At 30.4% G+C, this 115,343-nt stretch carries 102 protein-coding genes, 1 other RNA gene and 2 riboswitches (1 of these 105 running past the window's edge); of the genes, 25 read left to right on the forward strand and 78 right to left on the reverse strand.

Annotated elements, in window-relative coordinates; genetic code table 11:
- The 27 genes from M6G78_RS07535 to M6G78_RS07665 form a co-directional block, all read right to left on the reverse strand.
- Positions 1-312: DNA methyltransferase (locus M6G78_RS07535; protein WP_253230046.1), on the reverse strand; the 312-nt coding region annotated here is incomplete at its 3' end.
- Positions 309-2,789 (reverse strand): VirB4-like conjugal transfer ATPase, CD1110 family, encoded by a 2,481-nt coding sequence (locus M6G78_RS07540; protein ID WP_371922833.1) that lies wholly within the window; start codon positions 2,787-2,789, stop codon positions 309-311. The genes M6G78_RS07535 and M6G78_RS07540, both read right to left, overlap by 4 nt.
- On the reverse strand, positions 2,686-3,093 hold the full coding sequence (locus M6G78_RS07545; protein WP_177940446.1) for a PrgI family protein: 408 nt from the start codon (positions 3,091-3,093) through the stop codon (positions 2,686-2,688). The genes M6G78_RS07540 and M6G78_RS07545 overlap by 104 nt, the downstream gene beginning before the upstream one ends.
- A 14-nt stretch (positions 3,094-3,107) precedes the next feature.
- Positions 3,108-3,644 (reverse strand): MT-A70 family methyltransferase, encoded by a 537-nt coding sequence (locus tag M6G78_RS07550; RefSeq protein ID WP_253230048.1) that lies wholly within the window; start codon positions 3,642-3,644, stop codon positions 3,108-3,110.
- 11 nt (positions 3,645-3,655) lie between these two features.
- Entirely contained in the window at positions 3,656-4,525 is an 870-nt protein-coding gene (locus M6G78_RS07555; RefSeq protein WP_009270786.1) for a VirB6/TrbL-like conjugal transfer protein, CD1112 family, read from the reverse strand.
- Positions 4,526-4,541: 16 nt separating this feature from the next.
- Entirely contained in the window at positions 4,542-4,757 is a 216-nt protein-coding gene (locus M6G78_RS07560; protein ID WP_009270787.1) for a Maff2 family mobile element protein, read from the reverse strand.
- Between the two features lie 187 nt (positions 4,758-4,944).
- Positions 4,945-6,711 carry a VirD4-like conjugal transfer protein, CD1115 family gene (locus tag M6G78_RS07565; RefSeq protein WP_253230049.1) on the reverse strand — a complete coding sequence of 589 codons (1,767 nt, stop codon included), beginning with the start codon at positions 6,709-6,711 and terminating at the stop codon, positions 4,945-4,947.
- A complete protein-coding gene (locus M6G78_RS07570) occupies positions 6,708-7,184 on the reverse strand; it encodes a PcfB family protein (RefSeq protein WP_204882918.1) in 477 nt (158 codons plus the stop codon). The genes M6G78_RS07565 and M6G78_RS07570 overlap by 4 nt, the downstream gene beginning before the upstream one ends.
- A gap of 85 nt (positions 7,185-7,269) precedes the next feature.
- Positions 7,270-7,482, reverse strand: coding sequence for a DUF5348 domain-containing protein (locus M6G78_RS07575; RefSeq protein ID WP_253230050.1), 213 nt, complete (start codon positions 7,480-7,482; stop codon positions 7,270-7,272).
- Positions 7,483-7,501: 19 nt separating this feature from the next.
- Complete coding sequence (locus tag M6G78_RS07580) at positions 7,502-8,488, reverse strand: DUF6017 domain-containing protein (protein ID WP_253230051.1); 987 nt, start codon at positions 8,486-8,488, stop codon at positions 7,502-7,504.
- Between the two features lie 373 nt (positions 8,489-8,861).
- Entirely contained in the window at positions 8,862-10,223 is a 1,362-nt protein-coding gene (gene rlmD, locus M6G78_RS07585; protein ID WP_253230052.1) for a 23S rRNA (uracil(1939)-C(5))-methyltransferase RlmD, read from the reverse strand.
- Between the two features lie 80 nt (positions 10,224-10,303).
- A complete protein-coding gene (locus M6G78_RS07590) occupies positions 10,304-10,723 on the reverse strand; it encodes a YjdF family protein (protein WP_253230053.1) in 420 nt (139 codons plus the stop codon).
- A 177-nt stretch (positions 10,724-10,900) separates the two neighbouring features.
- A complete protein-coding gene (locus tag M6G78_RS07595; RefSeq protein ID WP_138269189.1) occupies positions 10,901-11,587 on the reverse strand; it encodes an amino acid ABC transporter ATP-binding protein in 687 nt (228 codons plus the stop codon).
- Positions 11,588-11,598: 11 nt separating this feature from the next.
- On the reverse strand, positions 11,599-12,249 hold the full coding sequence (locus M6G78_RS07600; protein ID WP_253230054.1) for an amino acid ABC transporter permease: 651 nt from the start codon (positions 12,247-12,249) through the stop codon (positions 11,599-11,601).
- A gap of 31 nt (positions 12,250-12,280) precedes the next feature.
- Entirely contained in the window at positions 12,281-13,090 is an 810-nt protein-coding gene (locus M6G78_RS07605; protein WP_253230055.1) for an amino acid ABC transporter substrate-binding protein, read from the reverse strand.
- A gap of 163 nt (positions 13,091-13,253) precedes the next feature.
- On the reverse strand, positions 13,254-16,184 hold the full coding sequence (locus M6G78_RS07610) for a glucosaminidase domain-containing protein (protein WP_253230056.1): 2,931 nt from the start codon (positions 16,182-16,184) through the stop codon (positions 13,254-13,256).
- 481 nt (positions 16,185-16,665) lie between these two features.
- Positions 16,666-18,276 carry a Na+/H+ antiporter NhaC family protein gene (locus tag M6G78_RS07615; RefSeq protein WP_253230057.1) on the reverse strand — a complete coding sequence of 537 codons (1,611 nt, stop codon included), beginning with the start codon at positions 18,274-18,276 and terminating at the stop codon, positions 16,666-16,668.
- Positions 18,277-18,374: 98 nt separating this feature from the next.
- Positions 18,375-18,541, reverse strand: a riboswitch (Lysine riboswitch).
- Positions 18,542-18,621: 80 nt separating this feature from the next.
- Entirely contained in the window at positions 18,622-19,104 is a 483-nt protein-coding gene (locus M6G78_RS07620; protein ID WP_253230058.1) for a GNAT family N-acetyltransferase, read from the reverse strand.
- Positions 19,105-19,155: 51 nt separating this feature from the next.
- A complete protein-coding gene (gene ppdK / locus M6G78_RS07625; protein WP_138269195.1) occupies positions 19,156-21,789 on the reverse strand; it encodes a pyruvate, phosphate dikinase in 2,634 nt (877 codons plus the stop codon).
- Between the two features lie 86 nt (positions 21,790-21,875).
- The gene (locus tag M6G78_RS07630; protein WP_138269196.1) at positions 21,876-22,382 is read right to left on the reverse strand and encodes a hypothetical protein; all 507 of its coding nucleotides are present in this window, start codon (positions 22,380-22,382) and stop codon (positions 21,876-21,878) included.
- Positions 22,383-22,547: 165 nt separating this feature from the next.
- Entirely contained in the window at positions 22,548-23,936 is a 1,389-nt protein-coding gene (locus tag M6G78_RS07635; protein ID WP_138269197.1) for a glycine--tRNA ligase, read from the reverse strand.
- Positions 23,937-23,967: 31 nt separating this feature from the next.
- Complete coding sequence (gene recO, locus M6G78_RS07640; RefSeq protein WP_138269198.1) at positions 23,968-24,729, reverse strand: DNA repair protein RecO; 762 nt, start codon at positions 24,727-24,729, stop codon at positions 23,968-23,970.
- A gap of 18 nt (positions 24,730-24,747) precedes the next feature.
- Positions 24,748-26,187 carry a TrkH family potassium uptake protein gene (locus tag M6G78_RS07645; protein ID WP_253230059.1) on the reverse strand — a complete coding sequence of 480 codons (1,440 nt, stop codon included), beginning with the start codon at positions 26,185-26,187 and terminating at the stop codon, positions 24,748-24,750.
- A 25-nt stretch (positions 26,188-26,212) separates the two neighbouring features.
- Positions 26,213-27,571: a Trk system potassium transporter TrkA gene (gene trkA / locus M6G78_RS07650; RefSeq protein ID WP_253230060.1), complete on the reverse strand. Its 1,359-nt coding sequence runs from the start codon at positions 27,569-27,571 to the stop codon at positions 26,213-26,215.
- Positions 27,572-27,615: 44 nt separating this feature from the next.
- Entirely contained in the window at positions 27,616-30,006 is a 2,391-nt protein-coding gene (locus M6G78_RS07655) for an endonuclease MutS2 (protein WP_253230061.1), read from the reverse strand.
- A gap of 2 nt (positions 30,007-30,008) precedes the next feature.
- Positions 30,009-31,514: a D-alanyl-D-alanine carboxypeptidase family protein gene (locus M6G78_RS07660; RefSeq protein ID WP_253230062.1), complete on the reverse strand. Its 1,506-nt coding sequence runs from the start codon at positions 31,512-31,514 to the stop codon at positions 30,009-30,011.
- 23 nt (positions 31,515-31,537) lie between these two features.
- Complete coding sequence (locus M6G78_RS07665; RefSeq protein WP_253230063.1) at positions 31,538-34,465, reverse strand: insulinase family protein; 2,928 nt, start codon at positions 34,463-34,465, stop codon at positions 31,538-31,540.
- Between the two features lie 259 nt (positions 34,466-34,724).
- On the opposite strand from M6G78_RS07665, the gene M6G78_RS07670 reads away from it, so the two are divergent.
- From M6G78_RS07670 to M6G78_RS07685, 4 genes are all read left to right on the forward strand, one after another.
- A complete protein-coding gene (locus M6G78_RS07670; protein ID WP_253230064.1) occupies positions 34,725-37,868 on the forward strand; it encodes a transglycosylase domain-containing protein in 3,144 nt (1,047 codons plus the stop codon).
- Between the two features lie 104 nt (positions 37,869-37,972).
- Positions 37,973-39,418, forward strand: coding sequence for a spore germination protein (locus tag M6G78_RS07675; RefSeq protein ID WP_253230065.1), 1,446 nt, complete (start codon positions 37,973-37,975; stop codon positions 39,416-39,418).
- Position 39,419: 1 nt separating this feature from the next.
- Positions 39,420-40,490: a Ger(x)C family spore germination protein gene (locus M6G78_RS07680; RefSeq protein ID WP_253230066.1), complete on the forward strand. Its 1,071-nt coding sequence runs from the start codon at positions 39,420-39,422 to the stop codon at positions 40,488-40,490.
- On the forward strand, positions 40,491-41,555 hold the full coding sequence (locus M6G78_RS07685; RefSeq protein ID WP_253230067.1) for a GerAB/ArcD/ProY family transporter: 1,065 nt from the start codon (positions 40,491-40,493) through the stop codon (positions 41,553-41,555).
- A gap of 8 nt (positions 41,556-41,563) precedes the next feature.
- On the opposite strand, the gene M6G78_RS07690 is transcribed toward M6G78_RS07685, so the two are convergent.
- The gene (locus tag M6G78_RS07690) at positions 41,564-42,283 is read right to left on the reverse strand and encodes a 16S rRNA (uracil(1498)-N(3))-methyltransferase (RefSeq protein WP_253230068.1); all 720 of its coding nucleotides are present in this window, start codon (positions 42,281-42,283) and stop codon (positions 41,564-41,566) included.
- 170 nt (positions 42,284-42,453) lie between these two features.
- On the opposite strand from M6G78_RS07690, the gene sigG reads away from it, so the two are divergent.
- Together sigG and M6G78_RS07700 are read left to right on the forward strand one after the other, a co-directional pair.
- Positions 42,454-43,224 (forward strand): RNA polymerase sporulation sigma factor SigG, encoded by a 771-nt coding sequence (gene sigG / locus M6G78_RS07695; protein ID WP_253230069.1) that lies wholly within the window; start codon positions 42,454-42,456, stop codon positions 43,222-43,224.
- A 130-nt stretch (positions 43,225-43,354) separates the two neighbouring features.
- The gene (locus M6G78_RS07700) at positions 43,355-43,969 is read left to right on the forward strand and encodes a class I SAM-dependent methyltransferase (protein ID WP_253230070.1); all 615 of its coding nucleotides are present in this window, start codon (positions 43,355-43,357) and stop codon (positions 43,967-43,969) included.
- Between the two features lie 17 nt (positions 43,970-43,986).
- On the opposite strand, the gene M6G78_RS07705 is transcribed toward M6G78_RS07700, so the two are convergent.
- The 8 genes from M6G78_RS07705 to rnr are packed head-to-tail and all read right to left on the reverse strand — an operon-like array spanning position 43,987 to position 55,531.
- Positions 43,987-45,252, reverse strand: a complete 1,266-nt coding sequence (locus M6G78_RS07705) for a methionine gamma-lyase family protein (protein WP_253230071.1) — start codon at positions 45,250-45,252, stop codon at positions 43,987-43,989.
- On the reverse strand, positions 45,245-46,171 hold the full coding sequence (miaA, locus tag M6G78_RS07710) for a tRNA (adenosine(37)-N6)-dimethylallyltransferase MiaA (protein WP_253230072.1): 927 nt from the start codon (positions 46,169-46,171) through the stop codon (positions 45,245-45,247). The genes M6G78_RS07705 and miaA overlap by 8 nt, the downstream gene beginning before the upstream one ends.
- Before the next feature lie 2 nt (positions 46,172-46,173).
- Entirely contained in the window at positions 46,174-48,090 is a 1,917-nt protein-coding gene (gene mutL / locus M6G78_RS07715; protein WP_253230073.1) for a DNA mismatch repair endonuclease MutL, read from the reverse strand.
- Positions 48,091-48,092: 2 nt separating this feature from the next.
- Positions 48,093-50,768 carry a DNA mismatch repair protein MutS gene (gene mutS / locus M6G78_RS07720; protein WP_138269113.1) on the reverse strand — a complete coding sequence of 892 codons (2,676 nt, stop codon included), beginning with the start codon at positions 50,766-50,768 and terminating at the stop codon, positions 48,093-48,095.
- A 17-nt stretch (positions 50,769-50,785) separates the two neighbouring features.
- Positions 50,786-52,099 carry a tRNA (N6-isopentenyl adenosine(37)-C2)-methylthiotransferase MiaB gene (gene miaB, locus M6G78_RS07725; protein WP_253230074.1) on the reverse strand — a complete coding sequence of 438 codons (1,314 nt, stop codon included), beginning with the start codon at positions 52,097-52,099 and terminating at the stop codon, positions 50,786-50,788.
- Positions 52,100-52,109: 10 nt separating this feature from the next.
- On the reverse strand, positions 52,110-52,673 hold the full coding sequence (locus M6G78_RS07730) for a class I SAM-dependent methyltransferase (RefSeq protein ID WP_253230075.1): 564 nt from the start codon (positions 52,671-52,673) through the stop codon (positions 52,110-52,112).
- Position 52,674: 1 nt separating this feature from the next.
- Complete coding sequence (locus tag M6G78_RS07735; protein WP_253230076.1) at positions 52,675-53,391, reverse strand: pseudouridine synthase; 717 nt, start codon at positions 53,389-53,391, stop codon at positions 52,675-52,677.
- Positions 53,392-53,419: 28 nt separating this feature from the next.
- A complete protein-coding gene (gene rnr / locus M6G78_RS07740) occupies positions 53,420-55,531 on the reverse strand; it encodes a ribonuclease R (protein ID WP_253230077.1) in 2,112 nt (703 codons plus the stop codon).
- A gap of 120 nt (positions 55,532-55,651) precedes the next feature.
- Here rnr and lysA point away from each other — a divergent pair, with 120 nt between their 5' ends.
- From lysA to scpB, 4 genes are read left to right on the forward strand one after another with little or no spacing between them, the layout of a single operon-like run.
- Entirely contained in the window at positions 55,652-56,926 is a 1,275-nt protein-coding gene (lysA, locus tag M6G78_RS07745) for a diaminopimelate decarboxylase (RefSeq protein WP_253230078.1), read from the forward strand.
- Between the two features lie 16 nt (positions 56,927-56,942).
- Entirely contained in the window at positions 56,943-57,551 is a 609-nt protein-coding gene (locus tag M6G78_RS07750) for a site-2 protease family protein (protein WP_253230079.1), read from the forward strand.
- Positions 57,552-57,559: 8 nt separating this feature from the next.
- Positions 57,560-58,279 (forward strand): ScpA family protein, encoded by a 720-nt coding sequence (locus tag M6G78_RS07755; RefSeq protein ID WP_253230080.1) that lies wholly within the window; start codon positions 57,560-57,562, stop codon positions 58,277-58,279.
- Positions 58,280-58,287: 8 nt separating this feature from the next.
- A complete protein-coding gene (gene scpB / locus M6G78_RS07760; RefSeq protein ID WP_253230081.1) occupies positions 58,288-58,911 on the forward strand; it encodes an SMC-Scp complex subunit ScpB in 624 nt (207 codons plus the stop codon).
- A 19-nt stretch (positions 58,912-58,930) separates the two neighbouring features.
- Here the strand turns inward: scpB and M6G78_RS07765 are convergent, their stop codons facing one another.
- The 3 genes from M6G78_RS07765 to M6G78_RS07775 form a co-directional block, all read right to left on the reverse strand.
- The gene (locus tag M6G78_RS07765; protein ID WP_371922835.1) at positions 58,931-59,347 is read right to left on the reverse strand and encodes a GyrI-like domain-containing protein; all 417 of its coding nucleotides are present in this window, start codon (positions 59,345-59,347) and stop codon (positions 58,931-58,933) included.
- A 12-nt stretch (positions 59,348-59,359) separates the two neighbouring features.
- Complete coding sequence (locus M6G78_RS07770; RefSeq protein ID WP_253230082.1) at positions 59,360-59,803, reverse strand: AraC family transcriptional regulator; 444 nt, start codon at positions 59,801-59,803, stop codon at positions 59,360-59,362.
- Between the two features lie 133 nt (positions 59,804-59,936).
- Positions 59,937-62,153: a leucine-rich repeat domain-containing protein gene (locus tag M6G78_RS07775; RefSeq protein ID WP_253230083.1), complete on the reverse strand. Its 2,217-nt coding sequence runs from the start codon at positions 62,151-62,153 to the stop codon at positions 59,937-59,939.
- A gap of 174 nt (positions 62,154-62,327) precedes the next feature.
- On the opposite strand from M6G78_RS07775, the gene M6G78_RS07780 reads away from it, so the two are divergent.
- Positions 62,328-62,603 carry a hypothetical protein gene (locus M6G78_RS07780; RefSeq protein ID WP_138269103.1) on the forward strand — a complete coding sequence of 92 codons (276 nt, stop codon included), beginning with the start codon at positions 62,328-62,330 and terminating at the stop codon, positions 62,601-62,603.
- A 5-nt stretch (positions 62,604-62,608) separates the two neighbouring features.
- Here the strand turns inward: M6G78_RS07780 and feoB are convergent, their stop codons facing one another.
- From feoB to M6G78_RS07810, 6 genes are all read right to left on the reverse strand, one after another.
- On the reverse strand, positions 62,609-64,750 hold the full coding sequence (feoB, locus tag M6G78_RS07785; protein WP_253230084.1) for a ferrous iron transport protein B: 2,142 nt from the start codon (positions 64,748-64,750) through the stop codon (positions 62,609-62,611).
- A gap of 64 nt (positions 64,751-64,814) precedes the next feature.
- Positions 64,815-65,036, reverse strand: a complete 222-nt coding sequence (locus tag M6G78_RS07790; protein WP_253230085.1) for a FeoA family protein — start codon at positions 65,034-65,036, stop codon at positions 64,815-64,817.
- Positions 65,037-65,141: 105 nt separating this feature from the next.
- Positions 65,142-67,151, reverse strand: a complete 2,010-nt coding sequence (gene lpdA, locus M6G78_RS07795) for a dihydrolipoyl dehydrogenase (RefSeq protein ID WP_253230086.1) — start codon at positions 67,149-67,151, stop codon at positions 65,142-65,144.
- 18 nt (positions 67,152-67,169) lie between these two features.
- Complete coding sequence (locus tag M6G78_RS07800) at positions 67,170-68,180, reverse strand: dihydrolipoamide acetyltransferase family protein (RefSeq protein WP_138269122.1); 1,011 nt, start codon at positions 68,178-68,180, stop codon at positions 67,170-67,172.
- A gap of 14 nt (positions 68,181-68,194) precedes the next feature.
- Complete coding sequence (locus tag M6G78_RS07805) at positions 68,195-69,169, reverse strand: alpha-ketoacid dehydrogenase subunit beta (RefSeq protein WP_138269099.1); 975 nt, start codon at positions 69,167-69,169, stop codon at positions 68,195-68,197.
- Between the two features lie 11 nt (positions 69,170-69,180).
- Complete coding sequence (locus M6G78_RS07810; protein WP_138269098.1) at positions 69,181-70,167, reverse strand: thiamine pyrophosphate-dependent dehydrogenase E1 component subunit alpha; 987 nt, start codon at positions 70,165-70,167, stop codon at positions 69,181-69,183.
- A 225-nt stretch (positions 70,168-70,392) separates the two neighbouring features.
- Between M6G78_RS07810 and M6G78_RS07815 the strand changes: the two genes are divergently transcribed.
- The 3 genes from M6G78_RS07815 (at position 70,393) to M6G78_RS07825 (ending at position 74,032) form a co-directional block, all read left to right on the forward strand.
- Positions 70,393-71,331, forward strand: coding sequence for a sugar-binding transcriptional regulator (locus M6G78_RS07815; RefSeq protein WP_138269097.1), 939 nt, complete (start codon positions 70,393-70,395; stop codon positions 71,329-71,331).
- Positions 71,332-71,553: 222 nt separating this feature from the next.
- A complete protein-coding gene (locus tag M6G78_RS07820) occupies positions 71,554-72,879 on the forward strand; it encodes an MATE family efflux transporter (RefSeq protein ID WP_253230087.1) in 1,326 nt (441 codons plus the stop codon).
- Positions 72,880-72,970: 91 nt separating this feature from the next.
- Entirely contained in the window at positions 72,971-74,032 is a 1,062-nt protein-coding gene (locus M6G78_RS07825; RefSeq protein ID WP_253230088.1) for an acyltransferase family protein, read from the forward strand.
- A 24-nt stretch (positions 74,033-74,056) separates the two neighbouring features.
- Here M6G78_RS07825 and M6G78_RS07830 read toward each other — a convergent pair whose 3' ends face one another.
- Positions 74,057-75,811, reverse strand: a complete 1,755-nt coding sequence (locus M6G78_RS07830) for an ABC transporter transmembrane domain-containing protein (protein WP_253230089.1) — start codon at positions 75,809-75,811, stop codon at positions 74,057-74,059.
- Between the two features lie 191 nt (positions 75,812-76,002).
- On the opposite strand from M6G78_RS07830, the gene M6G78_RS07835 reads away from it, so the two are divergent.
- The gene (locus M6G78_RS07835; protein ID WP_253230090.1) at positions 76,003-77,832 is read left to right on the forward strand and encodes a phosphoenolpyruvate carboxykinase (GTP); all 1,830 of its coding nucleotides are present in this window, start codon (positions 76,003-76,005) and stop codon (positions 77,830-77,832) included.
- A 156-nt stretch (positions 77,833-77,988) separates the two neighbouring features.
- On the opposite strand, the gene rnpB is transcribed toward M6G78_RS07835, so the two are convergent.
- From rnpB to M6G78_RS07880, 9 genes are all read right to left on the reverse strand, one after another.
- Positions 77,989-78,332, reverse strand: an RNA gene (gene rnpB / locus M6G78_RS07840) — RNase P RNA component class A.
- Between the two features lie 46 nt (positions 78,333-78,378).
- Positions 78,379-79,704 (reverse strand): PepSY1/2 domain-containing protein, encoded by a 1,326-nt coding sequence (locus tag M6G78_RS07845; protein ID WP_253230091.1) that lies wholly within the window; start codon positions 79,702-79,704, stop codon positions 78,379-78,381.
- An 8-nt stretch (positions 79,705-79,712) separates the two neighbouring features.
- A complete protein-coding gene (gene sleB, locus M6G78_RS07850; protein WP_253230092.1) occupies positions 79,713-80,438 on the reverse strand; it encodes a spore cortex-lytic enzyme in 726 nt (241 codons plus the stop codon).
- Positions 80,439-80,445: 7 nt separating this feature from the next.
- Entirely contained in the window at positions 80,446-81,012 is a 567-nt protein-coding gene (locus tag M6G78_RS07855; protein ID WP_138269508.1) for a hypothetical protein, read from the reverse strand.
- Positions 81,013-81,261: 249 nt separating this feature from the next.
- Positions 81,262-82,002, reverse strand: a complete 741-nt coding sequence (locus M6G78_RS07860) for a YebC/PmpR family DNA-binding transcriptional regulator (RefSeq protein WP_138269507.1) — start codon at positions 82,000-82,002, stop codon at positions 81,262-81,264.
- Positions 82,003-82,105: 103 nt separating this feature from the next.
- Complete coding sequence (locus M6G78_RS07865) at positions 82,106-83,542, reverse strand: HAMP domain-containing sensor histidine kinase (protein ID WP_243112247.1); 1,437 nt, start codon at positions 83,540-83,542, stop codon at positions 82,106-82,108.
- Entirely contained in the window at positions 83,526-84,206 is a 681-nt protein-coding gene (locus M6G78_RS07870; RefSeq protein ID WP_138269506.1) for a response regulator transcription factor, read from the reverse strand. Before M6G78_RS07870 ends, M6G78_RS07865 begins: the two co-directional genes overlap by 17 nt.
- A 216-nt stretch (positions 84,207-84,422) precedes the next feature.
- The gene (locus M6G78_RS07875) at positions 84,423-85,649 is read right to left on the reverse strand and encodes a S1C family serine protease (protein ID WP_138269505.1); all 1,227 of its coding nucleotides are present in this window, start codon (positions 85,647-85,649) and stop codon (positions 84,423-84,425) included.
- Between the two features lie 172 nt (positions 85,650-85,821).
- Positions 85,822-86,220, reverse strand: coding sequence for a Fur family transcriptional regulator (locus tag M6G78_RS07880; protein WP_138269504.1), 399 nt, complete (start codon positions 86,218-86,220; stop codon positions 85,822-85,824).
- A 165-nt stretch (positions 86,221-86,385) separates the two neighbouring features.
- On the opposite strand from M6G78_RS07880, the gene M6G78_RS07885 reads away from it, so the two are divergent.
- Positions 86,386-86,817, forward strand: a complete 432-nt coding sequence (locus M6G78_RS07885; protein WP_138269503.1) for an Rrf2 family transcriptional regulator — start codon at positions 86,386-86,388, stop codon at positions 86,815-86,817.
- Between the two features lie 118 nt (positions 86,818-86,935).
- A complete protein-coding gene (cysK, locus tag M6G78_RS07890) occupies positions 86,936-87,865 on the forward strand; it encodes a cysteine synthase A (RefSeq protein WP_138269502.1) in 930 nt (309 codons plus the stop codon).
- Positions 87,866-87,885: 20 nt separating this feature from the next.
- Here cysK and M6G78_RS07895 read toward each other — a convergent pair whose 3' ends face one another.
- The 5 genes from M6G78_RS07895 to M6G78_RS07910 form a co-directional block, all read right to left on the reverse strand.
- Positions 87,886-88,311 (reverse strand): GNAT family N-acetyltransferase, encoded by a 426-nt coding sequence (locus tag M6G78_RS07895; protein WP_138269501.1) that lies wholly within the window; start codon positions 88,309-88,311, stop codon positions 87,886-87,888.
- A complete protein-coding gene (locus tag M6G78_RS07900; protein ID WP_253230093.1) occupies positions 88,311-88,661 on the reverse strand; it encodes a GIY-YIG nuclease family protein in 351 nt (116 codons plus the stop codon). Before M6G78_RS07900 ends, M6G78_RS07895 begins: the two co-directional genes overlap by 1 nt.
- Entirely contained in the window at positions 88,662-89,399 is a 738-nt protein-coding gene (locus M6G78_RS07905; protein WP_253230094.1) for a MerR family transcriptional regulator, read from the reverse strand. It abuts the gene before it with no gap.
- A gap of 62 nt (positions 89,400-89,461) precedes the next feature.
- The gene (locus tag M6G78_RS10370) at positions 89,462-89,779 is read right to left on the reverse strand and encodes a DUF3784 domain-containing protein (protein ID WP_371922834.1); all 318 of its coding nucleotides are present in this window, start codon (positions 89,777-89,779) and stop codon (positions 89,462-89,464) included.
- An 82-nt stretch (positions 89,780-89,861) separates the two neighbouring features.
- Positions 89,862-90,761, reverse strand: a complete 900-nt coding sequence (locus M6G78_RS07910; RefSeq protein ID WP_253230095.1) for a DegV family protein — start codon at positions 90,759-90,761, stop codon at positions 89,862-89,864.
- Between the two features lie 193 nt (positions 90,762-90,954).
- Here M6G78_RS07910 and M6G78_RS07915 point away from each other — a divergent pair, with 193 nt between their 5' ends.
- Positions 90,955-91,458, forward strand: a complete 504-nt coding sequence (locus tag M6G78_RS07915) for a VanZ family protein (protein ID WP_253230096.1) — start codon at positions 90,955-90,957, stop codon at positions 91,456-91,458.
- 25 nt (positions 91,459-91,483) lie between these two features.
- Here the strand turns inward: M6G78_RS07915 and thrS are convergent, their stop codons facing one another.
- On the reverse strand, positions 91,484-93,397 hold the full coding sequence (thrS, locus tag M6G78_RS07920; RefSeq protein WP_138269630.1) for a threonine--tRNA ligase: 1,914 nt from the start codon (positions 93,395-93,397) through the stop codon (positions 91,484-91,486).
- Positions 93,398-93,592: 195 nt separating this feature from the next.
- Here thrS and M6G78_RS07925 point away from each other — a divergent pair, with 195 nt between their 5' ends.
- Positions 93,593-94,942 (forward strand): MATE family efflux transporter, encoded by a 1,350-nt coding sequence (locus M6G78_RS07925; RefSeq protein ID WP_138269629.1) that lies wholly within the window; start codon positions 93,593-93,595, stop codon positions 94,940-94,942.
- A 68-nt stretch (positions 94,943-95,010) separates the two neighbouring features.
- On the opposite strand, the gene M6G78_RS07930 is transcribed toward M6G78_RS07925, so the two are convergent.
- Both M6G78_RS07930 and M6G78_RS07935 read right to left on the reverse strand, forming a co-directional pair.
- The gene (locus M6G78_RS07930) at positions 95,011-95,634 is read right to left on the reverse strand and encodes a 4Fe-4S binding protein (protein WP_138269628.1); all 624 of its coding nucleotides are present in this window, start codon (positions 95,632-95,634) and stop codon (positions 95,011-95,013) included.
- Between the two features lie 3 nt (positions 95,635-95,637).
- Complete coding sequence (locus M6G78_RS07935; protein WP_243112251.1) at positions 95,638-96,252, reverse strand: ECF transporter S component; 615 nt, start codon at positions 96,250-96,252, stop codon at positions 95,638-95,640.
- Positions 96,253-96,324: 72 nt separating this feature from the next.
- A riboswitch (FMN riboswitch) is annotated at positions 96,325-96,436 on the reverse strand.
- A gap of 194 nt (positions 96,437-96,630) precedes the next feature.
- Here M6G78_RS07935 and M6G78_RS07940 point away from each other — a divergent pair.
- Positions 96,631-96,882 carry a kinase to dihydroxyacetone kinase gene (locus tag M6G78_RS07940; protein ID WP_138269627.1) on the forward strand — a complete coding sequence of 84 codons (252 nt, stop codon included), beginning with the start codon at positions 96,631-96,633 and terminating at the stop codon, positions 96,880-96,882.
- 465 nt (positions 96,883-97,347) lie between these two features.
- Here the strand turns inward: M6G78_RS07940 and eno are convergent, their stop codons facing one another.
- The 5 genes from eno to M6G78_RS07965 form a co-directional block, all read right to left on the reverse strand.
- The gene (gene eno, locus M6G78_RS07945; RefSeq protein WP_371922836.1) at positions 97,348-98,655 is read right to left on the reverse strand and encodes a phosphopyruvate hydratase; all 1,308 of its coding nucleotides are present in this window, start codon (positions 98,653-98,655) and stop codon (positions 97,348-97,350) included.
- Positions 98,656-98,776: 121 nt separating this feature from the next.
- Entirely contained in the window at positions 98,777-99,091 is a 315-nt protein-coding gene (locus M6G78_RS07950) for a helix-turn-helix domain-containing protein (protein WP_253230097.1), read from the reverse strand.
- 69 nt (positions 99,092-99,160) lie between these two features.
- Positions 99,161-99,352 (reverse strand): helix-turn-helix transcriptional regulator, encoded by a 192-nt coding sequence (locus M6G78_RS07955; protein WP_253230098.1) that lies wholly within the window; start codon positions 99,350-99,352, stop codon positions 99,161-99,163.
- Between the two features lie 117 nt (positions 99,353-99,469).
- The gene (locus M6G78_RS07960; protein WP_253230099.1) at positions 99,470-99,712 is read right to left on the reverse strand and encodes a helix-turn-helix transcriptional regulator; all 243 of its coding nucleotides are present in this window, start codon (positions 99,710-99,712) and stop codon (positions 99,470-99,472) included.
- Between the two features lie 101 nt (positions 99,713-99,813).
- Positions 99,814-100,056, reverse strand: a complete 243-nt coding sequence (locus M6G78_RS07965) for a helix-turn-helix domain-containing protein (RefSeq protein ID WP_138269582.1) — start codon at positions 100,054-100,056, stop codon at positions 99,814-99,816.
- Positions 100,057-100,154: 98 nt separating this feature from the next.
- Between M6G78_RS07965 and M6G78_RS07970 the strand changes: the two genes are divergently transcribed.
- A complete protein-coding gene (locus tag M6G78_RS07970) occupies positions 100,155-100,625 on the forward strand; it encodes an SLOG family protein (protein ID WP_138269583.1) in 471 nt (156 codons plus the stop codon).
- A gap of 59 nt (positions 100,626-100,684) precedes the next feature.
- Here M6G78_RS07970 and gpmI read toward each other — a convergent pair whose 3' ends face one another.
- The 7 genes from gpmI to M6G78_RS08005 form a co-directional block, all read right to left on the reverse strand.
- Positions 100,685-102,199: a 2,3-bisphosphoglycerate-independent phosphoglycerate mutase gene (gene gpmI / locus M6G78_RS07975; RefSeq protein WP_138269584.1), complete on the reverse strand. Its 1,515-nt coding sequence runs from the start codon at positions 102,197-102,199 to the stop codon at positions 100,685-100,687.
- 12 nt (positions 102,200-102,211) lie between these two features.
- Entirely contained in the window at positions 102,212-102,967 is a 756-nt protein-coding gene (tpiA, locus tag M6G78_RS07980; protein WP_138269585.1) for a triose-phosphate isomerase, read from the reverse strand.
- 33 nt (positions 102,968-103,000) lie between these two features.
- Positions 103,001-104,206, reverse strand: coding sequence for a phosphoglycerate kinase (gene pgk / locus M6G78_RS07985; RefSeq protein ID WP_138269586.1), 1,206 nt, complete (start codon positions 104,204-104,206; stop codon positions 103,001-103,003).
- A 103-nt stretch (positions 104,207-104,309) separates the two neighbouring features.
- The gene (gene gap / locus M6G78_RS07990) at positions 104,310-105,323 is read right to left on the reverse strand and encodes a type I glyceraldehyde-3-phosphate dehydrogenase (protein WP_138269587.1); all 1,014 of its coding nucleotides are present in this window, start codon (positions 105,321-105,323) and stop codon (positions 104,310-104,312) included.
- 345 nt (positions 105,324-105,668) lie between these two features.
- The gene (locus tag M6G78_RS07995) at positions 105,669-106,046 is read right to left on the reverse strand and encodes a GNAT family N-acetyltransferase (protein ID WP_347559334.1); all 378 of its coding nucleotides are present in this window, start codon (positions 106,044-106,046) and stop codon (positions 105,669-105,671) included.
- 192 nt (positions 106,047-106,238) lie between these two features.
- Positions 106,239-107,327: a 3-phosphoserine/phosphohydroxythreonine transaminase gene (gene serC / locus M6G78_RS08000; RefSeq protein WP_253230100.1), complete on the reverse strand. Its 1,089-nt coding sequence runs from the start codon at positions 107,325-107,327 to the stop codon at positions 106,239-106,241.
- 42 nt (positions 107,328-107,369) lie between these two features.
- Positions 107,370-108,605: a DUF1015 domain-containing protein gene (locus M6G78_RS08005; protein WP_138269589.1), complete on the reverse strand. Its 1,236-nt coding sequence runs from the start codon at positions 108,603-108,605 to the stop codon at positions 107,370-107,372.
- A 225-nt stretch (positions 108,606-108,830) separates the two neighbouring features.
- On the opposite strand from M6G78_RS08005, the gene M6G78_RS08010 reads away from it, so the two are divergent.
- Both M6G78_RS08010 and M6G78_RS08015 read left to right on the forward strand, forming a co-directional pair.
- Positions 108,831-109,589: an IspD/TarI family cytidylyltransferase gene (locus tag M6G78_RS08010; RefSeq protein WP_138269590.1), complete on the forward strand. Its 759-nt coding sequence runs from the start codon at positions 108,831-108,833 to the stop codon at positions 109,587-109,589.
- Between the two features lie 74 nt (positions 109,590-109,663).
- Positions 109,664-111,559, forward strand: coding sequence for a phosphorylcholine transferase LicD (locus tag M6G78_RS08015; protein ID WP_253230101.1), 1,896 nt, complete (start codon positions 109,664-109,666; stop codon positions 111,557-111,559).
- Positions 111,560-111,586: 27 nt separating this feature from the next.
- On the opposite strand, the gene M6G78_RS08020 is transcribed toward M6G78_RS08015, so the two are convergent.
- From M6G78_RS08020 to M6G78_RS08030, 3 genes are read right to left on the reverse strand one after another with little or no spacing between them, the layout of a single operon-like run.
- Positions 111,587-112,411 carry a hypothetical protein gene (locus tag M6G78_RS08020; protein WP_253230102.1) on the reverse strand — a complete coding sequence of 275 codons (825 nt, stop codon included), beginning with the start codon at positions 112,409-112,411 and terminating at the stop codon, positions 111,587-111,589.
- Positions 112,405-113,103, reverse strand: coding sequence for an ABC transporter ATP-binding protein (locus M6G78_RS08025; protein ID WP_253230103.1), 699 nt, complete (start codon positions 113,101-113,103; stop codon positions 112,405-112,407). Before M6G78_RS08025 ends, M6G78_RS08020 begins: the two co-directional genes overlap by 7 nt.
- A complete protein-coding gene (locus M6G78_RS08030) occupies positions 113,096-113,470 on the reverse strand; it encodes a GntR family transcriptional regulator (protein WP_253230104.1) in 375 nt (124 codons plus the stop codon). Before M6G78_RS08030 ends, M6G78_RS08025 begins: the two co-directional genes overlap by 8 nt.
- 195 nt (positions 113,471-113,665) lie before the next feature.
- On the opposite strand from M6G78_RS08030, the gene M6G78_RS08035 reads away from it, so the two are divergent.
- Entirely contained in the window at positions 113,666-115,030 is a 1,365-nt protein-coding gene (locus tag M6G78_RS08035) for a leucine-rich repeat domain-containing protein (protein ID WP_138268303.1), read from the forward strand.
- 147 nt (positions 115,031-115,177) lie between these two features.
- Positions 115,178-115,343 carry the 5' portion of a hypothetical protein gene (locus M6G78_RS08040; RefSeq protein ID WP_171020559.1) on the forward strand. Its footprint extends 11 nt past the window's final position, so the window shows 166 of its 177 coding nt (coding positions 1-166); the start codon lies at positions 115,178-115,180; its stop codon lies beyond the right edge, outside the window.

A 115,343-nucleotide genomic window follows, 5' to 3' on the forward strand; every position in this document is an offset into this window, starting at 1 on the left:
GCTCTGCCCGTTCCTGCCCTTTGGATTTTTCGGGTCGGTGTAGCCGCCTTTGCTGCCTGTGCCGCAGTAGGTGTCTGCGATATTCAGCCAAAAGGTGCCGTCCGGGCGCAATACACGTTTCAGCTCATGGAATACGGCGACAAGCCGATCAATGTACTGCTCCGGCGTGTCCTCGCGCCCGATCTGCGCGTCAAGCCCGTAGTCCCGCAGGGCATAATAGGGCGGGCTGGTAACGCAACAATGGACGCTTTCATCGGGCAGCTCCCGCAGGGCGCAGAGGGCGTCCCTGTTGATGATTACGTCCGTTTTCATGCGTCGCCCACTTCCTCCGGCTTCGTCGTCATTACGCGGTAAAGCTCGGTATCTTTCGGGAAACGGTCGATAAAGGGCAGTACCACGTTGCCGTAGAAAATAAGCCCCTCGCCCGCTTCGGTGTGGGTAACGTACTTCATCTGCTGAGGGGAAATGTTGAGCTGCTTTGCAAGGATAGCCCGGTCGCCCTGCGCCTGATTGAGCATTAGGACAAAATCGCTGTTTTCAAAGATGTTCTCCACCTCGCGGGAAGCAAGCAAATCCTTGACGTTCTGCGTGATAGCGGTCGGTATGCCGCCCCATTTCCTAAATCTTTTCCAAATCTCGACGGAATAGGCTGCCGTCTGTTCCTCTTTCAAGAGCAAGTGAAACTCGTCCATGTAGTAGCGCGTCGCCTTTTTCTCTGCGCGGTTGACCGTTACGCGGTTCCATACCTGGTCTTGCACAATGAGCATACCTAACTTTTTGAGCTGCTTCCCAAGCTGCTTAATATCAAAGCAGACAAGGCGGTTTGAAAGCTCCACGTTGGTACGGTGGTTAAAGACATTCAGAGAGCCGGAAACATACAGCTCCAACGCCGCCGCAATCCGCGCCGCTTCCGGCTCCGGCTGCTGCAAAAGCTCGTTGTAGAGGTCGCCCAAGACAGGCATTTTCGCCGGGTCGGGGTCGGCAAGGTACGGGCGGTACACGTTCCGAACAGCCCGGTCAATGACCGTCTTATCCACGGGCTGCAAGCCCTCCTTGCCGCCGATCACCAGCTCGCAGAGGGAAAGGATAAAGTCGGATTTCAGCGCAAGGGGGCTGTCGTCCTCGCTGTAATTGAGGTTAATATCCATAGGGTTGACGTACTGCGGCTTCCCGTCAATGCCCTTGCCCGTCGGGGAAAGCCGGATTACCTGTCCGCCCAAACGCTGCACAAGGGAGAAATACTCCGCTTCCGGGTCGCAGATGATAATGTCGTCGTCCGTAATGAGGAAAGCGTTTGTCATTTCCCGCTTTGCCGCAAAGGATTTACCGCTTCCCGGCGTTCCCAAAATCAGCCCGTTCGGGTTTTTAAGCTGCTTGCGGTCGCAGAGTATCATGTTGTTGCTTAAAGCGTTCAGCCCGTAGTAAAGGGCTTCCCCGGTCTGGAAAAGCTCCTGCGTGATAAAGGGAATGAAAATCGCGGTGCTGCTTGTCGTCAAGCCCCTTTGAATAGGGACGAGGTTTTCCCCGATAGGGACGCACGACAGCAAGCCCGCTTCCTGCTGGTAGTCAAGGCGGGTCAAAGCGCAGTTGTATTTCTGCGCGATACCCGCCGCCGCGAACACGTCATTTTCCAGTTTCCGCTTTGTGTCTGCCATGTTTGCCACAAGGAACGTAAGGAGAAACATTCGCTCATTCCGGCTCTGTAAATCCTGCAAGAGATTTTTCGCTTCGCTGCCAAAGGTGGCAAGGTCGGACGGAATAATATCCATGTCATAGCCGGAACGGACGGCTTTCTTCTGTTCCTCGATTTTCATTTTGTCAAGGTCTGTGATTTTCCGCTTAATCGTCTTAATGGCTTCGCTCTGGTCGATACTGCGGATATGGAGATTGACGATCACGCCCGTTTCAAGGTCGAGAATGTCCGACAAAATGCGGTCGTTCAGCTCCGGCGCAAGTATCTGTAAGAATGACACCGCGCCGATCTTGCGCCCCATACGGAACGTGCGCCCCTCTCCGAAACGGAACGACGGCGGGGCAATAAAGTCTTTGGTAGAAAGCCCCGACGGGGCAAGCCAAGCCCAGTCAAAGGAAAACGGCTCACCCTCCGGGTGGAACACCCCATGCAGCACTTTCAAGCGGTCATAGCCCGTCATGGGGCGGGCAGCTACGCCCAGCACCTTAAAATTGTTGAGTACGTCCGTTTCGATACGGGCAAGGCGGGCTTTTGCCGCCGCCAAGCTGTCCGCTTCAATGGAAAAGGTGATGTATTTGTGCTTCACAAGCCCGTTATTCCCTTTGGAAAGCTGGTTTTTGAGCATATCCGAATACTCGGCGCGAATGGAATTGAAAGCGTCGTCCTGCGCCGGAATGTCGATAGCCTTTTCCGCTTCGCCGCGCTGCGTCCCTTGATTGATGAAAGAGAGCTGCACCGAAACGGAAGCGTCAAAGTAATTCAGAAAGTCGCACCAATTTTCAAAGATAGCGGTCTTGTCGTCCGCCTGTGCAAGCTGATAGTTAATATCCTCAAACACAACGCTTTTGCTGTATTTCTTTTCCGTAATCCTGCAAATCCCGTCCGGGTACATCTGCAAGTAGGGAATGGTCTGCTGCGCGGTATGCGCTTTCCCGTCGCCCTTTGCCTGTCTTATAAGGGCGGTAATCTGTTTCTGTTCGGCGCGGGATAATTTACGCTTTGTTCCTGCGGCGGCTTCCCGCGCCTTTTGCGCCTGTGCCTTTGACAATAGCCGATACCTCCTTTTCAAGTTTTCGCTGCCGTTCCAAAACGGCATAGAAGTTTTCCGTCTGATAAGGGCGTTCCTTTGGACGGGTAAACTTTGTCTGAATGATGTTCTTTACCACAACTTCAAGGGGCTGCCCGTGTCGTTCATACATGGCAAAGAGAAAACAGGGCAGCATAACGACAATCATTGCCATAGCCGCAAGGGTCGTCCCCGCGCTGCCTTTGAGCAAAAAGAAAAGCGGCAATCCCACAAGGAGAGCCGCCCCCAGACAAACGATCTGCCGTTTCGTAAGGTTAAATGCTACTTTGGTTTTGATTTTGGATAGGTCTTTGGGTACGGTAACATACGCCAAGCGAATACCCCCTTTCACGAAAAAATATCGATGTGTTCTACTTCATTCCCCCATACGTCCCAACCGGGGGTACGCTGCCGCGCAAACAGTTCAATACGCGGGAGATCTCCCATAAGGGCGATAATCTTTTCCCGCGCTTCGTCCGGCTTCTTACTATGCTGTTCTATGGGGCTGATAATAAATTGATGTACTGCTGCGGATTTCCGTTTCGGGTGCCCTTTCGTTGCAAGCAGACAGATTTCCGCATTTCCCCGCGTCCAAAAGCCCAAGCCATAAAACCACGTCCGGGATTTTCGGTTGAGCTTCAACCAGACGAAAGCCACGCTTTTATAAGTAAACCCCCATGCCTTGATAAGCTCCAACGCTTCGTTTAGTTGCGGAAATGTAGCCCATAAAAACAAAATACAGTCTTGATCCGCAAGCTCTGAAACGGGTAAGGCGCACAACTCGTCAAGCTGCATTGTAGGATAATGCTTTTCTGCCGCCCCCTGTACTTTACTTCTTTCATATCGCCACGGCGGGTCAGCATAAATGATTTTATATTTTTTCACGCGCCACCTCCTTAATGGGCGTTGAATATGGATTTTGCAAGTGCGCCGGATTTGAACAGGGAGAAACAGAGGATTACCGTATAGGCTGCAAGGGAAAATATCGCGCTGTGCAGATTATCAGCTACCACCATTTCATTGACAAGGACGGCGTAAATGCCGACGCATATCATAATGAGGAAACCTTGAAAACCGAGGGCAAACAGCCCTTTTAGGTAGTTGTTCCCGATCTGCCCCCATTCCCGGTTTGTCATAGTTGCGAATGGGATAGGCGAAACAGAGCAATACAGGTATATTTCTATCATTCTGCCGTAGAGGATAACCGTTATCAGCACCGACATGATTTTCATACATAGGCTGACAAGGCTTGTTTCCATAACGAGCAGGAGCAATTCGGGGATTTCCATAGCTTCCAGCCCGTCCTGCATGGACGCGAGGGCTTCGGCGGCGTCAATGGAAGTTTCGCCGCCGATCACCCCCGCCGCGCCGGAAACAACGTGCTGCGCCACGTCGAACACCGCCATTGTTATATCAAAGGTGTGCGTTACGAGGAATACCGCCACAAACGCTTTGAAAAACCATTTGAAAAACATAAAGGTGTCAACGTCGTGCATATTGTTTTTTTCCACTACCATGCTGATTAGCTCATAGCATAGGACATAGGTAATGACAAGCCCCGCAATCGGTACGACGACGTTTTCCGATAGCGTCTGTATCATGGAAAAGATATTCGCGTTCCAGCCTTGCGGGGTTTGCCCTACCTGCGTTGCGATTGTGCCTACTTTCTCGTTTACGTCCCCGAACATAGTTGACAGATTACCGTTGATGGCTCCGATCAGAATACCTTTTATCCATTCGTTAATCGCGTCAAGTATGCTCTGCATAGGCTACCTCCGCAGCTTATGAGAAAAGCCCGGAGAGAAGCGGAACCAACAGCATACCGACGAGGGCGACACCGCCGCCCGCCATGAGCTGCTTCATGCCCTGGCTTTTTGCGCCCGGATTATCATTTCCGTAGCCCTCAAGCAAGTTGATTACGCCCCAGATACCAAGTCCGGCACCGAGCGCGATAACAAGGGTCTGCAAAACGGTAACTGCCTGATTAAAAAATTCCATATAACCTCACTTTCTGCCGCGTTTTGCGGCGGTAAAAATATGTTTGTGTTGGATTTCGGGTAAAAGAATAGCGGTAGTCTTTTCGGCTACCGCATGGGGAAAGAGATATGCTGTTTACAGGTAGGGGCGCGTCCCCAATAGGGACAGGGATTTTTGCGTCTGATAAAAACCTCCTTTCTGCGCCGCCTTACAGGTCGGCGGCGTCTATGGCGTAGTAGTCAAATACTTCGTCCGGCTTGACGATTGCGGGGCGGCGTCGCAAGTGCTTTTCCATATCAAAGGCGTTTTTCTTGTCATAGTCGGAGAGGTATTTGTAGTTCGGGTGCTGCGTTATATCGTACTTGTCGGAAAAGAACGGGCGCACACCCCGTAGCTGCAAGATACATTTGCCGCCGTCCATGACGGCGATTTCGTCCTGCGTCATAAGCTCCTTGCTGAGCTTTTGGAAGTTCAGCCCGTGGGACAGCTCCCGTCCGCGTGTTTCCGAGGTATTGAAGCTGTCAATCGTTTCTTTCCCCAAGATTTCCGATATTTCTTTGATGGTCGTTTTCTCCTTGCCGCCGAGGAAAAGCGTGGTATCGCAGTTGCCGACTATGGTATCGGCGTTATCTTTGTAAATTGCCTTTAACTGCGATTGACTTTGCAGAATGATAGAAGCGGAGATTTCCCGGCTTCGTATGGTGGCGATCAGCTTTTCAAACTTCGGGATTTGTCCGATGTTCGCAAACTCGTCTAACAGACAGCGCACATGGACGGGCAGCCGCCCGCCGTACACATCATCTGCCTTGTCGCAAAGGAGATTGAAAAGCTGCGTGTAAAGGATTGATACGACAAAATTAAAGGTGTCGTCGGTGTCGGAAATGATAACGAACAACGCCGTTTTGCGGTCGCCCAGCGTGTCAAGCTCCATTTCGTCGGTTTCCATGAGTTCCCGCAGTTCCCGTATGTCAAAGGGGGCAAGCCGCGCCCCGCAGGAAATGAGGATTGAGGAACGTGTTTTACCCGCCGAAAGCAGGAATTTCTTATACTGCCGGACAGCGAAATGTTCCGGGTCTTTTTCTTCCAGCCGTTCAAACATGAGGTCAACCGGGCTTTGAAACTCCGGGTCGTCCTCGCGGGCTTCGCTGGCGTTTATCATTTCAAGCAGCGTCGTAAAGTTCTTTTCCGCTTCCGGGGCTTCATAGTAGATATAGCCAATCAGAGCGCAGTAAAAGAGCCGTTCCGATTTCACCCAAAAATCCTCGCCGGATTTTTCCCCGTCGCCTTTGGTGTTGGCGATAATGGTATTTACCAGCTTCAAAATGTCTTTCTCGCTGCGGATATACACAAAGGGGTTATATCGCATGGATTTCTTGAAGTTTATCGTATTCAGCACTTTTATCTTGTACCCGCCGCGCTGCAAGAGCTTTCCGCACTCGATTAAGACGGTGCCTTTCGGGTCGGTAACAACATAGCTGCTGTGCATTTGCATTAAGTTCGGCTTCACAAAAAATCTTGTCTTGCCGGAGCCGGAGCCGCCGATCACAAGGATATTTTTATTCCTTGCGTACTTCGGCTGTTTCGGGCGGCTGTTCATCGTCAGCCGTTCCGTCTGCGTGAGCAGCACATTGTTTTGAAAAACCGGGTCGATGTAGGGCTTTATATCTTCGGCTTTGCCCCAACGTGCAGAGCCGTATTCAATGCCTTTGCGGTATTTCTTCGCGTTCTTGCCCTTGATGTAGACGGCAAGCCGGACGATTACCGCGCCCGCAAGCCCGATCAACAGGTCGGCGGGGTGAACACTCGGAAAGGCTTTTGAAAAAGCGGCAGAAAAACCGTCCCCGATAGACAGGAGCTTTGCGCTCATATCCGCGCCGGGGGCAAGGCGTACCGCCTGTCCGACTTTATCAAAGAGATACACAAAGAGCAGATACGGGGCGTTGAGGATAAGTAGTTTCTTGATTTCCGGCTTCATAGCTCAATCCCCCTGTCCTTGTGTTTTGTCTTTTGGCGGTTTGCGTTGAGCTGCTTTGCCGCTTCCTTAAAGGACGCTAACGCTTTGAGGATAGAGGGCTTTTGCTCCCGTGAGAGCTTCTTTGCGGAAAACTCCCTAAATGCTTCGGTCATCACGTCAATATCCTTGCCCCGAAAGGAAACAAGGTAGGTCGGCGGCTTGCCGTTCTCTATCCGCTTGACGTTATAATCAAGCCCGTTTTTCTTTGCGATAGCGTCAAAGGCTTTGATATTCGCGTCGGTGATCTCAATATTCGTTACCTTTTCGCCCGGTTTCATAAGCTGCCGCATAGAGATTTTCCCATGCGGGGCTTTGGAAAGCTGCTGCTTGCCTTTGGCTAAAACCGCTTTCATGGCTTTTTGCAGCACTTCGGCGGTCAGCTTTGAGGTCTTAATGGATAGGGCAACAACTTTCTCGTTTACTTCATCTTGCATTTACCGTCCTCCTTTCGATGATTTTTAGGGTGGTACGCCGCTTTGCGGCATAAAAACAGGGCGTCCGTTCTTCACGTCGCCCCGCTTAAATCCGTACCCGCAGACCGTTTAAGTCCTCGGCGCGGATACCCACAAGATACCAATTCTCCCCGTACTCAATGCGGGTCGGTTTCCATTTGCCGCCCGCGAACACCTCCATGCACTCGCCGCAATGCAAGCCGCCGTAGTAGTCGGCAAGATCAAAGCGAATGTCGTAACGGTCGGCGGTTTCATCAAAAATCAAAGCTCCCTGTTTCATAAAGCGTCCTCCTTTGGATTTACAGGCTTTCGCCCTCGTTGCATGAGTAATAGTCCGGGTCGCCAAACTTCGGCTTTCTCGGCGTAAGTGCGCCGCTCGCCATATCGTGAGCGACAAGGGAAGTGTAATAGTTGCCGATAGTGGACGGGGCATTGAACAGCACCGCCCGTAAATACTGCTTGATGTTGCGGATTTTGGTTGTATTCTCCCGCATACAGTCAAGGACAAAACGGATATGCTCGCTGTCCAGCTTCATAAACTTTGCCTTGACAAGCTCCGCCGGGTAGTCGTCCCCGGCAATACGGATTGTCTTTCTCCGGGTGCAGACCGTTTCCAGCATGAGATCGACGATTTCATCTAACCTGTCATAGTCGTAGGGCATATTTTGTTTGAGAATGTCGTACTCGATATTGTCCTTGATGATTTCCTCGTAAATCTCAAATGCGCTCTGTGCTGTCGCTTCCTTTCGCTTCCGTTCCTGCGGCTCTGCCGCGTCGTCCCCCAAAGGAGAGGGGTTAGGGAAAAGGATAGGAATGGAATGGGTATTTGATAAATCCGTATTTGATTTTTCTTTTTTGGGTAAGTCAGTTCTTTGTTCTTCTTTATTTATTTGCGTTGGATTATCCGACGTCGGGTTATCCGTTGTCGGATTTTCCAATACCGGCTTATCCGTTGTTGGATTTTCCAATATCGGGTTTTCCAATGACGGGGGCTGCGGCTGCTCGTAAATGGTGTACTCGATTGCCGCCATTTTGCCCTTTTCATCGCGCCCCTGCCGCCTTGTGATATATCCGGCTTTTTCAAGCTCCCATACGGCGGTGCGGATCGCGTCGATACTTTCCCGGTTGATATGGGACAGCCCCGCAAGGGTGTAATCCCAATCTTCCGGCAAGGACAACATCTGCGACAAAAGCCCCTTTGCCTTTAAGGAAAGCTCCTTGTTGCGTAGGTGGTGGTTGCTCATTACGGTGTAGCCCCTGCTTTTCTCCACGCGGAAAACTGCCATAGCTTCATCACTCCTTTGCTGTGGATTTGTTACGCAGTAGAACAGCGATTTTGAGGGTTTAGGGATAAAGCCCTTACCGCGTGAGAAACGCGCCCGCAAAGCCGCTTATATCAAGGCTTTTTCTGCCCTTACTGCGTAACATGAGGGCGTAAAAAAGCCGCAGACTGTTTCAAAATCTGCGGTTTCGCCTAAAAGAAAAGGACACCGCTTGCACGATGTCCTTTTCAGTCAACTATTTAGTTTTTTGTGTTCCCACACTCCATATCAATAACTACCGAAACCGTGATATAGTCCTCAATACGCTTATTGCGGAATTTATCACCCTCTGCGTCAAACACCACATGGCGGGAAAAGTGCCTAAATCTAAGGATTTCTACAAGGTTTCTCTTTGTAGCAACACTATTGTCTCGACGTGCCCTGTCTGAGGGAACATATCAACAGCTCTAACCTTCTTAACTTCATACCCTGCTTCAATAAAGAAAGGTAAATCCCTAATTAGAGAAGTTGCTTTACAGCTTACATAAACAAACTTCTTAGGTTTAAAAGAGATTATTTTGTCTATTGCCTTTGGATGAATTCCCGCACGTGGTGGGTCAAGAATGATAAGGTCTGATTCTACATCAATTTTATCAACTTCTTCCAAAACATCACCACATATAAATTTACAGTTATCTATTCCGTTTAATTTTGCATTTACCTTTGCTGCTTCAATCGCCTCAGCAACAATTTCAATACCGTAAACCTCTTTTCCTTTATCGCTTAAAATTTGAGTTATTGTACCTGTACCGCAGTAAAGGTCAAGTATTACATCGCTTTTATCTTCACCGATAAAGTCTTTTACAACACTATATAATTTTTCGCTGCCAAGAGTATTTGTTTGGAAGAATGAAAATGCAGAAATTTTAAAATCAAGCCCCAAGCATTTTTCCATTATATAATCTCTGCCATAAACAATATTTATTTCATCAGCTAAAACAGCATCTGAAAAAGAATCGTTTATAGTATGCATTATTCCTACAATCTCTCCCTTTAAATCCAAGTTTAAAAGAATATCTTTATATTCATTTGTATCGATTTTATCCTGTGATGTAGTAACTAAATTTACAAGTATTTCTCCAGTATATGATGCTTTTCTTATTACTAAATGTCTTAAAGTTCCTTCTTTAGAAAATTTATTGTAATGTTTTATATTTTTTTGAGTGAAATAATTTAAAGTATTAAATAATATTTTTCTATAATCTTCATCAACAATAAGACAATTTTCTGTTGAAACTATATTATGATGTTTTCCTTTTTCATGCATTCCAAGACACAACGGTCCATCCTTTTCCATATCCCCAAAAGAAAACTCCATTTTATTTCTGTATTCTGTCTCTTTTGGAGATGCAATAATAGGAAGAAACTCTTCGTATTCTATACCTGCCTTATCAAAAAGTCCCCTTACATAATTTTCTTTTAATTCAAGTTGCTTTTCATAAGAAATATTTTGGAAAGAACATCCTCCGCATATTCCAAACTTTTCGCACATAGGCTCAATTTCATAATCAGCCTTCTTAATTATTCTGTTAATATTTCCTTCGGCTCTGTTTTTTCTTACTTTCTTTATGAATACTTCCGCAACCTGTCCGGCAAGTCCTCCTTTTACAAGAACCTTTTTATCTTCATAATATCCCATGGATTTTTCCATAGATACATTTTCTGTTATGTTAAGTTCAATTATATCCTTTTTCTTCATATTTACCTCATTAATTAATCCTCAATTTAACATATATATTTTACATTATTAAAGGTAAAATGTAAAATAAAAAACACAGGTTATTTACCCCTGTGTTTTTCTTTCTTCTTTCTTTGTTTCATAGAGAAAAGTTCCTTTTGTTTTTGTCTTGCTTCCAACTTCATATTTTTCTTTACATTAGTTTTTCTTGATTCATATTGTTTCTTTAGAAGCTCTTGTGATTTTGTGGAAATACCTCTTTTATTCATTTCTTTGCTAATCATCCTTTTAATTCTTTTAGGATTAGTCACTTGTTTTATATTACTTTCAAAATTTTGAGCCTGATAAAATTTTAATTTAGAATAATGAAAATTATAAAATTCATAAATTTCATTATCAGTAGGCTCTTTTCCAAATGTAGTTTTACAAATTTCAAAAGTCTTATTAAAACGTCTTTCCACTACTCCCACATAAAACGGACTTTCAAAATATACCGTAAGTTTTACCCTTACTTCATCCAAAGAAATCCCTCCTTTTGTTTATTACACAAAGAACGGACAACCAAGGAGGCAGGTTACTTATAACTATAGTTATGCCCGGACTACCAACCGAGCTGTGTTTTTATCTTTGCATTTTTATACTATACTCATATATTTTACTTGTCAACAAAAAAAGAGGTGTTTTACCACCTCTTTAAATTATTCAGCTTTCAACTTACCAAGAAAAGCTTTCATTCTTTTATTTTCTGAGCTAAAGACTTCTTCAGGAGTCCCCTGTTCTTCAATATAACCATTATCCATAAATATTATGTAATCAGCAACTTTCCTTGCAAAATCCATTTCGTGAGTTACAATGACCATTGTCATATGTTCACTTGCAAGGTCTTTTATTACCTTAAGTATTTCTCCTGTAAGTTCAGGATCAAGTGCAGAAGTAGGTTCATCAAAGAATAATATGTCAGGGTTCATTGCAAGAGCTCTTGCAATTGAAACTCTTTGTTGCTGTCCACCGGATAGTTCACAAGGATATGCATTTTCTTTATCCTCAAGCCCCATCTTCTTTAAAAGCTCTCTTGCTTCTTTATAAACTTCTTGTTTATTTCTTTTTTGTACTTTAATAGGTGCGTTTGTTATGTTTTTCATAACTGAATGATGAGGGAATAAATTAAAACTTTGAAATACAAGTCCAAATGTCCCATCATATGAAATTGTACCGCTGTCTTCTTTTTCAAGATTTGTGGCACATCTAAGCAATGTAGACTTACCTGAACCCGAAGGTCCGATTATACAAAGAACTTCTCCTTTATCAACACTTAGAGAAATATCTTTTAAAACTTCAACGCCATTAAAACTCTTCTTTAAATTTTTAATTTCAAGTAAACTCATGATATTTCTCCTTATCTATAATAGCTTAATTTATTTTCAATAAATTCCATTACAAAAGCAACAACAAAGTTAAATATATAATAGAAAATTCCTGCTGCTATAAATGCTGCAACTGAAGATTGAGCTGCTGCAATTTGTTTTGCAACGGTAAACATTTCCGGTATTGCTATTACAAATGATAATGAAGTATCTTTTACAAGAGTAATAACTTCATTCGTTGTTGCAGGAAGAATTCTTTTTATTACCTGAGGGAAAATAATAATAAAGAAAGTTTGAACTTTATTATATCCTAGAAGTTTAGCAGCTTCATACTGTCCGTCAGGCATAGATTCTATACCCCCTCTATAAATTTCCGCAAAATATGCGGCGTAATTTATCGCAAAACCTATTAGTACCGCAACCATTCTATAACTGCTGGAAATCTGCATACCAAATATATAATAAGGTCCCCAAAATACAACCATTAATTGAAGCATTAAAGGTGTTCCTCTCATTATTGATATGTATATTTTAAATAACCATCTAATTGGTGTTATTTTTGACATTCGTCCAAAAGCTATAATTAACCCCAAAGGAAGAGAAAAAATCAAAGTTAGGACAAATATCTCAATAGAGGTTATCATCCCACTGCTTAATTCACTAAACATTGTTCCTAAATCCATACAGTCATACTCCTAATAATTTTAATCTATGTTATTTACCGATACAAAGTGAACCAGGTACACCGAAATCAGCATATTTTTCTGCTATTTTATTTACTGTACCATCTTTTGCCATTTCATCTAATGTTGCTTGAACTTTATCTCTAAGTTCTGTATTGCCTTTTTTAAATCCAACTGCGTATTGTTCAGAAGAAATAATTTCATCTAAAATAATAAATTCAGATGCTTTTCCTCTTGAGTTAATTTGATAATTTGCTACGCCAATATCCATTGCTATTGCGTCACAAGCACCTGCTTCTAAATCCATAAAAGCAGAATTATAGTCTGCAACTTCTGTAAGTGTTGCAAAAGTTGCTGCTAAATCTTTTTGATCTCCTTGTAATGCTGCTAAAGCTGAAGAATCTTTTTGTGTTTCAACTGTTTTACCTTTTAGTCCAGCAAAATCAGTAATTCCTGAGCTTTTTGAAACAACAACTACTTGTTTATTATCTATATAAGGTTCAGTCCAAGTATAATCATCTTCACGACCATTCATTGTAAAACCATTCCAAATACAATCTATTGTTCCAGAATCAATTTCCATATCTTTTGAATCCCAATCAACAGGTTGTTTTACAAGTGTCCAACCATTTCTATCACAAACTTCTTGTGCCAAATCCAAGTCAAAACCTACATAATTTCCATCAGAATCTTTATATCCATAAGGTGGAAATTCTGCATCAAAACCTACAACAAAAGTATTTTCATCATTTTTTACTTCTGATTCCTTGCTTCCACAACCTGTTAAAGTCATGCCCGCAATTAAAATCAAAGCAAGTAATACTACAAATTTTTTCTTCATAATAAGTACCCCTTTAAATTTTTATTACTATATAAAAATAGTTATTTTATTTTACCATAATTTCAGATTATTTGCAATATTCAAACAATTTATATTGCAATATAAAAAAGAACAAGAAGGATTAATCCAACTTGTTCTTTTTATTTTTTTCACTTATTTCTTATTAGTTTAATTTATTCTTCTTAATTAATACAAAACTTATTGTTACAGAAGCAATAGATGAAAGAACAAATAATGAAGTCCATAAAGCTATATTATTTTCATCAGCTGTATTAACTGTTTCAACACTTCTGCTTTGAGCATTATTATCACTACTTTGACTTTGTGAAGCTATAGCAGAATCTTCTGATTTACCTACTTCTACATTACTTTTATCACCTGATGAACCGTTATTATCATTATTATTTGTTATAGCATTATCACCCTTATTATCGTTATCGTTTGTATTGTTAGCATCATCTTTTGGATCATCTGTTGTAGACGTACTATTGTTATTATTATTTGCATCGTTTAATGCAATAACATAAGGAGAGAATCCATCAACATCTATTTTTACTTGACCATCTTCTACTTTAGCTTTAAATGTTTCTGTAAATACTACGCCATCAACTTCAGCAAAATGAAGTACTACAACCTCTTCATTATTGTATTTTTCATCTACATTAAAACCAAGTGAAACACTTTGTCCTTCTTCTAATTCATTACTTAAAGAAATATCATATACACCTAAAATTGTATTATTTTCTACTCCTGCAGTTAATTGATCATAATGACTATCTTGTTCGTTAATTTCTTCAACTAATAATTTTGTATCTGTAGGTAAAACACCATTAACAAATATACCTGTATTTTTATCTTCAAGTTGTTGTTCTATAACTTCAACTTTATTATCTTCATTACCATTATTAGATGAACCGTCTGTATTTCCTTGATTATCACCTTCTTCAGGTTTTGTAACATCTCCGCCATCACCTGATTGATCTCCATTGTCAGGATCAGTCACAGATGAACCTGAGTCATTACCGCCTTGAGATGTATTATCATCTTTATCTGGATTAGTAACATCAGTATTATCATTATCTTCTTTCACAACAACATTAACTGTTGCAGTTGCATTCTTTGTTGTATCAACAGTTGAAACGGCTTTAACTGTTATTGTTTTAGCAGTTTCATCTGAAGCAATTTTTAATAAACCTGTAGAACTTATTTTTGTATCAGAGCTTTTTTGTCCGCTTATACTCCATTTTACTGTTTGAGCAGGACTTCCAGTTCCTGTTACAGAAACACCAAAAGTTTTACTACTTCCTTGCTCTAAATCAATAGTTGTTGGATTAATAGCAACTTTACTTACAGTTACAGGGTCTTTTACTGTTATTTTTTGAGTAACATTTTTTGTAACCCCGTTATATGTATAGCTAATTGTTACACTTGTTGTTCCTGTTTTTAATGAAGATGTTGAATATTTTACACTTTTTGTAACATCACTTGTAGTTCCATCACTAAATTTTGCTTTAACAACCATTCCCGTTGAATCAAATGTTTCCCCTGCTGTATATGTTGTTTTCTTTGGAGCAGTTGAAATTGAAATAGAAGATAATGATTTGCTTACCGCTACATCACTTCCTTTATTAACAATAGTTACATAATCAGAAGAAATATAAGCATACATACTGTCAAAATCATATTTACCGTTACTGCTTATAGCTGTTCTACCAGAATTTAAGGCAGGTTCACTTTGAATTTTGTAGAATGAATTTGTAGCTTTTGAATTTAAAATTAAAACAGCATAATTTGAATATGTATCAGTATTATATAATACTTTACCTGATGTGCTTGCACTGTTTCTTACATTAACACTATTATGATTTGTATTGATAGTATCTTTTATACCAATAGTATATTTTCCTTCATCTTTTCTTCCGCCGTTTTTATCAAGAGTATATGCCATATTTGCAGCTTTTTCACCCCAATATGGGTCAGAAGCATAGCTCACGTTAATACCGCTTCCTTTATTACCTAAAAATCCACCTTTCATTCTCCAATCATTTGGATTAAGATAACCTTTTGACATATAAGATTCAGTAAACTGTTTTATACATTCATCAATACTTGCATATGTACTAGCACTTGTTCCAGGAGAACTATCCACAGCATTTAAACCAAATAAGTTATTTTTATTTTTACAAATCGAACTTGTACCCCATGCACTTTCATTTCCGGCTACTCCGATAGCCAACAATGCATTTACACCATATGTATTTTGATATTTTAAAAATGTACTTGCTGTACTTTTCATCTTTGAAGAAGATGAAGTATAATCACTTATTTTTGCATTTAACAATGAATTTAATGAACTTGAACTGTATGATGTTTCACTTCTTAAAGGAAGGTATTGGAAGTAATTATAGTATGGATTACTTTTATTTACAGAATTTGTACGAACACCCTTAGTATAATCAGTAAGCATAGTACTATAACTTGTATAGAAATAATGTCCATCATAACTATAATAAGTTGTTCCGCTCTTTAAATATGATGGTGCAGCACCATTATCCAAAGATGTAGCATGTCCAGGTGTGGTCATGTCACATGTAATGTAGTGAATTAATCTTCCACCTGATACTTTATAACAACTTGATGATTTTGCACTTGAAAAATTAATAACTTGTACATCGTCTTCATCTACCCAGCCAACAACACCTGAAAGCATAAATTTAACTTTACCGTTGCTTGTTCCAAGATATGCAGCATCAGCTCCATAAGCACCATTAGTATAACCTGAAACACCCGTTCCAACTTCAGTATAGTTAGTTACGGCGTTACCTTTTGTTCTAAAATTTACAATTTTTACAGATGTACTTTTTGCACTAAAAGTTGAAATCCCGTTACTTTCAACTTTACCGCTATCATCGTCTTCAACATTATAAACATCCCCATCAGTATCTACACCTGTAGCCTGATCAAGTTTTGTTTGGTTTTCGTCTTCTAATCCCGAAGCAGCATTTACAACACTGAAATTTTGAAAACTAAAAACCATTAATAAACATAAAATTGTTAAAATAAAAGTTCCTAAATTTTTTCTTATTTTTGTCACGGTCGTACCCCCTTTAAAGCTTAATCCTCTTTAGACAATAATCTACAATAAATATATCATTATTTCCATTTTTTTTCAATTAAAAGTTACATAATACACACAAATTTCACATAAAAAAATAACTATATACTATATATTGTACATATATTACATACAAACACAACCATAAATATAGTTATTACATTTTTATATATTGTTTGTAACATTATTTTTATATAAAATATTTGTTATATATAAAAATAATGCAAAAACCTCCTTACTTTTTAGTCATTTTAAAAGATATATAACTTTATATTTTGTAAAATTTTTATTGCATTAAAACTTACTATTCGTTAAATATTAATATATGTATACTATCACCTACCCTATCTTACTATCTGAAATATCATATAAGCTTATATATATTTCAAACATATAATTATTTTTAAATAAAAAAAAGCATCATTAAATGATGCTTTTTTTTGTATTTGAAATATTTTTATTATTTATTTTTAGTTATATTCTTTATAGCATATAAAACAGCTACCATTAGTACTATACCAATAGGAAGTGATACCCATGCTGTTTGAACAAAACCTGCAATAATGTATGTTACAAAAGATACGGCTGCTACAGTCATAGCATAAGGAAGCTGAGTCGATACATGATTGACATGATCACATCTGGCACCAGCTGAAGACATAATTGTCGTATCGGAAATAGGAGAACAATGGTCTCCACATACAGCACCGGCCATACAAGCCGAAATTGATATAATCATAAGTTGAGGATTTGAATTAGCAAATACAGAAACTACTATAGGAATAAGTATACCAAACGTTCCCCAAGATGTACCCGTTGCAAAAGATAAAAAACATCCAACCAAAAATATGATTGCCGGCAAAAAGTTCATTAAAGAAGCTGCGTTATTTTGCATCATACCTCCAACAAATTCAGCAGCTCCCAAACTATCTGTCATAGCTTTCAATGTCCAAGCAAAAGTCAAAATCAAAATAGCAGGAACCATAGCTTTAAACCCTTCTGGAATACAATCCATACATTCATTGAATTTCAAAACTTTTCTTGCAACATATAAAATAACAGTTATAAACAAAGCAAATATACTACCTATAGATAATCCCACAGATGCATCACTGTTTGAAAAGGCTTCTATAAATCCTGCTCCGGAAAACAAACCGCCAGTATAAACCATTCCAATAATACAACATATTATAAGAGAAATTATAGGAATAATTAAATCAATTACTTTACCATTTTCATTTACATCACTATATTCTTCTTCAACAAACCCCGAATTTAAAATAGAATGCAAATCTCCTTTTGATGCATTTTCCTCATGTTTTTTCATAGGACCATAATCAAATTTGAGTAAAACCAAAGAAATCATCATTGTAATTGTCAAAAATGCATAAAAGTTAAAAGGAATTGCCTGAATAAATACAGAAAACCCATCTTCCCCCGGAACAAATCCAGTCACAGCAGCAGCCCATGAAGATATAGGAGCAATAATACAAACAGGAGCTGCCGTAGCATCTATAAGATAAGCAAGCTTTGCTCTTGATACTTTATGTTTATCTGTTATTGGTCTCATAACGCTACCAACAGTCAAACAATTAAAATAATCATCTATAAAAATTAATACACCTAATAAAATCGTTGCTAGTTGAGCACCTGCACGTGTTTTTATTTTTTTACTTGCCCAGTTACCAAAAGCAGCAGAACCGCCTGCTTTATTCATTAAGGCAACCATTCCTCCAAGAACAACAAGGAAAATTAAAATACCTACATTGTAACTGTCTGAAAGAACAGCAATAATACCATCATTTAATACATGAGTTACAGTTCCTTCAAAACTACCTGCAGCATAAAAAATACCGCCAAAAACAATACCTATAAATAATGAACTGTAAACTTCTTTTGTAATAAGTGCAAGAACAATAGCAATAATTGGAGGAACTAAAGACCAGAAAGTTGCATACATAGCTGGTTTAGCTGCTTCAGTTGTTTCTGCACCTAAGATTGGGAATACTAACATTAAAATAAGCATAAAGCTAGCAATTCCCGTCATTAATTTCTTCTTTGAAATTTTCATCGTACACCCCTTCAATTTATTTAAATTATGTAAATAAAGACAAATAAAAAAGCCTTAAATGACATCACTTTAGGACGCATTCATGGCAAAATAAATTTACTATAGATAGCGCTCCACAATCGTGACAGTATATTACATATTATGTAATATACCAGAATATAAATTATTTGGGTAATATATATTCTTCGGCAGTATCCCCTTTCCTTTATATAAGTCCCAAAATATAATATAAAGTACTGATGAACACCGCACCTCTATCATTTTATATTTACCTTTCTTTTTTACCATTTTTACATAATATTGTCAAGTTTTATTTAATATATGACAAATTTATCAAAAAATTTTTTACTTTTCGCTTAACATTATATAGTCATCTTTATTTTCCTTATAAATTTTAAACCCATATTTCAAGTATAAATCTTTTGCATAATTATCTTTACTTACAGATAAGGATACATTATTATACATTGGTCTTAAATTTAGTAAAAATATTTTTAATAAATTTTCTCCAATACCTTTATTTCTGTAACTTTTTTCAACAGACATACATAATTCAGGAATCTCTTTCGAAACATATCCATATCCATGTATATTATCATCAAACAATATGCTCCAAATCATAGCAATAATTTTTCCTTTATGTTCACATACATAACAAATATCTTTATTTAATTTGAAATTCTCATAATATATTTTAATATTTGGATCTTTTAAAATATCTTTTGAAATTGTAATATTATTTCCAACATAAATTGCATAATAAGTAAAATCTTTCAAAAAATATATCTCATTACCTTTTATTTTTCTTATTTTATAGTCTTCATTCATATATTTAACCTTCAAAAAAAAGGCACTTATAAAAGTGCCTTTTAGTAATTTTTATTTCTTAGAATTTTTTATTCTAGCTTGAGCAGCAGCAAGTCTTGCAATTGGAACCCTGAATGGAGAACATGATACATAATCAAGTCCTACACTGTCAAAGAATTCAATACTTGCAGGATCCCCACCTTGTTCACCACAAACACCACAGTGAATATCTGGATTAACTTCTCTGCCTTTCTTAACCGCCATATCAACAAGTTGACCAACACCTTCAGTATCAATTGTTGCAAATGGGTCTTTAGGGAAAATACCTTTTTCAATATATTCTTTAATATAAACCCCGGCATCATCTCTACTAAATCCATATGTCATTTGTGTTAAGTCATTTGTACCAAATGAGTAGAATTCCGCAACTTTTGCAAGTTGATCTGAAGTTAATGCAGCTCTTGGTATTTCAATCATAGTACCAACTTTGTAATCAATTTTAATTCCTGTTTCTTTAAATATATCATTTACAGTTTCTCTTATTCTGTCAACTACATATTTAAGTTCTAAATAACTACCTGCTAAAGGTACCATAATTTCAGGAGTAATATCTAAATTATCTTCTTGTTTTGCTTCGATTGCAGCCATTATGATAGCTCTTGTTTGCATATTTGCAATTTCAGGATATGTTACAGCAAGTCTACAACCTCTATGACCAAGCATTGGGTTAAGTTCATGAAGTTCGTTTACTCTTGCTTTTAATTCTTCAAAAGTTAATCCCATGTCTTTTGCAAGTTGCTTAATATCTTCATCTTCTTTAGGAAGGAATTCATGTAGTGGTGGATCAAGAAGTCTGATAACAACTGGTTTTCCACCCATTGCTTTAAATAGACCTTTAAAATCATTCTTTTGCATTGGTAGAATTTCAGCTAATGCATCTTCTCTTTGAATTAATGTTTTAGCACAAATCATTTTTCTAAAAGCAAAAATTCTATCAGCTTCAAAGAACATATGCTCTGTTCTGCATAATCCGATACCTTCTGCACCATAATTAGCAGCAACAGTTGCATCTTTTACTGTATCTGCATTTGTTCTTATTTTAAGTCTTCTTATTTCATCAGCCCATTCCATTACTTTATTAAAGTCATCTGATAAAACAGCATCTACAGTTTTAATCTTTCCTTCGTATACATTACCTGTTGAACCGTTTATTGATAAATAATATCCTTCATAGAATATTTTACCGCCTATTTCAACATATTTTTCTTCTTCGTTAACATGAGCAGCTTCACAACCGGCTACACAGCATTTACCCATACCTCTGGCAACAACGGCAGCATGAGAAGTCATACCTCCTGTAGCAGTTAAAATACCATTTGCAGAGTTCATACCTTCAATATCTTCAGGTGAAGTTTCTTTTCTAACAAGTAATACTTCTTCTCCTCTTTCTTTTGCTTCAACAGCATCTTCTGCAGAGAAGTAAATTTTACCACAACCGGCACCCGGAGAAGCAGGAAGACCTTTTGTCAAAGGAATAGCTTTTGCTAACTCATCAGTATCGAAACCTTTATGTAACAATTGATTTAATGTTGAAGGTTCAAGTCTTAAGATAGCTTCTTCTTTTGTAATTAAACCTTCTTCAACCATATCAACCGCAACTTTTAATGAAGCTTGAGCAGTTCTCTTTCCTGCACGTGTTTGAAGTAAGTATAATTTACCCTCTTCAATTGTAAATTCAATATCTTGCATATCTTTGTAATGATTTTCCAAAAGTTTACATGCACTGATAAACTCATCATAAACTGAAGGCATTACATCTTTTAAAGTATCAATATGTTGAGGTGTTCTAATACCGGCAACAACATCTTCACCTTGAGCATTCATCAAGAACTCACCAAAAATTTTATTTTCACCTGTTGCAGGGTTTCTTGTAAATGCAACCCCTGTTCCTGATGTTTGTCCCATATTACCGTAAACCATTGATTGAACGTTTACAGCAGTACCAATACGATTTGGTATATCATTTAATTTTCTATAAGCAATAGCTCTTGGGTTGTTCCATGATTTGAAAATAGCTTCAACAGCAGCCATTAATTGTTCTTTAGGATCATCTGGGAATTCATATCCTTTTTGATCTAAGAATAATTCTTTGTATTGTTTTACAACTTGTTTTAAATCAAAGGTTGTAAGTTCGGTATCATATTTGTATCCCTGTTGTTTTTTCCTTGTTGTAAGAATATCTTCAAATAAATTTCTATTCATTCCAAGTGCAACATCACAAAACATTTGTATAAAACGTCTATAACTATCATATGCAAATCTTTCGTTTCCTGTTTTCCTTGCTAAAGCTTCAACTGTTCTGTCGTTTAAACCTAAGTTTAATATTGTATCAAGCATTCCAGGCATTGATATCTTTGCTCCAGAACGAACTGAAACCAACAATGGATTTTCAACCCCGCCAAACTGTTTTCCTGTTATTTGTTCAAGTTCAGCTAATTTTTCATAAATTTGGTTGATAATTTCTTTATCAATTTCACAACCGGTTTTGTAATAATCTATACAAGCCTCTGTTGTGATTGTAATACCTTGAGGTACAGGTAAACCTATACTTGTCATTTCTGCCAAGTTTGCTCCTTTACCACCTAGTAAATCTCTTTGGCTTGCATTTCCTTCTTTAAAGGCATAAACAAATTTTTTAGCACACATTTTAACCATCCTCCTCAATAAATGTTTATGACATTACACAGTAAAAAACTGTAATATTTATAATAAGCTGTAAAACAGCATATTAACTAGTTTTTATATTGAACTTCAAATCCTTCATAAGATGGAAGTCTTTTTTCATGAAATCTTTTTAAAATTTCTCTTGCTTCATATGCAATAACACCATTTTGTTTTTTATGTCTTGCAAAATATCTTAAATTTTCCAAAGCTTCATTTGTATTAAAACCTGTTCTAAGACAAATAACACTTGCTGAATATTTAAGCTCATAACTGCCGTTTTTACATTGCTCTAATAAAAATTCTTTATATTTATCAAAATCTTCCAACATAATATCAATTATAATCATAATATCTTTATTGGTAATGTTTGCATCAACGATACGTTTTTGTTCTAAACATCTTGCTCTGTAATCTATTTTTTCTTTAAAAAGTTCAAGTATATCTCCTTCTGCTTCTATTTGCTCTCTAGTCATAGGCTCAATAGTTTTTTTCTTTTCAATTTTTTTTCTAAGCCTTAACTGTTTTTTTTCTTCTTTTTCTCTGTTATGCATGTTGATAATATCTTTTAATGACATACTTTTCTCCTTTAAATATATAATTTAAACTTTTACATTAATTATTAATATTATTTTACTATATTTTTTAAACAATTACAATACGAATACCCCATAAAAAAAATATTACACTTGCCATGTTTATATAATCATCACGACAAATGTAATATTTATTAAGGTTATTAATTAAAACATAACTTTTTCGCTAATATATTTAACTAAATCTTCAATCTTTATTCTTTCTTGTTCCATTGAATCTCTGTCCCTTACAGTAACAGCACCATCTTCTAATGTATCAAAGTCTATTGTAACACAGTAAGGAGTACCGATTTCATCTTGTCTACGATATCTTTTACCAATATTACCGGCTTCATCATAATCAACCATAAAATATTTAGAAAGCTCAGCATATACTTCAGTTGCTTTTTCAGATAATTTCTTTGTTAATGGAAGTACTGCTACCTTATAAGGAGCCAAATAAGGATGTAATTTAAATACGTTTCTGGTTGTATTATCTTCTAAAGTTTCTTCTACATAACAATCACAAAGAAGTGTAAAGAATAATCTACCTGCTCCAACACTCGGCTCAATACAATATGGATGGAATTTTTCATTTGTTATAGGATCAACATATTTCATATCTTTACCTGAGAATTCTTCATGTGATCTTAAATCGAAATCAGTTCTGTCTGCTATTCCCCAAAGTTCACCCCATCCAAAAGGATATTCATATTCTATATCTGTTGTAGCATTTGAATAATGAGATAATTGTTCTTTTGCATGATCTCTGAATCTTATGTTTTCTTTATTAATTCCAAGAGAAACTAAGAAATCAAAACAATATTGTCTCCAGTATTCAAACCATTTCATTTCGTCTTTTGGTTCACAGAAAAATTCAAGTTCCATTTGTTCAAATTCTCTTGTTCTAAAAATAAAGTTACCAGGTGTAATTTCATTTCTAAAAGACTTACCAATTTGTCCTATACCAAAAGGTAATTTTTTTCTTGTTGATCTTTGAACGTTTTTAAAGTTTATAAAAATACCCTGACAAGTTTCCGGTCTTAGATAAATTGTATTAACACTGTCTTCAGTTACACCTTGGAAAGTTTTAAACATTAAGTTAAATTGTCTTATTTTTGTAAAATCGTGTTTACCGCAATTTGGACATACTATATTGTTTTCTTCAATATAATTTTCCATTTTTTCATTGCTCCATCCATCAGCATTTGCATCAAGACCTTTTTTTTCTAAATCATCTTCAATTAATTTATCAGCTCTAAAACGAGATTTACAATTTTTACAATCCATTAAAGGATCATTAAAGTTTTTAAGATGACCGCTTGCTTCCCAAACTTTTGGATTAACCAAAATAGCACTGTCAAGCGCAACATTGTAAGGTGATTCTTGAATAAATTTTTTAAACCATGCATTTTTAACATTATTTAAAATAAGTGTTCCGACAGGACCATAATCAAAACTATTTGCAAGTCCTTCATAAATTTCAGAACCTGGGAATATTATTCCTCTCATTTTTGTAATACTTATTATTTCATTTAAACTAAGCCTTCTTGTCATTTCTTCCTCCATTTTTTATTTATTGCATATATTAATTTAATTCTATCATATCTGATAAAAATTTAAAACTATTTGTTTTCTTTTGAAGATTATAAGTTATATAATTATTCAAAATTACAATTATATTGTTACATTCCTTTAAAGAAATATTTTTAAAATCAACTTTTTTAATATCCTTTAAGTTTATATAAGTAAGTTCATTGATTAAATTTATTTGTTTTAAAGTTAATTTATTTGATGAAAAATACTTTGTTGTGCATTTTTTGCAAGACAACATACTGCTTTCAAAATCAAGGTAGTAATCACTGCTTTTTGCATCACCGCATATGTTACAATATTTAAAATCAGGAATAATCCCTGAAATACCAAGCAGCTTTAACATAAACATAAGAGCTACAAAAGATATATTTTCTATTTTACATTTTTGAATTAAATCCAAAGTATAAAATAAAAGATTAAAAGTTATTTCTTCTTCCATTTTATCTTCATAAAATATATCAATAAGCTCACAAATATAACTTGCAAAAGAAAGTCTTTCAAGATCTGTTTGTATTCCCGGAAAACTTTTTATATAATCAGCACTTTTTAATGTATAAAAATTTTTCCCTGGATATAATACAAAATAACTATAAGAAAACGTACTTGTTTGGGCTATTACCTTACTTCTTTTTGAAGCAGCGTTTTTTGCCATAACGCTTATTTTACCTCTTTCTTTTGTAAAAACAGTAAGTATCCTATCATTATCCGAATATTTTATATTTTTTATAACTATACCATGATATTCTCTTAACATAAACCCCTCTTAGAAAAACTATTTTTTCCATGTTCCCGGAGCAAATAAAATTAAAAGTGGAAACAATTCAAGTCTTCCTGCTATCATATCAAATGATAATACCAATTTTGAAAAATCTGATAAAAATCCATAATTTGTTGCAGGACCAACAAGGTTTAATCCGGGACCTATATTATTCATTGTAGCTGCAACAGCACTAAAGTTCGTTGCAAAATCATAATTATTTAAAGATATAAGTAATAATGATACCGTAAAAATTATCGTATAAATGAATAAATATGCACAAACATTATGGAATGTTTTCTTTTCTATTTTCTTTCCATCCATTTTCATTATTTTTACTCTTCTCGGATGAATAAGCATTGAAAGTTCATTAAAAGCATCTTTACATAAAATAATAAATCTGCTTACTTTTATACCTCCTCCGGTACTTCCTGCACATGCTCCTATAAACATTAAAATTAAAAGTATCGTTTTTGAAAGCTGTGGCCATAAATTAAAATTCACACTTGAAAAACCTGTTGTAGTCATTATACTTGCAACCTGAAAAAGTGAATGATGAAAAGCCATCCATATTGAAGAATAATCTCCTCTAATATTAAAAGCTATTACAATAGTTGCAAGAGCAATTATGGCTAAATAACATCTTACTTCTTCATTTTTAAACGCTCTTGTTATTTTTTTCCCAAGTATTAAAAAATAAATATTAAAATTTACTCCAAAAAGTATCATAAAAATAGAAATGACAAATTGACAATATGTATTATACAAACTCATTCCGGCATTACTCATTGAAAAACCACCGGTACCTGCAGTTGCCATGGAATTTAAAATGGCATCAAATAAAGGCATTTTCCCAATAATCAAAAGAATAACTTCTATAACCGTTAATCCAAAATATATACCATATAAAATCATAGGAGTACTTCTTAATTTAGGCATTAATTTACCTACCATAGGACCGGGAGATTCTGCTCTCATAAGATGCATATTTTGTCCCCCTCCTATCAAAGGTATAACGGCTATTATAAAGACTAAAACTCCCATTCCTCCAAGCCAATGCATAAAAGAACGCCAAAACAATGTACATTTACTCAAAGCATCCACATCGGCAACAACACTTGCCCCTGTAGTAGTAAAACCCGAAGAACTTTCAAAAAGAGCATCAAAAAAAACTGGTATTTCTCCGCTTAAAATAAAAGGCATTGCACCTATTAATGCTATTATAATCCAACTAAGAGCAACAATCGCATATCCTTCTTTTGCATATATCACCTGATTTTTAGGCTTTTTATATATTAATAATAGACCTATTATAAAACTAATCAATGAAATGATAATAAAAGAATATCTTGTTGTTTCTTTATAAATTAAAGCAACCAAAGTTGGAAGAAGTAAAACTATACCCATCAAAATAAAAACCCAACCTGTAATATGCTTTATCATTCCCTTATTCATATTAAATCTCCAAATCTAAATATAATTAATTTCTTACTATATCTGTTAAATCTCTTAATTTCTTATGTGTTGTTACAATTATTACACTGTCCCCGACTTCAATAGTATCAGAACCGGAAGGAATAATTAAATTACCATTTCTGCTTATACTTGCAACCAATAAATTATCTTTAAGCTCAAGTTCCTGTAGTTTTATACCCGTAATAAATGATTCTTCTTTTACACTAAATTCCAATGCCTCAACCTGTCCTCCGACAATTTTATACACTGATTCTACATTACTGCTTAAAGAATTCTGCATTGCTCTTACATATTGAATAATATATTCACTTGTAATATATTTAGGCTCTATTACACTGCCAATATCCATTTTGCTAATTATATTATCAAAAGATAATTTATTTATTTTTGTAATAATTTTAGCATTAGATACACTTGCCGCATATAAAGATAAAATAATATTTTCCTCATCTAAACCCGTTAGTGAAGCAAAAGAATCAACGGTGGCAAGACCTTCTTCAAGTAAAAATTCTTTATCCAAGCCATCTCCGCAAAGAATTGTTGCATTTGGAACAATATCACTTAATTCTTCACATCTTTCTGCATTCATTTCTACAATTTTTACAGAAATATTACTCGAAATTAAGAATTTTGCGAGATAAACCGCAATTTTTCCACCACCAACTAAAATTGCAGTTCTTCCCTTTTCAACGTTAATATCAAAAACTTTAAACATTTTCATTGCATCAGCAGGTTTTGATAATATATATATTTTATCTAAACTTTTCAGCATAAAATCACCGGATGGAATATAAACATCATCATCACGCTCAATTACACAAATTTGAAAATTACTTTTATCTTTTACATTAATATCTTTTATAAGTTTACCGTCTAATTTTGATTTTTCAGGAATTTTTAATTTATATAATTCAACTCCACCTTTTGTAAATCTGTTAATTTCAATTGCTCCGGGATATCTAATAAGCCTTGAAATTTCATTTGCCGCTGTAAGTTCCGGATTAATACAAAGCGATAATCCTAAATCATCTTTTACAATATGAATATCTTCCGCATATTCAGGATTTCTAACTCTTGCAATTGTATTTTTTGCGCCTGCTTTCTTTGCAATTAAACAACAATATAAGTTTACTTCATCTAAACTTGTAACAGCAATAAGTAAATCACAATTCTCAATTCCTGCTTCATTTAAAATGCTATTTGTTGCGCCATTACCTTCAACAGTCATTATATCAATTTTATTACTTAAAGTTTCAAGTTTATCAGCTCTTCTGTCAACAACAACAATAGAGTGACCTTCATCATGCAAATGTTCTGCAATAGTACTTCCTACTTTACCACAACCAACAATTATAATATTCATAGTTAATTCCTTTTCTTTATTTATTATTATATGTTAAATATATTTTATTTTAATGTTACAACAGTAGCACCATCTCCACCTTCACCTATATCACCAAGTCTGTATTTTTTTACATATGGATGATTTTTTAGTAGTTCACTAACGGCTTTTTTTAGTACCCCGGTACCTTTCCCATGAATTATTGTAACAAGTTTTAAGTTAGCCAAATATGCATCATCTAAATATTTTTCAACTTTTAAAATAGCATCATCTGCATACATTCCTCTTAAATCCAAACTTGTTTTAATAGTTTTCGCTTTTGTATTTGAATATTTAATAACAGATTTCTGTAGCTGTTCTTTTTCTCTTTTAGAAGGTTCTATTTTAGAAATTGGAATTTTTGTTTTTATTATACCAGCTTGAATAAACACATTATTTTTATTATCAAAACCAAGTATAGTTGCATATTGATCCAAACTTTTTATATATACTTCCTGTCCAGCTTTGAAATCCTCTTTTTTGTTTTGTTTGTTCTCTTGTTTCTTTATTTCATGAGAAGGAATATAAGAATTTAAAAGTTCTTCTTTTTCTTTTATTTGGTTTTTAATTTTATCAATATCTTTTTTATATTTATCATTATTAGCATTAACATTTTTTGGAATGCTAATTCTATTTAATTTGTTTATAATTTCTTTAGACTCTCTTTTTGCATCTGCAATAATATCTTTTGCTTTTAAAGAAGCATCAAGCATAATTTTTGACTTATTGTTTTCTATATATTCTTTTTCTTTTGTTAACTCATTATTTAACTTCTCATTTTCAGCTAACAATTTTTCAACTTCATTTTTTTCTTTTTCAACTAAAGCTGTTTTGTCATTAAGTTCTTTTATAAGCTGTTCGATATCTCTATTTTCTTTTTTTATATTTTTCTTTGCTTTTTCAATTATTGAAATATCAAGTCCAAGTTTTTTAGAAATTTCAAATGCATTGGATTTACCTGGAATACCAAGTATTAATTTATATGTTGGAGATAAAGTTTCAACATCAAATTCAACGCTTGCATTCATTACATCCTTTTTAGTTATGGCATATTCCTTTATTTCACTATAATGAGTTGTTGCAAAAACTTTTGCCCCGATATTTTTAAGTCTGTCTATTATTGCAACGGCAAGAGCAGAACCTTCCACAGGATCTGTGCCGGCTCCTAATTCATCTATTAAAACAAGTGTTTTATCATTTGAAGAATTAACAATATCAACTATATTTGTCATATGAGAAGAAAAAGTACTTAAGCTTTGAGCAATACTTTGCTTATCTCCTATATCAGCAAAAATATTTTCAAAAATCGGCAGACAACTATTTTCATTTGCAGGAATAAAAAGTCCACACTGCATTAAAAGTGAACATAAGCCAACTGTTTTCAAAGTAACCGTTTTCCCGCCTGTATTTGGACCCGTAATTATCAAAGCTTTAAAATCTTTATTTAAAACAATGTTTGAAGGTACAACTTTGTTTATATCTATGAGAGGATGTCTGGCTTTTTTCAAATCAATCGTGTTATCTTCACTTATAATAGGTTTACTGTATTCGTTTTTTATACAAAAATCTGCTTTAGCATTTAAAACATCTAAATATAAAAGAATGTTTTCGTTAAATTTCAAACTATTTGCATTTTCTTTTATCTTTAGTGATAAAATTTTTAAAATAGTTTCAATTTCTTTTTGTTCACTTATTTCAAGTTCTTTTAATTTATTGTTTAAATTTACTATTGCCTCAGGTTCAATAAATAATGTTGCACCACTTTGAGATGTATCATGAACAATACCTCTAACCTCACCTTTATATTCAGATTTTACTGGAACAACATATCTTGAATATCTTATAGTTACAATATTTTCACTTAAGTATTTTTGATACTTATTTGAATTTATAATACTGTTTAATTTTTCTCTTATTTTATTATTTGTATTTTTTATGTTTCTTCTTATATCATAAAGAGTACTGCTTGCTTTATCACTTATGGTTTCACTATCTATTATTACTCTGTCAATTTCCTTTTGAAGATAAGATAAATCTTCAATGTTATTAGCATAATCTTCCAATGTAGGATAAGTATCTTCTTGCGACAAATTAGATAAAATATGTTTTTTTACCAAAGTAGCACATTTTATGCTTTTTGAAATATTTATAAAATCATCATTTATAAGTATTCCGTCTTTAGATGCTCTTGATATTATATCTTTATTTACTTTATAACCATAAATAGGAAGCGATGAAAAAGAAAGAGAAAATTTAACAAGTTCATCAAGTTCATTTAATTTATCAGAAATTAAATAAATATTATCTGTTGGCAATAAACTTAAAATTTCTTCTTTTGCATTATCGCTGTAAGCATGTTCACTTATTAGTGAAATTATTTTATTAAATTCTAAAGCTTTAAAAGTTTTATCATTCATTTCTATCTTCTTCTTTTACCTTTTTTATAAACTTTTTTTGTAAGTGGACGTCTTTTTTGAGGTTTATTTTTTTTTGCGATTTTAATCTTTTTTCCCTCTGAATTATAAGCAGGTCTTGGTCTTACACTTTGTGAGCCATAGGCTTTTATTTCATTTTGAAGTCTTCTTCTTCTTGTTTTTTTTCTTTTTTCTATTCTCTTTTTTGTTCTGTGTTTTGAAGAAATAACAAGAGCCATAACAATAAGACAAGCTAAAGCTATAAATATAAGCGCATTTGTAATAAATATATCAAAAGCTGACCTCATGTTTACGTCACTTTTAGAAAATGCAGGAACACTTTTAAAAAGTTTATTATTGAAATAAACGTTAATATTTCCTATATTGTCATCCTCATGTATGGAATTTACAAGTTCTAATTCCTCTCCTGCTGTTTTCTTCAAATAATCTTCATTTGGTGAAAATTCTATTCTAAAATTTTCCTCTGTTGAATTTTTATTTGAATAAACATAAATATCATCATTGACTTTAACTTTTAACTCACCTGTTTCTCCAAGAGCCAGGTTTTGCACCGTGTATTTATAAAGAGTTTTATCTTTTTCTTCTATTAAAAGTTTTTTTGTTTCCGTATTACCATATTTTAAAAGATCTTTCGCATATGTAAACTGTTCTTTTGTAGAAGATGCATGAAGTACGGCGGCATAGTATTTTACACCTTGTACATTTTCACTGGAAACAATTACGCATCTTCCAGCCTGAGATGTATATCCGGTTTTATCCCCTTTTGCGAGACTGTAAAAATAATCGCTGGATTTAACTATTATATAATTATGCCCTGACCACCTATGAGTTATTTTATTGGTAGTTGTTTCATAATATGTAGAATTAACAACTCTATTATAAAAATCGTTATTATCAGCATATGCAGCAACTAAAACCATATCATGAGCAGTAGAATAATGATTGCTATCGTGAAAACCATGAGGATTAGTAAAATGAGTATCATTCATTCCAAGTTCTTTTGCTTTTTTATTCATTGCATCAACAAAAATATCATATGCTTTTTCCTTGGAAGTTTTTTCTCCATTTATAATATTTCCAACATTACATGCAAGAACAATGGCTGCATCATTACCGGAAGGAATCATTAAACCGTATAGCAAATCTTCATATGATAAGACTTCACCTTTTATTAAATCAGATACAGAACTACCGGCAGGAAGCCAATCAAGTTCGCTTCCTACGGTAACTTCTTCATCTAAATCTTTAATATAATCCAATGTAACAGCTGCAGTCATAATTTTTGTAGTGCTTGCAGGGTACATTTTTTTATTTCCATTATAATTATATAGTTCACTTTGGGTTGAATCTTCATATAAATACAGCCCTAAACTCGAACCTTTTTTTACGGTAGGCGCAGCTGCATTTATACTTGAACTAAAATTAAATATTAATATAAAAGTCATTAAAAAGCTTAAAATAACTCTTTTTAATCTTCTTTTGTTTTGCATATTGCATCCTTTCGATTATTAGTCTAAAACAGTGTTATTTCATTATCAAATAAGTCTTTACACTCATTTATTTTTGCTTTATTTCCGGCAACACACTTAACCGAATTTTTAATTACCTCGTCAAACATTTTAGCATGTTTAATTAAATCTTCTTTTTTAGTCGTTAATACTTCTTTTCTTCTTTTCTTTATATCTTCGTAAGTATCCAATGTATATACTCTTGAAACGTACTCTCTTATTTTTCCATATACTGTTAAAGGAATATCCATATCAGATATTGTTCCAATTATAAGTTTATTTACATCTTCATCGGTTAAATCAAGATTATTTATACATTCAAAAAGATTTTTATATACATCATAGGTTCTTTTTACATTTGGATCTCTATATGAAACTAGTCCTAAATTACCATATTTATCAATTTGAATAAATGAACCGTATGCTCCGCCCATAACTCTTACATTATTCCATAAATATTCAGTCGATAAATATTTCTTTAATACAAGCATTGAACCTTCATATTCATAACCTAAATTTTTATATAAATACCCTTGCCCTACATAATTAACAAGTGAAGGCATTATAATAGAAGTATTTTCTTTGTTTTCTTCATAGTCAAATTTAATTAATGTTTCAGATGAACTTTCATATTTATTAATGAATTCTTTAGCTTTTTGAATACTTGTTTGTTTATCTTCTTTGCTTACAGTTATTATAACATCTTTTCTTGAAGATATGATTCTATTTATAAGTTCTTTAAATAAATTTATGATTAATTCATATCTCTCATCAAAATTATCATTTAATTCTTTTAGAAAATTATAATAACTTATTCCACTTAAAAGAGTAATAAACTTAAATTTTTTGCTTATTTTAGCAAACATTTCGTTTAAAACCATTTTATGTGTTGCCGACATTATCTTAGATTGTGTCTTAGATAACTCTTCTTTTATAACATCTTTTAACTTTTCTTTGTTGTCAAAATCACTTCTAAGTAAAAGCTCTTCCATTATATCATACATTTTATCTTCTTTTTCACTAAATGCCTTTATACAGCAAGTGAAAAATGATCTAAAATCTTCAGGATTTTTTACGTTTTGATATGGTGAAACAGTAAATAAAATATCACCTAAATTTTCATTTATTTCATTATTTAAATGAATCATATCAAAGTTTTTAGTATCAAAATTTTCAAAACATTTTGTAAGAAGAGACAAAGCATGAATTTCTTCATTTGAATATAAAGATACTTCATAATTTATATCTAAATAAGTTATATCTTTTGTATTGTCTACTCTTACGTAAATATCATTATTACCTTCATGAATAATTTCAACATCATTTACAACAATAGGATTTTCATCTATATCTTTTATTGAAATTCTCGGAACCAAAGCTTTTACTTCATCACTATCAGGTGTTTGTTGAGCTTTTAATAAAGATTTTGTACTTTCTACCAAACTTTCCAACTCTTTATCATTTAACGCTTTTTTAAATTCTCCAAGTTTTTCTTTTAAAATTTTATCATTTATTTCTGATAAATTTTCTTTTGGTGAGAGTATCACAAAATTATATTTATCATTTTCTACAATAAATTCTTTTATAACATTTTCAAACAAACCATTTTCGGCTTCTTTTTTTATTTGCTCTAATGCATCTTCATACTCTAAAAGTAAAGTCGGATTTCCGTCATATAACCAACTTTCCATTATTGTAATACCGTAAATTAGACCTTTTGGATATGTTCCTGTATCAGCTTCTTTTAATTCAAATTCAAAATTATTAATAGCAGATTTAATAATATCTTTATCTATACCATCATTAATGATTTTTTTAAATGTAGATATAACAGTTTCTTTAAATAATTCTATTTTGTCCTTCTTTGCGTTTTTAGCAACTATACTAAATACAGGTTGAAGTATTCCATTGTTATAATCAAGAACAACTTCATCAGCGATTTTCGCATCAAGAAGGGCTTTCTTTAAATATGAAGAATCAGAATCAAAAAGAATCTTACATAATATTCCAAAAGTAAGACCAAGTTTAACATCTAAAACATTACCTATGCTGTAATTTAAAGCAAGTAAATATTTATTGTCTATATTTTCATTTGAACTTACAGAATAGTATTTTTCAACCCTTTTTTCAATATTGGTAAAATCAACTTGTTCATTAATTTTTGAATCTATTTCTATTTTTTCATAATTACAAAGATAAGATTTATCTAAATACTCAAGGTGACGTAAAATATCAGTATCACCATATATATAAATGTAAGAATTAATCGGATGATAATATCTTTTGTGAAAATTCAAAAATTCTTCATAAGTTAAATCAGGAATATATTCAGGATCCCCACCTGATTCATAAAAATAAGGAGTGTCTTTATATAAATTAGATTCTATGCTTCTTGCAAGAATATCTTCAGGATCAGAAAAGGCACCTTTCATTTCATTATAAACAACACCATTGTATTTTATTTCATCATTTTTATTTTCTATATGATAATGCCATCCTTCCTGTTTTAAAATTTCTTCTTTATCATATATTAAAGGATTAAAAACAGCATCCAAATAAACATCCATTAAATTTCTAAAATCAGCTTCATTTGTACTTGCGATTGGATACATCGTTTTATCTGAAAAAGTCATTGCATTTAAAAAAGTGTTAAGTGATGATTTTATAAGCTCAACAAAAGGTTCTTTTAAAGGATATTTTTTTGAACCACAAAGAACACTATGCTCTAAAATATGAGCACTTCCCGTATTATCAACAGGAGGAGTTCTAAATGTTATGCTAAACACTTTGTTGTTATCATCATTTTTAATATATAAAAGTTTTGCACCAGATTTTATATGCTCAAATTCATATGAAACAGAATTTATTTCATGAACATTTTTTACATTTTTCAATATAAAGTTTGAATATACTTTATTTTGTTCTAATTTCATTTGTACCTCCAAATGTATTCTTTATTTTACTTATCATAAAAATATATTATATATAATTTTGCTCTTTTTATAAATACTTTATTTATATAAATTTAAATATTTTACTTTTTTTATAAATAAAATTAATTACAAAAAAGTGATAATAATGTTAAAATTTTATTAAATATTTCCAAAATGGAACATATAGCATTGATAAAAATATTTCTATGCTATATAATGTTAAAGAATATGCTATGTCATATAAATTTGGAGGTAAAAAATGAGCACAAACGACAACATGACTCCTAATAATATGCAAAAAAAAGTAAAAGTGCGTAAGAAAAGAGTCAGAGTTAAAAAACCTAAAGACAACATGAAAAAAAGCAACATTACCAAGAAAAGCATCTTAGGTAAAAATAAAGCTGGCAAAGGAAAATTCAAAAAAGGACCAGGCAAAAAAATAACTTTCAAAAGAGTTCTTGCAGCTATTGTTACTTTAGGTATTGTATGTTTTATAGGTGGGTTCGCTCTAATGCTTGTATGGATGGCTCAAGCACCTGCACTTGATTTAGATAAATTTAATTATGCGAGTGCAACTCATTTATTAGATAAAGATGGAAAATACTATCAGGAACTTCAAGGTTCTGAAAATAGAGAACCTGTAAGTATAGAAGAAATACCGGAAATTGTTCAATTAGCTTTTGTATCAATAGAAGACAAACGTTTCTATGAACACGGAGGCGTTGACCTTATAGGTACTGGTAAAGCTATTCTTGGAGTTTTAACATCAGGAAGCACGGACGGTCCCGGTGGTAGTACCATAACACAGCAATTAATTAAATTAACACATTTAACAAGTGAAACATCAATTAAACGTAAAGTTCAAGAGTGGAAACTTGCAATCGAAGTTGAAAAGAAACTATCAAAAGAAGAAATTCTTGAAGCCTATTTAAATAAAGTAAACATGTCCCAAGCATGGGGTATTCAATCAGGAGCACAATATTTCTTCAAAAAAGATGTTGATGAACTTTCAATTGCTCAAGCTGCTGTTTTAGCATCAATAATCAATGCTCCTACATATTACAATCCACTTGTATATGAAGATGAAAACGGAGATGGTGAATATACCCTTGTAAAAGAAAAAAATTCTGAAGGAAAAACAGTTCTTGCATACGATGAAAACAACCAAGAAAGAGCGTTAGAAGTAGTCCAAAAAATGTATGATTTAAATCATATAAGTAAAGAAGAATACGATATAGCAGTGGACGAATTAAAGAATAACAAAATTGGATTGGTTGAAAACAAAAGTAACACAGTATACTCTTATTTCACAGATGCTGTATATGAACAAGTTGTAAATGATATTGCAGAAAAATATAATTATTCAAAAGAAGATGCATCAACATTTATTCTTAATAATGGATTAACAATAAAAACAACAGTTGACCCTGATGTTCAAGATGCACTTGAAAAAACTGCAAAAGATGATTCTATCTTCCCTTCTCAATCATATTCTGCAAGTCAAGCTAGTGCTGCAATGACAAAACAAAAAGGCGAAGAAGTAGAATATAATCCGGAAGTTGGTATGACTGTAATTGAAAATAAAACAGGAAATGTAGTAGGAATAGTTGGAGGTAGAGAAAAATCTGCAAGCTTATCTATGAACAGGGCAACTCAAAAATTCCAACCTGGTTCATCTACAAAACCACTTACAACCTATGCTCCGGGAATTGACTCGGGAAAAATTACCGCAGGCACAACATTTAATGATACAACAATTTCTTACGGAGGATGGTCACCTAAAAACTCCGGTGGAGGAAATCAAGGACTAATGACAGTTAGAAATGCCCTAACAAATTCTGTAAATACAGTAGCAGTTCAAGCAATGTTACAAACCGGAACAGAAACAATTCTTCCTTATGCAGAAAAACTTGGACTTGATATTGTAAAAGATGAAAATGATGTAAATGACTTAAACCCTGCCGCATTGGCTCTCGGTGGTTATACTCATGGTCAATCAACACTAGCGATGGCAAGTGCTTATACAACCTTTGCAAATGGTGGAGTTAGACAAACTCCTATTATGTATACAGAAATAACCGATAAAAACGGTGAAATAATATTAAGTAATAAATCTGAAAAAGTAAAAGTATTTGAAGAAGGAACAGCTTTTATTATCACAGATATTCTTAAAAATGTTGTAAAAGGCGGTACAACATATATTTCAATCGATGGTACAGAAGTAGCCGGTAAAACAGGTACAACAGATGAAAACAGACATGCATGGTTCTGTGGTTATACTCCTGAATATTCCGGAGCGGTATGGTATGGTTATGACCAGAACGTCGTCACAGTAGACGGAACAACCTATAACTTAAACATCGGTACTTATGGGGGTTCTACAAATGGTCCCGCAGCTTTCTGGAAAGAAGCCTTTAGTGAAATATATGATAAAAAAGACATAGAAAACAGTAAGTTTGCATCTCAACCAGATGATGTTTACCAAGCAAAAGTAGACGGAGTATCAGGTAAAAACCCTACTTCCCTTTCTTCAAAAGACCCAAGAGGCTCTAAAGTATACACAGAGTACTTCTTAACAGGTAAAGGACCTAGCGGAAGTGATAACATTCATGTTTCAGCAAAAATATGTGAAGCATCAAAGAAAAAAGCAACAGAATATTGTCCTACGGATCAAGTTAAAACATCTGTACTATTAGATTTAAGTAAGATAACTTATCCACCTGGAGTAACAGGTAAAAATGAAATTGGATCACAAGCAAAATACAGTCTAAAAGGTTCTTGTGATGTACATGGAAAATCAACTGTACATTCTATAAAATTAACAATAAGCCCAGGCTCTATTGAGGCAGGACAAACAGCTACAGCAACTGTAACCGGAACTTTGGCCGATGGCTCAACTAAAAATATTAGTGCAAGTATATCTTCAAGTAATAGTTCTGTAGCAAGAGTATCAGGAAGTACAATAACAGGTGTAAGCAGCGGAAGTGCAACAATTACCGCTAAATACACACAAGAAGGAACAACATTAACTGCAAGTGCTACAATTAGTGTTAGTGGTTCATCAAGTCCTACAGTATCGTCATTCTCACTAAGTCCTTCATCAATTACAATAAGTAAAGGCGAAGATTATTATTCACCTTCAGCCATAGTAACTTTATCTGATGGGTCAACAGATTATGGTTCTGTAACAATAATTGATGATGATGACTTTGACAGCGACTCTCCGGGATCATATTCAATGACCTGCTCTGTAAGCTATAACGGAACAAAACTTGGAGAAAAAACATTTACTGTACATGTTCAAGATAATGAAGGAAGAATCAGAAATAATAAAGTAACCCAAGCAAGTTTAAAAAGTTCTAATACGTTCAGTATAAAAAATATGTTTTATAGCTTATTTTAAAAAAAAGCACCTTATAAAAGGTGCTTTTTTATTTTATTAAAAAGTATACAAATTAATATTTTGGAAAAAATAATCTATATAAATAATTTTCCCAAAGGTATACAATGAATAAATTATATAAAAATTTAAAAATTAACAAGGCAATAATAAAAAATCAATTTAATAATGACGACACAATAAGATACAGAGAATTTAAAAACAAAGGAATAAGTTATCTTCTTTTATTTATTGACGGAATGTCTAACAGCGAAAGAATAGATGAAGATATAATTAAACCAATTTTAGAAAATAAAAAAATTGTTTTTAAATTTAATATTTTAGATAAATTAAAAACAAAAATATTATTTTCAAATGATGTAAAAGAAAAAAATACATTTGAAGATATTTATTCCGATTTGCTTTACGGAAATACAATTTTACTAATAGAAGGGCAAAATAAAGCTTTAAGTATTGATACAAAAGGTTTTACTTTAAGAGCAATAATGGAACCCCCTAGTGAGAAAATTGCAAAAGGACCAAGAGAAGGCTTTGGAGAAAATATCCTTACAAATTTATCATTGCTTAGAAGAAAAATACAAAGTCCAAATTTAAAATTTGAGTTTTCAACTATTGGTAATGTTACCAAAACAAAAACTTGTCTTGCTTATATAGACGGAATAGTTGATAAAAAGGTTTTAAAAGAATTAAAAAGAAGAATAAAAAAAATATACATCGACTCAGTGCTTGATGTAAATTATATTTTAGAATCCGTAAAAGATAATAGATTTTCTCCTTTCAAAACAGCTGGAACTTATGAAAAACCTGATGTCATTGCAAGTAAAATACTTGAAGGAAGAGTTGCTTTATTTGTTGACGGAACACCAATAGTAATGACTGTTCCCTACTTATTTATTGAAAATTTTATGTCGGGCGACGATTATTATCTAAATTATTATTTTGCATCTTTTACAAGAATGATAAGAATTATAAGCTATTTTTTATCTATATGCATACCTGCATTATATATAGCAATAATAACTTTTCATAAAGAGATTTTGCCAAGTTCTCTTGCAATAAGCATAATAGGAGCAAGAGAAGGAATACCTTTTTCAACTTTTACCGAATGCATTCTTATGATAATTATATTTGAAATTCTCGGTGAAGCAGGTAACAGAAGCGGTAGCGGAGCAACAACTGCTCTTGGTATTGTTGGAGGTATTGTTGTTGGACAGGCTGCAGTTGAAGCAAGACTTATAAGCGCTCCTATGATAATAGTGGTAGCTCTTTCCGCAATAAGCGAACTAATGATTCCAAATGTAAAAGGTTCAACAATTATATTTAGATTTATATTTATCTTTCTTTCTTCAATACTTGGATTATACGGATTTACCATTGCTTTTTTACTATTAATTGTTCACTTATCATCATTAAAATCTTTTGGTATGTCTTATATGGCAAATGTTACATTCCAGTCAATACAACAATTTAAAGATTCATTTTACAGATCCCCATGGTACAAAATGATAACAAGACCTACCGATATGTCAGAAAAAAAAGATAGGATAAAATAATATGAAAAATAAAATAATTTCTGTTCTTTTTTTAATAATATCTCTTTGCATTTTTACTTCCTGTTTTGATTATACTGAACTTGAAAGAGAAATACTTATTTTTACAATAGGGATAGATAAAACTCAAACAGGATACGAAGTAAGCGCAGAAACATTGCAGTCTGAAGATTACGATGGTCAGCTTTCTATTAAACCTCAAGTTATTACATCAACAGGCGATTCAATATATGATGCATTAAGCAAACTTGATGGTAAATTTAACAACAAAGTAAATTTAAGTCACTGTGGGCTTATTATTGTAGGAGAAGAATATGCAAAAGAAGACGGAATAAATGATATATTAAATTTAGTATTTGAAGAAAATAATTTAAGATTTAATACAACATTTACAACAACATATAATTCAGCAGCAAAGGAAATTTTAAATACTTCGTCAGAAAACGGAACTTTTCACGGTTTTGAAATATTAGAACAATTAAGCAAAAATAAATTATTTAATAACAGTGCAAGAGCATACAAAGTAATCAACTCAATAGAAAATCAAGGTATTGAATTAACATTACCAGTCATAAAAAAAACAAATGAAAATGAAAAAAAGAATTTTTATGCAAACAAGATTGCAGTATTTAAAAGTGATAAATTACTTGGATATATAGAAGATAAAGATGTAAACTATTATTCTTTTCTATTAAACAAAAAAGATTCAATGCAATTAAAATTAAATATTGATAATAACATAGTAAACACAAAGATATCTTTAAACAAAACAAAAGATAAAATAGAAAATGATAAATTAAATATAAACATGGATATAAATGCTTATATTGAAAGTAATGATAATAATATTTCAAAAAAGAAAATAGAAAAAGAACTAGAAAAAGTGATTACAAATGAGATTTATTCTTTTATAAATGTTACACAAAATAAATATAAAGTTGATATTTTTGGTTATGGATTTAATTTAAACAATAGAAAAATAAAAAATAATCATACTGACTGGAATTATTATTTTATGAATCTATCGCCCAATATAAAAATAAATGTTCAAATAAAAGAAATGACGGAGGATTAGATGAACAGGCTCTCAATAAAAGAAATTATTTCAATGATAATATTATTTACTTTAGGAACGTCTGTAATTACGGGATACTATTTTTATACGGCAAAAAGCCCAGTTTATATTTTAATATCTTTTATCTCATCTATTATTCCGATTATAATAAGCTTAATTTTTTTACTTAAATATAAACAAAATTTATTTGATATAATATTTTCAAGTTTTAACAAATTTTTTGCAGTTTTTATTTCTCTTTGTTTTATTGTATACTCTTTAATACTTGAAGCGATACATTTAAAATATTTTGTATTATTTACCAAAGGTAATATTCTTACCAAAACACCAATCATTGTAACTACAATAATATTTTTATTATTAATATTTCTTACTTTAAAAAAAGAAGTATTAACTCTTGGGAAAATATCAACATTATTAATTCCTGTAAATCTTCTTATAGTATTTTTTTGTCTTTTATTTCCTATTAAAATGTTTGATATTAATAATATAAACGAAATATTAAATTTTAGCATTTATAATGATATAAACAAAGATATATTTTTTAACTCTTTACTACCATACAGTGATATTATTTTATTTTCTTTTATAATAAATAACATTAACAAATTTGAAAATATAAAAAAAACATATATTATAGGTATAACCGTAAGTTATGTAATTATTTTTTTAACATATTTAACAAATGTATTATTAATAGGTTTTCCGTTAATTTTAGAAGTTCCATTCCCTAATTTCATAACCATGGGAGTTTCAAGTATTGGAAATTATATTACAAGAATGGAAATAGTAGTAGGATTTAATTTTTTTATAACAACTCTTATTAAAATTTCTATATATACATTTGTATCCTTACTTGGAATAAAGAAAATATTTAATTTAAAAAGTATAAAAAATATAAGATTATTTTATTCTATGTTAGTATTTTTTATAATCACTTTGTTACCTCAAACAACTGATAAAATTATTGTTGTTTTTAGTAATTTTAAATACTTTTTCATCTTTATTTCATTTGTACTGCCTATACTAATTTTAATAAAACGAGCAACAAAAAAAGCCTTATAGAAAGGCTTTTACATATTATCCGTAAGTAACATAAGAGCTGAAAGCGCAGCAATAGGAGCTGTTTCACATCTTAAAATTCTTTTTCCGAGTCCCATTAAAATAATATCATTTTTAGATGCATATTCAGCTTCAGATGCATCAAAACCTCCTTCGCTTCCCACAATAAAAGATATTGATTTTATATCTTTATAATTAAATTCCTTTAGATTCTTCCCTCCATTTTCATAAAACATTATTGCCATATCACTTTTTTTCATTTGCTCTATTGCTTCTTTAAAAGAAACCATTTCTTTAACTAATGGAACTATTCCCCTGCCACTTTGTTTTGAAGCAGATAAAGAAATTTTGTTATATCTTTCAATTTTCTTTTTCATAGATTTTTTATCAGGTCTTGAAATACATCTATTTGTCATTACAGGAACTATTTCGCTAACTCCAAGTTCAACAGCTTTTTGAACAATCATTTCAAATTTATCTGATTTTGGCATTGCTTGATACAATGTTATTTTTACACTTGGTTCCGTATCATTTTCTTTTTTAGATATTATTTTTGCAACAACATTTTCTCCATCATAATTTAATATACATTCATAATCATACCCATTCTTATCACAAATGGTTATACTATCCCCTTCCATCATTCTAAGGGATTTTTTTATATGTTTGCTATCTTCTTTATCTAAATAAAAAGTATCGTTTTCTTTATCAATACAAAAAAATCTTGGCATATTTTTCTCCTTTATAAAAGTATTAATATTATACTACAAACTTAAATTAATTAAAAGCTAAGAAAATTCCATTCCATTATCTTCCTTATAAATTTTTAGTGTATTGGAATAACTTTCTTATCTAAGGTAAAAATTTTAATATACAAAATTGCATACAAAGGAGAAGCCAAGTGATAAGAAAAGTTGAAATATGCGGTATAAATACATCATCATTACCCAATTTATCAAATAAAGAAATTGAAGATATGTTACTTAGAATAAAGAATGGTGAAGAAGATTTAAAAAACGAATTTATAAGATGCAACTTAAGGCTTGTTTTAAGTGTTGTTCAGCGTTTTTCAAACCGTAATGAAAATATGGATGATTTATTCCAAGTAGGATGTATAGGCCTTATTAAAGCCATAGATAATTTTGATACAAAATTCAATGTAAAGTTCAGTACCTATGCCGTACCTATGATTATCGGGGAGGTTAGAAGATACCTTAGAGATAACGGAAGTATCAGAGTAAGCCGTTCATTAAAAGACACTGCATATAAAGCTCTTAAATTTAAAGAGTTAAATAAAGATAAAAATATATCAAACAAAGAAATTGCAAAAAGTCTTGGAATAAAGGAAAAAGATCTAAACTTTGCTCTTGATTCGATAGTAGAACCTTGCTCTTTATATGATAAAATGTATAACGATAATGGGGACAGTATATACCTTCTTGACCAAGTAGGAGACAAAAAAAATATAGAAGAAAATTGGACAGAAAATTTATCTTTAAAAGAAGCCGTTGACAAATTAAAAGGAAGAGAAAAAGAAATAATATTAAAAAGATACTATATGGGTAAAACTCAAATAGAAGTTGCCAATGAAATCGGAATAAGTCAAGCACAAGTTTCCAGACTTGAAAAAAATGGTCTTAATAAAATAAAAAATGAAATATCTTTTAATTAAAATAATTATAAAAATTTATTATATTTAAATATATTTATATAAGTTAATAAAAAGTTTATAATTAAAATCCAACAAGTTAGTTGAAGCTAACTTGTTTTTATGTTATTCTAAATAAAAAAGGAGTTTTGTTTTGAAAGATATTGAAGAATTATCAAGAACACATTTTAATAAACAAGCAAAAGATTATGATAAAAAAAACACAATATATTATTCAAAAGAAGGAAAAATAAGCTGTAATAGTGTATCGACATATTTAAATAATTTAAAATACGATAATATATTAGATGTAGGATGTGGAACAGGTTTTTTATTTGAAAATTTAAAAACAGGACAAAATTATTTTGGCATAGATATTTCTGAAAATATGATTAAAGTAGCCAAAAGTAAAAATATTCCAAATACATATTTTTCTGTTGGAACATCTAATAAACTAGATTTTAAAGATGAATTTTTCCATATAGTAACATGTATACAAAGTTTCCATCACTACCCATATCAAGAAGAAGCAATGAAAGAAGCTTACAGAGTTTTAAAAAAAGGAGGACTATATATTTTATCTGATACCGGAGTAGGAGGAATTCCTGCGTTTATTGATAATCACTTTATTTTTCCTTTCCTAAAAAGCGGAGATTATAAGACAACCAACAAAAAAGGAATTGAAAAAATGATGATAAAATGCGGATTTACAATTATAGAGAGTAAAAAAGAAAAAGGATTTATTTATACGGTTATTGCAAAAAAATAATATGATTAAAAATCATATTATTTTTTATCGTCAATTTTTAAAATTTCATCCAAAGCTTTTATTGTTCCTATTTTTGAATGTTCATATGTAAGTCCTCCTTGCTGATAAACAATATAAGGCTCCTTCATTGGCGCATCAGCACTAAGCTCAATTGATGAACCTTCAATGAAGTTTCCTGCTGCCATAATAACCTGATCATCATATCCGGGCATATTCCAAGGCTCAGGAGTAACATAAGAATCTACAGGAGCAGCACTTTGTATACCTGCACAATATGCACAAACTTTTTCACTGCTTCCAAGAACAACAGCTTGTATTATATCGCTTCTTTCATCATCTACTCCAGGGAATACTCTATACCCTATGCTTTCAAAAACTTTTGCAGCAAGTATTGCACCTTTTATTGCTCCACTTGTAACTTTACTAGCAATAAAAAGTCCTTGTAAATATGAACGAATTACTCCAAGATTTGCACCTACTTCAAGAGCTATTCCCGGAGATGTAAGCCTAGCGGCAACTTTCTTTATATTTTTTTCACTTCCTACAATATATCCTCCGACAGATACAAGTCCACCACCAGGGTTTTTTATAAGTGAACCTGCAATCATATCTGCCCCTACGTTTAAAGGTTCTTGTTTTTCTAAAAATTCACCATAACAGTTATCTACAAGAATAATAACATCTTTTTTTATTCCCTTAACAAATTCACAAGCTTCTTTAATTTTTCTAATTGAAAGAGCTTTTGTGTCTTTATATCCGCTGGAACGTTGTATAAATACTGCTTTTACTTTATCATTTAATTTTTCTTTTATTTTTTCATAATCAATTGAACCATCTTCTAAAAGCTCAACTTTATCATAATCAACGTTATAATCCTTTAGAGAGCCTAAATCTTCTCCATTATCATTTATACCAATTGTAGACCTTATTGTATCATAAGGGTCTCCTGTAATGCTTAAAAGAGTATCTCCTGGTCTTAAAACACCATAAAGCATAAGACTTATTGCATGTGTCCCGCTTACTATTTGAGGTCGTACCAATGCAGCTTCCCCGCCAAAAACTTCGGCATATATTTTTTCGGTTATTTCTCTTCCTTCATCATCATAGCCATATCCTGTACTTTCATTAAAGTGACGAAGAGCTAACCTATATTTTTGCATTGCTGATAAAACCTTAAATTGATTATATTCACATATTTCATCAATTTCTTTAAACTTATATTCAACCTGCTTTTCTGCGTCTTTAACTATTTTTATTGCTTTCTCACTTGCAAATTCACTCATTTATACAACCCCTCATAAATTCTATTATTTCTTTATTATTTTTATATTCTTGTTTATCTATCCATATTATATCTTCATTTCTTCTAAACCATGTAAGCTGTCTTTTTGCAAAATGTCTTGTGTCTCTTTTTATAATATAAATAGCTTCCTCAAAAGATATTTCATTTTTTAAATAACTTACAATCTCTTTGTATCCTAAAGCTCTCATGGAAGTTAAATTTTCATCATATCCCATATCAAGTAAAGATTTAACTTCTTTAATGAGTCCCTCTTCAACCATTTTATCTACTCTAAGGTCAATCCCATCATACAATTTTTGTCTATCATCATTTAAACAAAAATAATATGTATTATCAAACCTGTATTTTTTCTTTTTTACATTTAATTCAGATTTTTTCTTACCTGTATTTTTATATATTTCAAGAGCTCTTATAACACGTTTTAAATTATTTGGATGAATTTCTTTTGCACTTTCTTCATCAACTTCTAAAAGCATATTATAAATATATTCTTTTCCATTTTCATTTGCAAGGTTTTCAAGATAGTTTCTGTATTCATTATCAGAATCTTCTTTTTTAAATTCATAAGAATCGTAAATAAGCGCATCAACATAAAGACCGCTTCCTCCGACAATGATTACATCTTTGCCTTTATTTAAGATTTCATTTATATATTCTATCCCCTTTTCAACAAATACAGATACATTAAACTTTTCATCAGGATAAAACTCATCTACAAGATAATGTCTTATACCCTGCATTTCTTCTTTTGTAACTTTTGCTGAGCCTATATCCATATATTTATACACCTGCACTGAATCCGAAGAAATAATCTCTGCACCTATATCCTTTGCTAAATCTATAGATAGTCCACTTTTTCCAGAAGCCGTAGGCCCTGCGATAACAATAACTTTGTTCATATCTAAATCCTTTGAAACATTTTTTCAAAATATTTTTTCTTTATTTTAGAAATTGTCGGTCTTGAATGTGGGCAAGAAAAAGGATTATCACTTTTCTTTAAATCATTTAAAAGTTTTCTTGCTTCACTTTCAGATATATCATCATGCCCTCTAACAGCATGGTGACAAGCTGATTTAATTAATCTTTCATTTCTGTTTATATCATTTGATAAAACCGATGTATTTTTAAGTGTAGATAGAATATTTAATATTATTTCTTTTGTATCTTCAATAGATAACATTTCCGGAATTTCTCTTATTATCACATTACTGCCGGAAAAATCTTCTATTTCATATCCTAAATTTCTCAAACTTTCCAAATTATTAATACAAACATCTTTTAATGTAACCCCAAGTTCTAATACAAAAGGAGCAGCTAAAATTTGAGTTCTTACGTCCTCATTTTGATATTCCCTTAAATATTCATCATATAATACTCTTTCATGACTTGCATGGGTATCCATTACAAATATAGTATCTCCACTTTCAAACATGGCATAAGCTTTAAAAGCTGTACCGATAAATTTCATATTTGAGATTTTATCAAAAATACTTTTATCAACAATATTTTCTTTATCAGCAATATTTGTATCTTTACTTATAACTTCTTTCGTCTTATTTTCTTCAAATAAAGGTTTTTCTTCAAAGTCAACAAAAGAAGGATATTTACTTTGTTCGTAAAACTCAGTAATATCTATGGTATTTTTTATCTCACCTTTTAAATTATTATCTTCTTTCTCTTGCTCATTATCCTTTATGCTGTAAAGTTTATTTTCTACTTCTTTTTCGTCTACTACATATTCTTCTGTAGTTTCAAAAGCAATTTGAGCATCAAGAGGATTTTCTTTTTTCTCTTTTCTTATTTTTGAATTCTCGTTTAAATTTATTGATTCTTTAACTGCTTTTCTTATTCCCTCACAAATAAGCATTGTAATAAGGCTTTCATTTCTAAAAGAAATTGTAGTCTTTGAAGGATGCACATTTACATCGGTGAAATTATAAGGAAGATTAATATATAAAACATAAGAGATTCTTTTTGTAAAAAGCCCAAACTGTTCTCTGTAAATATTATTTATTGCTTTAGATAAAGAATCATTTTTTACATATCTGCCGTTTATTATAAAAATACTTTCTTCATTTTGTCTATCTAAATAATTAGGTGATAATGTAACTCCCTTTACAATTAAAGGCTCGTCTTCATAGTCTACATCTATCATTTTTGTTATAAAATCATAACCTAAAATTGTTGTAATAACATTTTTTATATCATTATCTCCTGTTGTAACAAAAACTTCCCTTCCGTCACTATACACGCTAAAAGCAATATTAGGATTTGCTATTGCAAGCTTTGAAATTATATCCAAAGAAGATGTCTTTTCTCCCTTAGCACTTTTCATATGTTTTTTTCTTGCGGGGGTATTATAAAATAAATCATCAACTTCTATTCTAGTTCCCGTATTAAGGGCAATGCTTGATACATTTTGAACTTTTCCGTTTATTATCATAGCCCTTGTCCCAATTTTTTCATCTTTAAATTTAGTTTTAATTTTAACTTTGCTTACAACGGAAATACTAAACAAAGCCTCTCCCCTAAATCCCAACGTATCAATACTTGAAAGTTTGTCTATATTATCAATTTTAGATGTTGCATTTTTACTAAAAGCCAAACTTAATTCATCCGCTTTTATTCCACATCCATTGTCGCTTACAAGAATTTTTGACTTTCCACCGTTTTCTATTTCTATTTTTATATGAGTTGAACCTGCATCTATTGAATTTTCTACAAGTTCCTTTATAACCGAAGCAGGAGAAACAACAACTTCTCCTGCCGATATTTTATTTACAAGCTCATTCGATAATTGTTTTATAATTTGTGCCACGACTAAATTTCCTCTTTTTCTAAAGATTGTTTAAGTTCGTAAATAAAATTCATAACTTCAATTGGACTCATACTCTCAATAGGTAAAGTCTTAATTTTATTTACTATTTTTTTATTTAATTCATAGCCTTCCATTAATTTATCATTATTCACATCAGCTCCAAGAACAAGCTGAGTAAACTTTTCACTTCCGTTATTTAAACTCTTATTTACATTATCTATTTTTGTTTTATAGGATTCTTCATTTTCTTCTAAAACATCAAGTATCTGTATACTTCTTTTTATTACTTCGTCAGGAAGTCCTGCAAGTTTTGCTACCTCAATACCATAACTTTTATCAATTCCGCCTCTTTCTATCTTTCTTAAGAAAATAATTTCATCACCATTACTTTCAAGCCTGATAGAATAATTTTTTACACCGCTTTTTTCACTTTCAAGTTCCGTTAATTCATGATAGTGAGTTGCAAATAGTGTCTTTGCTCCTATTTTTGACTTGTCAAGCAAATATTCTATTACAGCATGAGCAATACTTAGTCCATCAAATGTAGAGGTACCTCTTCCAACTTCATCAAGAATTACAAGTGAATTTTTTGTAGCATATTTTAAAATATTAGATACTTCACTCATTTCAACCATAAATGTACTTTGTCCGTTTGCAAGATCGTCACTTGCTCCTACTCTGGTAAACACTCTGTCAACGATACTTATGCTTGCGGACGATGCAGGTACAAAGGAACCCATTTGCGCCATAATAGATAAAAGTGCAACTTGTCTTATATATGTAGATTTTCCAGCCATATTTGCACCTGTTATAATAAGCATTCTATTATCTTCATTATCAAGCAATGTATCGTTATGAATGAAATTATCTATTCCTGTTATTTTTTCTACAACAGGATGTCTTCCTTCTTTTATTATTATACTTCCGTCTGTTGTTATTGTTGGTTTTATGTATCTGTTTTTCTTTGCAACGACACTTAATGATAAAATAACATCAATAACGGCAATCATTTTTGCAGATTTTTGTATTCTCTTTATGTTTTCAAGAACCTTGTTTTTTATATCAACATAGACAGCATACTCTTTTTCTTTTAACTTTTCTTCAACACTAAGTAATTTTACTTCTATTTCTTTTAATTCTTCCGTAAAATATCTTTCAGAATTTGCCAAAGTCTGTTTACGTATAAAATAGTCAGGAACTAAATCTTTATAAGAAGAAGTAACTTCTAAGAAATAACCAAAAACCTTATTATATTTTATTTTAAGATTTTTTATACCTGTTTTTTCTTTTTCTTCTTTTTCAATGTTTGCAAGAATTCCTGCAGAATTTTCTTTTAAATTCTTAAGTTCGTCAATTTCTTCATTATATCCAAGTTTTACCAAACCACCATTTTTAAGGCTTACTTGGCAATCATCATCAATGGAATTATTTATTAAATCATAAATATCTCCAAGCTCATCTAAGTTATTATATATCTCTTTTACAAGTGTTGATTTTTCCATAAACTTTGAAAGAAGAATTCTTATTCTTGGTATTACACCTATTGATTCTTTCAAAGCTATCAAATCTCTTGCATTGGCAATATCAAGAGAAAGTCTTGATATTATTCTTTCTATGTCTTTAACATATTTTAAATTTGAGCTAATATCCTCAAGAATCATTACATCATCATAAAAAAGTTTTATTGCATCTTGTCTATTTATAATTCTATCCTTATCAAGAAGAGGTTCCAAAATCCACTTCTTCATTTCTCTTCCACCCATAGGAGTAATAGTTTCATCAAGAACGTCAAGAAGTGTATCTTTTTTATTATTTGTTCTTAAATTTTCTACTATTTCAAGATTTCTTTTTGTATTGTAATCAAGATGCATATATCCTTTATCTTCGTTTATTTTTATTTCATTTATATGCATTAATGATCTTTTTTGGGTTTCATCCAAATATTTTAAAAGAGCCCCGGCACTTCTTACTATTATTTCATTATTATCAAGACCTATTGAAGAAAGAGAATAAACATTAAACTGAGTTAGTATAAGCTCTTTTCCTTTATCAAAGAAGAAATAATTTAATGGATGAGGTTCAAGTTGAACTTTTGTTACACTTGAAATTTTCTTCTTTAAAGATAAATCTTCAAATAAAATAGTATTTACTATTATCTGAGCAGGATTTATTCTTGAAAGTAAAGATAATAACTCATTTTCTCTATTTTCACCGCTTAAATTAAGAACATTAAATTCTCCCGTTGTTATATCACAGTATGTAACACCAAATTCAAGCTTGTTATAATATATACACATAATATAATTATTTTCACTTGCCTTTAGCATTTTTCCTTCTGTAATTGTTCCCGGTGAAATAATCCTTTGAATCTCCCTTTTTACAAGTCCTTTTGCAGTTTTAGGGTCTTCTACTTGTTCGCATATAGCTACTTTATAACCTTTTTCAACCAATTTAGCAATATATGTATCTGCACTATGATAAGGAACTCCGCACATTGGGGCTTTTTCCTCTAATCCACAGTCTCTGCCTGTCAAAACAAGATCAAGTTCTTTGCTTGCAGTCTTTGCATCATCAAAAAACATTTCATAAAAATCACCGAGTCTATAAAAAAGTATAGTATCCGGTACTGTTTCATGTGTTTGCAAATATTGTCTCATCATTGGTGTCAATGAAGCCATAAAATTTTTCTCCTATTCTATAATTGTTCTCCACTTAAATGGAATGTTTTTACATCTGTTATTTTTACTTTAACTATATCCCCTGCTTTACCATTTCCGGTAAAGTTAACAAGTTTAAATGTATCAGTTCTACCTGTAAGCACCTTATCATTTGTTTTGCTTACTCCGTCAATTAATACATCAACGGTTTTATTTAAATATTTTTGATTTTGTTTAAATAATATTTCATCATGAAGTTTTACAAGTTTATCAAATCTAACTTTTACAACATCTTCATCAACTTGTCCTTCCATTACAGCTGCTTTTGTACCTTCTCTTTTTGAATAAATAAAAGTAAAAGCAGTATCAAACTCACATTCTTTATATACATCTAAAGTATCATTAAAGTCTTCTTCCGTTTCAGTTGGGAATCCAACAATAATATCTGTCGTAATTGCAATATCAGGAATTTCACTTCTTATTTTCTTAACAAGATTTATATATGTTTCTTTATCATAGTGTCTATTCATTAATTTAAGTATTCTGCTTGAACCTGATTGCATTGGAAGATGAATGTGATTACATATCTTATCATTATTTTTTATTACTTCAATAAGTTCATCACTTAAATCTTTTGGATGAGAAGTCATAAATCTTACTCGCTCAATTCCCTCAACCTCACTTACTCTCTTTAAAAGTTCGGCAAATGAAATTCTATCTTCCAAATTTTTTCCATATGAATTAACATTTTGACCAAGCAAAGTAACTTCTTTTACTCCGTCTTTTGCAAGGTTTGTTACTTCACTTAGAATATTTTTATATTCTCTGCTTCTTTCTCTTCCTCTTGTATATGGAACTATACAATAAGTACAAAAGTTATTACAACCTTTCATTATACTTACAAAGGCTTTATGTTTAAACTGTCTGTGAACAGGAAGTCCTTCAGGAAGAGAATCACTGTCACTTAACACTTCAACAACAAGTTTTCTTTTTGCTTCGCATTCTTCAAGTAAAGAAGGAAGAGATGCAATATTATGTGTTCCAAAAACAATATCAACAAAAGAATATTTTTCTTTTATTTTCTTTACAATATGTTCTTCCTGCATCATGCATCCGCAAACGCCGATAATCAAATCTTTTTTTCTCTTTTTAAGCTTCTTAAAATTACCCAAATTTCCAAAGAAGCGGTTATTTGCATTTTCTCTTACACTACATGTATTCATGATAATAAGATTAGCATCTTCTTCTTTATCTGTTTGTATATATCCAAGATTATCAAGCATCCCGCTCATTTTTTCACTGTCATTTTCATTCATTTGACATCCGTAAGTTATTATTAAATATTTTTTCATATTATCTCCATTATTTTATTTTTTCTATTATTATCATTCTAGGAGCATTCTCACTCCTGTTTATATGTTCAAGAAGTAATACATTAAAGTTTCTTTTAGGTAGATTTATACAATATTCTTTAACTTTTAAATATTCTTCATATCCGCCTTCATGACCAACATAAGCACATATACATATAATTCCTTTTATATTTAAAAGTGTTATGACATTTTTTAAACTTTCAACAGTGCTTTCGCTTTTGGTAACAATATGTTTATCATAACCTGGCAAATACCCAAGATTATAAACCCCAAAATCAACCTTTTCCTTAACATAATTTAATACGTTTTTATGGTTATCTTTTATTAGAACCGCATTTTTTATATTATTTTCTCTAAGAAGTTTACTCGTATTTTCCACTGCTTCATTTTGAATGTCGAAAGAATATACTTTACCTTTTTGTGATACCTTTTTTGCAAGATATAAAGTATCGTTTCCATTCCCCATTGTAAGGTCAAGTACGGTATCTCCTATTTTAACTTTACTGTTTATTATAAAATTTGTTATATCCGTAACATTATCAAATAAATTCATATTATCTTAAAAGCCTATTTACTTCATTTTTAGTAAGCTTTCTGTATTCTCCTTCTTGTAAATCTCCAAGCCCAAGTCCGTTTTCCATGGTTCTCTTTAATTTTAGTACTTTGTGCCCTACTCTTTCACACATTTTCTTTACTTGTCTTTTTCTTCCTTCAATTATGGTTATTTCTATTAAAGAGTTGTTACCGGCCATTTTAATAAGTCTTACTTTCGCTTTTGATGTTTTTTTACCGTCTATTACAACACCTTTTTTAAGCCTTTCTAATCCTTTAGAATCAATATGACCTTTTACCAAAGCTTCATATGTCTTTTCTTTTTCATATTTTGGATGAGTAAGCTTATATGCAAAATCTCCGTCATTTGTTAGAATAATAAGACCTGTAGTATCCTTATCAAGTCTTCCAACGGGAAATAATCTATGTTCCTTTTTACCTATAATATCTACAACGGTTTCTTCTCCGTATTTGCTTTTACTTGCACTTATTACGCCTGCAGGTTTATTTAACATATAATATACTTTACTATTATCAAGTTCCACAGGTTTACCAAAAACAGTTACTTTATCTTTTTTCACATCAACCATCGTTGCAAGTTCTTTTACCACTTTTCCATTTAATGTAACTTTTCCGCTTGAAATAATTTCTTCGCATTTTCTTCTGGATGCAACATTACAACTTGCAAGATATTTGTTTATTCTCATTTTTTCTTCCATAACTACTCTCTCTTTAAAAACATTTATCTTATATTATACAAAATTCTACTTCTCTTTTCAATTTAGATACGCCAATTACTTTAATGTTAATTTCTTCACCCATAGTGTATTTTTTACCGAATTCTCTTCCTATTAATGAATAGTGTTCATCATCATATATATAATAATCGTCCTTTAAATTATTAAAATATATAACGCCTTCTACACCGTTTTCTAATTTTACATACATACCTTTTTGACTGAAACCGGAAATTCTTCCTTTAAACTCTTCATCTATAAATCTATCCATATATTCACAAATAAAAATTTTATCTGCTTCTCTTTCTATTTCTTCGCTTATTCTTTCAGCTTTTGAAAGATGATTTGCTTTTTTCTCCATTTTTTCTCTTTCTTTTTCAAGGTTATCCAAATTAATGTTACCAAGTAAAATATTAGATAAAACTCTATGAACCATCAAGTCAGGATATCTTCTTATTGGAGATGTAAAATGGGTATAGTTTTGTATTGCAAGGGCAAAATGACCTTTATTATCGGTAGTATAAACAGCTTTCTTCATACATCTTAAAAGAACGGTTTTAAAAAGCTGCTCGTTTTTATCCCCTTCTATTTCTTTTAAAAACTGCTGTAACTCTTTATTATAATGTTCGTCATGAAGTCTCAATTTATAACCAAGAGCATTTGCAAAACGAACAAAATCGGAAATTTTTTCTTTGTCCGGCTGTTCATGGACTCTGTATATACCATTTACTCCCATTGATGAAAAGAATTCGCAAGCTGAAGTATTTGCTATAAGCATAAACTGTTCTATTATTCTTTCCGCAATACCTCGATGTCTAATTTTAACATCCTCAACAGTTCCGTCTTTTACAATTATTTCATTTTCATCAACATCAAAATCTATATTTCCTTCTTTAAAGCGTCTTTGTCTTAAAATTTCGTAAAGCTCTTTCATTAAAAACAAATCGTCTTTAAATATATAATATTCTTCTTTTAATTCTTTACTTCCTTCAAAAAGCTCGTTTACTTCATCATAAACAAATCTTGCTTTCGACATAATAATTGATTTATAGAATTCATATGATATAAGTTTACCTTGATTATTTATCCTCATATCAACACTAAAAGCCTTTTTCTTTTCATTTGGATTTAGACTACATAAATTTTCACATAAAGCTTTTGGAAGCATTGGAATAACTCTATCAGGGAAATATACACTTGTTCCTCTTTCATATGCTTCTTTATCAATTTCACTGTTTCTTTTTACATAATTGCTTACGTCTGCAATATGAACTGACAAAATATAATCCTTACCGTCTTTTTTAATGCTAACTGCATCATCAAGATCTTTTGCCGTTATACCATCTATTGTAAAAATATTTTCTTTTGTTATATCTTTTCTTTTATTTTCAAATTTATCAAGACTATCAAAAGTAAGCTCCTTAGATTCTTTAATTGCATCTTTTGAAAAATCATTTGGAATATCATATTCATATATTAATGATTCTATTTCAATGCCGTCATCACCTTGGTGTCCTAGTACTTTTTTTATTCTTCCAACCCAATTTTTATCTTTTGGGAAATCTGTTATTTCTACAACGACTTTATCTTTATTTTTTGCATATTTTATTCCTGATTTTGGAATGTATATATCATTTGTAAATTTAGGATTATCGCTTACAACAAAGCCAAAAGTTTTTTCTTTAAAGAATGTACCGACAGTTTGTCTTTTAACCTTACTTGTTATTTCGATAATTCTTCCTTCTCTTTTTTTATCTCCTTGTTTTTCTTTTATTATTTCTACTTTTACTTTATCTCCGCTAAAAGCATCCATTGAATCACTTCCTAAGACAAATATATCCTCATCAAGCTCATCAACACTGACAAAACCAAATAAACCCTTACCTCTATCATATATTCCTTCATATACTTTATTTTTGGTAAGAGAATATCTTCCGTCAACATACTTTATCATTTTTTCGCTGATTAGATGATTTAGCGCATTAGATAAAAGATTTTTTTGATTCTTTGAATGAAGAGAAAAAATATAAGCAAAATCTTTAAATTTCATAGGCTTATAATCATCGTTATTCATTAGTAAATAAATCTGTTCGCTTAAATATATTAATTTATCATTTTTCATACAAATTATTATATACTATTTAACTAAAAATTAATATAATTTATTTAAAAAGAAATAAATATCTGATATAATGTGTAATTAAGCTAAAGAAAAAATAATTAAAATTAGGAGTTAGTAGACATGAATGAACATTTTATTTTCGCAGGTCATGATACCGTGGCGCTTGCAAAAGAATTCGGAACACCACTTTACGTTATAAGTGAAAATAAAATTGTAGAAGCCATTAATTTAATCAAAGAAAGTTTTGAAGAATACGGACTTGATTATGATATAAATTATGCCGGAAAAGCTTTTACAAATATTGCTATGGTTAAAATAATAAAACAACAAGGAATATGTCTTGATACTGTTTCAGGCGGAGAAATTTATACAGCTTTACAAGCAGGTCTTGACCCTAAAAAAATATGTTTCCATGGAAGTAATAAATCAGCAGAAGAAATCAAAGAAGCTATTGAAGCAGGTGTCGGTGTTATTACAATCGACAGCCTTTATGAAATAGGTTTGGTTGGAAGAATAGCAAAGAAACTTAAAAAGGTTCAAAACGTACATTTCAGAGTTTCTCCTGGGGTTGAAGCTCATACACATGAATATATACAAACAGGAAGAATCGATTCAAAATTCGGTATACCTGTAAATATGGCTGTAAGAGCAGCAAGAATGATTATTGATGAAGAATACTTAAACTTAACAGGGGTACACTGTCATATAGGTTCTGATATTTCTTCACCTAAACCTTTTGAAATAGCAGCAACAACAATGCTTGAAATTGTATATAACATAAAAGAAATGGGGGTTGAAATTGAAGCTTTAAATCTTGGCGGTGGTTTTGGAATAAACTACTTACACGATGACCCTGTATTCGATGTTGAAGAATATGTACATACAATCAGCAAAATAATAAGAAAACAATGCGATATTCTTGGAATAAAAATTCCTAAGATTATAGTTGAACCTGGTAGATACATTATCGGTCCTGCAGGTATAACTTTATATTCAATAGGAACAATAAAAGAAATCCCTTATTTAAGAAAATATATAAGTGTTGACGGTGGTATGGCTGATAACCCAAGACCGGCTCTATATAATGCAATTTACCATGCTGTTATTGCAAATAAATACAACAAAGAAGCAAATGAACTTTATACTGTAAGTGGTAAATGCTGTGAAACAGATACTCTTATTAAAGATATCCTTCTTCCAAAAGCAGCACCCGGAGATATTCTTGCAGTATTAAACACAGGAGCATATAACTATTCAATGTCAAGTCATTATAACAGACTTAAAACTCCTCCTGTTGTACTTTTAAAAGATGACAAAGCAGAATTAATGGTAAAAAGAGATACTTATGAAAATCTAATTCAAAACGATGTAGTTCCAAGCTGGCTTGAGGACTAACTAAAAAGGAGATGTAATGAATTTATTTAGTAGTCAAAATTTAATACAAATGTTATATATGCTTATTCCAATTATATTGGCACTTAGTGTTCATGAATTTGCACATGCATTTGTAGCGGACAAAATGGGAGATCCTACTGCAAGGATTTCTGGAAGAATGACAATGGACCCAACGAGTCATGTAGATATTTTAGGGTTTCTTGCTCTACTATTCTTTGGATTTGGATGGGCAAAACCAGTTCCAATTAACCCAATGAATTTCAAAAAAAGAAAATTAGGAATGATACTTGTAAGTTTAGCAGGACCTTTATCTAATTTGATACTAGCCATAATTTTCTCAATTTTATATAAATTTGTTGCACCTATATTTGATATTTTAGCTTTATATTATATCTTACAATACGGAGTAATAATAAATATATCTTTAATGATATTTAATCTTATTCCTGTGCCACCTCTTGATGGTTCAAAAATACTTGCAAGTTTACTTCCTTATAAATATGAAGCTAAGTTTTATGAATATGAAAGATATTTATATATTATACTTATAGTTTTACTTGTTACCGGAGTAATAGGAATTATATTATCTCCTATAATGATGCCATTTTTAAATATACTGCTTTAAGGAGTATTATGAAAGAAAATATTTTACATTTAAGTAGTTTTGAAGGTCCTTTGGATCTTCTACTTCATTTAATACATAAAAATGAAATAGATATATATGATATTCCAATTGTTGAAATTACAAAACAATATTTAGATTATATATATAAATTCAACGATTTGGATATGGAAGTTGCCAGTGAATTTGTTGTAATGGCATCTACCTTACTGGAAATAAAATCAAAAATGCTTCTTCCTGTTGAGGTAGATGAAAATGATGAAGAAATCGACCCAAGAGAAGAACTTGTAAATAGACTTATCGAATACAAAGCCTTTAAAGAGCTTACTAAAAACTTAAAAGAAGGCGAACAAGTTTACAATAAGTCACTTACAAAAGATCCGGAATATTTCAGTGAAATAAAAGATGAATATGTAGTAAAAGACATAGATGTATCATTACTTGCAAAAGCTCTTAAAAATATTCTTGTAAAACATCAATTAAGAGTAAACGAAATAAGTGACCATCAAACAATAGAAACAGATACTTTTTCTGTTGACGATTCTATCTTAACCATATCTAAAATACTTGAAACAGAAAACAAGATAAGTTTTTTATCATTATTTAAATATAATCATAAAAAAGGATATATTATTGCAACATTCCTTGCAACATTAGAACTGTTAAAAATCAATGCCGTAAAACTTACACAATCGGAAGTATACGGAGATATTTTATTAGAAAAGATTTAGGAGTAAAGATGAGCGAAACAAATAATAACGAGTTTATAAACAAAGATGAAAATGAACTTTTACATATTATTGAGAGTATTTTATTTGCTGTAGGAGATAAAGTGCATATTGATACAATAAAAAAAGTACTTAATATTAATGAAAAATATGCAACATCTTTACTAAAAAAATTACAAAGCGAATATGATTATAACATGAGAGGTGTAAAGTTAGTTAGAACAGATGATACATATCAACTAACAACACGAAGTGAATACTTTGATTATGTAAAACAAATTCTTACAAATTATAATACTACAAACCTTTCACAAGCAGCTTTAGAAACACTTGCAATAGTCGCATATAAACAACCTGTTACAAGACTGGATATTGAGCTTGTAAGAGGGGTTAAATCCAGCAGTTCTTTAGACTTATTAATCGACAGAGGACTTGTTGAACAAGCTGGAAGATTAGAAGACGTAATAGGAAAACCTATGAGTTTTAAAACAACAAAAGAATTTTTAAGACTTGCGGGAATAGAAAAAATATCTGAACTACCTGATTTTGAAAACTTTATAAATGATTTGGAAAATCATATAGACGAACAAATGGAAGAATCAGGAGAACAATTAATGTTTACTGAAAAAATATAAAGACCTCTAAAGAGGTCTTTTATTTTTCCTTTACAGAAATCCATATTTCACATTTATAATCTTCACTTAAAATATCATCACTATAATATACTTCTATACACATTCCTCCGTAAGGTTGATACTTACTTGTAGGGAAAAATTCTGTATATATTCTTTTATACAATTTTTCAAATGCCTCTGGCATTTTTCCTACACAAGGAAATACTGCCCATGTGTTTTTTGGAACAATTTCAAGAGATAATTCTTCATTTACTTTTCCCCCATTATATAAAGTCCCAATTGCATAATCAAAATCTCCCTTTGTTGGATCGTCAAAACATACTCCCACTATTGCTCCCTTAAACATATTATCGGGGTTAGTATAAGAACATAATTCTTTAATGGTGCCATCTTCAAAATATGTCTGCCAAGTTTTTTTTATATTTTTATTGCTTATTTCCTTCCACCCTCAATATCTTGCTCTTTTGGCAATAATAGTAAATTCATCTGTTTTTTCAATTCTGTAATTCATGTCTTTTCCTCCTTCTATTACAATTTTCATGGAAAGTTTAGAAAAAGATTTTAAATTTGAATTACCGCTTTTTACTTGACTTGGACTAATTCCATGAAATTTAGTAAAAGCTCTGCTAAAACTTTCACAGGAATTATAGCCGTATTTAAAGGCAACATCTATAACCTTCACGTTTTTATTATAAAGTTCTTCCGCTGCCAAAGATAACCTTCTACTTCTTATATATTCACCTATTGTATATCCACAAATAATTTGAAATATTCTTTGAAAATAAAACCTTGAAGAACAAGCAACTTCTGCAATTTTATCATAATCAATATCTTCTGTTATATTATCTTCCATGTAATTTATTGCATTTTGTAATCCATCTATCAAATTCATACTTTTTCCTCCTTCCATGATAATACTATAGCAAGAAAAGAAATTCACTTCATGATTTACAGTGCCGTTAAATGATATGAAAATATTATATACAAAAAAAGACACACATAAGTGTGTCTTTTAAATTTATTTATTATTCAGCTATACAAATAATATCATTTTCTTTAGCATAAGCTTCAGCTTTTGAACCTTTATTTACAAACATGTATAGGTTATCGCAAGCTTTAAATGCGTGTTCTCCTATTTCAGTATCGCTACCTTCAATAGTTACACTGTTTAAGTTCTTACAATAGTTGAATATATATCTTCCCATTTTTTGAACATTTTTACCGATTGTTGCAGATGTAAGTCCGCTGCATCCATCAAATGTTCTTTCACCTAAATATTCAACACTATCAGGAATTCTTATTGTTTGTAAGCTAATACAATCATAGAAAGCAAAACCTGAAATATGTTTCATACCTTCTGGAATGATAAAATCTTTAAGACTTGCACAGTTATTGAAAGCACCTACTCCAAGTTGTTCGACACTGCTTGGAAGTGTAATATATTCAAGATTTGTACAACCATCAAATGCATATGCACCAATACTTTTTACACTTTCAGGAATTGTTATGCTTTTTAGTCCTGTAAATCCTGCAAAAGTATAATCACCTATATTTTTAACACCGCTTGGAACTGCAAGTTGAATTAAACTTCTACATCCAAAGAATGCTTCTCTTCCTATTTCTTCAACTGTTTTTGGAAGTGATAAACTTGAAATTCTATCACAGTAACTGAATGCTCTTTCTTCTATTTTCTTAACTCCACTTGGAATTACGACAGCACCTTTTACAAATGGACAACAAATTACTGTTGTTTTTTCTTTATCAAATAAAATATTGCTTTCACTTGAATATTCCTTATTATCTTCATCAACAGTAAGTGTTGTTAAGTTTTTACATCCTGAGAATACTTCAATGCCAATTTCTTCAACACTTTCAGGAATATAAATATCTTTAAGTCCCGTGCATTTATGGAAAGCAAGTCTGCCTATTCTTGTAACACCGTTTTTAATGTTAACTTGTTTTAAATCAGAACATAAGAAGAATGCATAATCATCAATACCACCTCTTGTTATTGTTACTTCTTTTAAAGAAGCAGGAACATCAGTTTCATTTTCATAATAAGAACTTGCCCCAAATAAATATCCAAGATAAGTATTTTTTTCTTCACTTTCACCAATGAATGGAAGTGTTAATCTTTCAAGTCTCCAACATCCGTTAAATACGCTTCTCTTAATTTCTTTTACGCTGTCTGGAATAACCATATCTATAATATGTCTACAACCGCTAAATGCGCCTGCACCAATACTTTCAACGCTGTTAGGAATATTGATTTGTTCCAAACTCTTACATCCGTCAAAAGCAGAATTTCCAATACTTGTAATACCATCTAAAATATCAATACTTTCAAGATTTACACAACCTAGGAAAGCTCTTGGTCCTATTGCAGTTACATTTGGTTGAATATCAACTTCATCTTTTCCACCAGGACAACATAAAAGTGTTGTTTGATCTTTATTATATAAAACACCATTTACACTTGAATAATATTCATTTTCTTCATCAACATTTATACATTCTAAATTTGAACAGTTTGCAAAAACATATGCGCCGATTTTTTCAACTGTTTTTGGAATAAATAATCTTTTAAGTCCGTTTGCTCCATCAAATGCATAATCGCTTATGCTTTTTAGACTTGTTGGAAGGAAAATTTCTTCAAGATTTGAACATCCGTCAAATGCACAAATACCTATGCTTTCCAAGCTTTCAGGTAATTTAATTGTTTTAAGCCCAGTACAATTTGAAAAAGCATAACCGCCAATGCTTGTTAAGCTATTAGGCAAGTTAATTTCTTTAAGAGATGTACATCCATGGAAAGCAAATAAATCAATATTTTCCACTGTATCCGGAATTGTTACGCTTCTTAGTCCTGAGCAACCGTAAAATACGTAGTATCCAATACTTTTCATACTTCTTGGAATTACAACTTCTTCCAAAGATTCACACATATAAAAAGCAATATTACCTATTTTTTCAAGTCCTTCAGGAAAAATTATTTTCTTTAAACTTGAACATTCTTTAAATGCATTGTTTCCTATTATTTTAAGAGTAGATGGAAGTACAACTTCTTCCAAATTTTTACATTTATCAAATGCTCTGTTCCCTATAACAGTTACACCTTCAGAAATAATAACTTTTTTTAAGTTATTACAGTCTTTAAAAGCTTTTTCTTCAATTACTTTTATATCTGCAGGAACTGTATATTCACTAACACAACTTGCTTCTGTTTTATTTATTTTACACATTATAATATCTCCTATCTAATAATTATATAATTAGATTAAAAACTCTTTTATATACAAAAATAGTACCACATTTTAATTTTTTTATCAATAATTTACTACCTTTATTTACTATATTTATGGTAAATAGTTATATATACTTTCGTATTAAAAATTTTGTAAAGGAAGATAAAAAATATGAATGAAAAAAAATTAAATGGTATTCGTTTTAATGTTGTAAAATATTTAAGCAATATAATTGGACTTGAGAATCTTTTATTATTTGAAAATAAAAAGAGAGATAAAAAAAGATTATCAAAGAAGATAAAAATTTATTATAATTTGATTTACAAAGAAATTTCACCACTAAAAGAAGAAAATATAAATATACAAAATGTTTTTTCTTTTCTTAGTGGTGAATACAATAATGTACTAAAAAAAGTTTTAAAATATTATAAAATTGAAAATAAATAATATTATTATATAAAAAACAAATTAAATATTAAATTTGTAAACATACATAACATAACCCCTAAAAAAGTTGGAATTAAAAAAGATAAAACAGTATATTTTATACTTTTTGTTTCAGCTTTTATTGTCATTAAAGTAGTGGCGCAAGGGAAATGCAAAAGCATAAATATCATAACATTTATTGCTGTAAATATTGTCCAGCCGTTTTGAATTAAAATATTTCCTATTTGCATGGTACTTTCTATATCAACAATACTTCCATTACCAAGATAACACATTAAAATAATAGGAAGAACTATTTCATTTGCGGGAATACCAAGAATAAAAGCTGTTAAAATATAACCATCTAGTCCCATAAGCTTTGCAAATGGGTCTAAAAAATTTGCTACAAAACCTAAAATGCTAATATCTCCTATTGTAATATTTGCCATAAGCCATATTACTATTCCCGCAGGGGCAGCAAAAATTATAGCCCTATATAAAACATATAAAGTTCTATCAAATATGGACCTTATTATTATGCCTGTTACTTTTGGTTTTCTAAAAGATGGAAGTTCCAAAGCCAAAGTTGAAGGTGCTCCTTTTAAAAAAGTAACCGATAAAAATTTTGAAACAACAAAAGTCATAAAAACACCCAGTAATACAACAAGTAAAACCGTTAAAGTACATAATATTGATTTTTTAAAATTTAAACCAACACCACCTATAAATACTGTTGCAACCGTAATTAAAAAAGGAAAACGTCCATTACAAGGAACAAATACATTTGTAATAATAGCTATAAGTCTCTCCCTTGTAGAATTTATAATCCTACATCCAACAACTCCGGCTGCGTTACAGCCAAATCCCATACACATTGTCAAAGCCTGCTTGCCGGATGCACATACACATTTAAAACATCTATCCAAATTAAATGCAATTCTTGGAAGATAGCCAAGGTCTTCCATAATCGTAAACAATGGAAAAAAAATTGCCATAGGCGGTAACATTACACTTATAACCCAGGTTAATGTATTATACATACCATCTAACAACATGCCCTTAAAAAATACAGGAATATTCATATAATTAAACAAATCATATAGTTTAATTCCTATAAAAGAAAAAAACTTAGAAAGTATTTCCGACGGATAGTTTGCTCCATATATTGTAATCCAGAAAATCAAACAAAGGAAACCCAGCATTATAGGTATTCCAAATAATTTTGAAGTTAGAATTTTATCGATCGTTCGGTCTCGCTCGTTATAATTTCTGTTATTAAAACGGATTACTTTAGAACATAAAAATTCGTTATTTTTAAGTATAGTTTGCATAATCATTTCAGTAAAATTATATGATAAACATTCATTTAATCTATTTTTTTCATAATCAATTACTTCTTTAAGCTTAGCATTATTTTTTAAATCAATTTCCAAATATTCTTCAATTGAATTTAAAATTTTTTTATTATCTTCAATAAGCTTTAATGATATCCACCTTTTGATATATGTATTTTTTAAATCATATCCCTCTAGGACAGAAGATATATGCTCTATTGCATTTTCTATTTTTATGTCATATTTAATATTACTTGGTGTTATTTTTATTTCATCTACACAAATACGATAAATTTCTTCTGTTAAATCAAATAAAGTCCTTTTATATTTAGCACTTACTCCTACAACCGGCACACCAAGATACTCACTTAAAAGTTTTAAATCAATATTTATTCCTTTTTTCTTTGCTTCATCAAGTAAATTTACACATACAATAACATTATTTGTTATTTCCATAACTTGATAAACTAAATTTAAATTTCTTTCAAGACAAGTTGCATCTACAACAACCACCATTAAATCAGCTTTACCAAAACAAATATAATCTCTCGCTATTTCTTCTTCTTTCGAATTTGACATTAAAGAATAAGTTCCGGGAATATCTACCAAAAGAAAGCTTTTATTCTTATACTTATATTCTCCTATAGCATTGCTTACTGTTTTACCAGTCCAATTCCCTGTATGTTGATGCATACCTGTCAAAGCATTAAATACCGTAGATTTACCAACATTGGGATTTCCACAAAGACCTATGGTAAAATCACATCCGACAACTCTTTCAAATACATCTTTTTTTAATAACTTAGAACCTGTTGAACCTAAAGTTAGCCCCATAAAATCACCTCTTTATGCTTCCTAATAATAGAATATGCATAAAGAGGTTTTTGGTTACAAATAATCAATATACATAAATTTTATCACTGTCTTCTTTTCTAAGGGCTATAATACTTCCTCTTATTTCATATGCAACAGGATCATTTAAAGGACTTACAAATACAGGCTTTATTTTTGTTCCGTTTATAAGCCCTAAGTCTAAAAATCTTCTTTTATCATCTTTATTTGCACATATTTTTTTTACTTTTTTTGTCTGCCCTATTTTTACATTAGTTAATTTTATCATATAAATATTCTCCTGATTGTACATTACATTATATGAACTTGAATAAAATTTTGTTATAAGACAATAAAAAAAGAGCTTGAATTTATCAAGCTCTTTAATTAATACTTATCCATGTATCATTTTACCTTTAATACCTTCACATGCTTCCATAAAACCTTCTGATAAAGTAGGATGAGCAAAAGTAATATTGGCAATTTCTTCACTTGTAGCTTCAAGATCCATTGCAATTGCACCTTGTGCAACTATATCTGAAGCATTAAGTCCTACAATATGAACACCGATTATTTCATCAAAGCGTTCGTCTGTAATAACTTTTACAAAACCGGTTGTATCATTCATTGCAAGCGCTTTTCCAACTCCTGCGAAAGGCATCTTGCTTGTTTTATATGGAATACCAAGTTCTTTTGCTTGTTTTTCATTTAAACCAATCCATGCAACTTCAGGTATTGTAAATACGCAAGAAGGAATCATGCTGTAATCAACTTCTTCACCTTCTCCGAATAAATCTTCTGCAACAACAATACCTTGTCTGCTTGCGGTATGAGCAAGCATAACTTTACCTGTAACATCACCGATAGCATAAATATTGTCAATACTTGTTTTTAATTTATTGTCAATTTCAATAAATCCTTTAGCACTTACAACAATATTTACATTACTTGCAACTTTAACAGGTTTTCTACCAACAGACATAAGTACACAGTCAGCTTTAACTTTAGTACCATCAGATAATACTACATTACCGCCTTCTATCTTGGTTGCACCTTTTCCTGTTATAATATCTATACCGTGGCTTCTAAGTTCTTTGTCAACTACGTTAATAACATCATCATCTGCCATTGCAAGAATGCTGTCAAGCATTTCAACTATTGTTACTTTAACACCAAATTCATTCATTACACCGGCTAATTCAACACCGATAACACCACCACCGATAATTACCAAGTCTTTTGGTAACTTATCTAAGTTAAGTATTTTTTCAGAATCGAAAATTTCAACACTGTTATCAGTTTCAATAGGAATCATAACAGATTCACTACCACAAGCTACAACAATATTATCTACGCTGTATGAATCATTACCTACCAAGATTTCATGGTTTGTATTGATTACTGCTTCGCCCATAACAACATCAACTTTATGACGTTTTAATAAACCTTTTACACCGCCTGTAAGTTTTGATACAACTTTATTTTTTCTATCTAAAACTTTAGACCAGTTTACATTGAAGGAATCAATTTCAATACCCATTTCATCAGCATGTTTTATTTCTCTTAAAACTTCTGCATTTTTTACATATGATTTTGTAGGAATACATCCTTTATTTAAACATACCCCACCTATATTTTCTTTTTCAAATATAACTACTTTTGCTCCAAGTTGAGCAGCTCTTATAGCACAAACATATCCTCCAGGACCTGCCCCGATAACAGCTAAATCATAATCATATTCTTTTTCTTGTTTTTTAGGTTTTGATTCAACTTTTTTATCTGGGTTTGTAAGCATTTGAGCTTGTTCTTTTGTTGGAGGAGTTGAACCTTTTTTACCTATAAACATTATAGGTTCATTTACTTTTACATTATCTCCTTCTTCAACATATAAAGCAAGAACTGTTCCGTCAGCTGTTGGATTATCAACTTCCAAAGCAACCTTACCCGTTTCAACTTCTACAACTATATCGCCTCGTTTTATATCATCCCCTACTTTACACATCCATTTTAGAATTTCTCCTTCTTCCATAGACATATCAAGTTTTGGCATTAACATAAATTTACCGTCAAAATCATCCATTGAAACATCACCGGAAGAATTTGATTCTTCTTTTACTTCTTCATCTTTACCCATGGCTTCTTCTTTTGTAGGAGGAACTTCGCCATCTTCTCCAATATACATTATAGGAGTATTTACTTTTACATCCTCTCCTTCTTCAACATATAAAGCAAGAACTGTCCCATCAGCTGTTGGATTATCAACTTCCAAAGCAACCTTGCCCGTTTCAACTTCTACGACTATATCGCCTCTTTTTATCTTATCTCCTACTTTACACATCCATTTTAGAATTTGACCTTCTTCCATAGACATGTCAAGTTTTGGCATTAACATATATTTTCCCATATTAAAACATTCTCCTGATTAAATTATTATACCTATAGGATTGCTTAAAACTTCATTTAAAGTATTTAAGAAACCAACAGCATCCATACCGTCCAATACCCTATGATCTATTGTTATACTAAATCCTGTAAATGTTCTTACAACAATTTCTCCGTCAACAACAGCAGGCATTTGAGAAGTTCTTCCTACCCCAAGAATTGCAACTTCACCAGGATTGATTATTGGTGTAAAGAAATTATTTACACTTCTACCTGTATTACTGATTGTAAAAGTCGCACCTCTATAATATTTACCGCTTAATTTATTTGCTCTTGCTTGAGGTACAATTTCGCTTCTTTCGTCACAAATATCAAAGATATTTTTGTTTTCAACACCATTGAAAACAGGAACTACAAGCCCATCTTCTTGAGCAACAGCCAAACCTATATTTACTGTACTTCTTCTATGAATTTCTTTTCCGTCAAAGTTTGCATTTACTTTAGGACATCTTTGTAAAGTCATACAAACAGCTTTCATTAATAAATCAGTAACGGTAAGTTTTTTATTATATTTTTCTTTAAATACAGCTTTGGTTTTTTCAAATATATTCATAAATTCCGTTGTATCTATATCTGCAAAATGAGATACTTGAGGAGCATTTAACATTGATGTCATCATGTTATCTCCGATTGCTTTTCTCATTCCTTTATATGGAATAACTTTATCTTCAAGAATAGGAGCATTAACAACAGTAGCGTTTTCCAATGCTGTTTTTTCTTCTTTTTCCAAACCAACGGCACTCATTACATCATTTTTCGTTATTTTATTATTAGAATAAGCTACATCTTTAACGTCAACATCGTAATAATTCATAACATTCTTTGCAACCGGGGTAATCTTAACTCCCTTTTCTCTCATAACAGGAAGAACATTTTCCAAATCTTTTAATACGATTGCACCATATTTGCCACTGCCAACCACATTTGCAAGATCAATATTTTTCTCTTTTGCATAAACTCTGGCAGCAGGAGTTGCTAATATTTTACTCATATTACCACCCTCCTTTACATCATTTCTTTTACTTTTGCTACAATATCATCAACAGAAGGAACAATTTGTTTTTCTATAATTGGATTGTAAGGTACAGGAATTTCCATTCCACCAAGTCTTTCAACAGGAGCATCCAAATGATAGAAAGCTTCACTTTCGTTTATTGTTGAAACTATTTCTCCACCAAAACCTCCGAATTTTGGAGCTTCGTAAACTACCAACGCTTTTCCTGTTTTGCAAACAGAATTAATTATTGTTTCTGTATCTAATGGTCTTAGTGTTCTAACATCCACAACTTCACAGTTTATTCCTTCTTCAGCTAATTTTTCTGCCGCTTCCAAACAGAAAAGTAAAGTTCTTGACCATGCAACAAGTGTTATATCGCTACCTTCTTTTTTAATATCAGCTTTGCCAAGTTCGATAGTATATTCTTCTTCAGGAACTTCACCGTTTGTTCTATATAAAAGTTTATTTTCAAAGAAGCATACAGGATTATCATCTCTAATTGCTGATTTTAATAAGCCTTTTGCATCATAAGGAGTTGCAGGCATAACAACTTTAAGTCCAGGTGTATTTAAGAATAAAGCTTCAAGACATTGTGAATGTTGTGCAGCAGCACCTGTTCCAGAACCAAATGGAGTTCTAAGAACCAATGGAGCTTTTACTTGACCACCTGTCATAAATCTATATTTGGCAGCACCGTTTACGATAGGTTCAACAGCTAATGAAACAAAGTCACCAAACATAATTTCTACAATAGGTCTAAGTCCAAACATTGCCATACCAAAAGCTGCATATGTAAAACCTGTTTCGGAAATTGGAGTATCAATTACTCTTTCTTTTCCAAATTCATCAAACATTCCTCTGCTTACTCCGAAGCAACCACCATATAAACCTATATCTTCACCTAAGAAATACACATTTTCATCTCTACGCATTTCTTCGCTCATTGCGTCTTTTATTGCTTGTAAATAAGATATTTTTCCCATTTTATTTCCTCCTACTCAGCATAAACATAACTCATCGCTTCATCAACAGAGATGATTTTGTCCACTTTCTTTGCTTTTTCAGCAGCATCTTCAATTTCTTTTTCTATCTTTTTATTTAATTCTTCAAATTCTTCTTGTGTAATCATGCCTTGTTCTATCATATAATTTTTTTGTCTTTCGATAGCATCATGATTTTTCTTCATATCTTCTTCTTCGTCTTTTGTTCTGTATTTTCTTTGGTCTGATTTTGAATGTCCAAGGTATCTATATGTTTTAAATTCTAATAGATAAGGTTTACATTCTTCTCTGCAATATTCACTGGCTTCCATAACAGCTTCCATAACGGCAAGTACGTCCATTCCGTCAACTACTTTAGATTTTATGTTAAAGCCTTCTCCTCTAACTGCAATATCTTCAACCGGTACTGTGAATTTTGCTGGTGTAGACATTCCGTATCTATTGTTTTCACAGCAAAGTAAAACAGGTACATCCCAAATACTTGCAAGGTTCATTCCTTCAAGCACCATTCCTTGATTTGAAGCACCGTCACCAAAGAATGCGGCAACACAATTTTTCTTTCCTTGTTTTTTAAGTGCAAATGCAACACCTACGGCTGTTGGAACACCTGCACCTACGATTGCAGAACTTCCAAGGTTACAATGTTCTAAATCAATATAATGCATTGAACCGCCAAGTCCTTTACAACCACCTTCATAATTTGCAAAAAGTTCACAAAACATATTATAAGGAGTTGCACCTTTAGCAAGACAATGTCCGTGTCCTCTATGTGTAGGAACAATCCAGTCATCTTCCTTAAGACCTAAACTAATTCCTGCATGACAAGCTTCTTCACCAACTCCAAGGTGAGTTGTACCGTGAATCAATCCAGCCATAAACATTTCGTTTACTTTTAGTTCAAAATGTCTAGAAGTAAGCATTGTTTTTAAGACTTTTAGCATTTCGTTTTTGTCTTTTTTTCTTTCTTCAAACGTCATCATTTTTAATCCTCCTATTTTTTAATGCTGTTAGAAAAAATTTTCTTAAACGAGCATTTGTTTACAAAAGTAACAAATGACTTTCTCTTTAAACACATTGTAAAGCATTACAATTGAAATTTCAACTATAATTTGTACCAATTTTAACTTTTTTTAAAAATAATTTAACACATTTGCTCAATATTATGATATAATTTAGAAAAATAACATTTGTTATGGAGGTTGGTTATGGCAGTTGAAGAAAAAATCCTTACAAAGATAGCATATTACTATTATAAACAAGAATTAACCCAAAGTGAAATTGCACAAAGATTACACATGTCTAGACAAAGAGTAAACAGACTTCTTAAAAAAAGCAGAGAACTTGGAATTGTTGACATCAACATTAAAGGATATGAAGAATATCTTATTAATCTTGAATCAGAAATAGAAAAGAAGTTCTCACTAAAAAGAGTAATGGTTGCACAGCCTCAAGAAGACGAAGATATATTCCATTCGCTTGGTAGAGCCGGAGTAGAGCTGGTAACTGATTTACTTGAAGATAATTTAACAATAGGTATATCATGGGGAAGAACAATATACAATACAGTAAATTATTTTCCTGCATTAAAAGGTAAATACAAAAATATTAAAGCGCTTCAATTGGTTGGAAGTCTTAACAATCTTGGAGATACACGCCTAACAAATGACATAACAAAAAACTTTGCAGAAAAAATAGATGCAAAAGCATACTATATGTTTGCACCTACATTTGTTTCAAAAAAAGAAACAAAACAAACTTTAATGCAAGAAGAAAGTTTAAAAAAATTATTCAACCTATTTAATTACTGCGATATAATTCTTGGCAGTGTTGGTTTAATGGCAAGTTCAACCTCTTCTCTAAAAGAACAGTTTTTAAACCCAAAAGACTACAACGAATTAAAAGAAAAAGGCGCAGTAGGAAATATTTGCTTAAACTATTTTGACAAAGACGGGAATAAAATAGACTGCGATTTTAATAATAGAGTAATGTCTATTGATATAGATGCAATAAAAAGAAGTAAAAACGTCGTATGTATTACAGGAGGAGAAGATAAACACGAAGCAATTCTTGCAGCTTTAAAAGGTAAATATATTAATACTCTTGTAATTGATAAAGATACGGCAGACTATATAATGAATCATTAGTATCCTTAAAGGAGATAAAAATGAAACTTTGCATAATCTATGCTTCGTATAAATTAAGTTTTGATAAAACATTATACGAAGCCAAAAATAAAAGATTTTTAAAATAAAAATCCTATTTCATGTTTTAATATTATGAAATTCTTATTTTAATACAAATTTAAAGGCTTAGGATAATGTTTTATCTTAGGTCTTTTATTTATATATCAAGATAAGGAGAATAACATGAAAAAAGAATATAAAATAAATAATAAATTAATTAAACTTGCTTTACCATTATTTTTTATTAATATATTACAACAGTTTTACTCAGTTGTTGATATTGCTTTTGTAGGAAATATTGTGGGTAAAAATGCTATAACGGCACTCAGTAGTGCAATAATGATTTCATTCATAATAAATTCTGTTTGTATGGGAATAACAACAGGTGCCAGCGTTATGATTTCAAAATTTAACGGGGAACATAATAAAGAAAATATAAAACATACCATAGCTACGTTGTTTTCACTTTCCGTAATTATATCTTTTATGCTTACTATAATCATCTTATTATCGCATAAAAACATTTTTGAGTTTATGAATGTACCTTTAAGTGCATTAAATTATGCAAATGATTATATAAAAATAATTTCCTTTGGAATTATTTTTACTTTTGGATATAATGCAGTCTATTCAATTCTTAAAGGATATGAAGATTCTTTAAGTTGTTTATTTTTTGTGATACTTTCAACCTTAGTAAATATATTTTTAGATTATATATTTATTTATAAATTAAATTTAGAAGTAAAAGGAGCAGCTTTTGCGACAGTAATTTCACAAGGAATATCTTTCTTTTGTTCTTATATATATTTAAGAACAAAACTATTATCAAAAATAAGATATAAACATATGTATATGAAAAAAGATTACGTGATAAATATAATTAAAATCGGATTACCTTGTGCAGTACAAATGACTATTTTAAATATTTCGTATTTAATAATTACAAAAATATTAAATGGATATGGAACAACAATAGCATCAGCAGCAGGAATAGGACTAAAGATAAATACTTTTGCTGCCTTACCATGCTGGGCAATAGGTCAAGCTGTAATAAATTTAGTATCTTATTATTATGGAGCAAGAAATATTAATAACATAAAAAAAACAATTCATCTTTCCATAATTTATGCAATATTAAGTTGTTTTATACTTATTATGATTTTCCAAATATATGCTTATAAAATTATAGGCATATTCACAACTGATATAAAGGTTATAAGTGAAGGAGTAAAATATTTAAGAATATGCTGTTCAATAAATTTTGTATCCTATGCAGTAATGTATATTATGGATTCATTTATGACAGGAGTATCAGATTCCTTTACGGCAATGCTAAACTCAATTCTTCAAGCAGTTATAATACGAGTTTCCTTAAGCATAATATTAATAGAAATATTTAATTTATCTTTCATAGGAATATATATTGCAGAATTTATCTCACCTATTATTCCAATGGTTGTTGGAATAATATATTATTTACGTTTTATAAAAACAAAAGAGATAGTTTAAACTATCTCTTTTTATACTAGCTTTGCATTTAATAAATTTTTATGATATTATTTATAAATATTCAAGAAAAATATAAGTTTTAGGAGGAAATATGCAGACTATAAAAAACAGAACTTTTTATTTTGACAACTTAAAAGGACTGTTAATTATATTGGTTGTACTATTTCATTTAGTTCCGACTATTTCAGGCTCACCATTTCAAGTATTGTACAGTTTTGTATTTATGTTTCATATGCCATTCTTTATATTAATATCGGGATATTTTTCTAAAAATAGAGAAAAACAAGCTAGGAATGCAATATCTCTACTTTTTTTATATTATATCCTTTCTCTATTATTTTATATTTTTAAAGGAAATGATATTTATATAGATATAAATAACATTAAAAATATAGAAATATCATATGAATTATTTTTAAGACCTTTTATTGGACATAATTATACTTCTTGGTATTTAGCAGTATTGTTTTTATTAAGAATAATATGCCCATGTTTTACAAATATAAAATATTATCCTTTTTTTGCATTTATTACAGCAATAGCTGCAAGCCTAATAGAAATAGACCAATATAATATAAGAAGAACTTTAATGTTATTACCTTTTTTTTCTATTGGTTTTTTACTAAATAAATACAACTATAATGAATTAAAGAAAAAATTGTTAAATAAAAAAATAGCAATAATATCAACTATCATATTATTTATTTTATTTATACCATTGTTTATTACATTAAAAAATAATATTAATAATTTTGATGTAGCACTATTTTCTATGGGCGATGTTAATCTTGATATGTTTTTTTCAAGAAAACGTTACTTTGTTATATATGATATTTTTTATTACTTATTATCATTTTTATTAATTTATATTATTGCTTCTTTAGTAAATAATAAAAATAATATTCTAACAAAGCTAGGAAAAAATTCTTTAAGTATATATTTTTTCCATGGTTTTTTTACATTACCAATAAGATATCATATTTTAAATCCTTTAGTAAAAACGGGACAAGTTTCTATGATAATGTTAGCTTTTATTATTGCTCTTATAACAACATTAATATTAGTGTTTATTTTTTCAAGAGATACATTAATCAAATATACTATAGACCCATTAGAAAATTTTTCAAAAAAATTTATAATAAAAAAGGATTAAAAAAGGCACTATACAGTGCCTTTTTTACCCATATATATCAAATTTTTCAAGCCCGTCAAACTGCATATTGTAATATTTAGCATATAATCCATTTTTCTTCATTAAGTCCACATGGTTTCCTCTTTCTGTGGTTCTGCCATTTACAATAACAATTATTTCATCAGCATTTTTTATAGTGCTTAATCTGTGAGCAATAACAAGAGTTGTTCTGTCTTTAGAAAGTTTTTCAAGAGACATTTGAATATGTCTTTCACTTTCATTATCAAGAGCTGATGTTGCTTCATCAAGTATAAGTATTTCAGGATTTTTAAGAAATACTCTTGCAATTGATATTCTCTGTTTTTGACCTCCTGAAAGTCTTGTACCTCTTTCCCCTACATAAGTGTCATATCCATCATCAAGACTCATAATAAAATCATGAATATTTGCATTTTTTGCAGCTTCTATTATTTCTTCATCACTTGCTCCAGGCTTACCATAAGCAATATTTTCCTTTATGCTTCCGCCAAACATATATACATCTTGTTGAACAACACCGATTGAACTTCTAAGGGATTTTAAAGTTACATCTTTTATATTTGTATTATCAATTAAAATCTCACCACTGTCAACATCATAAAATCTTGGAATCAATGAACAAAGAGTTGTTTTTCCTCCCCCTGACGGTCCAACTAAAGCAACGGTTTTCCCTTTTTCAATATTGATATTAATATTACTTAATACTTTATTATTGTGTTCATATGAAAATGAAACATTTTTAAAAGTAATATTTCCCTCAACATCTTTAAGTTCCACTGCATTTTTACTGTCTTTTATGTCAGGATTAAGTTCAATTACTTCTAAAAATCTTTTAAACCCTGCATATCCCTTTTGAAATTGTTCCGTAAAGTTTATAAGAACTTCCACAGGAGTAATAAATATACCTATATATAAAGCATATACAGCAAGATCGGCAGCATTCATACTTCCATAAGCTACAAATAATCCTCCAAAAACTATAACAGCAAGATATAAAAGGCCTTTAAAGAAAGATGTACCGGCATGATATTTACCCATAATTTTATATTGTGCAGTTTTTGAAGATAAGAAAAGTCTGTTACTATAATCAAATTTATCATGTTCTATTTCTTCGTTTGCAAATGATTTAACCACTCTTATACCTGCCAAACTGTCTTGAACAGCTGAATTTACACCTGCAATTTTTTTTCTATTATCGGTAAAAGTAGCTTGCATTTTTCTATTTAAATATAAACAAAAAACAAGCATGCTAAAAGTTATTAATATTAAAATTAAAGTTAGAGGAATATTTATAAATAAAAGGAAAATAAATGAACCTACAATTTTAAAGGTAGATATAAAAATATTTTCCGGTCCATGATGTGCCAGTTCAGAAATATCAAATAAATCCGAAACAAGTTTGGACATCATATCCCCTGTATTGTTTTCATCATAGTAGGAAAAAGATAATCTTTGATATTTATCAAACAAATCTTGACGCATATTACTTTCCATATTTGCACCCATAATATGCCCCCAAGATGTAATAAAAAATTCTCCGTATGTTCTTACAATATACATAATTAACATTAAAATCGCTACTAACCATATATATTTAAGTATTGTTTCTTTCCCTAAAGTAAAAAGCCCACCTGTCAAATATTTTAAAATTTGAGGGAAAGCCAAATCAACTATAGAAACAATAAATGCAAAAAACATATCAAGATAAAATAGTTTTTTATAAGGTTTATAATAACTAATAAATTTTCTAAATATAGACACTTTAAACTCCTTAATTTTATTTTTACAATTAAATTATTATACATTAAAAGCCTTTTTTTATCAATAAATATAACTTTTCCTTTTTTAATTTGAAATATATAAATAATCTTATCTTGAAAAAAAATTAAATTTGTAGTAAATTATTTATATGTGGTGTATACGTTTAACAATAAAAGAAGAAGGAGACAACTATGAAAGATATTATTAGCGTTGAAAATTTAAAAAAACTTGAAGAATTAAAAAATCCATATGTTATGCAAAAAGTAATAAATATGGTTTCACTATTAAAACCGGATAAAGTTACTGTTTTAACAGACAGTATTGAAGATCAGAATTATATTAAAGAAATTTCAGTAAAAAACGGAGAAGAAACACCTTTAAATCTTGATGGGCATACATATCATTTTGATTCACCACTTGACCAAGCAAGAGATAAAGTAAATACAAAATATTTACTTGATAAAGAAGTTAACTGGGGACTTGATATAAACTGGACAAACAGAGACAGTGGACTTAAAGAAATATACTCAATAATGGATGGAATGATGAAAGGCAAAGAAATGTACGTTGCATTCTATTGCCTAGGACCAAGCAATTCAATTTTCTCTATCCCTGCTTTACAAATCACAGACTCTGCTTATGTAGTACACAGCGAAAATCTTTTATATAGACAAGGTTATTCAGATTTTAAAAATTTAAACGGCAGCGATGACTTTTTTTATTTAATACATAGTGCAGGAGAATTAGTAAACGGCGTTACTAAAAACATAGATAAAAGAAGAATTTACATAGATATAAATAATAACACTGTATATACTTGTAATAACCAATACGCAGGAAACAGTTTAGGATTAAAAAAATTATGTTTCAGACTTGCAATAAAAAAAGCAATGGACGAAGATTGGTTAGCTGAACATATGTTTTTAATGGGCGTACATGGAAAAGGCGGAAGAAAAACATATATGGCAGGAGCTTTCCCTTCTGGATGTGGTAAAACAAGTACAGCTATGATTTCAGGACAAAGTATTGTAGGTGACGATATAACATATATAAGAAATATAGACGGAAACCCAAAAGCTGTAAATGTAGAACAAGGTATATTTGGAATAATAAACGAAATAAATGGTAAAGATGATCCTGTTATATTTGATGCATTAACAACTCCAAGAGAAGTAATTTTCTCTAATACACTTGTAAGTGACGGTAAAACATATTGGGATAAAATGGGAGTTGAACTTCCTGAAGAAGGATTTAACCATAGCGGAGAATGGAAAAAAGAATACGGAATAATTCCATCAAGTAAGAATGCAAGATATACAATGAAAATAGAAGAACTTGCTAATGCAGATGAAAATCTAAATAATAAAGAAGGGGTTCTTCTTGATGCAATGATATTCGGAGGAAGAGATGCTCATACAACAGTTCCAATAGCTGAATCATCATCTTGGAATCAAGGTATGGTAACAGGAAGCATCATTGAATCAGAAACTACAATGGCTTCAATTGGAAAAGAAGGTGTAAGAACTCACGACCCTCTTGCAACTTGTGACTTTATTTCAGTACCTTTCAAACAATTTATTGAAAAACATTTTGAATTTGGAAGAAAATTAAAACATGTTCCAAGAATATATGCAACAAACTATTTCTTAAAAGATATTGATGGCAATTTCTTAAATGGAAAACTTGATAAAAAAGTATGGTTACTTTGGGCTGAAGGCAGAATTCACGGAGATTATGATGCAGTTGAAACACCTGTTGGAAATATTCCATTATATGAAGATTTAAAAAAATTATTTAAAGAAACTCTTGATAAAGATTATACAGAAGATGAATACAAATCTCAATTTGCCATAAGACTCGACAGATACCTTGAAAAAATGGCAAGAATGAAAGAAGCATTTAAAAATACAAATCTTCCAGATGAATTTAAAGTTGAATTCAATAATGAAATGGATAAACTAAAAAAAGCAAGAAAAGATTTTGACAGAGCAGTCGTTTCACCTTTCAGATTTTATAAATAAAACATAAAGCATCTGTTTTTACAGATGCTTTAATATTTTAGGTTTTTATAATTAATTATATTTTTAATATAATTAAAAAAAATCTAAAATAAAAAATTAACATTAGTAATAAATGATTTTGTACTTTTGCAAAAAAAGAAACACCAAAAGGTGTTTCTTTATAGCAAGTTCATAAGCCGAGTTCTGTTTTAATGATCATCTATCTAGACTTATTGTTACCAATAAGTTCAAGCGACCTACCACTAACCAGTGACGGGCAGCCACCTGACATAAAGTCTGGTTATTTCTTGGTCTTGCTCCCGATGGGGTTTACACGTCCAAATAGTTACCTATTTGCCTGTGAGCTCTTACCTCACCCTTTCACCCTTACCTTTAAAAGGCGGTTTCCTTTCTGTTGCACTTTCCTTTAGGTTACCCTAACCGGCCGTTAACCGGCATCGTTGCCCTATGGAGCTCGGACTTTCCTCTTTTAAAATAAAAGCGATCAAACGACTTGCTATTTAAAGGTTTATTATATCATCTTTAAAAACCTTTTTCAACAAAATATTACATTGTAAGAATACTGTCATCAGCTTCTATTACTTTTAAAATATCCTCTTCATGTCCTGTTTTAGCATTTATATATATTATAAAAATTTCATCATTATATTTTCCTTTTATTTCATAACAATACTTTTCTTCTTCTGTGCTTGTTGGTATAACAGCAAGTCTTACTCTTGTTATTTCAAAATCTTCATTAATCAAACTTAACACTTCTTCGCTACTTAAAATATCTTTATCAAAAGTTCTTTGTTTATGATTTGAATAATAATTTGTTGCTTCAAATCCTACAACATTTTTATTTGTTAGACTTACTTTTACTTTTATTAAATCAGGATAACAAGTAACTCCATTTGTTTCATATGCATAATTTATGGTAATAACATTTCCATTTGTTTCATAATAATTTTCTTCCATATCACTTATATCCATCTTTTGCATATATTCTTTTCCAATTTCAATTGCTTGCTTTATACTTACTACCCTGTTAGCAGTTTCATCAGCATCATAATTACTGTTTATGCTTATTATTTTACCTCCCCTTTTACTAACATATGCATAATATTTTACATCAGAAATTTCATAAGAATATACAAAACATTCTATGCTTGAATTCATATCAGAATTATAAGTTACTTCTATATCACTGCCTATAAGTTCCTTTACTATTTTTATACCTTCATCTTTAGTTATTATTTTATCTGATAATGATATTTTCTTATTTTGATTTATAGCATCAGAAAATGGACCATCAAATATCAATGTTGGATATTCATTTACCTCTTCGTTTAAAGCTTTAAAAGTATTATCTATTTTTGTATATTCATTTGCCATAAATACATTACTGTTTTTAATCCAATCATAGCCTTCATTTCCATATTGTATCTCACTGTTCATTTCATCCAATTTTTGATATATTTTGTCACATGCTTCATATATTTCATTTATATCTTTTTTATTTTCCTTTGTAATTTTTTTATCAGTCGTAATTAATGAGTAATAATAGTTTGTCGTTTTATTTAAAAATTCACTTGCATCAACAACTGCACTATGATTTATAGGTAAATTGTTTATATTTTCATTAATAGATAAATTAAGTCCATATAAGTTTATAAGCTCTTCTTTTATAAATTCCTCATCATTACTTACATTAACTTTAGAAAGTCGGGAACTAAGTTGTTCAAAACTTTCAAGAAGAGAATTTAAACTCTTATCGTAGTTATTTTCTATACTATTTGCCAACACTTTACTGTCTTTAGTTTCAAAATAAGCAAACACACCAAGTGTAACTACAGTAATTAATAAAAATCCAATCAAAATATTTTTTTTCATTTTTTCACCTACTTACAAAAAACATGATTTCCTATTGTTCTGATAATAGGTCTTGTTCTTATCCACTCATTTGTTGCTGTTTTAGGATTATAATAATATAATGCTCCTCCGGAAGGATCCCAGCCATTCATTGCATCCTTTACAGCATTTATACAAGAAGTGTTTGGAGTTAAATTAACTTGTCCGTCTGCAACTGCATCAAATGCACCATTTTGATAAACAACCCCGCTTACTGTATTAGGGAATGATGATGATTTTACTCTGTTTAAAATTACGGCAGCAACTGCAACCTGCCCTTCGTAAGGTTCTCCTCTTGCCTCTCCGTTTACGGCTCTTGCTATTAAATTTATTTCACTACTGCTTAAGTTATAATAAGAAGATGAAGAATTTGAAGATAATAAATTATAAAGTCCCATTTTTTCCAAAGTTCTCTTCCCTGCTTTGCCATCAACGGTTAAGCCATTTTTACTTTGAAAATATTTAACTGCCTTTTCCGTTTGTGAACCAAATTTTCCGTCTACAGTTCCATCATAATAGCCCCATCTTTTTAGTTTTTGCTGTACAGGAGTAACTTGAGAAGAAGGTGAACCATAATAAACATAATTTCCGGCATAAATATTTACAAAATAAACACCTGTAGTCATTAAAATACACATTAATATAATAAAAATCATTGTTTTATTTTTCATTGTCTTATTCTTTCTTGTCTTTTTCTTCATTGTTTTACTTTTCATTTTCATCTTACTCCGCATAGTTTTGTAATATATTATACATCTCTTCTTCACTTTGAACCACAATACCTTTTTTTATTTCTTCAGCTGCATTAGTGTCTAATAATTCAATAGGAGTTTGAGTTTGTTCTACAATACTTTTATTTCCATCGTCATCAAAAGAATAAGCTACAATATACCCTTCAGGAGTATCTTCATTAACAGTAATTAAATAATAACCTTTAGGATAGGAATCTATATTTTTTGATAATACAATTGAATCAGCATTAAAACTTTCAACCGTCCAATCTTTATATTTTTCTAAAAACTGGCTTTTATTTAAACCTACATTTCCAGCTTCTATATTTACTGTTTCTGTTTTTTTGATACCAACTTTAGTATAATAACGCTTAAATGTTACACTTGTTGTCGTAGTAGTTATAACATTTTCTTCATTATTTTCCAAGCTCCCTTTTACTTGATTCCCATCAGATTTTGTTATTTCCATACCGGCAAAAGAGCAGGCAGAAAAAATAGTGAATGATATTAAAAATAAAAATCCTATTAACATAATTTTATGTTTACTTAATTTTTCCATAACAACCTCTTATCAGATATATTTGTTATTTCATATTTTAGCCATATACGGAAATTTTATACATAAAAAAAACAAACTACATAAAGTTTGTTTAATATCTTAATAGATAATATATTTTAAATATAAATTGATTTATACATTATAAATTATATTTAGATAATTGATAATTCATATATAATACAAAATTTGTTTAATTCTATTAAATAAAAAAGCCTTATAAGAAAAATCTTTTAAGGCTTTATAAAATTATTATTCATAATCATCAGGAAGTTCTGCATTATGATATACATCTTGTACATCATCATTATCATCGAACATTTCAAGCATTTTTTCAAATTTCTTAATTTGTTCTTCATCTTCCAACTTTGTATAATTTTTAGGAACCATAGCAACTTCAGCTGATAATGTTTTTATCCCATTTTCTTCTAAAGCATCACATACTTTTGAAAAAGTTTCAGGTTGTGTTGTAATTTCAAAACCATCATCACTTACATCAAAGTCTTCTGCACCACTATCAAGTGCAATCATCATAAGTTCCTCTTCATCAACACTTCCGTCATTATCTACAAGAATTGTTCCTTTTTTATCAAACATAAAAGATACGCATCCTGTTGTTCCTAAGTTACCACCATTTTTATCAAAGTAATATCTTACATCTCCGGCAGTTCTGTTTTTATTGTCTGTTAAAGCTTCAACAATAACTGCAACCCCACCGATTCCATATCCTTCATATGTGATTTGTTCGTATACGCTGTTTCCAAGCTCTCCGGCACCTTTTTTGATAGCTCTTTCAATATTATCATTTGGCATATTGTTTGATTTTGCTTTCGCAATTGCATCTTTTAATTTTGCATTTAGATCAGGATCTGAACCACCTTCTCTTGCTGCAACTGCAATAAGTTTTGCCATTTTTGTATATATTTTACCTTTTTGAGCGTCTGTTTTCGCTTTTTTATGTTTAATTGTTGACCATTTAGAATGTCCTGACATATTACCCCTCCATAAATTTTCTGCATTATATTATATCATAAAGTATACTATTATTCAATGTTTTGTAAAATATATGTTACACAAAAGAAAGAATAAGCTTAGCTTATTCCTTCTTATCTTTATTCTTATTATCTTTTATTTTTAATTCAAACCAGAAAGTACTTCCTTTTCCTACCTGACTTCTAACACCAAATCTTGCACCATGTCTTAACAATATCGTTTTTACAATAGAAAGCCCAAGCCCTGTTCCGACAACAGAACGTTTATGAGTTTTATCTATTTTATAATATCTTTCCCATATATTTGGAAGTTTTTCTTCTGGTATACCTTCTCCTGTATCTGAAATTTCAATTTTTACAGTATTTGAATTAATAATCTGATTAACTTTTATAACTTTATCTTCACCTGTATAATTTATTGCATTTGTAAGTAAATTATAAATTACCTGTGAAATTTGAAGTTCATCTGCATTAATATATACATGCTTATCATAATTAAAGGTTATATCATAATCAGTAAAAGTAGATAATCTTAATATAATATTTTTTACTTCCAATGTTAAATCAAAAGTAGTTTTATTTAGCTCTACTGCTCCCGATTCATATTTAGCCATATCCAATGTATCATTTACAAGATTACTTAAACGCTTTGCTTCATCAATAATAGTTTGAATATCTTCTGCTTTTGTTTTATCAGGATAATCTCTGATCATCTCGCTATAACCAATAATCATAGTAAGAGGTGTTCGTAAATCATGGGAAACATTAGCAATAAGTTCTCTTCTATATTCTTCATTTTTATCTATTTCTGATGCAGCATAATTAAGAGTACTAACAAGTTCATTTATTTCTTTAAATCCACCATCAAATTCTTCTACTTTATAATTACCTTTTGCAAGCTCTCTTGCTTTACCGGTTATCTTTTCTATAGGAGAAGAAATTCTTTTGGAAATCCAAAAAGCTAAAATACTCGCAAATACTATAAGCCCTATTGTTATCCAAAATAGTTGTGCCCTCAAAGTTGAAACTGTTGCATTAATAGGAGAAATTGTTGAATCAAGAAGCATTACATAAAAAGTATCCCCAACATTTACTATTTTTGTATAAACTATACTTTCCGGTTTTGAAAAAATAATATTGCCAAATCTAAATTCTTTTTCTTCCCTTGATAGCATAGATTTTTCCAAAAATTCTCCATTATTATCTATTGCTTTCGAAACATAGTATCCTATACCTTGTGGAGATAATTTATGTATAGTACATTTTGATGAAGTTTTTATAGAAAAAGCTTCATTACCGTAACTATCTAAAATCAAAACACAAAAATCTTTCGATAATGCAATTTCTTCAATATATTGCTCATTGAAATTTTGAGAAATCTTTGAAGCTGCTTCCTTTATTTCTTTTGTTTTTATAAATTTATAAGTAGCATCTAAAAAAACAATCTGAAAAAACCATAAAAAAATTAGTACTACTGCAACAAATATGGCGAAATACTTAAACATACGCCATTTTAAGCTTAAATCAGTCTTCTTTTTCAAATCTATATCCAACTCCTCTTAAAGTTACAATTTTATTAGAATAAGGTCCCAAATTCTTTCTAAGGAGTTTTATATGCGTATCCAGTGTTCTGTCATCACCGTAATAATCATATCCCCAAACAGTGGAAATAATCTTTTCTCTTGAAAGGGCAATCCCTCTATTTTCAACGAGGAATGTAAGTAAGTCATATTCTTTAGGAGTTAAATTTACAACTTCACCTTCAACTTTAACAATTCTTGCAGCTAAATCTATATTTATTCCATCTATGTTAATTACATCATTTTTTTCTTTATCTTTATGAGGTCTAGTTCTTTTTAATATTGCTTCAATCCTCATCATTAGCTCTTTAGGAGAAAAAGGTTTTACAACATAATCATCAGCTCCTACTTCAAAGCCATGAATTCTGTCATACTCTTCCCCTCTCGCAGAAAGCATAATAACCGGTGTATCTTTAACTTTTCTTATTTCTCTCACAGCCGAAAAACCATCAAGTTCCGGCATCATTATATCCATTACAATAATATCAAAATCTTCATTTTTACATATCTCAATGGCTTTCATACCATCATTAACTTCTACTGTATCATAACCTTCAAAAGTAGCATATTTATTTATAAGTTCTGCTATTTTAGGTTCATCATCAACAATTAATATCCTTGGCATAATATCCTCCCATAATTTTAAATATATTATATCACATTATTTTCCTTATATACTAATATTACCGATGCAAATGCATCGGTAATATTAGATTACATATTTTTAAAAGAGGGAATTATTCGTTTAAAACGAATATCCATAAGCATTTTGCTTATATAAAAATGTTAACAAAGTTATGTGTAAAATATGTGAATTCATCTTGAAATATTCATGTATTTATTAATTAGTTTTTTCTGTTAACTTATACTCTACACTTCCCTGATTAATACCGTTTGAAACGGTTACTTTTATTGTATCCCCAACTTCTAATTTATTAATTACTGCCTTAAAAACACTTGCACTTTCAACTTTTGTATCATTTACCGCTGTTACAATATATCCTGATTTCAATCCTGCTTTTTCAGCATTCGAACCTTCCTCTACACTGTAAATATATACTCCAAGTTCATTTACTCCATATTGCATTGCAGTTTGTTTGTCTAAAATATCTATTAGAGTAAGACCACTTGTAACTCTGCCTTTAACATAACCATAATCCATTATCTGTTCTATAACTTCTTTTGCAGTATCTATTGGAATTGCAAAGCCAAGCCCCTCAACATTTTCACCTGAAGCTTTTGCATTTACAATACCTACAAGAAGTCCGTTTTTATCAAACAAACCACCTCCAGAATTTCCGGCATTTATTGATGCGTTTGTTTGAATTAAACTCATTGTTTCATTTTCAATAGTAACCTCTCTGTTTAAAGCAGAAACAATACCATTTGTTACGGTTCCTGAAAGTTCACCCAAAGGATTACCTATTGCAACAACTTCATCCCCAACTTCAAGAGAGCTTGATTTACCAAGAGTCGCATTTTTTAATCCTGTTGCTTCTATTTTTAAAACGGCAATGTCTGTTTGCTCATCCCTACCAACAAGTTTAGCTGTATAAGATTTACTGTCTGCAGTTGTAACAGTAATTTTGCTTGCACCTTCTACTACATGATTATTTGTTGCAATATATCCATCACTGGTTATAATAACACCACTTCCCGCAAAAGTTGTAGTAGCACTTTCTCCAAAACTGTATCTATTTGCTTCTGATTCACTTTGGCATTCAATTGAAACAACTGAACTTTGAACAGCTTTTACAACAGTAGAAACATTCATTTCTGTACTGTCACCACTCGATGTTGAAGCTACGGGAATTTCTGTTGAGGTAACACCATCAGCTTTATTTGTAGCCAAGTATTTATTTGCAACAACACCTCCCACAAAACCTAAACATGTTGAAGTAGTCATCATTGCAACAACAATCAAAGCAAAAGCAGCATTTCTTCTCTTTTTATTGCTTTTATGTTCCTTTTTAAAAAATTTTTTTTCTTTAGCATTATCATTTGTTATAGAATCAAATTTATTATCAACTTCATTATCTGTCATCATATCATTAATTTTGTCATCCATAATATATGACCTCCTTCTTTGAACTGTTTATATTATATTTTTCAAATGTGAAAATATAATGAAACGATAATGAAGCTATATAAAACCTTTGATAACTTGTAATTGAAATATTGTTTATAAAAAAAGATACATATTTTCACATGTATTTCATATAAAAATAATTATAAAAAAATTATTCATGTTTTTCTTTTTCTAAACAATCACTACATACTCCTTTAAAAACTAAGTTATAACTTAATACTTTATATTTACTTTCTTCTTCAACTTCACTACTAATATTTTTATCAAATGAAATATTTACATTGGAAATTCTATTACATTTTGTACATATAATATGTTGATGTCCATCCGTTATATAATCATAAACATCAGAACTATCCAATATTTTTATTTTATTTATATGCCCTGCGCTTGCTAAATTATTTAAAACTCTAAAAACTGTTGCTCTGCTTATTGTTGAATATTTAGTATGTAATGTTTCATAAACTTCTTTTGCCGTAGGATGCCCATTTATGTCTTTAAGCGTATTAAAAATAATTTTCTTTTGAATTGTATTTCTGGTATTTTCCATATATCCCCCTAAATACTAAATATTAATTATTATAATATTAAACAAAATTTTATGCAAACATTTGATTTTTTATTTTTTTACAGAATTTATCCTTTTTTTCTTTGATTTTTAAACATGACTATGTTATATTATAAAAAGCTTATTTTATTATAAAGAGGTATTTATATGAAGATTTCTACAAAAGGAAGATATGCACTCAGACTTATGACAGATTTAGCAAAAAATTACGATGGTAAATACATCACATTAAAAGAAGTTTCAAAAAGACAAGAAATTTCAATCAAATATTTAGAACAAATTACAACTCAACTTTGCAGGGCAGAATACTTAATTAGTGTAAGAGGACCTAAAGGAGGATATAAACTTTCAAAAGAACCTAAAAATTATACCGTAGGTGATATTTTAAGAGTTACTGAAGGAAGTCTCGCCCCTATTGCATGCCTTGAAGATGAAAAAAACAACTGCACAAGATGCGGAGCCTGTGCAACTTTAGAGTTTTGGAAAGGCTTATATAAAGTAATTGAAGATTACGTAAACAGTATTACATTAGAAGATTTAATAAAAAATAGCGATGAAAATTTAAACTATAGTATTTAAAAGCAGATTTTCTGCTTTTTTTTATTTTTCACTTGACTTTTTATTTAATATTATATATATTTATTTCATAGTATTCATATAGGAAATAAGAAAAATAATTTATTTTATGGAGGATAAAATGAAAGTATATAAAAATATAACACAACTTGTTGGAAAAACACCAATAATGGAACTTGTAAACTATGAAAAAGAAAACAATTTACAAGCAAATATTCTTGCCAAAATAGAATTTTTCAATCCTGCAGGAAGCGTTAAAGACAGAATTGCAAAAGCAATGATTGAAAATGCAGAAAAAGAAGGATTATTAAAAGAAGGAAGCACAATAATTGAACCAACAAGCGGAAATACTGGTATTGGACTTGCAAGTATAGCAGCTGCAAAAGGATATAAAGCAATTTTAACAATGCCGGAAACAATGAGCATTGAAAGAAGAAAGCTTTTAAAAGCATATGGAGCAAAAATTGTACTTACAGACGGAAGTAAAGGAATGAAAGGTGCAATAGAAAAAGCAGAAGAACTACAAAAAGAAATAAAAGATAGTTTTATTCCAAGCCAATTTGATAATATGGAAAATCCTAAAATGCATTATAATACAACAGGCCCTGAAATTTACGAAGATACTGAAGGAAAAATAGATTACTTTGTTGCAGGTGTAGGAACTGGAGGAACTTTAAGCGGAGTTGGTAAATATTTAAAAGAAAAAAATCCAAATATTAAAGTTATTGCAGTTGAACCTAAGTCATCACCTGTATTAACTGAAGGTAAAGCAGGTGCTCATAAAATACAAGGTATAGGTGCAAATTTCGTTCCAAATACTCTTGATAAAAATATTTATGATGAAATAATAACCATTGAAAATGATGAAGCTTTTGAAAGCGCAAGAAAAGTTGCAAAAAGCGATGGAATTCTTGTCGGGATTTCTTCAGGCGCAGCAATTAAAGCAGCAACAATCATTGCAAATAGAGAAGAAAATAAAGGTAAAACTATTGTTGCATTACTTCCTGATACAGGAGAAAGATATCTTTCAACAGAATTATTTGAAGACTAAAACAAAAGATGTAGCTTATGCTACATCTTTTTATATTTAAGTAATAATTCTAACTCCATTGTATCTTCATCAATATGTTTTTCTTTAATTTCAAAGCCTCGTTTTAAATAAAATTCTAAAGCTTTTTTATTTTTTTTATATACACTTAAGCTTAAAACATTATAAAGACTTTTTGCCTTACTAATAAGTATTTTCCCAATACCTTGATTTCTGTATTCTCTTTTTATAAATAATCCTTCTATATATCCTTTATTTAACCCAATAAACCCTTTTATTATATTATCTTCTTTAAAAATATATATTTCACTTTTAGGTAATATTTCTTTTACATAATCTAAATTATCATAAAAATATTTCTTATTTATAAAATTATGAGCATCTAAATTTCCATTTAACCAAATATCTAATATAATATCTAAATCATTAATATTGAATTTCTCTACCATTATTTTTTCTTTCTATATTTTATTTTTTCTGCGTCTTTATAATTTTCAATAACCAAATCTCTAAGTTCTTCCAATTCTTCTATATAATTTTCTTTATTATCTTTATATTCAAGTATTTCAACAACTTCAATATTTAAACTTTTATCACCAAATTTATTATATTCATTTTGTAAATTATTACTTTGCCTAAAGGATCCTAACTTTAATTGAAATTTAAGGGAATTTATGTTTCCTTTTAAATCCTCGGCTATTCCTAAATAAATTTTATTACTTTCATTAAAATTAACTTTATAAACTCCCATATCAGGCTTTTTCTTTTTATATTCTTCTTTTAATCTTTTTTTATCCATTTAATTCTCCCTAACAAATTCTTTTATTGCTCTACTCATAAATTCTGCAGTCCCTTCCCCTACATTATCAATATTATTTCTAAATCTTTCATCATTTATATACATATCACTTAAAGATAATAATATCTCATTTGAACAATAATAAAAATTATCACTTATAAAATCCTTCCACATTCTTACTAATGCCTTTACTTCATTGCTTTTTACATCATTGTTCTTATTTTTATAGAAAAGTAAAAAAATCTTCTTTGTTTCTTCCTCTATTTGATTCCATTTATTCTTTGTATAAGAAGATGTTTTGTCCTTATATTCAGCGTATTCCTTAGTCTTTCCCCATTTATCCAACACTTCTTTTTTATATTCTTCTTTATATATATTTATTTTATCAATATTATCTTTATTCATTTTAGTTTTTCCTCCATTTAAAGTATCATCAACAAGTTTAATCAATAAGTCAATCTTTTCTCTTTTTAACATAAGAATTTTTTTATGTTTATTTAAGATATCAACCTTATCTCTTTTTTCTTGTTTCAAAATATATTTTATATCTTTTAGAGGTAACATAAGATCTTTATAAAAAATAATTTCTTGAAGCAATACCAAATCTTCATCTGTATAATATCTATATCCGTTCTCTTTTTTCTCACTTGGGTTTAATAAGTTTATTTCATCATAATAATGAAGTGTGCGCACACTAATATCAAATAATTTAGAAACTTCACCAACAGTTAACTTCATATCTTACCTCCAAATTTAAAATACACTATTACCTAACGTTAGAGTCAAGAGAAAATTTAACTTTACTTATATAATTTTATTGAAGATACCAAAGCATACAGTATCGTACATAATATTAAACACCATATAACATAATCGAAAATCTTAATTTTAAATATAATATTAATTAAAAGACATAAGAAAATTGCTGATAAAAATAGAAAAACTATTCCTGTTTGTCTATAATGAGGCTTTTTATTCATATTTTCTCTTTCCCTCTTTGAAGCAAAAAGAAAAGCGTTATTTAACAACGGACCTTTACAACTTAGCTGCAAAATACTTATTGTTAAACATATTAAAAATAATATTAATACAATAAAAATGGAAATTATATTATTCATATCTACCTCAATTTAAAATTAATTTTACATATTATACCACAAAAAAAGCGAGCTTATATTAATATAAACTCGCTTAGGAATACTATTTATCATATTTCTTTATAAAACCATGTCCTAGAGCATAAGGACCTGTATGTACACCTGTTGTTGCGCCTATTTGTATAATATCAATATCTTCTTCTTTTACATTTGAATATTCACTTAAAGATTTAGCAAGTTTTTTCCTAAACTCTTCCCCTTCTTCTTTACTGTATCCGTAACCTACACAAAAAGAAAAATCATCAGGATTTTCTCCACTTTCTTCAAAATATTTTCTTGTATAAGCAAGGATTTGCGATATTGATTTTTTTCGGCTTCTTGCAACACCTGCAGGATAAATATCACCATACCTTAACTCTATAAGAGGTTTCAAACCAAGAGCTCCTGCGGCAAAACCAGCAAGCTTGCCTATTCTTCCACCATGTTTTAAATAATCAACGTTACCCACAGTAAAATGTATTCTTCCAAATTCTTTTATTCTTTGTAAATTTTCATATGTTTCATTAAATGACAATCCGTTATCTCTCATTCTTACGGCTTCTTTCACATAAACAGCCTGCGATGCAGTAAGTATTGTTGAATCAATAACTTCAATTTTTGCATTTTCATATGTATCCAATATATGTTCTCTTGCCATTCTTGCACTGTTATAAGAACCGCTTATCTTTAAATCTATACATATACAAATTATCGGAATGTTTTTCTTTACAAAAGGTATAAACGAATCTATATAATCATTAACACTGGGAAGAGACGTCTTAGGAAAAACCGTGGGATTTTCGACCATTTTTGTATAAAATTCTTCAACAGTTATAAAACTACCCTCTTTGTGTAATTCTTCATCTCCAAATGAAACATAAAAAGGAACAAGTTTTATATCATTTTCTTCCACATAACTTTTAGGTAAATCACAAGCACCATCGCTTATTATTTGAAAGCTCATATCTTTATTCTCCATTAATTTGAAATCTTAAATATTATACATCTAAAAAATATAAATAGCAATGTAGTAAAAACATATCTTTAATTTACAATGAAGTTTATTAAGAAAAAATTAAACTTTTTCATATTAATTGTTTTTTGCTTTTCTTTATTGTATCATTAAATAGCATTTTTTTTAGAAAAGAGGTAAAATTTTGACAGGAAAAAACAAAAAAGTAAATTGGCTTTGCTTTTTAATTTTATCAATATATCTGCTTATTGTATTTTTAATGACACTGGTTCCTTATGTTGGAGAATATACATATGAACAACATTATAACTTAGTTCCTTTTCTAAGTATTAAAAACTACTGGCAAAGTTTACAATATACTGAACTTATAAATGGAGGAAAGCTTTCCATGATAGCTTTCATCAATTTATTTGGTAATATTGGGTTGTTACTTCCTTACGGATTTTTACTTCCTTTAACTTTTCCAGGAAGAATAACTTTTAAAAGAACTGTAAAAAGTGCATTTTTTATAACACTATTTATTGAGATAATGCAATTTTTCTTTTTAGTAAGCCGTGTTGCTGATATTGATGATGTGATATTTAATACAATAAGCGCTGTAATCGGATATATTTTATATTACATAATATGTCATAAGCACTATAAAAAATATAAGTATAATAAACCAAACGGTAAATATTTTAATTAAAAAAACACCCAAAAGGGTGTTTTTTTTAAAGTGCTTTTGTATTTATTTCATTTAAAGCTTTTTCAATAAATTCATCAACGCTCATTGCTCCTAAATTTTCACCATCTTTTCTTGCACGAACAGAAACAACGTTACCTTCCATATCTCTATCTCCTGCAATTAACATATAAGGAACTTTTTCAAGTTGAGCTTCTCTGATTTTATATCCCATTTTTTCGCTTCTATCATCAATTTCACATCTAATGCCTTTTTCTTCCAATTTATCTTTAATTCCTTTTACATATTCAAGGTTTCTGTCTGTAATAGGAATTAATTTAACTTGAACAGGAGCTAACCAAAGTGGGAATGCACCTGCAAAGTGTTCTGTTAAGATACCAATAAATCTTTCAATTGAACCGAAGATTACTCTGTGAATCATTACAGGTCTGTGTTTTTCCCCATCATGACCTACATATGTAAGGTCAAATCTTTGAGGCATTTGGAAATCAAGTTGGATTGTACCACATTGCCATGTTCTTCCAAGACAGTCTTCCAAGTGGAAGTCAAGTTTTGGTCCATAGAATGCACCATCTCCTTCATTTACAACATAATCCATTCCTTTTGCTTCCATAGCTTCTCTTAAAGCTTCTGTTGCCATGTTCCAATCTTCATCAGAACCCATTGAATCATCTGGACGTGTAGATAATTCTACATGATACTTAAATCCAAACATATTATATACATAATCAATAAAATCAATTACGCCAATAACTTCATCTTTAATTTGTTCAGGTAACATAAAGATATGAGCATCATCTTGAGTAAATGTTCTAACTCTCATAAGTCCGTGAAGTGCTCCTGAAAGTTCATGACGATGTACTTGTCCAAGTTCACCTATTCTTAAAGGTAAATCTCTGTATGAATACATTTTTCTTTTATATACAAGCATTGAACCAGGGCAGTTCATTGGTTTTATTGCATAATCGTTTCCGTCAATTTGAGTAAAGTACATATTGTCTTTATAATGATCCCAGTGACCTGATGTATGCCATAAATCTTCATTTAAGATAAGAGGAGTTTTAATTTCTTCATATCCTCTTTTTCTATGTTCTTTTCTCCAGAAGTTTTCAAGTTCATTTCTTATAACCATTCCTTTTGGAAGGAAGAAAGGAAATCCCGGACCTTCTTCACAAATCATGAATAAGTCCATATCTTTACCGATTTTTCTATGATCTCTTTTCTTTGCTTCTTCAAGCATTTCTAAATATTCTTCAAGCATTTTTGCTTTAGGGAAAGAAATACCGTAAATTCTTTGAAGCATCTTTTTGTTGCTGTCCCCTCTCCAGTAAGCACCTGTAATAGATAAAAGTTTAATTGCTTTTACAGGTTTTGTATTAAGTAAATGAGGACCTGCACAAAGGTCTGTAAAGTCTCCTTGTTTATAGAAAGATATAATGCTGTCTTCAGGTAAATCTTCAATTAGTTCAACTTTATAATCTTCTTTTTGTTCCTTTTCAAAATCAATAGCTTCTTGTCTTGGTAAAACGTATTTTTCAATTGAAATATTTTCTTTTACGATTTTTTTCATTTCTGCTTCTATTTTTTCAAGATCACTTTCAAGAAGCGGTATTTCTGTATCGAAATCATAATAGAAACCATTATCTATACTTGGTCCAATTGCAAGTTTTACTTTATCGCCATATATTCTTTTAACTGCTTGAGCTAAGATATGGCTTGTAGTATGCCAAAATGCTTTTTTGCCGTCTAAATCATCAAATTTATAAAATACAATGCTAACGTCTTTATCTAAAGTGGTTCTTATATCCACAATCTCATCATTTACTTTAGCGCATAAAACATCTCTTTTAAGTGCAGGAGAAATACTTTCAGCTACATCTAATACACTTACACCGTTTTCAAATTCTTTAATGTTTCCATCCGGAAATGTTACTTTTATCATTGTTATTTCCTCCTTTTATCACGGTAAAAAAATACCTTTACCTAACAAAAAAGTATATCAAAATATGTTATCAAAGTCAATTATACAACCATTAAAACACTGTATTTAAACAATATTTTATTAATACAATAATACATCAAATTGACAAATTTACAATATAGATATATCATTAAAAAAAAACAAAAGGCAGAAAACATGCAGCTTGATTTAACAAAAGGAAACATCACAAAAAAAATATTATTGTTTGCTTTTCCGATGATAATTGGAAATCTTTTGCAACAACTATATAACATAGCAGATACATTAATTGTAGGAAAATTTATCGGAAAAAATGCTCTTGCGGCAGTAGGTTCTGCCTATACATTAATGGTTTTTATTACATCAATTCTTTTGGGTTTATGTATGGGTAGCGGTGCAGTTTTTTCCATAAGATATGGAGAAAAAAATGAAGAAAAATTAAAAGAAAGTTTATTTGTTTCTTTTTCCTTAATTCTTTTAATAACAATTATATTAAATATTTTAGTTTTCATTTTTATTGATCAAATACTATATTTTTTAAATATTCCGGAAAATATTTTTATGATAATGAAAAGTTATACTTTTATTATTTTCTTTGGAATAACGGCAACTTTCCTTTACAACTATTATGCTTGTGTACTTAGAGCAGTAGGAAATTCAATCATTCCTCTCGTATTTCTTGGGATATCTGCAATTATTAATATTATACTTGATTTATTCTTTGTAATAACTCTAAATATGGGAGTAGAAGGAGCAGCCATAGCCACAGTATTTTCTCAGTACATCTCAGGTCTTGGAATAACAATATATACACTTTTTAAATTCCCTGATTTTAGATTCAAAAAGAAATATATGAAATGGAATAAAAATATTTTAAATGAAATATTTAAGTTTTCCTTCTTAACTTGTATACAACAATCTATAATGAATTTTGGAATTTTAATGGTACAAGGTTTAGTTAATTCTTTTGGTGCTACAATAATGGCAGCCTTTGCCGCTGCTGTAAAAATAGACTCCTTTGCTTATATGCCGGTTCAAGATTTCGGTAATGCATTTTCAACATTTATAGCTCAAAATTACGGAGCAAAAGAAACTGAGAGAATAAAAAAAGGAATAAAAAGTGCAATTGCTTTATCAAGCATTTTCTGTTTAATTATTTCCTTTATAGTTTTTGTATTTGCAAAACAATTAATGATGATATTTGTAAATGCAAATGAAACAGCAATTATAAATGCAGGAATAGAATACTTAAGAATTGAAGGTGCTTTTTATATAGGAATAGGATGTTTGTTCCTACTTTATGGTATTTACAGAGCAATAGAAAAACCTTTAATGTCCGTTATTTTAACAATTATTTCTCTTGGAAGCAGAGTCTTCCTTGCCTATACTTTATCTTCTATTTCATTTATAGGAGTAAAAGGTATATGGATGAGCGTGCCTATTGGTTGGGCGCTTGCCGATATTACAGGGATTTTATATTATTTAAAAAATAAAAATAAAATTGAAAAGAAACTTTTATCAAAATAAAAAAGACACTTAAGTGTCTTTTTTATTTTAACTATGTAATATTAATTGAATTTAAAAATTCATAAGTCCTAATTATTTTTATCAACAGCATTTACAGGACAAATACTATAACAATTTCCACATTCAAAACAATAGTTATCAATTATTTTATAAGGATTTCCTTTCTTTATCGCTTTAAAGGAACATACCTCAAAACACTTCCCACACCCTATACAATCTCCATTTATATGATAACTTGCTTTTCTAACATTTCCCCCTCCAATTGAAAATGTTTTTCTTAAAATGGGTTGTTGTGACATATCAAGATATTCGCCCTCCATATCGTATACCTTGAATACTTCAAGAGCCATTTTACTTTCTTCACTTGTATAAATTTCATTCATATAAGTATTTTTCTCAAATATTTCATCGAGTTTATCTCTACCTATATTCATTACTTTAGCTTTCATCATAATGGCTTTTGTAGACATTGTATCCATTCCTTTCATTGCAGATATGGAAACTACCTTTTTATCCATAAGTCTATCATAAAAAGGCTTCCCTTTTGCTGTTAAGAAATAAACACTGTCTTCATCATAAAGCATTAAATCTATAATGCTCGTTTCAGGTTCTCCGTTTTTATCTACTGTTGCAAAAACCGTAGAATGAACTTCATCTACCAAAAATGATAAATAATCTTTGGCTTTTTCCATTTTTTACTTTTCTCCTTTTAATATAGGACTTACCCCTTTATAAATAAGCATAGCAAATAATGAAATAATCAGACCTTTAATAATATTTGCAGGAATTGCACTAAATAAAATTACTTCAAATTTAGTCTGAATGAAAGGTATTATTTCTCCAAAAGAAGCAATAACCTGATCAATTGGCATAAATGCACTATACATAGGAAGTAAAACAAAATAATTAAGTAATCCTGCAACTACTCCCATTACTACACTTGCAATAATACAAGCAATTAAAGCAGTTTTCTTTGTTTTATTTCTTTTGTAAATTAATCCTGCAGTAAAAACAAAAGAAGCACCCATTGCAAAATTTGCAAGTTCCCCTATTCCGGCTGTTTGTGTTGAAAATACTTGAAGTCCGTTTTTAATTAGTTCAATTACAACACCAGCCATAGGTCCAAAAGCAAATGCACCGATTAATGCAGGAAGGTCAGATAAATCCATTCTTGCAAAAGATGGTGATAAAAGCATTGGTACTTCTAAAAATGCGAGTAAGAATGATACAGCAGCTAACATAGCCGTACATACCATTACCCTTGTACTGATTTTTGAGTTTGTTGTTTGATTTGTTGTTAAGTTTTCCATTATTCTCCTTATTATAGATATGAGGTGAATTTAAAAAATGCCTGTTATACTAAAATAACAGGGCATTAATTATCATATCTTCTTTCATCCGGACTATACCGTCGGTTATGGAATCACACCATATCAGCTTTCGCTCCCAGACTTTACTGGCGGTCAGGAATTACACCTTGCCCTGAAGATAAATTCTTCAATATTCAATTTTCTATAAAAATTTATTTATAAGAATAATTGGAGGATTACACCAATAAATAAATTCATTACTAAATAAGTATAACTCTTTTTTAGATTATTGTAAATATAAAATTTATATTATATAATCAAAATATAAAATAGGACTAAACAAATTATAAAAGCCCTTAAATAAAAGGAGGAAAATTTATGATAGAATTCAAATTTGATACACAGCTTCTTATTGCCGGAGAAAATTTAGACGAAGATGAAATCCATGATTATATAACAAATAACTTTAAAGGAGACTGTCTGCTTGCAGTCGGAGATGAAAAATTAATAAAAATACACTTTCATACAAATGAACCATGGGATGTATTAAAATATTGCAACTCTCTTGGCGACATACACGACATAGTAGTAGAAAATATGCAAAGACAAGCCGATGGTTTAAAAGGATAGAAGAATACGCTAAGCGTATTCTTTTTTCATATTAAGTTCATTTTATTTTTTATTTTTACCACTTATTTTTTAGATACAATATAATCAAATATTCACATTTTAACAAACTTATTTCACACTTACCCTTTATAATAAGTTTCACAAAAGTATTTAAGAAGTTATATTATAGCAATATACCATAACTAATTTTATAATAAAGGACCCTATAACTAATAATGCTCTAAATATAAATACTTTTTTAGATATTTGTTTTTTATTAAATCTCCTCTCAGTGTTTCAAATATACATTTTTATATCTTAAAAGATATAATTGGGAAGAATTAATTAATTTACCAAAACCTAGGTAAAACCATCCTAAAATTCATTTTGGGAAATATATGCAAGTAAAATATTTTGTATCAACCTACAAGAACTATAATATAACCCTATTTAGAGAAGTAAAAAAAGCAGTTACAACTGCTTTTTTTATTTTAATCTTATATTAGTAAAAACATCCTTACCGATATATCTTGCCTTATCCTTTAGCTCTTCTTCAATTCTTAAAAGTCTGTTATATTTAGCAACTCTTTCACTTCTGCAAGGTGCTCCTGTTTTTATTTGTCCTGCGTTAAAACCAACAGCCAAATCAGCAATAAAAGTATCTTCCGTTTCACCTGACCTATGAGATACAACCGTTGTATAATTATTTTTTCTTGCTAAATTCATAGTGTCTAACGTTTCGCTTAATGTTCCTATTTGATTTAATTTTATTAATATAGAGTTTGCAACCCCCATATCAATACCTTTTTTAAGTCTTTCTTTATTGGTTACAAACAAATCATCTCCAACAAGCTGAATGCTGTTATTAAGTCTTTCACTTAAGAATTTCCAGCTTTCAAAATCATCTTCCGATATACCGTCTTCAATAGATATGATAGGATATTTACTGGTAAGTTTTTCATAATATGCTATCATCTCGCCGTATTTTCGTTCTTTTATTTCATAAAAATACGAATCAATCTTTTTATCATAAAGCTCACTGCTTGCCATATCAAGAGCTATATATACATCATCTCCCGGTTTATATCCTGCATTTTCAATAGCTTTCATTATAAGCATAATAGCCTCTTCCGCACTATCTACATCAGGGGCAAATCCTCCTTCATCACCAACGGAAACACTCATCATCTTTTCAATTAAAATATCTCTTAATTTGTGATAGATTTCACTGCCCATTCTTAAAGCATCTTTAAAAGTATCTGTACTATGAGGAAGTATCATAAATTCTTGAACATCTAAATTGTTATTTGCGTGTTTTCCACCGTTTAAAATATTCATCATAGGAACCGGAAGTAATGTCGCATCATTATTAGATAACTGCCCTATATAACTATATAAAGGAAGTTTTAAAGATTTGCTTACGGCATCGGCACAAGCAAGAGAAACGCCTAAAATTGCATTTGCACCAATATTTCCTTTATTCTTACTACCATCTATTTTACATAATGCAGCGTCAATATCATCTTGATAAGCAGCATTCATTCCTATTAAATGAGCTTTAATATAATGATTTACATTTTCTACCGCTTTTAATACTCCGTTGCCTACATATCTATTTTCATCTTTATCTCTAAGCTCAACAGCCTCAAACTCACCCGTTGAAGCACCTGATGGAACAGCAGCCCTGCCAATAGAACCATCTTCAAGAACTACATCAACTTCAACGGTAGGATTAGACCTTGAATCCAAAATCTCTCTGGCATAAATATCATTAATTTTTGTATTTTCCAAAATATTTACTCCTCCTTTTTGTAAATATTTTTCTCTTTAAAATGAAATTTATACCATAAAATTTATATTATTAGACTCAAGAAATTAAAAAAATAACCACAATTTTGCGGTTATTTTTTTAATTTTATACATTATTATTTAATCTTTTACATATATCTAAGATTATTTTTAAATCATCTTCATTCATAATTAATAAGTTTTTACTAATCTCATTATACAAAATAGGCTCTTTAACATCTTCATTAAAAAAAAGTTTTGGAGTAACCTCTAAATAATCACAAATATATAAAAATTCTGTCATAGAAGGTAATGTTCTACCAGAAGCAATACTTTGAATATATCCTTTACTATGCCCTAAATCAGTACTCATTTTATATTCTGATACATTTTTCTTAATTCGTAATTCTGTTATTCTTTTTGCAATAAAATTTTTTTCCACAAAAACCTCAACAATTATTTTTTATTTATTTCTATGTTTATAAGATATATATTTTTTAATTAAAATTTTTCATATATCAAAAAAATCTTTAAAACTTATTTCTAAAATATCACAAATCTTTTTTACAGTTAATATCTTATAATTATAATCTTTTGAGAATGCAATTTTTTTTATAGTTTTAATAGATATACCTGATAATTTTTCTAATTCTTCTATACTCATTTCTTTATTTTCTAATATCCTTAATAAATTGTTACTCATTTCTATCCTCCATAATATTATTCATATTACAAAACTCATTATATCAAAAACAATCCATTAAATATTAGATTAAATCCGTTATTTAAAATTATATATCGCTTTAAAAACGATACATAATTACTTCAATTCCTGCTCTAAACTATTAAACTCTTTTGTATCAAAAAATTGTGCTAAAGTTATATCGAGTCCATCACATATCATTTTTATTGTAATAATTGTAGGATTTTTACTTCTTCCATACAAAATACTTTTTAATGATGACGGAGGAATTGCACTTATATTTGCCAATTTATTTACTGATATATTTCTTTCATCACATAATTGTAATATTCTAAATTTAACGGCTTCTACTGTATTCATATAAACCTCCAATCTATATGAATAGAATATATAAATAACATATCGAAAATAGGCGATATATAGTACTATAGCTATATATCGCCTATTCATATTTATAAAATCTATTTTATTTCTTGTTCTAATTGATTAAACTCTGGAGAATTAAAAAATTCACCTAGTGTAATTCCTAAACCGTCACATATTATTTTTAAAGTTATAATTTTAGGATTTTTACTTCTTCCATATAATATTCCCTTTAAAGTCGAAGGTGGTAATGCAGACAGATTAGCTAATTTATTTATTGATATATTTTTTTGATTACATAATTGTAATATTCGTATTCTTATAGCCTCTATAGTATCCATTGAAATTCCTCCATATAAAAAGGATATAAAAAAACACTAGAAATTATAGGCGATATGTGATACTATTAGGCTATATATAGCCTATAAGGAGAATTTATATGAAATCAAAAACCTGTTGTTTTAGCGGACATAGAAATATCCCCGCTGATAAAGAAGAAGAAATAAGAATAAAATTAATTGAAGAATTAGAAAAACTTATAAATAAAGGATATTGTTTTTTCGCTGTGGGAGGTGCTTTAGGATTTGATACAATGGCAGCAATAGAAGTTTTAAATTTAAGAAGAAAATACCCTCATATTAAATTAATAATGGTTCTGCCTTGTAAAGACCAATCAAAATACTGGAATAAAGCAGATAAAAATATATATGAATTTATAAAAAAGCAAAGTGATAAAATTGTATATACATCACAGTATTACAAAGATAAAAGTTGTATTTTGGATAGAAACAGACTTTTAATTGATAATAGCAGTGTATGCATTACCTATAAAACAAAAAATACAGGAGGGACTTCTTATACAATAAATTATGCAAAAGAAAAAAATATTAAAATTATAAATTTAGCTTAAATACATAAAAGCAATAAAAAAAGAGGCAAAGCCTCTTTTTTTTATTTTATCTTATTCTCTTATTTTTCAACAAAAGATTTACCTGTCATTTCTTCAGGTTGTTTAATATCCATTAAGTCAAGTACTGTTGGAGCAACATCGCATAAAGCTGCTTCTTCGCTTACGCCTTTGATTAATTTGCTTTCAACAATACATCTTACTTTATTTGTTGTATGAGCTGTGAATGGTTTTCCGTCTTCAAACATTAATTCAGCATTACCATGGTCAGCAGTTATAATAACGCTGTAATCATTGTTTCTTGCAGCATCAGTAACTTCTCCAACGCATTTATCAACAGCTTCAACAGCAGCTACAGCCGCATCGAATATACCTGTATGACCAACCATGTCACAATTTGCAAAGTTTACTGCAATAAAATCGTAATCTTTATTGTTAATTAAATCAACAAGTTTATCTTTTACTTCGTATGCACTCATTTCAGGTTTTAAGTCATATGTTGCAACTTTTGGAGAAGCAACTAAAACTCTGTCTTCACCTTTATATTCTGTTTCAACACCACCGTTAAAGAAATATGTTACATGAGCATATTTTTCTGTTTCGGCAATTCTAAGTTGAGTGTATCCGTTATTACTTAAGTATTCACCTAAAGTATTTGTAATAACTTGTGGTTTAAATGCGATTAATACGTTTTTAAAGCTTGCATCATAATTTGTGAATGTAACAAAAGTTAAATTCAAATCTTCTTCTCTATCAAAGCCGTCAAAATCATCTTCAACTAAAGCTCTTGTGATTTGTCTTGCTCTGTCAGGTCTGAAGTTAAAGAAAATTACGCTGTCGTTTTTAGAAATTTTTGCATCTTCACAAACAATCGTAGGAAGAACGAATTCATCAGTAACATCATTATCATATGAATTTTGCATAGCTTCAGCAGCACTGTCGGCTTTTTCACCGATACCATATACTAAAGCATCATAAGCTTTTTTTGTTCTTTCCCATCTTTTGTCTCTATCCATTGCATAGTATCTTCCTGATACTACACCGATTTTACCTACACCGATTTCTTTGATTTTTTCTTCAAGTTCTTCAATGTAGCCTTTACCGCTTTTTGGAGGAGTATCTCTTCCGTCCATATAGCAATGAACATAAACTTTTTCTAAACCTTGTCTTTTAGCAAGTTCAAGTAAAGCATATAAATGTTCATTAGAAGAGTGAACACCGCCGTCAGAGACAAGCCCCATTAAATGAAGAGCTGAGCCGTTATCTTTTACATTTTGAACAGCTTTTAAAAATTCTTCATTTTCAAAGAAATCACCGTCTTTTATAGACTTTGTAATTCTTGTTAATTCTTGGTATACAATTCTTCCTGCACCTAAGTTTAAATGACCAACTTCACTGTTGCCCATTTGTCCGTCAGGAAGACCAACGCTTTCTCCGCTGCAATTTAATAATAAATGAGGATTGTTTTCCCATAATTTATCTAAATTTGGAGTGTTAGCGCTGTATACGGCATTTCCTTCATGACTAGCAGAATATCCGTATCCGTCTAAAATCATTAATAATACTTTATTACTCATTAATTCCACCTATTATAGTTCTTTGTAGTTTACAAGTGTAACAAAATCAGCTTTTAAGCTTGCTCCGCCAACTAAAGCACCGTCAATGTCACTCATAGACATTAAAGCTTTTACGTTACCTGCGTTAACACTTCCGCCGTAAAGAATTCTCATTGCTTCTGCAACTTCTTCACCAAGTAATTCTTTAACAAGACTTCTAATATATCCGCAAGCTTCGTTAGCTTGGTCATCAGTAGCTGTTTTACCTGTACCGATAGCCCAAACAGGTTCATAAGCAAGAATAATTTTCTTAGCATCTTCAGCTGAGATACCTTCAAGTAATTTTGTTGTTTGTTCTTTTAATACATCAAAAGCTTTTCCGCTTTCTCTTTCTTCCAATGTTTCGCCAACGCATGGGATTGGAATTAAGCCTTTTGCTAAAGCTTTCTTTGTTTTTTTGTTTACGCCTTCATCAGTTTCGTTGAAGTATTGTCTTCTTTCACTGTGACCTATGATTACATATTTACAACCGGCTTCAATAATCATATCAGCTGTTACTTCACCTGTGTAAGCACCGTTGTCTTCAAAATAAATATTTTGAGCACCGATACCAACATTAGTACCTTTTGTAGCTTCAACAGCAGCAGGAATTGTCATATAAGTTGGGCAAATTACAACTTCAGGATCTGCTACATTGATTTTATCTAAAAATTCATTAAAAAATTCTTTTGCTTCGGCAGCTGTTTTGTTCATTTTCCAGTTTCCGGCAATTACTGTTTTTCTTGACATTTTATATATTTCTCCTTTAATTACTAAAATTGTTTATTTGTCGTTTGCTGCAACAACACCAGGAAGGTCTTTACCTTCTAAGAATTCAAGGCTGGCACCGCCACCTGTTGAGATATGAGTCATTTTGTCACCAAAACCAAGTTGGTTAACAGCAGCAGCAGAGTCACCACCACCGATAATTGTTGTAGCGTCTGTATCAGCAAGAGCTTTAGCTACAGCCATTGTACCTTTTGCAAGAATTGGGTTTTCAAATACACCCATAGGTCCGTTCCAAACAACTGTTTTTGCAGATTTAACTTCATTTGCAAATAATTCAGCTGTTTTTGTTCCGATATCAAGTCCCATCATGTCAGCAGGGATTTTATTAGAATCAACTACTGTGATTTCAATTTCAGCATCGATTGGATCTGGGAAATCTTTTGTGATTGTTGTATCGATAGGAAGTAATAATTTTTTGCCAAGTTCTTCAGCTTTAGCCATCATTTCTTTACAGTAATCAATTTTAGAATCATCAACTAATGATGTACCAACTTCATATCCTTTAGCTTTAAGGAATGTATAAGCCATACCACCACCGATGATTAATGTATCACATTTTTCAAGTAAGTTGTTGATTACGTTTAATTTATCAGCAACTTTAGCACCACCTAAAATTGAAACAAATGGTCTTTCAGGATTGTTTACAGCATTACCTAAGAAGTCTATTTCTTTTTGCATTAAGTAACCAACTACAGCTGTGTCAACATATTCTGTTACACCAACGTTTGAGCAGTGAGCTCTATGAGCTGTACCGAAAGCATCGTTAACAAAAATATCACAAAGTGAAGCTAAGTCTTTGCTTAATGCTTCGCCGTTTTTTGTTTCTTCAGCTCTGTAACGTGTATTTTGAAGTAAAACAACATCTCCGTCGTTCATTTCAGCAACTGCTTTTTTAGCGTTTTCTCCTACTACATTGTCATCAGCTGCAAAAACAACTTCTTTACCTAATTTTTCAGATAATCTTTTTGCAACAGGTGCTAAAGATAATTCTGGTTTTGGTTCTCCTTTTGGTTTTCCTAAGTGAGAACATAAAATAACTTTACCACCGTCGTTCATTACTTTTTTAATTGTTGGAAGAGCAGCATTAATTCTGTTTTCGTCTGTGATTTCACCATCTTTTAAAGGTACGTTAAAGTCACATCTGATTAATACTCTTTTTCCTTTTACATTTATATCATCTACTGATTTTTTATTTAGCATCTAAGAGTGCTCCTTTCAATTTTTTGTAAATAAAAAGGTCCGGGCCAGTAATGATCCCGGACCCATTTTGGATCTTTGTAAGTTTTACTTTGTTTAGAATTAATTAAGCTAATTCTGAGAAGTATTTGATTGTTCTTACCATTTGGCTTGTGTAAGAGTTTTCGTTATCATACCAAGATACAACTTGAACTTGTGTATCACCGTTTTCCATTGGTGAAACCATTGTTTGTGTAGCATCGAATAAAGAACCATATCTCATACCTACGATATCGCTAGATACTAATTCTTCTTCTGTGTATCCGTAAGATTCTGTTTGAGCTGCTTTCATAGCTTCGTTGATTTGTTCAACTGTTACATTACCTTTAACAACAGCTACTAAGATTGTTGTAGAACCTGTAGGAGTTGGAACTCTTTGAGCAGAACCGATTAATTTACCGTTAAGTTCTGGAATAACTAAACCGATAGCTTTTGCAGCACCTGTTGAGTTAGGAACGATGTTAACTGCAGCTGCTCTAGATCTTCTTAAGTCACCTTTTCTTTGTGGTCCGTCAAGAGTCATTTGGTCACCTGTGTAAGCATGAATTGTGCTCATGATACCAGATTGGATTGGAGCTAAATCGTTTAATGCTTTAGCCATTGGAGCTAAACAGTTTGTTGTACAAGAAGCTGCAGAAATAACTGTATCTTCTGGTTTTAATGTTTCATGGTTTACATTGTAAACGATTGTTGGAAGGTCGTTTCCTGCAGGAGCAGAGATAACAACTTTTCTAGCACCAGCTTCGATGTGAGCTTCTGCTTTTGCTTTTGATGTATAGAAACCTGTACATTCAAGTACTACGTCTACACCGATTTCTCCCCAAGGAAGGTTTTTAGCGTCAGCTTCTGCATAAATTTTGATTTCTTTTCCATCGATAATGATAGAATCATCAGTTGCAGATACTTTGTCTGCTAATTCATATCTACCTTGAGATGAGTCATATTTTAATAAATGTGCTAACATCTTTGGAGAAGTTAAGTCGTTGATTGCAACAACTTCATAACCTTCAGCGCCAAACATTTGTCTGAATGCTAACCTCCCAATTCTACCAAATCCGTTAATAGCTACTTTTACTGCCATAATAAAATTCCTCCTAAATATTATAATTATTTATTATTTTTTCTTGAAGTTCCAAACAGAACTTCTAAATAGTAGCAAGTTTAAATTAGCCCCAATATTCGAGCATAAATTGAACTTTAAGAGTATTATATATAAAAAAATTACTAAAATCAATAATTTATATGAAAAATGAATCAACTTTTTTTTAAAATTTAAACAGTTTTGTTTATTTTTAGTTTTAGTATTAGTGTTATGCTATTTTCAAATTTTTTCAATAAAATTTTTTTATTTGACTACTTACTTTTATTTATGAAAATCTTATTTTTAATAATATTTACATAGATATTTTAATGTATACATCATATTTTATTTTTCAATTATAAAAGATTGTAAACTTTTTTTACATCCATTTTTCTCATAAAAATTTTGGGTCCCAGGTTTTGAACCGAAATATAACATTGTAGGTGTATGTTCTTTTGCAAGTTCTAAAAGTTTACTTCCTATCCCCTTCTTTTGATACTCTGGAAGTACAAGAAGGTCAGTTATTGTTCCAAAAAAGTATCCGTCTGTTAATATTCTTATGCATCCAATAAGTTTTTCTTCGTCATAAACAGTTATATTCATGGTTTTTGTTAAAGCATTTTTTGTTTCTAAAACATCATACTCACCTTTCCAAATTTGATTTACAAAGGAAATAAAATCTTTTACATTAATATCTTTATCATCTATTTTATAATTCATCATTTTTCATATCCTATCTAACTATTCATGATTTTATTAAACATTTATTTTAAATATATTTAATATATTAATAAAAACAATAACATTATTTTATACTTTATACATATATAATAAAATTATTACATAAATTATAATTTATTATTTAAAAAATTTAATATATAAAATAAAAAAGCGTCGGTAATCCGACGCTTTATATTAAGCATTTTCTTCTTCAAATTTTTTCATAAATTCAACTAATTTTTCAACACCTTCAATAGGCATAGCATTGTAAATTGAAGCTCTCATTCCGCCTACAGTTCTATGTCCTTTTAAGTTTACAAAGCCTGCTTTTGTAGCTTCTTCAACAAATTTTGCATCTAAGTCTTTGTCTCCAGTTACGAAAGGTACATTCATTAAAGAACGGTCTTCTTTTACAACTGTGCCTTTAAACATTTTGCTTTCATCAAGATAGTCATATAAGATTTTTGCTTTCTTTTCATTTAGTTCTTTCATTTTAGCAAGACCACCTTGTTTTTTAAGCCACTTAAATACTTTACCGCAAATGTAAATACCATATGCAGGTGGTGTATTAAATAGAGAATCGTTGTCAGAATGAGTTTTATATCTTAACATTGTCGGAACTTTTTCATCAATTTCATCATCTGATGGAATTAAGTCTTCTCTGATAATTACTATTACTACACCGGCAGGACCTACATTTTTTTGAACCCCACCGTAAATGATACCGTATTTTTCAACATCAACAGGTTCTGATAAGAAACAAGAAGATACGTCAGCAACCAATGTTTTTCCTTTTGTATTAGGTAATGTATGATATTTTGTACCGTAAATTGTATTATTTTCACAAATATATACATAATCTGCATCTTCATCAATATCTAAATCAGAGCAGTCAGGAATATAAGAATAAGTCTTATCTTCACTTGAAGCAACTGCTTTTGCATTTGTATATTTTTTAGCTTCGTTATAAGCTTTTTTTGCCCATTGTCCTGTTATTATGTAATCAGCAACACCATTTTTTGTAAGATTCATAGGAATCATTGCAAATTGTTGGCTTGCACCGCCTTGTAAGAATAGAACCTTATAATTGTCTGGAATATTCATTAATTCTCTTAAATCCTTTTCAGCTGTTTTAATAATGTCATCAAACCATTTTGAACGATGGCTCATTTCCATTACAGACATTCCGCTTCCATTGTAATTAAGCATTTCTGCCGCAGCTTCTTTTAATACTTCTTCAGGTAAAACAGCAGGACCTGCTGAAAAATTATATACTCTTCCCATTTTATAAAATCTCCTTTATCATTACTATATTATTATATTTGTTTAAATTTCATGAATAAATAATCCGCTTCTAAGTTTTGGTTCAAACCAAGTTGATTTTGGCGGCATAACCATGTTTGCATCTGCAACAGAGAATAAATCATCCATTGTTACAGGATACACTGCAAAAGCAACACCGTTAAAACTATCTGCTCTTTGTTCAAGTTCTTTTAATCCTCTTATTCCACCAACAAATTCTATGTTGTCACTTGTTCTTGGATCTTCTATATTAAGTACAGGTGCAAGAAGATTTTCTTGTAAAATATCTGCATCTAAACTTTTTACAGGATTTTCTTTGTCATAAGTTCCTTCTTTAGCTCTTAAAAGATACCACTTCTTATCAAGATACATTGAAAAATCATGTTTTTTATCAGGTTTTATTATATTTTCATCATTTGATACAATATCGAATTTTTCACTTACTTTATCTAAAAACTCTTCTTTGGAATAACCAGCTAAGTTTTTTACAACTCTGTTATAATCCATTATTTCAAGTTCATCACTATCAAATATTACAGCTAAGATATAGTTGTATTCTCTATCAACATTATCTCCTGCTTCTTCTCTTTTTCTTTTTCCTACTTCATATGAAGAAGCTGTTCTGTGATGACCGTCAGCTATATATAAATATTCAATTTTATTATAAAATTCTCTTACTTTTTCAACATCTTCATCTTTATCAACAACCCATAAAATATGACTTATTCCGTCTTCTGCTACAAAATCATATACAGGTTTATTGTTTTTTGTATATTCGGATATAAAATTATGTAAATCTTCGTTATGTCTGTGAGCGAAGAAAACAGGTTCTGTATGAGCCGAACAAGCCAAAAAGTTATTTATTCTATCAACTTCTTTTTCCGGTCTTGTAAACTCATGTTTCTTTATTATTCCCTTTTCATATTCGAAAGTGGAACAACATCCACAAATCCCCGTTTGAACTCTTCCGTTCATTATTTCTCTGTAGATGTAATAAACTTCTTTTTCCTCCCTGATTAAATAACCCTCATTCAAAAATTTATCATAATTTTCTTTTGCTTTTTCATAAACTTTTTCATCGTGTATATCTACACTGTCAGGTAAATCAATATCGGAGCGTACAATATGCAAGAAGGATTTTTCATCTTTACCCATTTCTCTTGCTTCATCTCTGTTCATTACGTCATAAGGTAGACAGGATACTTCTTTTGCATATTTTGCATCGGGTCTAACACCCTTAAATGGTTTTACTATTGCCATATTTTACCCCTCCTAAAATATTATTAAATTAAATAATATCATTACTTATATATAACTTCAAGAATTTTTAGAAAATTTTTTCATAAAAATAATGATTAATTTTCATTTTTATTCCATAATATAAATGTAAATCGTTTTATATCAATTTGACAAATATAATTGCTATTGATATAATTTAAAAATATTTAACATAATAAAAATAATAATAAAAATAGGAGAAAACAAATGAATATTGCAATCATGCCTGCCGCGGGCATTGGTTCAAGAATGGGAGAAGTTTGCAAAGAAATTCCAAAGCAATTTTTAAAAGTTTTTAAAAAACCAATTATGATATATACTTTAGAAGTATATGAAAAATGTAAAGATATTGATGCTATCATTGTAGTATGCCATAAAGACTGGATGGATTTCTTAAATAAAGAAATTTCAAAATCAGAATTAACAAAAATTAAAGCAGTTGTACCTGGAGGCGCTACCGGACAAGAATCAATTAATATAGGGATTCATGAGGCTGAAAAATTAATTACAAAGGATGATGATATAATCATTATTCAAGATGCTGTAAGAGCACTTGTAAGTACAGAATTAATTTCAAGAACCATAGATAGTGCAAAGAAATTTGGAGCAGCTGCAACAGCGGTTGAAAATTCATCTATATTATATAGATTGGATGAAAACAAGAAACCTTATGAATATATAGGAAAAGAAAAAATATTTTTAAGTCAAACACCTCAAGCTATTCAGTATAAAAAAATGATAGACACACATAAACTTGCAAAAGAAAAAGGAATTTTAGATACAAGTGCAACATGTCAGTTATTATTTGACTTAGGGGAAAAAATCCAATTTGTTCAAGGAGATCCTATGAACATTAAAATAACGGCAAAAGAAGATTTGAATTTTTTTAAAGAAGTAATAAGAGGAAGAATGGCAAAAGAATGGTTAAATAAAATGGATGAAGAAGATTATCTTCAAAATATATAAAAATTATATAATCAACAATCAAATGTAGCATCAAGTATCGATGTTACATTTATATTTTTAATCAGAGGAAAAAAATGGGTAATATAAATAATAAAGAATATTTAAAAACAAATAAAGATAAAGTTCTTAATGGACTTAAAATAATCCAATTTAATGCATTAAAAGAAATTGATAGAATATGTAAAAAATATAATATAACATATTCACTTTCAGGTGGAACATGCCTTGGAGCAATAAGAGATAAAGGAATTATACCTTGGGATGATGACATCGATATTGAAATGATGAGAGATCAATATGAAAAATTTATGGAAGTTGCACCAAAAGAATTAGATCCTAACACTTATTATATGCTTTCTTATGATATTGACAAAAATTACCACAGCACAACTCCAAAACTAATGATAAAAGGTACACAATTAAGAACAAGATTTTATATAAAAAGGAATTATGACAATCCAATTTGTGTCGATTTCTTTATATATGATTATGTACCAAATGATCCTAAAAAAAGGAAAAAGGTAACAACAAAAATATATAATTTACGAACATTAATGTTATTTAAATGGTTTGGAGTAACACCTAGAATACCAAAAAAATATGTTTCTTTCGTTAAACTAATATTAAAATTTATTCCTTTTAGACTTATACACTATTTACATGATAGTACTGTTAAGAAATATGGAAAAATTCCAAGTGATTGGATTTTAGAAACAGCAGTAGTAAATGGTAATTATGGTGGAATGCCTGTATCAGAAAGAAAAGAGCATATAGAAGTAGAATTTGAAAATCAAATGTTTCCTGTAATGAAAGGATATGATACTTATTTAAGAAGGTTTTTTGGAAACAGTTATATGAAATGGCTACCCCCTGAAAAAAGAGTTTCTCATCATAAATGGTCAGAAGCTAAATTTGGGAGATTTGTTGAAGAATACAATTTAGATATTCCTAAAGACTATGAAAAATATTTAATAATGAAACTTAATTCAGAAAGACTTGAACATGTAAAGAAGTTAAGTCTAGATATGTTAGATGAAATAAAAAGAATATGTGACAAAAATAATATAGATTATTTTATAACAGGTGATGATGCAATTGCAAAAGCTTATGGAATTGAAAATGAATATTCAAAATACTGGCGTAATGATATGTCTTTTGCTATGACACAAGAAAATTTTAAAAAATTTGATAAAGTTGTCAAATCAGAATTAGCCCCTAAATATTTTTACCAATCAAGAGAAACAGAAGATGATTATAAATTAATTTATCCTAAAATAAGATTAAATAATTCAATATTTAGAGATAATAAAACAGTACCTGCAGATATAAATACAGGATTATGGATAAATATAGTTATTCTTGCAAAAACTTCAAATAATGAAAATGAAAGAAAAAAACATTATAAAAAATTAAAAAAATTAAATTCATTAATAAAAAATAAATGGTTATATAAAAACTTAAGAATCTTAAAAATAAAATCTTTTAAAGGAATAATTTCAAGAATACTTTTAATACCTATTTCAATAAAATTACTTTATAAAAAACAAGAAAAACTAATTAACAAATATAATGATTCAAATAGTGAATATTATGTAGACATAAGTGGAAATGAAATCCATTCATATGGAATAAATAAAAAATTTTTTGAAGAAAAAAATGAATTAGAATTTCTTGGACATAAATACAATTTTCCATCTAATATTAATGAATACGTAAAACACATCATTAATAAAGATGAATTTATTGAAAAATTAAAAGATTTAAAGAAAAATAATAAAGAAAAATATAACGAAATTACTAAAGACTTATTACCCGAACATTTAGAAAAAATAAACAAGAGAGTTGTTATTTTTTCTCTTGGAATTTATGATCATCCTGATTATTTACTTTCTGCCATATTTGCAAAAAATGAAGAAATAGAATCTGCTACACTTGAAGATTTAGAACAACCTGAATATAGAAAATTTTAAAAGAAGAGTATTTTATACTCTTCTTTTTTACTCCAAATTCAATTTTCTTTCAAAGAAAAATTTAACAATAAAGAAATATATAATATTTAAAATTAACAAGAAAGCAATTAATCCTACAAATACCAAATGAGCCATAGCTATTGGAGATAATGTATTATTTAAAAAGTTATACAATGGACTTACAAATATTACTCCTAAAATAATTGTTAGAATTGTAGTTAATACAGATATTGCAATGTAAGACACAAACGATAATAAAATTTTATTTTTATTAAAACTGAAACCAACAGCCATAGCAGAATAAACAACCAAGATTTTATTTGAACATCCTAAAATAATAATAAGCAATAAATAAAACATTAATAACAATACTTTTGCTATATCACCTCCGTAAATCGTAAAGGCTCGTTTTATATTAATTACATCATTTATATCCAAACTTGCAAAATCAAAAATACTTGAAAACATGACTAAACAAAGTACCGAAATAATTATTGCAACACCGGTTAAAATAACCCATAAAGTACCAACAATGACTTTGCTTAAAATCTCTTTTCCAATATTGATTGGAAGAGTATGAGTAAGATAACCTTCATTAGATAAATCTGCCTTATAAAATCTAATTATACTTAAAACTGCTGCCAAGATTAATATTGCCATAATTCCTAACATATATACTGAACCGCTTACTGCCGAAAAGATATTATATATAATACTATCATGAAGTATATTATTAGTAGATATTCCAACTAAAACACCATTAAGTACAGATACACATATTAAAGCAATTATAGCCGGTATCATAATTCTTTTAGTTGCTTTAATTTCGTACTTTATTAATTTACTTAACATCTGAATTCCTCCCTAAACAATTTATCAATAGACATACCTTTTTCTTCTCTTATTTCATCAGCATCCCCGTTTAATACAATGCTACCGTTTTTTATAAATATTACTTGATCTAAAACTTTTTCAATATCAGAAATTAAATGAGTAGATATAATCACAGTTGAATCGTCAGAATAATTATTTATTATGGTTTTAAGAATATAATCTCTGCTTGCAGGATCAACACCCCCTATAGGTTCATCCAAAAGATATAATTTTGCCTTTCTGCTCATTACTAAAATAAGCTGAACTTTTTCTTTTGTTCCTTTAGACATATTCTTAAGTTTATCATTTGGAGAAATATTTAAGCTTTCTAACATTTGATATGCCTTTTTACTATCAAAATCTTCATAAAAATCACTAAAGAAATTGATAAGTTCTTTTGCATCCATCCACTCATTCAAATAACTTTTATCAGGTAAATATGAAACTATTTTTTTTGTTTCTATTCCCGGAGCTAAACCGTCAATATAAAGTTCTCCGCCAGATGGAACAAGAAGTTTATTCAAAAGTTTAATAAGAGTTGTTTTACCGCTTCCGTTAGGTCCTAACAATCCAACGATTTTTCCACTTTCAATGTTTAAATTTACATTATTAAGAGCAAACTTTCCGTCAAATTCTTTAAACAAGTTTTTTATTTCAATTAAGTTATTCATTTTCTTCCCCCTTCATTGATTCTTCCATAATTAAAGTTATTTCTTTTTCATCAAATCCAATTTCTTTCATCTTAATTAAAAAATCATCAACATATTCTTCAGCCAGCAATACTCTCCTCCTTTGAATAATCTCTTCGTCATCCGTTACAAATCTTCCGCTTGTTCTTGAAGAAAAAACTATATTATTTTTTTCAAGTTCACTAAAGGCCTTTTGCATTGTATTTGGATTAACATCAGCAACAGAGGCAAATTCACGAACCGAAGGAAGTTTATCCCCTGCTTTATATTTTCCTTTTAATATATCTCTTTCAATAAATGAGGCTATTTGTAAATATATTGGTCTATCATTTTCAAATTCCCATCCCATATTAATCCTGCCTTTCTTTTAATTTGTATTATTGTATTAATCAACTAATATAATAATACAATCATAACTTGCATTTGTCAATATAACTTTAAAATTTTAATTATTTTTTAATTTAAAACAAATATATAATTTTAAAAGTTTAAAAATGAATGTATTTATGATAGAATAATTAGCAATGGAAAAGAGGTTTAAATTATGAGAAATAAAAAAACATTAATACTTATTCTATTATTAACATTTTTTATAATACCAACATTTAATTATATAAATGCAGATATAGAAACAGAAACGGAAATAACTCAAAATCTTGCTAACACAATTCAAGGTAATCAAAATGGCTTTACTTATATGATAAAAGATTCAAAAGCTTATATTATTTCTTATACTACAAAGGAAGAAGAAATAAAAAATCTTACAATACCTGAAAAAATTAATAACTATCCTGTTATAGAAATCAGAGATAATGCATTTAAAAATACTTCAATAATCAATCTTACAATTCCAAGCAGCGTAGAAACTATAGGTGATTATGCTTTCTATAATTGTAATAAATTGGAATCTGTAACAATAAACGGATGCAAAAATATAAATGAATATGCCTTTGCAAACTGTATAAGTTTAAAAGATATTACTTTAGAAGAAGGAATTGAAAATATTGCAGAAAATGCATTTTTAAATTGTGGTATGAAAGAAGTATCTATTCCTGCATCAGTAAAAAAAATAGGCTCTAATGCTTTTACAAATTGTACTAATTTAAAAAGCTTTACAGTAGCAAAAGAAAATAAAAAATTTACGGCAGAAAATGGTGTATTATATTCAAAAAACATGAAAACTTTAATATCTTACCCAATAAGCAAAGAAGATGAAGGTTTCACAGTAAATGAAAAAACGACATCAATAAAAGAAAGTGCATTTTATTCTAATAAATATTTAAAAAACATCACACTTCCAAATAAACTTAAATCAATAGGTAAATATGCATTTTACAACACCAGAAGCCTAACAAACATAGAAATACCGGAAAATGTAGAAGAAATAAAAGAAGAAACATTTTTAGGAAGTGTAAGTTTAACAAGTGTAACATTTAAAGATGGGGTTATAACCATAGGCAGCAATGCTTTTAGAGAATGCGAAAATCTTACAACGGTTAAATTCCCTAACACACTCCAAAAATTAGAAGGCGGTGCATTTAAAAATTGTTCAAAACTAAATAACATTTCTTTCCCTGATTCTCTTCATACAATAGGTAAAGAAGTATTCAGAGGATGTTCAAGTTTAACAAAAGTAAGTCTTCCAATTTACGTAAACTATTTAAGAGATTATGTATTTGCTGATTGCTCTAATTTACAAGAAGTAACTTTAAATGAGGGAGTAACAAACATTAATCAAAAAGCTTTCAGCAACTGCCCAAAACTTACCAAAATAGAAGCAACATATAGTCTTTCAACAATAGATTCTACAGCATTTGATGGAAGTAAAAACATAAAAATATATGCACCTTATGGTTCTTATGCATTAACATTTGCAGAAGAAAATAAAATAAATAATGAATCAATATAGAAAAAGAAGAGATAAAACTCTTCTTTTTTTGTAATGATTTTGTAATGAAGTTTGTTAAAAATAATAATTATGTTTATTTACTTATCTATGTAATTATGTTATAGTATTCTATAATAAAACAAGCTGGAATTACAGGAGGGAAAAGAGTTGAAGTATATTGTTGAGCGAGATTTATTCATGAGTAAATTGCAAAATTATCTTAATGAAAAAGCTGAAGAAGGTTATACCCTTGTTGATGTATTTGTATCTGAGGAAGATATAAAAGACGGAAGAGAAAACAAATACCAAAGAGCCAGTAAAGTTACAGTTATAA

It is taken from the genome of Anaerofustis sp. NSJ-163, from assembly GCF_024135845.1.
Taxonomy (GTDB): Bacteria; Bacillota; Clostridia; order Eubacteriales; family Anaerofustaceae; genus Anaerofustis; species Anaerofustis butyriciformans.

Coding starts and splice junctions, on each gene's coding strand:
- M6G78_RS07660 (WP_253230062.1), bottom strand. CDS start 31,514: ATGCAAAACAAAAGAAGATTAAAAAGAGTTATTTTAAGCTTTTTAATG.
- M6G78_RS07615 (WP_253230057.1), bottom strand. CDS start 18,276: ATGAAAATTTCAAAGAAGAAATTAATGACGGGAATTGCTAGCTTTATG.
- M6G78_RS08030 (WP_253230104.1), bottom strand. CDS start 113,470: ATGGGATGGGAATTTGAAAATGATAGACCAATATATTTACAAATAGCC.
- gpmI (WP_138269584.1), bottom strand. CDS start 102,199: ATGAGTAATAAAGTATTATTAATGATTTTAGACGGATACGGATATTCT.
- M6G78_RS07770 (WP_253230082.1), bottom strand. CDS start 59,803: ATGAATTTGATAGATGGATTACAAAATGCAATAAATTACATGGAAGAT.
- lysA (WP_253230078.1), top strand. CDS start 55,652: ATGAATGAACATTTTATTTTCGCAGGTCATGATACCGTGGCGCTTGCA.
- M6G78_RS07835 (WP_253230090.1), top strand. CDS start 76,003: ATGAAAGATATTATTAGCGTTGAAAATTTAAAAAAACTTGAAGAATTA.
- pgk (WP_138269586.1), bottom strand. CDS start 104,206: ATGCTAAATAAAAAATCAGTAGATGATATAAATGTAAAAGGAAAAAGA.
- M6G78_RS07555 (WP_009270786.1), bottom strand. CDS start 4,525: ATGCAGAGCATACTTGACGCGATTAACGAATGGATAAAAGGTATTCTG.
- M6G78_RS07680 (WP_253230066.1), top strand. CDS start 39,420: ATGAAAAATAAAATAATTTCTGTTCTTTTTTTAATAATATCTCTTTGC.
- M6G78_RS07575 (WP_253230050.1), bottom strand. CDS start 7,482: ATGAAACAGGGAGCTTTGATTTTTGATGAAACCGCCGACCGTTACGAC.
- M6G78_RS07790 (WP_253230085.1), bottom strand. CDS start 65,036: ATGATAAAATTAACTAATGTAAAAATAGGGCAGACAAAAAAAGTAAAA.
- M6G78_RS07570 (WP_204882918.1), bottom strand. CDS start 7,184: ATGCAAGATGAAGTAAACGAGAAAGTTGTTGCCCTATCCATTAAGACC.
- M6G78_RS07935 (WP_243112251.1), bottom strand. CDS start 96,252: ATGGAAAACTTAACAACAAATCAAACAACAAACTCAAAAATCAGTACA.
- gap (WP_138269587.1), bottom strand. CDS start 105,323: ATGGCAGTAAAAGTAGCTATTAACGGATTTGGTAGAATTGGGAGGTTA.
- M6G78_RS07755 (WP_253230080.1), top strand. CDS start 57,560: ATGAAAGAAAATATTTTACATTTAAGTAGTTTTGAAGGTCCTTTGGAT.
- M6G78_RS07905 (WP_253230094.1), bottom strand. CDS start 89,399: ATGAAGTTAACTGTTGGTGAAGTTTCTAAATTATTTGATATTAGTGTG.
- M6G78_RS07630 (WP_138269196.1), bottom strand. CDS start 22,382: ATGTCATTAAAAGATATTATCAACATGCATAACAGAGAAAAAGAAGAA.
- M6G78_RS07930 (WP_138269628.1), bottom strand. CDS start 95,634: ATGGAAAAAGCCAAAGATTATTTATCATTTTTGGTAGATGAAGTTCAT.
- M6G78_RS07690 (WP_253230068.1), bottom strand. CDS start 42,283: ATGCCAAGATTTTTTTGTATTGATAAAGAAAACGATACTTTTTATTTA.
- M6G78_RS07675 (WP_253230065.1), top strand. CDS start 37,973: ATGAATAAATTATATAAAAATTTAAAAATTAACAAGGCAATAATAAAA.
- M6G78_RS07635 (WP_138269197.1), bottom strand. CDS start 23,936: ATGACAAGAAGGCTTAGTTTAAATGAAATAATAAGTATTACAAAAATG.
- M6G78_RS07665 (WP_253230063.1), bottom strand. CDS start 34,465: ATGAAATTAGAACAAAATAAAGTATATTCAAACTTTATATTGAAAAAT.
- M6G78_RS07775 (WP_253230083.1), bottom strand. CDS start 62,153: ATGTGTAAAATAAATAAAACAGAAGCAAGTTGTGTTAGTGAATATACA.
- ppdK (WP_138269195.1), bottom strand. CDS start 21,789: ATGTGTGCTAAAAAATTTGTTTATGCCTTTAAAGAAGGAAATGCAAGC.
- M6G78_RS07595 (WP_138269189.1), bottom strand. CDS start 11,587: ATGAGTTTACTTGAAATTAAAAATTTAAAGAAGAGTTTTAATGGCGTT.
- M6G78_RS07655 (WP_253230061.1), bottom strand. CDS start 30,006: ATGAATGATAAAACTTTTAAAGCTTTAGAATTTAATAAAATAATTTCA.
- M6G78_RS07810 (WP_138269098.1), bottom strand. CDS start 70,167: ATGATGACGTTTGAAGAAAGAAAAAAAGACAAAAACGAAATGCTAAAA.
- M6G78_RS08015 (WP_253230101.1), top strand. CDS start 109,664: ATGGGTAATATAAATAATAAAGAATATTTAAAAACAAATAAAGATAAA.
- M6G78_RS07820 (WP_253230087.1), top strand. CDS start 71,554: ATGAAAAAAGAATATAAAATAAATAATAAATTAATTAAACTTGCTTTA.
- M6G78_RS07870 (WP_138269506.1), bottom strand. CDS start 84,206: ATGCCAAGGATATTAATTGTTGATGATGAACCTAAAATAGCAGAACTT.
- M6G78_RS07805 (WP_138269099.1), bottom strand. CDS start 69,169: ATGGGAAAAATATCTTATTTACAAGCAATAAAAGACGCAATGAGCGAA.
- rlmD (WP_253230052.1), bottom strand. CDS start 10,223: ATGAAGAAAAAGGATATAATTGAACTTAACATAACAGAAAATGTATCT.
- sleB (WP_253230092.1), bottom strand. CDS start 80,438: ATGAAAAGTAAAACAATGAAGAAAAAGACAAGAAAGAATAAGACAATG.
- M6G78_RS07970 (WP_138269583.1), top strand. CDS start 100,155: ATGAAATCAAAAACCTGTTGTTTTAGCGGACATAGAAATATCCCCGCT.
- cysK (WP_138269502.1), top strand. CDS start 86,936: ATGAAAGTATATAAAAATATAACACAACTTGTTGGAAAAACACCAATA.
- M6G78_RS07540 (WP_371922833.1), bottom strand. CDS start 2,789: ATGCCGTTTTGGAACGGCAGCGAAAACTTGAAAAGGAGGTATCGGCTA.
- scpB (WP_253230081.1), top strand. CDS start 58,288: ATGAGCGAAACAAATAATAACGAGTTTATAAACAAAGATGAAAATGAA.
- mutS (WP_138269113.1), bottom strand. CDS start 50,768: ATGGCTTCATTGACACCAATGATGAGACAATATTTGCAAACACATGAA.
- serC (WP_253230100.1), bottom strand. CDS start 107,327: ATGGGAAGAGTATATAATTTTTCAGCAGGTCCTGCTGTTTTACCTGAA.
- feoB (WP_253230084.1), bottom strand. CDS start 64,750: ATGGGGCTAACTTTAGGTTCAACAGGTTCTAAGTTATTAAAAAAAGAT.
- M6G78_RS07825 (WP_253230088.1), top strand. CDS start 72,971: ATGCAGACTATAAAAAACAGAACTTTTTATTTTGACAACTTAAAAGGA.
- M6G78_RS07940 (WP_138269627.1), top strand. CDS start 96,631: ATGATAGAATTCAAATTTGATACACAGCTTCTTATTGCCGGAGAAAAT.
- M6G78_RS07580 (WP_253230051.1), bottom strand. CDS start 8,488: ATGGCAGTTTTCCGCGTGGAGAAAAGCAGGGGCTACACCGTAATGAGC.
- M6G78_RS07960 (WP_253230099.1), bottom strand. CDS start 99,712: ATGAATACAGTAGAAGCCGTTAAATTTAGAATATTACAATTATGTGAT.
- M6G78_RS07875 (WP_138269505.1), bottom strand. CDS start 85,649: ATGGATGACAAAATTAATGATATGATGACAGATAATGAAGTTGATAAT.
- M6G78_RS07605 (WP_253230055.1), bottom strand. CDS start 13,090: ATGAAGAAAAAATTTGTAGTATTACTTGCTTTGATTTTAATTGCGGGC.
- M6G78_RS10370 (WP_371922834.1), bottom strand. CDS start 89,779: ATGAATAATATAATTTCCATTTTTATTGTATTAATATTATTTTTAATA.
- M6G78_RS07735 (WP_253230076.1), bottom strand. CDS start 53,391: ATGGAAGAAAAAATGAGAATAAACAAATATCTTGCAAGTTGTAATGTT.
- tpiA (WP_138269585.1), bottom strand. CDS start 102,967: ATGTCAAGAAAAACAGTAATTGCCGGAAACTGGAAAATGAACAAAACA.
- M6G78_RS07845 (WP_253230091.1), bottom strand. CDS start 79,704: ATGAAAAAAAATATTTTGATTGGATTTTTATTAATTACTGTAGTTACA.
- M6G78_RS07815 (WP_138269097.1), top strand. CDS start 70,393: ATGGCAGTTGAAGAAAAAATCCTTACAAAGATAGCATATTACTATTAT.
- M6G78_RS07670 (WP_253230064.1), top strand. CDS start 34,725: ATGAGCACAAACGACAACATGACTCCTAATAATATGCAAAAAAAAGTA.
- thrS (WP_138269630.1), bottom strand. CDS start 93,397: ATGATAAAAGTAACATTTCCGGATGGAAACATTAAAGAATTTGAAAAC.
- M6G78_RS07730 (WP_253230075.1), bottom strand. CDS start 52,673: ATGAATTTATTTGATAATGTTACGGATATAACAAATTTTATAATAAAC.
- M6G78_RS08035 (WP_138268303.1), top strand. CDS start 113,666: ATGAGAAATAAAAAAACATTAATACTTATTCTATTATTAACATTTTTT.
- miaB (WP_253230074.1), bottom strand. CDS start 52,099: ATGAAAAAATATTTAATAATAACTTACGGATGTCAAATGAATGAAAAT.
- M6G78_RS08025 (WP_253230103.1), bottom strand. CDS start 113,103: ATGAATAACTTAATTGAAATAAAAAACTTGTTTAAAGAATTTGACGGA.
- M6G78_RS07780 (WP_138269103.1), top strand. CDS start 62,328: ATGAATGAAAAAAAATTAAATGGTATTCGTTTTAATGTTGTAAAATAT.
- M6G78_RS07880 (WP_138269504.1), bottom strand. CDS start 86,220: ATGGAAAATACCAGAAATACAATTCAAAAGAAAATTATTTTTAATACG.
- trkA (WP_253230060.1), bottom strand. CDS start 27,571: ATGAATATTATAATTGTTGGTTGTGGTAAAGTAGGAAGTACTATTGCA.
- M6G78_RS07855 (WP_138269508.1), bottom strand. CDS start 81,012: ATGGAAAAATTAAGTAAACATAAAATTATGTTAATAGGATTTTTATTT.
- lpdA (WP_253230086.1), bottom strand. CDS start 67,151: ATGGGAAAATATATGTTAATGCCAAAACTTGACATGTCTATGGAAGAA.
- M6G78_RS07800 (WP_138269122.1), bottom strand. CDS start 68,180: ATGAGTAAAATATTAGCAACTCCTGCTGCCAGAGTTTATGCAAAAGAG.
- M6G78_RS07565 (WP_253230049.1), bottom strand. CDS start 6,711: ATGAAGCCGGAAATCAAGAAACTACTTATCCTCAACGCCCCGTATCTG.
- M6G78_RS07965 (WP_138269582.1), bottom strand. CDS start 100,056: ATGGATACTATAGAGGCTATAAGAATACGAATATTACAATTATGTAAT.
- M6G78_RS07645 (WP_253230059.1), bottom strand. CDS start 26,187: ATGAATAAGGGAATGATAAAGCATATTACAGGTTGGGTTTTTATTTTG.
- miaA (WP_253230072.1), bottom strand. CDS start 46,171: ATGAACAAAGTTATTGTTATCGCAGGGCCTACGGCTTCTGGAAAAAGT.
- M6G78_RS08005 (WP_138269589.1), bottom strand. CDS start 108,605: ATGGCAATAGTAAAACCATTTAAGGGTGTTAGACCCGATGCAAAATAT.
- M6G78_RS08010 (WP_138269590.1), top strand. CDS start 108,831: ATGAATATTGCAATCATGCCTGCCGCGGGCATTGGTTCAAGAATGGGA.
- M6G78_RS07895 (WP_138269501.1), bottom strand. CDS start 88,311: ATGGTAGAGAAATTCAATATTAATGATTTAGATATTATATTAGATATT.
- M6G78_RS07685 (WP_253230067.1), top strand. CDS start 40,491: ATGAACAGGCTCTCAATAAAAGAAATTATTTCAATGATAATATTATTT.
- recO (WP_138269198.1), bottom strand. CDS start 24,729: ATGTTAAGAGAATATCATGGTATAGTTATAAAAAATATAAAATATTCG.
- M6G78_RS07560 (WP_009270787.1), bottom strand. CDS start 4,757: ATGGAATTTTTTAATCAGGCAGTTACCGTTTTGCAGACCCTTGTTATC.
- M6G78_RS07885 (WP_138269503.1), top strand. CDS start 86,386: ATGAAGATTTCTACAAAAGGAAGATATGCACTCAGACTTATGACAGAT.
- M6G78_RS07925 (WP_138269629.1), top strand. CDS start 93,593: ATGCAGCTTGATTTAACAAAAGGAAACATCACAAAAAAAATATTATTG.
- M6G78_RS07620 (WP_253230058.1), bottom strand. CDS start 19,104: ATGAATGAAGACTATAAAATAAGAAAAATAAAAGGTAATGAGATATAT.
- M6G78_RS08020 (WP_253230102.1), bottom strand. CDS start 112,411: ATGTTAAGTAAATTAATAAAGTACGAAATTAAAGCAACTAAAAGAATT.
- M6G78_RS07955 (WP_253230098.1), bottom strand. CDS start 99,352: ATGAGTAACAATTTATTAAGGATATTAGAAAATAAAGAAATGAGTATA.
- M6G78_RS07750 (WP_253230079.1), top strand. CDS start 56,943: ATGAATTTATTTAGTAGTCAAAATTTAATACAAATGTTATATATGCTT.
- M6G78_RS07705 (WP_253230071.1), bottom strand. CDS start 45,252: ATGAGTGAATTTGCAAGTGAGAAAGCAATAAAAATAGTTAAAGACGCA.
- M6G78_RS07910 (WP_253230095.1), bottom strand. CDS start 90,761: ATGAGCTTTCAAATAATAAGCGATGGTGCTTGTGATTTACCTAAAAGT.
- M6G78_RS07860 (WP_138269507.1), bottom strand. CDS start 82,002: ATGTCAGGACATTCTAAATGGTCAACAATTAAACATAAAAAAGCGAAA.
- M6G78_RS07900 (WP_253230093.1), bottom strand. CDS start 88,661: ATGGATAAAAAAAGATTAAAAGAAGAATATAAAAAGAAAAAGCCTGAT.
- M6G78_RS07995 (WP_347559334.1), bottom strand. CDS start 106,046: ATGATGAATTATAAAATAGATGATAAAGATATTAATGTAAAAGATTTT.
- M6G78_RS07600 (WP_253230054.1), bottom strand. CDS start 12,249: ATGGATTTAGGAACAATGTTTAGTGAATTAAGCAGTGGGATGATAACC.
- rnr (WP_253230077.1), bottom strand. CDS start 55,531: ATGAAAAATGATAAATTAATATATTTAAGCGAACAGATTTATTTACTA.